Raw genomic sequence first — 108,897 nt, forward strand, 5'->3', positions numbered from 1 at the left:
AAGCACCCAAAGCGGCCACACCGCCCGCAGATAGCAGCAAAATGGCGCTGTCTGAGGTGGTTGCTTTTTGCTTGGCAGTGGTCTGGGTCATTGCCATCGTGGCCCAGCTTATCCTGTCGCCGGGTGCGGTTTTAACAGGCCCATTGTCGATACTCATGCTGCTTTTGATGGTGTTTTTACCGCTCGCCTTGTTGTGGGGGGTGGTGTCAACGGGCCGTACGATTCGCGCCTTGCGGGATGAGGCGCAGCGGCTGCAGATTGCCGTAGATGCCATGCGCCACGCCTATGTTGTTGGCCAGCAAGGCGGTGCAACGGGCCAGCCTTCGGTTGAAAAAAAGCTGGATGAAATCGCCGCTGCCCAACGCAAAACCGAAACTGCGCTGGCGATGTTTACCACGCGCCGCGATTCTTCATTGACGGTGCCATCGGCCGATCGCAAGGCCGCGCTAAGCCTGCCTGTCAAATCCACCAGTGATGAGCAACCTTTGCTGGCGCTTGGTACCCCTGCCGAAGAAATGCGCGCGCCGCTGTCGGTCGGTGATTTTGTGCGCGCTTTGCATTTCCCCGAAAGCCCCGAAGATAAGGCCGGTTTTCGGGCCTTGCGTCTGGCATTGGAAGATCGCAAATCCTCTCGCCTGATCCGCGCGGCCCAAGATGTGCTGACCCTGCTGAGCCAAGAGGGCATCTATATGGATGACCTAAAGCCCGAGCGTTGCCGCCCAGAGGTTTGGCGCCGTTTTGCCAGCGGTGAGCGTGGCCGTGAAATTGCGTCACTTGGGGGAATCAGGGATCGTTCCAGCCTTGCGCTGTCTGCCTCGCGGATGCGCGAAGACCCGGTGTTTCGCGATGCCGCCCACCATTTTTTGCGCAGCTTTGACAAGACTTTTGTCGAGTTTGAAAAGAATGCCACCGATGCCGAATTGGCCGATCTGGCCGAAACCCGCACCGCCCGCGCCTTTATGCTGCTGGGCCGCGTGACGGGCACGTTTGACTAAGGTTTACAGCGCTTTGACCATTGCGATAGAGGTCTTAAACCCGAAAGCATAGCGCAACAGCCCCAGTGGTTCGGTCTGAAGCGCTGTGAATCCGAACCGTTCATACAGGGCCCGCGCCCGCAGGTTCGACGACACCACATCAAGGCGAATACCTGAATAGCCGCGCGCCTGCGCTTCGGCACAAATCACGTGCAGCAATTCTGTGCCTATCCCTTGGCCCCGCGCAGCAGGGATTACGCAAATGCCATCCAGCAAAAATCGTTCATTTTCAACGCCCTGTTCTAGAAGGCCCAGCAGTGTGGCCCGCCAAAACGCGCCAAACCTACCATAGGCCTTGCGCAAATCAGCATCGTCGCCGCCCGCAAAGCTGCCCTCAAAGGTTTTGAAGCCGACCATGCCCAGCAAACTGCCGTCATCCGACAGCGCAACAATCACATGGTCGCTGCTTAAGGCGCGGTACAGGAACGCAAGCGCTTTGCGCTTTGGCCCCATCACGCGGCCCAGCTTGTCGCCAAACGCCTCCCAATACAGCGCAGCGGCCTGCGCGCGCAGATCGTCGGGCAGGCCGTGTCGCAGCGTGACCGTCACTGCAGACGCGGATCGCCCGCCTGAACCAGCAAGACGCCATGGTTGCTGTTGGTGTCGGTATCTGTAAATTTGCGCGTCTTTACTCCCGGCAGTTTGCCAAAAGCTTCCATCAGCTTTTTAGGGAAATAGGTGCTTGGCAGATTTTCAAACCCAGGCACATCGCGCAAAATGCCCGAGGTAGCGATGCTGCATTGCGCCTTACCAACCGCCCCGTTTGCCATTGCCCGCCGCATCGCAGCCTCGGCCACTTCGGGCGAGACAAGGACGGTTTGTTGAATAACATCATAGGTTTCGCGGGCATGGTAGTCGAGGTAGAAATCTTCCATCATCGGCGACATGCCAAAATGCACATCGTTACGCTCAGCCAGTCTCGGGTGGTGCCATGTCCCTGCCGGATCAAAGATCACGTTTTCCGAGCCTCTGATCAGCAAGCCCGAATGCTGGCCCGACCCATTGGCCACCGACAGTACGGTGTAAAGGGTAATCGAAGTTGGCCCCGTATTCACATATCGTGCTTTCGCAACATCGGCGTCCGAGGCCCATTTGGGCTCGGCCCCTCCGCATGCAGCTAAAAACAAAATCGCGATGAAACACAAATAAATACGGCGCATGCATACCCCTTGGGCGCATTGCATACGCCGCTTAGACCCGTTGGTTTTGGATTAGCCGTTCGCCAATGCCATAAATATTAGAACGCCGATCGAAATCGCGGCACCCCAAGTCACCATGCGCAGAAAACCTTCAAAGGTTTTCTCTTGAACTTTGATGTCCATGCTACCGAGCTTATGTTCAGCCATTTCAGCGTCTCCTTTGAAAATCTTGTCATCCTGCGTTTAGCCGAATAATTTCCCGCTGTCACGGGGGGCGTGGCCAAAGGCAGGGCGGTATTGCAGCTAAGCCTCACCCAAATCTTGGGCAAGGCGAAAGCCGATGCGGCGGGCGGGTTCTTCTGGCGGGGTTTCCTTGGAAATCGCCCGCAAAACCACGTTTAATTGCGTTACATGCTGAATCAGTTGCATTTTGGTGCCGGTTTGATCGGCACCGTAAAAGGTCACGATATCGGGGTCGAAATAGCCCACGCCTTCGATGCGCAAAACGCCGGCCGAACTGCCGGTGAACCCCATTGCTACCTCGTGATTCTTATCCAGCTGTTCCTCAAAGTTTTTCAGATAGAGGATCAGCCGTTCATAGGCCCATTCTGCCGGGCTTTTCTGGCCGACCGGCTTTTTGGCAACGGCTTCTGGCAAGGGCAGTTGTTCGGCTGTAGCGGGCGTGTTTGCATCGCAATGCACCACATGTGCGCGGGGAAGGGCGTGGGCCTCCATCGCCTCGGCGGCGGTCAAAATGTCATCACTCATGTGTCACCCCTTGGCCAAGGACCATTGCCAAGCCCCATCACCACCCATGGTCCGGCAAACCTCGCCCTTATGCAAGAGGTGGTTCAGGTGTGCCATCGCCTCGACCAAAGCCAAGCCATAGGCTGCACCTGTAATGTCGCGCTTGAACACGGGCAGAAAGCACTGCGCTGCCGTGTGCGGCGTGACCAGATGTTTGCGCAGGCGGTCCAGCGCGCCGTGGTGGTTTTCGGCCATTTGGCGCAGGCGCAAGGGCAGGCCGGTAAAGGGCAGCTTATGGCCGGGCAGGATAAGCTGATTATCCTGCGCAAAGGGGGCAAAGCTGGCGCAACTGGCCAGCCATTCGGCCAACGGGTCGGCGTCGGGTTCGGTTGGGTAGACCCCGATATTGGCCGAGATTGACGGCAAAAGCTGATCGCCGCCCAGCACCAAGTTATCATCCAGCGACCAGAACGTTGCGTGTTCCGGCGCGTGGCCATTGCCGATCCGAACGGTCCAGCGCCGCCCGCCCATTGCAATCACTTGCCCCTCTTGCAGCCGCGTAAACCCCAGCGGCAGCGGCGTCACCACATCTGCAAAGTTGAAAGGGCGTTCTGCCATGCGTGTGGCCAGCAGGTCGGCAGGCATCCCTGCGCCGCGCCAAAATGCCACTTGTTCCGGCAGCGGTGCGGTTTGTTCGTCCAAAATCAGCATGCGGGCATAAAGCCAGCTGGTGCGGGTGGTTAGCAGTTCCGCCCCTTGCGTCTGAAACCAACCGGCAAGGCCGATATGGTCGGGGTGGTAATGCGTCACCACAACGCGGCCCACCGGTTTGCCCGCCAGCGGCCCTGCCAACAGATCGCCCCAAATCGCGCGGCCACGCTTGCTGTCAAATCCGGTGTCGATCACCGTCCAGCTATCGCCCTCATCCAGCGCAAAGATATTCACATGGTCCAGCGCCATTGGCAACGGTAGGCGCATCCACAGCACGCCGGGGGCCACCTCGATTGCCTGTCCGGCTTCGGGCGGGTTCTCATGCGGATAGCGGATGCCTGTGTGTTTGGTCACGCCAGAAAATCCTGATCTGACAAGGCATAGAGGCCCGAAGCCCCCTGACGCACCTGCGCCAGCAGCGCGGTGTGTTCGGGCAGCAAGCGTTTGATCGCCACGCGGGCAAGGGCGGTTCGCGGGCCATCCACACCCTCGGCCATCGCGGCGCGCAGGTGGAAGTGGCTGCCCAAAATCCGCGCGAACGCCCGCAAATACGGCACAGCCCCTGCAAAACGGTCGTTCATATCCTGCGTGAGCAAACCTTCGGTCGCTTCACGCAAGCTCTCGGCGGCATTCCAAACGGCGGTGGCCATGTTGGGGTATTGCACGCGCACGCCGTGGGCGTTTTGCTCAATTTCCTCAATCAAACGAAAGGCAGCCTCGCCGTTGTCCATCATTTTGCGGCCCACAAGGTCCATCGCTTGAATGCCGTTGGTGCCCTCATAAATCGCGGTTACGCGCACATCGCGGAAATATTGCGCGGCACCAGTTTCCTCAATAAATCCCATGCCGCCATGCACTTGGATGCCCATATCGGCCACGGCCACACCGGTATCGGTGCCAAAGGCCTTGGTGATAGGCGTCAACAGTGCCGCCCGTGCTGCCCACTCGGCTTCCCCCGTGGCCCGTGCCATATCGGTTGCTACCGCACAAGACAGCGCAATCGCGCGGGCGCTGAAAACCTCGGCCTTCATTGTGGCCAGCATCCGGCGCACATCGGCATGGTCCGAAATCGTGCCAATACCGGTGGGCGTTTTGCCCTGCTTGCGGTCCAACGCATAGGCCAGCGCGTGTTGATACGCGCCTTCGGCAACCGAAATCCCCTGAACGCCCACACCCAGCCGTGCGTTGTTCATCATGGTAAACATCGCTGCCATGCCTTTGTGGGCCTCGCCAATCAGCCAGCCCTTGGCGCCGTCGTACTGCATCACGGCGGTGGGCGACCCGTGCAGCCCCATTTTATGTTCAAGGCTGACCACTTGCAGGCTGTTGCGCGTGCCCAACGTCCCATCTGCATTGGGGATGATTTTCGGCACCATAAACAGGCTGATCCCTTTGGTCCCCGCAGCGCCATCGGGCAGGCGCGCCAGTACCAAATGGCAGACGTTCTCGGTGAAATCGTTATCACCCCAACTGATGTAAATCTTTTGCCCCGAAATGGCATAGGTGCCATCGCCATTCGGTTCGGCCTTACTGCGCAACGCACCCACATCCGAGCCCGCCTGCGGTTCTGTCAGGTTCATCGTGCCGCACCATTCGCCCGAAATCAGCTTGGGGATATAGAGCGCCTTGATCTCATCGGTTGCGTGATGCTCCAACGCCTCAATCTGGCCTTGGGTCATCAACGGGTTCAACTGCAACGACAAACAGGCCGAGCCCATCATCTCATTCACCGCCGTGGTCAGCGCCATCGGCAAGCCCATACCGCCAAATTCGGGGTTGGCGGCGATGCTGACCCAGCCCCCCTCGACAATCGCGCGGTATCCTTCGGCAAAGCCGGGCGAGGTGCGCACAACCCCGTTTTCCAGCCGTGCGGGGTGCAAATCGCCCGCCCGCTGCAACGGTGCCAATACGGTTTCGCACAGCTTGCCTGCCTCGCTTAGAATTGCGTCAACCGTGTCGGGGCTGGCATCGGCAAAGGTTTCTGTCGCAGCGACTTGATCAAACCCGACCACATGGTCAAACAAAAACTGAAAATCGGCAAGCGGGGCGCGGTAGGGCATCAAACTCTCCTCAGGCAAGTGGCGGCTCTGGCTTGGCAAAACGGCGCAGGCCAAGTATGTCCGACGTCACCGCAATATTTAACCGCGCATATCCCGCCTTCAAGGTCAACGCTACGTCACCATGTCAATCAAAACCCAAACCCTTGCGCCAACCCAAGACGGCATCTTTGATGCTGCTGAAATTTTGCGCAATGGCGGGCTGGTCGGCTTTCCCACAGAAACGGTTTACGGCCTTGGCGGGGACGCCCGAAATGACCATGCGGTCGCGCGGATATTTGAGGCAAAGGGTAGACCGCATTTCAACCCGCTGATCGTGCATGTGCCCGATCTGGCAACGGCGCAAACCTATGCGGTTTTCAACGATCAGGCCTTGGCGCTTGCCGCCCAGTTTTGGCCCGGCCCGTTGACGATGGTTTTGCCGTTGCGTCCTGATGCGGGCTTGTCGCCAGTGGTCACGGCGGGGCTGGACAGCGTGGCCATTCGCGTTCCGGCGCATCCGTTGGCGCGGGCCTTGCTGCGGGCGTTTGACGGGCCGCTGGCCGCCCCTTCGGCCAACCCGTCCGGCCGCATTTCACCCACCCGTGCCGACCATGTTCTGGCGGGCTTGTCTGGCCGGATTGAAGCGGTTCTTAACGCAGGCCCCTGTGATGTGGGCGTCGAAAGCACTATCATCGGGCTGGTTTGCACCCCCGCCTTACTGCGCCCCGGCGGCGTGCCGGTTGAGGCGCTAGAGGCCGCATTGGGCATGTCTATTGCCAGCGGCGGCAGCGCGGAAAAGCCCAACGCCCCCGGTCAGCTTGCATCCCATTACGCGCCCGAGGCTGGCGTGCGCCTGAATGTGACCGCGCCACTCGCGGGGGAGGTTTGGGTTGGTTTCGGCCCCGATTGCGCGGGGGCTGTGCTGTCGCTATCGCCCTCGGGGGATCTGGTTGCGGCGGCTGCGGCGCTGTTTCACACCCTGCGATTGGCCGATGTTTTGGCACAGCCACACTCTGCTGGTATCGCCTTTGCGCCTATCCCCGAAGCGGGCCTTGGTCGCGCGATAAACGACCGCTTGCGCCGTGCGGCAGCGCCCCGCGCCTGATCGCGTTAGCGGCACATGTATTCATTCGATGCCAGCGTATTTGATGATTGAAAAATACGTAATTTCCCCATGAAACTTTGTCGAAAGCGATGTAGGCAGGGGTAACGCTGATGCGTTCTATCAAAGCCAAGAAGCCGATTATACCGGCAAGCGCACATATAAGGGGACAAAAATGATTAATGAATTCAAAAGCTTCATCGCCAAGGGCAATGTCATGGACATGGCCGTTGGTATCATCATCGGTGCCGCCTTTACGGCCATCGTTTCATCGTTGGTTGGTGACTTGATCAACCCAATCATCGGTCTGATCATCGGCGGCATCGATTTTTCCAACATGTATTTGGTGCTTTCGGGTGATGTCGTGCCGGGCACAGGCATTGCCGCCGCGCGTGAAAGTGGTGCCGCGATTTTTGCCTATGGGGCGTTCATCATGGCCGTCATCAACTTTTTGATCATCGCTTTCGTGGTTTTCATGCTGGTGAAAATGGTGAACCGTGTAAAAGACGCGGCGGTCAAGAAAGAAGAGGCCGTCCCATCCGCGCCTGCTGGCCCAACCCAAGAACAGCTGCTGGCCGACATCCGCGACCTGCTAAAGGCTCGCGCCTAAGCTTTTGGCTGGTAAAATAGAATGGCCCGCCCAACTGAAAGGGCGGGCCGATTTTGTTTGGACGGTCTGCAATTGCAGGGCCGCTGTTATACCATCAACGCGTCCACAGCCGCCATTACCGGCAAGCCAAGCGCCTCGCCCACCGCTGCATAGGTCAGATGCCCTGCGTGGGTGTTCAGGCCTGCCAGCAAATGCTTGTCGTCGGCGCAGGCTTGTTTCCAGCCTTTATCGGCCAGCGCCAACATGAACGGCATGGTCGCATTGCCCAAAGCGATGGTCGAGGTGCGCGCCACAGCCCCCGGCATGTTGGCGACGCAATAATGCATAATGCCATCCACATCATAAATCGGGTCTTGGTGCGTGGTGGCATGCGAGGTTTCAAAACACCCGCCTTGGTCAATCGCCACGTCCACCAGTGCAGCACCGGGTTTCAGTTCGGCCAGTTGCGCGCGCGAAATTAGCTTGGGGGCGGCTGCACCCGGCACCAAAACCGCGCCAATAATCAGGTCGGCTGCGCGGGCCAGCTCTATCGTGTTGCCTGCACTGGCATAGGCGTTTTTGAACGTGCCGCCGAACACATCATCCAAATAGCGCAGACGGGGCAGGGACCTGTCAATCACGGTGACATCCGCGCCCATGCCCGCTGCGATTTTTGCGGCATGCGTGCCAACCACCCCGCCGCCAATCACCAACACACGGCCCGGCGCGACACCGGGCACACCGCCCAGCAAAACGCCGCGCCCACCATTTGCCTTTTGCAATGTCCACGCGCCAACCTGCGGTGCCAAACGGCCCGCTACCTCGGACATCGGCGCCAGCAAGGGCAGGCCACCACGGTCATCAGTCACGGTTTCATAGGCAATCGCTGTGACGCCTGATTTCAACAAATCGGCGGTCTGTGCAGGATCGGGCGCAAGGTGCAGATAGGTGAACAACAGCTGCCCCTCACGCAGGCGCGCGCGCTCCACGGGTTGGGGCTCTTTCACCTTTACGATCATTTCAGACAGGGCAAAAACATCCTCGGCATTGCCCGCGATTTTGGCACCCGCCGCAATGTAATCGGCGTCGCTAAAACCTGCGCCTATACCCGCGCCTGTTTCCACCAAAACACTATGACCATGCGCCACCGCCTCATGTGCCGCATTGGGCGTCAGGCCAACACGAAACTCTTGGGGTTTGATTTCCTTTGGACAACCGATTTTCATTACGCAACCTCCCATGGTTATTTCAAAACTATCGCGCGGGTGGCACGCAAATGCTTTGAAATTTGAATAGCGCTTTGTTAGATTTGGCGTATAATCTTCGGTACTATGGATGATTTATCGAAAGAACCACCGCAATGCTGGACCTTGACGCAACAGACCGCAGAATTTTGACCGTCTTGCAAAAAGAGGGCCGCGTTACCAATGCCGAACTGTCGGAACGGATAAACCTGTCGCCCTCGGCCTGCCATCGCCGTGTACAACGGCTAGAGGAAGAGGGCTATATCGCGGGCTATGTTGCTTTGCTGGATGCCCGCCGTATGGGCCGTCCTACCACGGTTTTCGTCGAAATTACCTTGCAAGGCCAAGCAGATGACTTGCTAGACCGGTTTGAACGCGAGGTGGCGCGGGTGCCGGATATCCTCGAATGCCACCTGATGGCGGGCTCGGCGGATTACCTGCTGAAAATCATCGCGCAAGACACCGAAGATTTTGCCCGTATTCACCGGCAATACCTGTCGCGGCTGCCGGGGGTTGCGCAAATGCAATCCAGCTTTGCGCTGCGAACGGTCGTTAAAACCACGGCAATGGCAGTTTAATCGCCTTCGCGTTTTCCAACGGAAATCTATAGCGGCTGGGACGTGCGCTTTTTGCGAAAGTATTGCAGCACCGCAGCGGCGATAATAGCGGCATAGGTCAGATCCAGAATCACCAGCAGCATCCAGAACCGCGTCACCATAAGCCCGACGATCACCGCAGCAGCCAGCAGCACAACCACTTGCAATTCACGTTTGACCCGCACGGCCTTGGATGACAGCGTCGGCACCTTGCTTACCATCAGCCACGCCACGATCAGGGTCCAGACCCCAAACAGCACTGGGAAATCCCGTGCGTCTACAATGCCTTGCTGCGTTAGGAACAGTGGCAATAGCGCCAGCATCGCCCCACCGGGCGCAGGCACGCCGATGAAATGTGGCTTGCCCACGGGCTGTTCGTCGCGCGACACGTTGAAGCGCGCCAAACGCAAGCAAGCACAGCAAATATAGATCAGGACAAACATCCAGCCGGTTGCAAAATCGCGGCTGAGCGCGAATTGAAACACCAAGATCCCGGGTGCCACGCCAAAGCACAGAAAATCGGACAGGCTGTCCAACTCGCCGCCAATGTCGCTGGCTGCATTCAGGCGCCGCGCAAGCAACCCGTCCAACCCGTCAATCAGGGCCGCAAAAATAATCAACGCCGCGGCAATATCAAATCGCCCCACCAACACAAACCGTATCGAGGTCAGCCCCGCGCACAGCCCCAAAATTGTTACCATGTTCGGCAACATCAATATGAGGGACATGCTCTCGCGTTTGCGGTGGGGGGGGCGGGGCAGCTCGCTCATCTTTCGCGTCCCACGCGTGGTGCCTCGGTCGCGGTAATATCAGCCAGCACGGTTTCGCCTGCGACCATAGTTTGGCCAAGGCAGACCAGTGGCTCTACGCCGTCGGGCAAATACACATCAAGCCGCGACCCGAAACGGATCATCCCGAACCGCTCACCCGTTTGCAAACGGGCACCTTCGGGCACCTCGCAGACAATCCGCCGCGCAACCAAGCCTGCAATTTGGACGACGGCCAAGTCGCGCCCGTCTTTCATGCGCACCACCAGCGCATTGCGCTCATTGTCGACACTGGCTTTATCCAGGCTAGCGTTCAAAAACTTACCTGGGCGATAGGCGATTTTCGTGACTTCGCCTTCAATCGGCAACCGGTTCACATGGCAGTTAAACACGTTCATAAACACCGACACGCGCATCATCGCATCCGGCCCCAGGCCCAATTCCTCGGGCGGCACGGCAGGTTCCAACAATGAGATGACCCCATCAGCAGGGCTGATAATCAGGCCTTCGCGGGTCGGCGTCACACGCTTTGGATCGCGGAAAAAGTAATAGCACCAAATGGTCAAGCCAAGCCCGACCCAGCCAAGCGGCTGCCACACAAAGAACAGGCCCACCGCGACAACCGCGAAAATAGGGATGAAACGCCAACCTTCACGGTGGATCGGTTTGATAACAGTCGACATCATGCTGGCGGACATAGGTAAAGCAGCCTTTGTTGGTTCGTTTAAAGTATAGCGGTTTTGCACAGAATCAGGGGCAAAACAATGCCGCCGCGCATAAGGTTTCGCAGCGTTCCCTTAACGCCACGCTACCAATATAGCGCCGCCTGCGATCATCGCCACGCCCAGCCAGTTCGGCAGGCTTAAATGCTCGCCCAAAAACACGGCCGCAAACACGGCCACCAAAACCACGCTCAGCTTATCAATCGGGGCGACCCGCGCCGCATCGCCCATCTTTAATGCACGGAAATAGCACAGCCATGACGCGCCGGTTGCCAACCCCGACAGCACCAAAAACACATAAGACCGCGCCGAGATTTTACTGGGTGAAAACCCCTCACGCCCCAACAGCGCAATCAGCGCGACCAGTACCAATATCACCACTGTCCGCACTAAGGTTGCACTGTCTGACGGCACATCCGCGACGCCCACTTTGGCCAGAATCGCCGTCATTGCCGCAAATCCGGCCGAGGCAAGCGCCCAGAACTGCCATGTCATCTGCATCACAAACTCCTTTTGCGCCACCCTGCGCCCGGCCCGCCAAAAAGACAAAGAAAAACCCCCAAGCTCGCGCGAGGGGGTTAGCCTTTTAGTGGGGTCGCCCCCACCAGTGTTCGCTAGATGTCGATCTTAAAGACCGTTCTCGCGCTGGAGCTTCTTGCGTGCGAGCTTGCGCGCACGCCGGATTGCTTCAGCTTGCTCACGGGCTTTCTTAACGGAGGGCTTTTCGAAATGTTGCTTGAGCTTCATTTCACGAAAAACGCCTTCGCGCTGGAGCTTTTTCTTCAAGGCCCGAAGGGCTTGCTCGACGTTATTGTCGCGGACGCTGACCTGCATGTGGTTTTCACCACCTTTCTAAGTTAAATTTGCACGGATGTGCAGGCAAGCTTCCCATAGCAAAGGGGGCAGCGCTTGTCTACCATTCCGAACACCGGAGGCTAAGATGACAACAGCACAAACAGACGATACCGCCAAGGATAACGGCTTAGAGCAGGCAAAACAGGCCGTTTTGCAGGCCGCCTTGCCGCATGTACCCTTTGATGGCTGGACTGACGCAACCTTTACCGCTGCCGTAAGTGATTCGCGTGTGGCCTTGGGGTTGGCCCGTGCGCTTTACCCTCGCGCGGGGCTCGATCTGGCCCTGTACTACCATCACAGCGGCGATGCGCAGATGGTTGAGGCGCTGCAAACCGCCAATCTGGCGACGATGCGCTATTCTGACCGTGTTGCATTTGCCATTCGCACGCGGCTGGAATTGGTGACAGATCGTGAACTGGTCCGCCGTGGCACCACCCTGTTTGCCCTGCCGCAAAACGCAGGCGAGGGGGGCAAAGCCATTTGGGGCACCGCCGATGCCATCTGGAAGGCGCTTGGGGATACCTCGACCGATTTGAATTGGTACAGCAAACGCGCCACACTGTCGGCGGTTTACAGTGCGACCGTGCTGTTTTGGCTGGGCGATGACAGCCCGAACCACAGCGACACTTGGGATTTTCTGGATCGTCGCATTGCCAATGTGATGCAGATTGAAAAGGCCAAAGCCGCATTGCGCGACAATCCGGTCGCACGGGCCTTGCGCTCGGGGCCATTTTCGGGTGCGATTAACGCAATGGAAAAGATTAAGATGCCAGATAGGCCGCGCGATATGCCCGGCAAATCTGGGCATTGAACGCTGAAATGAGGCTGCAATGACCGTTCCCGACGCGATGCTTGCGATTGAAATCACCCAACCTGGCCCGCCGGATGTGCTGGCGCCTGCATCGGTGCCGGTTCCGGTGCCAAAACATGGGCAAATTTTAATCAAAGTGGCCTATGCAGGGGTGAACCGCCCCGATGCTTTGCAACGGGCGGGGGCCTATAACCCGCCGGCCAACGCCTCGCCCTTGCCGGGCTTGGAATGTTCGGGGCATGTGGCTGCCATTGGTCCCGGCGTCACCCGCTGGGCCGTGGGCGATCCCGTTTGCGCCTTGCTGCCCGGTGGCGGCTATGCCGAATACGCCCTAACCGCCGCCGATCACGCGCTGCCGATCCCCGCAGGAATGTCGCTGCGCGACGCCGCCTGCCTGCCCGAAACCTGCTTTACCGTTTGGTCCAACATCGTCATGCGCGGCGGACTAAAGGCGGGTGAGCGGTTCTTAGTCCATGGTGGCACCTCGGGTATTGGCACCACCGCCATCCAGATTGCCCGCGCCTTGGGCGCCCGCGTCTTTACCACCGCCAGTTCAGACAAAAAATGTGCCGTCTGTATGGACCTAGGTGCCGAAAAAGCCATCAATTACAATGAGCAAGACTTTGCCGCCGAGATGAAAGCCGTGGGTGGCGCAGACCTGATCCTTGATATGGTCGGCGGCAGCTATATGTCCCGCAACATCCGCAGCCTTGCCGATGATGGCCGCCTTGTGCAGATCGCGTTCTTGACCGGCCCCAAGGTCGAACTGAACTTTGCCGAAGTGATGATGCGCCGGCTTACCATCACTGGTTCAACCCTGCGCCCGCAATCCGACCTTGCCAAGGCTCGCATTGCGGCCCAAGTCGAACAGCATGTTTGGCCGATGATCGCCCGTGGTGCGCTAAAACCGGTGATCGACAGCGAATATCCGCTGGCCGAAACCCCCGCCGCCCATTGGCGAATTGAGACGCCTGGCCATATCGGAAAAATCGTCCTGAAGGTGCAGGGCGATGGTTGATTTCATCTTGGCTTAAATACCCAAAATCCGCCCGCGCCGCCCTGTGCGGGCGGCGCAAAATTTTAGCGAACCGCCCCCAACACCGCATTTTGCATCTGGCAATCGCGGATCGTATCGGCCCCACAGCGGCGCGGCTGCAAGTCTTTGGTCAGGCACATCCGCACCTCTTGGATCATCCCTGAGGCGCAGGTCACGGTAATCATATCCTTGGTCAGCCCCGGGTTCGCCGCTAAAAACGCTTCTTCCACCACGGCGGCGGGTACAGTCAACGTCTTGTTAATCTTGGAGAAAACATCCGGTTCGTTGACCGATGTAAAGGCCCGTCGCGCCGTTGCAAAATAATCTTGCGCCGAAAGTCCCGCACAGCGCCCGTGCTTTTTCCACTGATACCACGCTAGCCCCGCACCGCCCATAATATCGGCCATCGTCGCCGATTCCCCGCGTGAAGGGTCGCGCGCGGCGGTCCGGCAATAGGCGGGCCAGCCGTTTTCATACTGCGGCCACAGCCCGTGGAGGGTGAAAGTCAGGCCCTTTCCGGGCAGGCATTGGTCCTCACCGCGCGAGTCGCCCTCTAGCGCGCACCAGTTCGACGACCAGCTTAATGCCATGACGTAATAGTCGAAATCTCCGGCCTTTTCCCCATCCGCACGCGCGAAAACGCCCGAAAATGCTATCACAAAACCCATCAAAACCGCAAAAACCCGCATTTTCTCTTTCCTCTGCCCACGCGTACCAGTATACGGACCCCTGACTTCCCCGAAAACGAAAAGACGCGAGGCCACGCCCGCAGCCGTTTTCTCGGCATGGAAGGGATTTGTAAAGGAGTGTTGCGATGAACAAGCCACTGATGTCCAAAGCAACCGCCGTCTGGCTGGTGGACAACACAACTCTGACCTTTAAACAGGTCGCCGCGTTCTGCGGTCTGCACGAGTTGGAGGTGCAAGGCATTGCCGATGGTGATGTCGCAACCGGCGTTAAGGGCTTTGACCCTGTGTCCAATAACCAGTTGGAGCACGGTGAGATTGAAAAGGCACAGGCCGATCCGCATTACCGCCTGAAACTGAAATTTATCGCCTCTGCCGTGGGCGAGGAAAAACGCCGTGGCCCGCGCTATACGCCGCTGTCCAAGCGTCAGGACCGTCCGGCCTCGATCCTTTGGTTGGTTAAATTCCACCCCGAGTTGACAGATGGTCAGGTTGGCAAGCTGGTCGGCACCACCAAACCGACCATTCAGGCAATCCGCGAACGCACGCATTGGAACATCAACAATATCACGCCGATAGATCCGGTTGCTCTTGGGTTGTGCAAACAATCCGAGTTGGATGCAGCCGTTCAGGTCGCGGTGCGCAAAAAAGCTGCCGAAGGTGGCGTGATGTCGGATGACGAACGTCGCAAATTGGTCAGCACCGAGCAATCGCTTGGCATGTCCGAAGAGCCCAAAATGCCGTCCTCGATCGCTGGGTTGGAAAACTTTAGCATGACCGAAAAAGACGACGAAGACGATAAAAAGACCGATTATTCCAACGCTGACAGCTTCTTTAACCTGCCTGACGCAGATGACGAAGACGATGAGGATGAAGACAGCATTGATCCTCGCCGGAAATAAGGGCGTTACATAGACGAAAAAGCACCCCTCGGGGTGCTTTTTTATGACCCCAGCAAAGCTTCGGCCCAGTTGCGCACATCCGATTGGCGATTGCGGGCCACCGGCACCTCTTGGGTATTGTGCAATTGCAGCCGCCAGCCGCCGCGATTGCGCTGCAACCCGGCAAGCGCTGCATTTGCCACCCAATGGCTGCGATGCACTTGCATTCCGGCCGCCGATGGCAACTGATCAATAGCGTCTGCAAGCCGCCCGCGCAGCAGCAAAGCCCGCCCGTCTTGCAGCGTAACCGCGACATAATGCTCTTCGGCTTTCAGATGCCAGATTGTATCCACTTCCAGCCGCTGCCCCAAAACCTCGGACCAGAGCGGCGTCTGAGTTGCCGGCGCTTCGATCACAAGCGTTGCCGGAGGCGGAAATTCCGAACTGGTCTGGGCAAAGGCGATGATGGGTTGCGCTTTTAACCCGGTCTCCTTGGCAATTTTCTCAAGCAAAAAGCTTGCCAGAAAAATTTCGGCGGCGACGCAAAGCACCATGTTAAACGCCAAAAGCTCCGCCCACTCTGTCACCCCCAGTATTTACCCGCCCGCAACGCTGCTGACCCCCACCCCCCAAGCCGAGGTGATACAGACGCAGAACGTAATGATGGGAACGGTTGATACAAAAATTGGTAGCCGCCGCGACTGCCCCGCACAGATGAGCAAGCAAGCTATGAAAACGATAACCGCGCTTGCGATAATCAGGGTGCGCGCCATCACGCCCTCGGGCAAAAAACGATCATATGGCTGCAGAACCAAAATGATAGCGGTCACCGCCAAAATGAGCGAGATGAACAGCGGATGCCACAAAGCACGCGTAAAATCGTGCCAGCTGCCCCTGAATTCGCTACCGTTCAAGAATACAATGCGCATTTCATTCCAAAATCCGTGTAAAATTCGTTTGTCGTGTGCATTGTCGCGTTGGGTCGGGGGCGCATGCCCGTGAATGGTTGTGGTGTAACGAATGCCGACCCAGCTTTGTGTTTTTTAATAAATCATTGGCTGTAAAATTAGCTTTTTCTTACCCAACGTAAAGCCTTTGCGAAAAACTATTTCGTGTGTTTGGTTGGCTTTGGTTTTTGGGCCTGCCCCCATATGTTCTGCGGGGCAGGTTAAGAGTGTGTGAATAAAATTCGATAGTGTTTTTCGGGGGGCGATTGCAAGATCATCCGCGCCGCTAGAACCGCCGCCGCGCGCGTAGGGCGGCGCCGATCGTGCCGTCATCCAGATAGTCCAGCTCGCCGCCGATCGGCACGCCTTGGGCAAGGCTGGTCACCTGAACACCGGTATTTTCCAGCACCTCGGCAATATAATGCGCCGTGGTTTGCCCGTCGACAGTCGCATTCAGGGCAAGGATAACCTCGGTCAGGTTTTCGGCGCGGACCCGTTCAATGAGCAACGGGATGCGCAGCTCTTCCGGCCCCACCGCATCCAGCGCCGACAGCGTGCCGCCCAGCACATGGTAGCGGCCCTTGAACGCGTGTCCGCGCTCCATCGCCCATAGGTCGGCGACGTCTTCGACCACGCAAAGCTCGCCTGTCGCGCGGCGGCCGTCGCTGCAAATCTCGCACACCTCTTGGCTACTGATATTGCCGCATGTCCGGCAGTCGCGGGCATTTGTGGCGACCTCGGCCATCACTCGCGCCAGTGGCCCCATAACGGCCCCGCGCTTCTTTAACAGCATCAACACCGCCCGTCGCGCCGACCGTGGCCCAAGCCCCGGCAAACGCGCCATCAGGTCGATCAACTGCTCAATATCGCGCGGGGCCTGGCTCATTTAGAACGGCAGTTTCATGCCCGCAGGCAGGCCCAAACCTTCGGTCAGCTTGGCCATTTCCGATTGCGCCCGCTCACTCGCCTTGCTCTGCGCGTCCTTGATCGCGGCGAGGATCAGGTCTTCGACCACTTCCTTTTCCGACGCGACAAAAATTGACGGGTCAATATCAAGCCCCGTCAACTCGCCCTTGGCCGTGGCCCGCGCTGTCACAAGGCCGGCCCCGCTTTCACCGATCACGACGATCCGTTCCAGCCCCTCTTGCATCTCTGCCATCTTGCCTTGCATGTCCTGCGCGGCTTTCATCATCTTGGCCATGTCGCCAAGCCCACCCAAACCTTTTAGCATTCCATTTTCTCCAACTGATATACCTCGAACTAAGGTGACGCCTACCGCGCTTCAACCCTCTTCGAACGGGTCCCATTCATCTTCGACCTCGGGCAGCGCCTCAAACGCGGCTTCAAGCTCGGGCTTGCGCATCGCGGTGATTTTCACGCCAGGAAAGGCCGTGAACACGGCTTGCACCAGCGGGTTTTCCATCGCTTTGGCTTCGGCCTCAATGCGGTCTTTGTCCTGATCCTCGGCGATTGTTGCGGCACCGCCGGTATTGACCACGGTCACGGCCCAACGAACGCCCGTCCACCCCTGAAGGCGTGCTGCAAGCCGCGCGGCCAGATCGCGCGGGGCATCATGGGTGGGTTCGAATTCAATCCGGCCCGGCGAATATTTGGCAATTCGTAAGGTGGTTTCCACCTCAACAAGCAGCTTCATGTCGCGGCGCTCGCGGATCAGATCGACCACGCGTTCAAACGTCAGATAGCCTGCCAAAGCATCGGGGGCCAAGGCCACCGCAGCGGATTGCCCGCCCTGCATGGTTGCCCCATGAACCGCGCCGTGAACTGCCCCCATCGCCGGTGCGTGCAAACGGGTCGTTGCATGAACCGCGCCGCCCCCGCCACCCGCAGGTGCGCCACCTGTCGGCGCGGCGTTTTGCACAGATTGCAGCTTGCGGATTAGGGTTTCGGGGTCGGGTAAATCGGCGACATGCGTTAGCCGGATCACGGCCATCTCAGCAGCCATCATCGCGTTGGGGGCCAGCGCCACCTCTTCCAGCGCTTTCAGCAGCATCTGCCACATCCGCGTTAGTACGCGCATCGGCAAACGCCCCGCCATATCAAGCCCGCGCGTGCGCTCATCTGGCGGAATTGTCGGGTCTTCGGCAGCCTCGGGTGTGATTTTAATAACCGACAGCCAATGCGTAATCTCGGCCAGATCGCGGAGCACGGCCATCGGGTCGGCACCATCGGCGTATTGGCCTGCAAGCTCGGTCAGCGCCGCCGCCGCATCACCGCGCACGACCATATCAAACAGATCCAGCACCCGCCCACGGTCGGCCAGCCCCAGCATCGCGCGGACTTGCTCGGCAGTGGTTTCGCCCGCACCATGGCTGATCGCCTGATCCAACAAAGATGTCGCATCACGGGCCGAGCCTTCGGCGGCGCGGGTGATCAGCGCCAGCGCATCGTCGGAAATATTGGCGCCTTCGCCCTTGGCAATTTTTTGCAGCAGAGCGATCTGCACCTCGGGCTCAATTCGTTTCAAATCAAAGCGTTGGCAGCGCGATAGCACCGTCACCGGCACTTTGCGAATTTCAGTTGTCGCAAAGATGAATTTCACATGCGCCGGCGGTTCTTCTAGCGTTTTCAGCAGCGCGTTAAAGGCGCTGGTCGACAGCATGTGAACTTCGTCGATGATATAAATCTTGTAACGCGCCGATGTCGCGCGATAGGCGACCGAGGCGATGATTTCACGGATATCATCAACGCCTGTACGCGACGCCGCATCCATTTCCATCACATCAACATGGCGGCCTTCCATGATCGATTTGCACTGGTCGCAGACGCCGCAAGGCTCGGTCGTCGGGCCGCCTTTGCCATCGGGGCCAATGCAGTTCAGGCCTTTGGCGATGATCCGCGCGGTGGTGGTTTTACCAGTGCCGCGAATACCTGTCATGATAAACGCCTGCGCGATACGGTCGGCGGCAAAGGCATTTTTCAGGGTACGCACCATGGCCGTTTGCCCGACCAAATCGGCAAAGGTTTCGGGCCGGTATTTACGGGCCAAAACCTGATAGGCGGGCTGGGTTGTCTCTGACATGCGGTTCCCTCGGATTCGACGTTATGGGTAATCTAAGCACTCGCTTGCCGCGCGTCCACCCGTGGGGCTATTGTTATGGAAAATGGGGGCGCTGGTGTTTTCAATTTCTGAAATTTCGGTGGGTGCGGGGGGGCTGGGGCTTTGCCCGTTGCCGCAAGCCGTGGACGTGGCCCGTTTGCGTGATTGGCGGGCGGATCTGGTGCTAACGCTGGTTGAGGGGGCCGAGGCGGCGGAATTGTCGCCTGATCTGGCCGCGGCTTTGGCAGCGAAAGGGATCGCGCAGCGCTGTTTCCCGATTGCAGATTACGGCGTGCCTGTGGGCGGTTGGCCCGCAGTGTCGGCCGATTTACATGCAATTTTGGCACAGGGCGGGCGGATCGTGGTCCATTGTCGCGGCGGCTGCGGGCGCACGGGGATGATCGCACTGCGGCTTATGGTCGAGTTGGGCGAGGAACCAGACGCGGCACTGGCACGGCTGCGTGCCGTGCGGCCTTGCGCGGTGGAAACCGAAGAGCAGCGGCTTTGGGCCAGCGCCTAACGCTTCTTATGTTTCTGCGCGGCTTTGATCTGTTTGGCGACAGCTTTGCCTTTGCCGCGCTTGGTGATGCCATAGCCTTTGCCCATCGCGGCACCCGAAGTCGCCGTGTTCACCGCATCTTCGGCCGATAGCTTGCGCCACCGGTCAAGGCGGTCGGCGTCAATCTCACCCGTCGCAATCGCGGCTTGGACAGCGCAACCCGGCTCACCCTCATGCACACAATCGCGGAATTTGCACTGGGCGGCCAGTTCGGTAATCTCGGCAAAGGTGACGTCGATGCCTGTGGCGGCATCGGAAACGCCAAGGCCACGGATGCCGGGGGTGTCGATCAGCCAGCCGCCTTGGGGCAGGGGGTGCAGGCTGCGGGCGGTGGTGGTGTGGCGGCCGCGCGTATCATCGCGCACGCCTTGGGTTGCCTCATCCTTGCCGGTCAGCGCGTTTGTTAGGGTAGTTTTGCCAACACCCGAAGACCCAGACAGCGCCACTGTTTTGCCAACGCTGCACCACTGCGCCAGTTTTTCCGGCACATCTGGGGCGTGGGCATCCAGCACCAAAACAGCCAGATCGCGGCCCAGTTTTTGCGCCTCAACGGCATAGCTTTCGGGGTCTTCGGCCATATCGGCCTTGGTCAGCAAGATCACCGGTTCCACGCCCGCGTCATGCGCCAGCGTCAAATAGCGTTCCAGCCGTGCGACGTTGAAATCGGCGTTGCAGGATGTGGTGATGAACAATGTGTCGATATTCGCACCGATCAGACGGTATTCGCCAATGTTCCGGCTGCCTGCGCGTGAATGTACCCGCCGTTGCAGCAGGCTGCGGCGGTCAAGCCTGCGTTGCATCACGGATTGGCTGGCCGAAATCATCACCCAATCGCCCACGGCAAAACTGCCCGAGGGGTGGCCGTTTGGCAGCGCCACCTCACGCGGGCCATCGGGCGTTAGCACGGCCAATCGGTCGCGATGCACCTGCGCCACGCGGGCAGGTATATCGTCTTCGTCCTCAGGCGTGATTTGGCGCGCGAAATCTTCGGCCCAGCCCAGTGATTCGAGTGTGTATGTATCAGGGAAAATAGCGTTCATCCCATAAGCGGCGGCATTCGCGCCGCGTGGGGGTTAGGGTGAGAGGCTGGACATCGACCCAAGTGGGGCTCGTTGTGGCTGCTTCCTTCCGGACCTGACCAGGTTGGCGAGGCACTCGCCCGCGCCAACCTCTCAAGAACTATATAGGCACAGAAAATCGGATTCGCAAGATCACTTGGGCAAAAGTCCGATTTCGCGTGCGCCGGTTAGCAAGTCGGGTGCCACCAGATGCGCAAACCGGCCCGAGGCGGGGTTGATATCGGGTACTTGCACTACTGTCATGCCCGCACTGTGGGCCGATTCGGCACCGGCCTCGCTGTCTTCAAATGCCACGCAGCGCGCGGGATCGACGCCCAAAAGCGACGCCGCCAGCAAGAACGGGTCGGGCGCGGGCTTGGCCTGTTTGACATCATCAAAGCTGATGAGATGGTGGAAATAGGGGGCGATGTCGGTCACCGACAGCTTGTAGTCCAACTGCACGCGGGTCGATGAGGTGGCAAGTGCTATCGGCTGATCAATCGCGCCCAGCAGCTCATGCGTTCCGGGTTTTAGCGGGATACCACCGGCGTAATGATCCAGCACCGAGCGTTTCCAGATTTCGGAAAAGCTGTGAAATTCCAGATCAGGGTAACGCGCGCGGATAATGCCCGCGCCCGTCACATCATCGCGCCCAATCAGGCTGTGCAAAAACAGCGGGTCCACGGTGATCCCGACCTCGGCAAAGGCGGCGATCCCTGCGGCTTGGGTCAGCGCCTCGGTATCCAAAAGCGTGCCGTCGAGGTCAAAGATCACCGCGTCAAACATGGGTTAAATTCCCGCGTCGATGATAGCTTTGGCCAAAATTGGCACGGTGCGGGCGTTCAGACCGGCAATGTTCATCCGGCTGTCGCCGACCATGTAAATCCCGTGATCGCGGCGCAGGGTTTCGACCTGCTCGGGCGTGGCGCCAAGGCGCGAAAACATGCCGCGATGCTGGGCGAGGAACCCGAATCGGTCCGACCCAGACAGGCGGCGCAGCTCGGCCGCAAGGCTTTCGCGCAGGGTCAGCATGTTTTTGCGCACCTCTTCCAGTTCAGCCTGCCAATCGGCACGCAGCTCTGGGTCGTTCAGAATCATCGTCACCAACCGTGCGCCATGATCGGGGGGGAAGCTGAAATTTTGGCGGTTTAGGAACGCGAGGTTGCCTTGCACCACGGCCCGCATCTCGGCCTTTGGGGAAATGGCGATCAGGATTCCAGTACGTTCGCGGTAAATGCCAAAGTTCTTTGAACAAGACGCGGCGATCAGCAATTCGGGCAGGCGTCCTGCCAAGAGGCGCATACCTGCGGCGTCTTCTTCTAGCCCGTCACCAAAACCTTGGTAGGCGATGTCGATAAACGGAATTGCACCGGTTTTTTCCAGCAAATCGGCGACAGCGGCCCATTGCGGCAACGTCAGGTTTGCGCCGGTCGGATTGTGGCAGCACGCGTGCAGCAAGACCACATCACCCGCCTGAACCTGCGTCAGATCGGCCATCATGCCGTCAAAATCAACACCCCGGCTCTCGGAGTCGAAATAGCGATATTCGGACATCTTCATGCCGAGGTAATTGATGATCGACGGGTGGTTTGGCCATGTCGGGTTGGAAAGCCAAACGGTGGCATCAGGGCTGGCGAGTTTGATCAGTTCCAGCGCCTGACGAATGGCCCCCGTGCCGCCGGGGGTGGCGACGGCAGACAAACGATCGGCCGGTACCACACCATCCAGCAGCAAATTCTGCATCGCTTCGGCATAGGCGGGCTCGCCCGCAAGGCCGGTATAGGTTTTGGTATTCTCGGTTTCCCACAGCTGTTTTTCCGCCGCTTTCACGGCCCGCATAACGGGCGTCAGGCCGATTGCATCCTTATAGACGCCAACGCCAAGGTCGATCTTGGTATCGCGCGGGTCGTCCTTGTACATCTGGATCAGTTGCAGGATTTTGTCTTGCGGTTGGGCGTGCAGAGCGTTCAGCATTTTGTTTACTTTCAACAGCATAGGGGCAACGGGATAGGTGGGTTAGCCTTTGGCGATGGGCAGATCATCGAACATGCCCCATTCCGACCAAGAGCCATCATAGAGCGCATGATTTTTATGGCCGATCCGTTCCAATCCAAGGCTAAGGATCGCCGCCGTCACACCCGATCCGCAGGTGGTGATCACGGGTTTCGACAGGTCTACGTCCGCCGCCTCGAACGCGGCTTTTATCACGTCAGGCGCCTTCATCGTGCCGTCCCCATTCAGCAAGTTGCCAAACGGCAGGTTCTTGGAATTGGGAATATGGCCAGAGCGCAATCCGGCGCGGGGTTCGGCGGCCTCGCCTTTGAAACGGGCTGCGGCGCGGGCGTCGATGATCTCGGTTTCTGCCAGCTTTGACGCTTGGGCCACTTGGGTCACATCTTTGACAAGGCCGGATTGGCGTTGCACGGTGATGTGGCGGTCGCGCACAACGGGCGGCATATCCTCAATATCACGGCCTTCGGCCTGCCATTTGGGCAAACCACCGTCCAGCACGGCAATATCCATCTTGCCCATCAGGCGAAACGTCCACCACACGCGGGCGGCCGAAAACAGGCCAGTACTGTCATAGACAACCACTTGATGCCCGTCACCAATGCCCATCGCGCGCATCCGGCTGATGAACTTTTCCACCGGAGGAGCCATATGCGGCAAGTCCGAGCGGTGGTCGGAAATCTCATCGATATCAAAGAATCGCGCACCGGGAATGTGGGCGCTGTCATACTCGGCCTTTGCATCGCGGCCCGTGGCGGGCATGTGCCATGACGCATCAATAATCCGCAGATCGGGGTCTTTGATATGTTGGGCCAGCCAGTCGGTGGACACAAGCGTCTTGGGGTCGTCTTGCGGGGCGGGGGTCATGTTCGGCTCCTTGCAGCAATAACCGTGGCAGCGATGCTTTGGGTATATCGGATAAGCCGCGTGAGGCAAGGCCAGAGCCGCCAGATAACGCAAAACGCCCCGTCGGGCGGCGGGCATAGACGCTAGCAGGCGGGCGACATAGTGCCACATCCCTGCGCAGCGCTATCAGTATTGGTTTTGTTTCAGCAGGCGGGCTTTTTGCCTGTCCCAATCGCGCTTGGCCGAGGTTTCGCGTTTGTCGGCGTTCTTTTTGCCTTTGGCGATGCCGATCTTCAGCTTTACCATACCGCGTTCGTTGAAATACATTTTCAGCGGCACAATCGTCATGCCTTCGCGGGCGGTCGCATTCCACAGTCGCGCCAATTCTTTCTTGGAAACCAACAGCTTGCGCTTGCGGCGTTCCTCATGGCCCCAGGTTTTGGCCTGCAAATAGGGGGCAATGTAGCCGTTGATCAGCCACAACCCGCCATCCTCAACACTCGCATAGCTTTCTGCGATGTTGGAACCACCTTGGCGCAACGACTTGACCTCGGACCCCAGCAGCATGATGCCGGCCTCGATGTCGTCCTCAATAGCGAAATCAAACCGCGCGCGGCGGTTTTCGGCAATCAGTTTGGAATTTGGGTCACTGTGTTTTACCATGGTCTTCATCAAATAGGGATTGTAGGGGCAACTGTCCAGATGGCGGCGCGCCTGAATGTGCAAAGGAAAACCATGTTTCTACAGATTGCCATTGGTACGGGTCTGATGATGCTGTCGTTGGCCGTGGGCGGCTTGGGTATTTTGGCGATGGAAATGGGGTTTTCGCGCAGTCACCTGTGGCTGATCCGCGAGCCGCACAGGCCAAAGCTGTTGCTGGTGATGCTGGGGGTGTCGTTCGTCGTTCTGGGGATCATCACGGCGGGCGTCTGGATTTGGGCGCTCGCGTTTTATTCTCTGGGCATTTTCGCTACGCTAGAGGCGTCGGTTTATTTTTCCTTGGTCAGCTTTACCACGCTTGGGTTTGGCGATGTGCTGTTGCCGCGCGATTGGCGGTTGCTGTCGGGAATGGCGGCGGCGAATGGGTTGCTGAACTTTGGCTTGCTGACCGCGCTGTTGGTTGAGGCGTTGCGCCATGTGCGGCTGGGTCAAATGAATGCCCGCAAACGGCAGGATTAACCGCGCCAGTACATCACGATAACTGCGCGATTAGCGTATAAGACAGCGGCAGTTGCGCAGGCTGGTTTTGGTATTGGTCATAGTCAACCTCGCGGTTGGAATGCGGGTGTTCTGTCAGGGACTCAACGCGCAGGCCTGCGGCGGCAATCGCGGTGACAATCGCCCCCAAAGGATGCGCGAACCAATACGACCGCGCGCCTTTGCCCGCGTCTGACCCGTCATAGGTTATCACATCTTCAAACACCTGCGGCGCAGTTTGAAAATACGACCGCTCGGGTAGATATGGGTTTGGTGCGTCTGGGTCGTACATATCCAAAATAGGGTGCGTTTCATAGATCAGCAGGCGGCCTTGTGGCCCTAGCAGCCCTGCTACAATGCGAAAGAACTGCGGCAAATCTGGCATCCAGTTCAGCACGCCAATGGTGATCAGCGCGAAATCATGGTTGCGGGGTGTGGTTTCGGGCAGGTCGTAAACATCGGCGCAGAGAAAGCTGCAATCGCTGTTTGCCACATGTGCCAGCTGCGCGGCTTGGGCCAGAAACGCTGCGGATTGGTCAATCCCTAGTGTGGGGACCGCGCCAAACCGTGCCATCGACAGCAACTCTCGGCCATTGTTGCAGCCGATTTGAACGGCGGTTTTTCCGGCGATGTCAAGGGTTTGCAGCATGCCGGTGATGCAGCCGTCAAAGGTTGAAAACCCCGGTTGGGCAAAGGCTGTCAGTAACGCCGCCCAATCATCGCCCCGCGCGTGAACCTGCGCCGAGGCATCCCACGCGGCGCGGTTGGCTTGGGTGACAGTTTTCAAATCAGGGGCGTTCATAGCTGTCAGATTGCGGTACAGGCAAGCGCTGCGCAAGCCCCCTGTTACCGCCCTTACGCCCCCGCAGCAGCGTATAGATGCCCGACCCGACGATGACGGCGCTGCCCAGCAGTGTGGCTGCATCGGGGCGCTCGGCAAACACCAGCGTCCCGAGGATCAGCGCGAACAGCAGGCGCGTATAGCGGAATGGCGTGACCAGCGACACCTCGCCCGTGCGCATCGCGACCGTCAACGCGTAATAGGCCGCAACACCGACCAAAGTGCCTGCACCCAGCGTAAGGCTGGTCTGCATATCGGGCACCACTGCGCCGCCCGTCCATGCCAGCAGAGCAGCACCCGTGGGCACCAAAATGGCAAAGCCGTAAACGCCCAAGGTCAGGTTTGACAGGGTTTTTGGCGCCGCCCGTGTGGCCAAGTCACGCCCCGCAAAACCAAGCATCCCCAGCAATGCCAGCACCGAAAGGGGCGTAAACCCCGCCAACCCCGGCCGCAAAATGATCAGCACGCCCACAAAGCCAGCCGTGATCGCCGACCACCGCCGCCAGCCTACCTTTTCACCGAACACCAGTGCGGCACCTGCCACCACCACCAACGGCGTGGCCTGCAAAATCGCCGAGGCCGAAGACAGCGGCGTCAGCGCAATAGCAAAAGTATAAAACAGGCGGCCCATCACCTCAAACATCGCGCGCAGCAGAATGGGGCGGCTCAGGATGGCAGGGTTCAGCAGCCGCGCGCCTTGCGCCTTTGCCAGAATGGCAAAGCCGATCATGCCAAGCCCGCCAAAGATCATCAAAATCTGACCAACCGGAACCTGCCGTGCGGCGGTTTTCAAGAACATGTCTTCAAGCGCAAAACCGCCCATTGCGGCAATCATAAACAGGCCGCCACGCTGATTATCGTTCATGATCTGGCCTGTTCTGATTGGAAAAAATGCAGCGTGCAATAAAAAGCCCGGCGACGCCATAGGGCGCGCCGGGCTAAATCGGGTTATTGCCCGACTTAGTTGATCAGGCCAGCGTGGCGCATCGCGGCGTCAATCTTGGCCTTGGTACTATCGGTCAGGCCCGTTAGCGGCAAGCGCACGTCTTGGGTGCAGAGGCCCAGCTTGAACAGGCCGTATTTTGCGCCAACAAGGCCGGGTTCGGTAAAGATCGCCTCGTGCAGTGGCATCAGGCGGTCTTGATAGATCAGCGCCTTGGCATAGTCGCCTGCCAGCATCGCCTCTTGGAATTCGGCACAGAGGCGGGGGGCCACGTTGGCAGTGACGGAAATGCAGCCTACGCCGCCATGCGCGTTAAAGCCCAGTGCAGTGGCATCCTCGGCTGAAAGCTGTACGAAATCACGGCCACACAGCGCGCGCTGCTGGCTGACACGTTCCATTTTGCCAACCGCATCCTTGACGCCGACAATGCGCGGCAGCTTGGCCAATTCGCCCATGGTTTCGGGCAGCATATCCACACAAGAGCGACCCGGAATGTTATAGATAATAATCGGCAAGGTGCAGCAGTCGTGCAGCGCGGTGTAATGGGCAATCAGCCCGGATTGGGTGGGGCGGTTATAGTAAGGCGTGACAACAAGCGCCGCAGTCGCACCCACACGCTCGGCATGTTTGATAAGGCCAATCGCTTCGGCTGTGTTGTTGCTGCCAGTGCCTGCAATAACAGGAACGCGGCCTGCCACGGCTTTCACCACTTCTTCGATCACCAACTCATGCTCGGAATGGCTAAGGGTGGGGCTTTCGCCTGTGGTGCCAACGGGCACGATACCGTGGCTGCCCTCACTGATTTGCCATTCGACAAGTTTCTTCAGCGTATCCAAATCCACTTTGCCGTCTTTGAACGGCGTGACCAAGGCAGGCATTGACCCTTTGAACATGGTACGCTTCTCCTCTTGCGCAGTGGGCGGATTACTGAATCGCCCTGTTGGTTTTCAGCGCCTTCCTAGCGCTATGTGCGGCCCTTGCCAAGCGTGGCACGAAATGGCCTGCGCGCGGTGATGTGAGTTGCGCCTTGCGGGCCACAATGGCAAATTGGCGGGTATGAAAACATTACATGCCCCTAACCGTTTGTCCTTTGCCCGTATCTGCGGGATTTTGCTGTTATTGGCGGGGGGCGTGGCCCCGCAAGCCCACGCCGATGCAGCCGATGATTTGCGCAGCGCGCTGACGGCTGCGGATGTCCGCGATTGGAATAAAGCGCTTGCTTTGGCCCCTGCGGGCGTGGCGCATGATGTAATCGAATGGCAACGGCTGCGCGCAGGCGATGGTTTGCTGGGCGAGTATGAGGATTTTCTGGCCCGCCGCCCTGATTGGCCGGGCTTGCCGTGGCTGCACCAAAAGGGTGAGGCGGCGGTGGCGCGGTCCAGTACCCCGGACCGCGTGACCGGCTATTTCACCAAGGATAAACCGTCGACGGCTGAAGGCGCGATTGCGTTGGTTAAGGCCTATATGGCCAAAGGCAATGCCAAGGCTGCCGGGGCCGAGGCACAAAGCGCTTGGCTGGGCCTAAGGTTTGATGCCGCCGAGCAGGCCGAATTACAGGCCTTGCAACCGCAAGCCCTGCAATCGGTGCATAATAAACGCATGGATATGCTGCTGTGGGCCGGGCGCGAGGCCGAGGCGCGACAAATGCTGCCCTTGGTGTCGCAAGGCTGGCAGACTTTGGCACAGGCCCGCATCGCGCTGCGCGAAATGAGTGATGGTGTCGATGGTCTGATTGCTGCAGTGCCTGCCGCTGAGTCTGGCAATGCGGGCCTTGCCTTTGACCGGTTTGTCTGGCGCGCGCGCAAAGGGTTCACCGATGGCGCGGTGGCCCTTATTTTGGAGCGCTCTATTTCTACGGCATCCTTGGGGCGGCCTGACGCGTGGGCCGACCGCCGCATCCGCCTTGTGCGCGATCTGATGCAGGGCGGGCGGATGGCCGAGGCGTATCGCATCGCCGCCTCGCACAGGCTGACCGAGGGCGGCGACTATGCCGAGCTAGAGTTTCTGGCGGGGTTCATCGCCCTGCGCAAGCTGAACGACCCGATGACTGCACGCAACCATTTCCAGCATTTGAAGCAAGGCGTTAGCACCCCTATCAGCCTGAGTCGTGCCCATTATTGGGAAGGCCGCGCCGAGGAAGCCTTGGGCAATACCGCCGCCGCCCGTTTGGCATATCAGGCTGGGGCCAAGCATCAAACGGCCTATTACGGCCTGCTCTGTGCTGAAAAGCTGGGGCTGCCGTTGGATGCGGCGTTGCTGGCGGATGCGCGGCCAAGTGATTGGCGGCAAGCTTCTTTTGCCAACTCGTCGGTGCTTCAGGCCGCGCAGCTTTTGCTGGCTGCGAATGATCTGGATTTGGCCAAGCGGTTTGTGTTGCATTTGGCCGAAGGCTTGGGGCCAAAAGAGTTGGACCAGCTCGCTGATTTTGCGTTGCAAAACGGCCAGCCCCATATCGCGGTACTCGTTGGCAAGCAGGCCGCATCGCGCGGGGTGATTTTGCCGCGCGCCTATTTTCCCGTGGTTGGTCTGGTGCCCGATAACCTTGCGGTTAGTCGGGCGCTGGCGCTGTCTATAGCACGGCGTGAAAGTGAATTTAATGTGGGCGTTGTCAGCCCCGCTGGTGCCCGTGGTTTGATGCAAGTTATGCCGGGAACCGCCAAGTTGATGGCCGAGAAAACCGGCAAGCCCTATGCGCTGTCACAGTTGACGACAGATCCTGCCTATAATGTTGGTCTTGGGTCGGCCTATCTTGCGCAATTGGTGGAAGAGTTCGGCCCAGCCGTGGCGTTGATTGCTTCCGGCTATAACGCGGGGCCGGGGCGTCCACGCCGATGGGTGACTGAGTTTGGTGACCCAAGGCAGCCTGACGTCGATGTGGTGGATTGGGTGGAAACCATCCCGTTTAACGAAACCCGCACCTATGTGATGCGCGTTGTCGAGTCGCTGGTGATCTATCGCGCAAAACTGCGCGGCACGCCGACGGTGGTTAATGTCAGCGCCGAGTTGTCAGGTCGATAGGTCGAATGCGGGAGACCTAATTTTCGACGAAAAATCTGATTTTTCGTCGAAAATTCCAAAGCTTGTGTCCGTTAGCCCTTCAGCGATGCGGCACGCATTTGGCTAAGTGTCTGTCCTGTGGTCAGCATGTCCGGATCAAGTTTCAACTCAATCACGGCAACCGTTCCACTGGCCTGCGCGCGCGCAAATGCTGCTGCAAAATCGGCCTGATCGGTGACAGTTTCACCATGCCCGCCATAGGCCCGCGCCAGCGCTGCGAAATCGGGATTAGCAAGGTCGGTGCCGGATACGCGGCCAGGATAGTGCCGCTCTTGGTGCATCCGAATGGTGCCATAGCGACCATTATTGGCGACAATGACAATCGGTTTCGCCCCGTGCTGCACGGCTGTTGACATCTCATTACAGGTCATCTGAAAGCACCCATCCCCCGCCATGCAAACCACGGTTTTATCAGGGTGTTGCAAGGATGCCGCGACCGATGCCGGAAAGCCATAGCCCATCGACCCCGATGTTGGCGCAAGCTGCGCTCCGAAACGCCGAAACCGGTAGTAACGGTGCAAAAAGGCCGCATAATTGCCCGCACCATTGGTGATGATGCTGTCATGCGGCAGCGTGTCGGCCATCCATGCCACAACCTGTTCCAATTTTACCGCACCCGGTGTCTCCGTTGGCTTTTGCCATGTCTCATATTCGGCCCGTGCCTGCGCCGTCCAATCGGCCCAAGGACCGCTGCCCGAGGTGTCTGCCAATGCGCCAACAACATCTGCAGTAGGCGCAGCAATTGCCAGCGCGGGGGCAAACACGCGGCCCAGCTCATCTGGGTCGGGGTGAATGTGCAGGATGCGTGGGCCGGGGCGGGTTGGGTCCAAAATTTCATAGCCATTAGTGGCAATATCGCCCAGCCGCGCGCCCAGTACCAACAGCACATCGGCTTGCGCCAACCGTTGGCCCAACTTGGGGTTCATGCCAACGCCCAGATCTCCGGCATACAAAGGATTGTCGTTGTTCATCCGGTCTTGGCGGCGAAAGGTCACGGTGACGGGCAGGTTCCAACCTTCCGCAAACTTTGCCAAAGCATCGGCAGTGGCTTGTGACCAGCCTGGCCCGCCCGCAATGACCAAAGGGCGCTGGGCGGTTTGCAGGGCTGCCGTGATCGCAGCAATCTGCGCGTCACTGACAGCAGCAGGCTGCGGTGCAGGGGCGGGCAGGTCGGCCACATCGGCGCAGGCGGACAGCATGTCCTCGGGCAGGGCCAGCACCACAGGGCCGGGCCGGCCAGAGCAGGCCACATGAAAGGCGCGGCTGATGTATTCGGGCAAGCGTTCGATCTGATCAACTTCGGCGGCCCATTTCGCCATCGTGCCAAATACCGCGCGATAGTCCATTTCCTGAAACGCCTCACGGTCGCGGTGCGCCCGGGCAATCTGGCCCACGAAAACCACCATTGGCGTGCTGTCTTGTTTGGCAATGTGAATGCCCGCCGACGCATTCGTCGCCCCCGGCCCGCGTGTCACAAACAACACGCCGGGCTTGCCCGTCATCTTGCCCTGCGCTTCGGCCATCATCGCGGCACCGCCTTCTTGGCGACAAACGATGTTAGAAATACCGCTGTCATGCAGCCCGTCGAGTGCGGCGAGAAAGCTTTCGCCCGGCACGGAAAACACGCGGGTGACACCTTGGGCCACCAGTTGATCTACCAAAATCTGTCCGCCGTGCCGCATGTTCATCCCTCCTAGCCACAGTTCGCACGAACACTGCGCTGACGCGGGGCGTGGTTCAAGCGCTTAAAGACTGGGGGCTTAAAGACTGGCCTCAACGCGGAAATCGTCGGGGATGGTGTCGCGGCCATCCAGCACCAGATCAACCATGCAGGCGGCGACGCCACTGGCCATGCCAAACCCGATTTTAAACCCGCCATTGGCGATGAAGTGACCCGCACGGTCGGGCCACGCACCCAGCATCGGCGCACGGCTGCGGCTACGCGGGCGGATGCCAGCCCAACGTTCAATCACCGGCGCATCGGCAAGGCAAGGCAGGGCGGCGCGTGCCTTGGCGATCAGCGTGTCCAACTGCGCATCGGTGCTGGTCGCATCCTCCCACTCACGTTCAGACGTCGAGCCGATTGCGACGGTGCCATCGCCATGCCCGATGATATGCAGCCCTTCGGTAAACACTTGCGGCAAAGTAGCGGCATCGTATCGAAAACTCGCCGCTTGCCCCTTTACCCCGGCCCCTACCGCCCGTGCCCGCCCCTGCGAGATATCCAGCAAACCGGCATAGCCCGTAGCCCAAACCTGCGGGCCAACGGCCGCAGCTTCGCCAATAACCAGCGTGCCGCCTTTGGCCTTAATCGCGGCCAGCAGGGCGGCCCCTGCGGCCCGAGGGTGCAAACGGGCGGTCAGTGTGTCGTGGATCAGCCAGCCGGTCGGGCTGAACGGTTCCCAATCAGCGCCCGTTGCTGCAATGACCTGCCAATCGGCGCGGCCTTGCCACAGCACCTTGGCCGTTTCCGTGCGCGTATGGGCCAGAGCCAAGCCGCCGTCATCCATCACGGCCTGCAACCGGCCTGTGCGGGCATAGAGCGGGTCCACCCCGCCTGCCTCCTGCACCTCGCGCCACCACTTTGCGGCACCCAGCAAACAATCCAGTTGAAACGCCTTTTTGCTGTTCCAGTTTTCCGGCACATGGGGTGCTAGCGCCCCCACGATCCCGCCAGACGAGCCAGCCCCCGGATGCGCCGCCTCGACCACTTGCACCCGCGCCCCGCGCAGCAACGCAGCCCACGCAATCGACAGGCCAAAGATGCCCGCCCCATGCACCGTCAGATCTGGCGTTGCCATTCCGCGCCCCTTTGCCCATTGTCGCCCCAAACCAACCCCATAGGCGATTTACCCGTGCCCGACCAGAGCAACCCCGAAACCCCGCCGCAACTGGAATGGCGCGACGGCGCTTTGCCGATCTCGACCCAGTTTGACGACCCGTATTTCAGCCTTGCCAACGGGCTGGATGAAACGCGCCATGTGTTTTTGGTGGGCAATGACCTGCCCGAACGCCTGCGGCCCGGCTTTCAGATTGCCGAGCTGGGCTTTGGCACAGGGTTAAACCTGCTTGCAACGCTGTTAGCTGCGGGCGACGCGCCGATCAATTTCACGTCGTTTGAGGCCTATCCGATGGCCGCCCCCGACATCGCTCGCGCGCTTGAGGCCTTCCCCGAGGCGGCAGCGGTGGCAGGCCCTTTCCTGACCCAATGGGCCACGGGTGCACGGAAGTTTCAGCTTGGCCCCGTCAAAGTTGAGGTGATTATCGGCGATGCCCGCACCACGCTGCCACAATGGCAGGCCCGTGCCGATGCGTGGTTTCTGGACGGGTTTTCCCCAGCCAAAAACCCCGAGCTGTGGAATGAGGACTTGATGGCCGAGGTCGCCCGCCACACTGCCGCGGGCGGCACGTTCGCCACCTATACCGCCGCGGGCTTTGTACGCCGTGGCTTGCAAGCTGCCGGATTTGACGTAGAGCGGCGCAAAGGCCACGGCAACAAACGCCATATGGCGACAGGAAAGATGCCCGCATGACCGACCAAAACACACGTCTTGGCATTCTGCTGATGATCGTCACCGTATTCATTTTTGCGGTCCAAGACGGGTTTGCCCGCTATCTGGGCGGCGGCTATAGCGTGTTTATGGTCATCATGGTGCGTTATTGGTTCTTTGCCGTATTCGTAACCGTGCAAGCGATGATGAAACCCGCCGGTTTGCGGGCCGCCGTGCGCACGCGGCACCCGTGGCTGCAATTCGTCCGCTCGGTCATCCTGATCGCCGAGATTTGCGTGATGGTCTATGCCTATACCCGCATCGGCCTGATCAACACGCATGCGATTTTCGCCGTGTGCCCGTTGCTGGTGGCGGGGCTTGCCATGCCGGTTTTGGGCGAAAAGGTCGGCTGGCGACGGTGGAGCGCGATTTTGGTCGGTATGATCGGCGTCGCTATTATCTTGCAACCCGATGGCGGCGTGTTTTCACCCGACAGCTTTTTGCCGCTGCTGGGCGCGCTGCTGTTTGCGCTCTACAGCCTGATGACGCGGCTTACGACGCGTGATGAGCCTGCGTTTATTTCGTTCTTTTGGTCAGGCATCATCGGCTGTGTGCTGATGACGGTTATCGGCCTGCCGTATCTGACATTCATGCCGGTGTTCGATCTGTTTATCCTTGCGGTTTATTCCTTCCTCGCGCTGTTTGGGCATTACCTTTTGATCCGCAGCTATTCGATGGCCGAGGCAAGCGCCTTGCAGCCCTTCGCCTATTTGCAGATCGTTTTCATTACCATCATTGCGATTACGGTGTTTGATGAAGCCCTGCGGATGAACATCGTGATTGGTGGCGGTATTGTTATCCTTGCGGGGCTGTTCACCGTGATCCGCAGCCGCCAAGTGAACCAAGGCAAGGCGCTGCGGGTGGGCCAACGATGAAGGCGCAAAACACCCAACTTGGCATCATCCTGATGGTTGCCGTGACCTTTGTTTTTGCCATGCAAGACGGGATTTCGCGGCATCTGGCGGGCGCGTATAACGTGATGATGGTGGTGATGATCCGCTATTGGTTCTTTGCTGCTTTTGCCATTTGGCTAGGCTGGCGCAAGGCGGGCAGCCTGCGCGCGGCAGGGGCCACGCATCACCCGATTTTGCAACCCCTGCGCGGGGTGCTGCTGGCGGTGCAAATCAACGTGTTGGTGCTTGGCTTTGTGAAAATCGGCCTCGTCGGTAATCACGCGATTTTTGCCAGCTATCCCCTGATGATCGCTGCCCTGTCTGGCCCGATCTTGGGCGAGTCGGTGGGCTGGCGGCGCTGGGTGGCGATTGGGATCGGCTTTGTCGGCGTGCTGATCATCCTTCAGCCCGGTTTTGCGGTGTTTTCCCCCTATGCCTTGCTGCCAATCGTGGGCGCGGTGATGTTTGCCACCTATGGTCTGCTGACCCGCTATGTCGGGCGTAAAGACCGTGCCGTCGTGTCATTCTTTTGGGTGGGTACCGTGGGCGCGGCCATTACCACCATCGCGGGCGTCGCATGGTGGGAGCCGATGATCGCAAGCGATTGGGCATGGATGCTGCTGCTTTGCGTCACCGGAATTGTGGGCCATTACATGCTGATCAGTGCTTATGAGGTGGCCGAGGCCTCGGCCATTCAGCCCTTTGCTTATTTGCAGCTGGTTTTTGCCTCAATTTTGGGGATGACGGTGTTCCAAGAGGTGCTGGAACTGCATGTCGCGATTGGCGCAGGCGTGGTGGTGCTGGCGGGGTTGTTCACGCTGTGGCGCGCACGGCAGGTGCGACACTAGACCGTTTCAGACCTTTTTGGTGAACACCAGCGAGGTGGGCGCTGCAAAGCCCGGATGGGTCGTGGCACCATTTTGCTGAAACCCAAGAGCAAAGAAAATTGCATGGTTTTCAACCAGTTCTATACGCGATTGCAGCTCTAGCGCCGGCAGGCTCAGCGCGCGTGCGCGTGCCTCGGCAAGGGTGATCAGAATATGCGCATAGCCTTTGCGTTGATAGGAAGGGTCAACCGACAAACGCCCCAAATACAGGGCATGCGCTTTGGGCGTCAGCACCATACAGGCGCGGGGCGGTTGGCCGATAACCCACACCTCACCCGGATAGGTCGCCAAGTCTTGCGGGGTCACCTTGTCCAAAGAGGAGGGTGGGTCGATCCGCCCTTCCATCCCCGCAAATGCCCGTTTTATCAACGCGAGAAGCGCATCCCAATCATACGGCTCTTTGGGTTGAAACGGGGTCATGCGGCGCTCCTTTGCGTTAACAACTTTCAGGGCCTTACAGCAGACGGTCAAGCGAATTTGCGCGGGGTGCAGCATGAAAAACGGTTCTCCGGCAGTGACCTAACCTGGTAACGCCAAGATGTTGTGGATAACCCTGCCGATACCCCATGATGCTGGGGGTTAACGGGTTGACACATTCCGTGATGAAACAGACGATCACCGCCCGAACAGAATCACTGGTGCCAATCCTTTGCGTTTCAACCGACTCCGGCTTAACGGCTTTAAAAGCTTTGTCGACCCCACGGATTTGATTATCCATGAGGGGCTGACAGGTGTGGTTGGCCCCAATGGCTGCGGCAAATCCAATTTGCTTGAGGCGCTGCGATGGGTGATGGGCGAAAATCGCCCCACCGCAATGCGTGGTGGCGGCATGGAAGATGTGATTTTCGCCGGTACCACCAGCCGCCCCGCCCGCAACTTTGCCGAGGTGGTGTTGGTCATGGATAACCAAGACCGCCTTGCGCCCTCGGGCTTCAACGATGCTGATCAGATTGAGATCACGCGCCGGATTACCCGCGATGCAGGCTCGGCCTATAAGGCCAACACGCGGGATGTGCGGGCGCGTGACATCCAGATGTTGTTTGCCGATGCCTCGACCGGGGCGCATTCGCCTGCTTTGGTGCGGCAAGGCCAGATTGCCGAGCTGATTAACGCCAAACCCAAGGCGCGGCGCCGTATTTTGGAAGAGGCCGCCGGTATTTCTGGCCTGTACCAACGCCGCCATGAGGCCGAGCTGCGACTGACCGCCACCGAGACAAACCTGTCACGCGTCGATGACGTGCTAGAGGCGCTGGCCAGCCAGCTTGGCACCCTTGCCCGCCAGGCCCGCCAAGCCGCCCGTTATCGCGAGATCGGCACCGATTTGCGCCGCGCCGAGGGTATGCTGCTGTTTCGCCGCTGGCGCGAGGCTGATTTGGCCGTGCATGAGGTGGAATCCCTGCTGCGCGAGCGGATCATTCAGGCAGGCAAGGCCGAAACCCTGTCAAACGTGGCGCAACAGGCCCGCGCCGCGGCCGAGGAAACCTTGCCGCCCAAGCGTGAGGAAGAGGCGATTGCCGGTGCGATCTTGCAACGCCTGACCGTACAGCGCGACACGTTGAACGACACCGAGGCCCGCGCCTTGCAAACCATTGAAACGCTGCGCGGTCGCATCGACCAGCTGTCCCGCGATATGGAGCGTGAAACCGGCCTGAACCGCGATGCCCAAGACACGATTGAGCGGCTGGAGTGGGAGGCTGAACAGTTGGCCCGCGCCGCCGATGGCCATGATGAAAAGCTGCGCGAGGCGTCTGAGGCCGCGCGCGAAGCCGGTGCTTTGCTGACTGAACGCGAAGGCGGCATGTCGGAAATGACCGAAGACGTTGCACGATTGGCCGCGCGTCACCAATCGGCGGGGCGCTTGCTTGCCGATACGCAAAGCACTGTAGAAAAAGCGGAAAGCCAGACTGCCCGTGCCAAAGACGCTGCTGCCGAGGCGCTGGAAGCCGAAGCCCGCGCAGCCGAGGGGTTTGAGGCCGCCGAGATCGCGCAAGAAGAGGCGCTTGCACTGGCCGAAGCCACCGAAGAGGCGCTGTTAAGCGCCGAAGAGGCCCGCGCAAATGTGCAAACCCGCGAGGCCGACGCCCGCGCGATGCGGTCCGAGGCCGAGGGCGAGGCCAACGCATTGCGCGCCGAAGTTGCCGCCTTGGCACGGCTGGTGGAACGCGAATCTGCGGCGGGTAGCCAAGTGTTGGATCAATGCAGCGTGGAGCCGGGGTATGAGGCCGCGCTGGGCGCTGCGCTTGCCGATGATCTGCGCGCGCCAGCGGTGAATGGTGACGCCGTTTCCGGCTGGGCGGCGCTGCCGGATTACGACGAAAGCGCGGCTTTGCCGGATGGTGCCGCGCTGCTGGCCGAATGGGTGACGGTGCCCGCCGTTCTGCGCCGCCGCATTGGCCATATCGGCCTTGTTGGCCGCGATCAGGGGGCTGCTTTGCAGCCTTTGCTGCGCCCCGGCCAACGGTTGGTTAGCATCGAGGGCGATCTGTGGCGCTGGGACGGGTTTCGTGCCGGTGCTGACGATGCGCCTTCGGCTGCCGCGCTGCGGTTGAAACAGTTGAACCGTTTGGTCCAGCTAAAGCGCGACCTTGAAGACATTGCCGCGCGTGCCGATAGGGCCAAGCTGGCGCATGAGGCGTTGCAAGCGCGGCTGGCGGACCTTGCCCGCGCCGATCAGATGGCGCGTGACGCCCGCCGTGCTGCCGATGGCCGTGTGACCGATGCCAATCGCGCACTGGCCCGCGCCGAGGCTGATCGGTCTATCGCTGGCGGCAAGTTGGAGGCTGCGCGGCTGGCCGTGACCCGCTATGATACCGAGGCGACCGAGGCACGCGCCGTGCTGCGCGATGCGCGGGCCGCTGTTGAGGCGCTGCCAGATTTGGATGCCGCACGGGCCACGGTTGAAGCGTTGAAAACCGCTGTTGAGGCCGCACGGATCACCATGATGACGCGGCGATCGGCACATGATGAGTTGCGGCGCGAAGGCGAGGCACGGCTGAAGCGGCGGCAAGAGGTGACCAAGGAAACCTCGGGGTGGAAGCACCGGTTGGAGACAGCGGAAAAGCGCAACCAAGAGCTGGCGGAACGCAAGGCCGGGGCCGAGGACGAGCTGGTTGATGCGATGGCCGCGCCCGAAGAGATTGCCATTCAACGCGAAGACCTTGCCGATGCGATGGACGCGGCCGAGGCACGGCGGGCGGCAGCATCGGATGCGCTGGTTCAGGCCGAAACCGCACTGCGCGAGGCGGCCTTGCATGAGCGTGAGGCCGAGCGTTTGGCTGGCGAGGCCCGCGAGGCCCGCGCACGAACCGAGGCGCGGTATGAGGCGGCCGTCGAGGCGCGTGAGGCGGCGACGCTGCGCATCCGTGAAGAGGCCGAATGTGCCCCTGCCGCGTTGTTGCAGACGCTGGAGGCTGACCCTGAAAAGATGCCGGATGTCGAGCATTTGGAAGCCGAAGTCGGGCGCCTGAAACGGGCGCGCGAGGGCTTGGGGGCGGTGAACTTGCGCGCCGAGGAAGACGCGAAGTCGGTACAGGAAGAGTATGACGGACTGGCCACTGAGAAGACCGATCTGGCAGAGGCGATTAAAACGTTGCGGGCCGGAATTGCAGGGCTGAACCGTGAAGGCCGTGAGCGGCTTTTGACCGCGTTTGAGCAAGTGAATAATTCCTTCGGGACACTGTTCACCCACCTGTTTGGCGGCGGCGAGGCGCGCTTGGTTTTGGTGGAATCGGATGACCCGCTAGAGGCCGGTTTGGAGATTATGTGCCAGCCGCCGGGCAAGAAACTGGCGACGCTGAGCCTGCTGTCGGGGGGCGAGCAGACCCTAACCGCCATGGCGCTGATCTTTGCGGTTTTCCTTGCCAATCCGGCGCCGATTTGTGTGCTGGATGAGGTGGACGCGCCGCTGGATGATGCGAACGTGACGCGGTTTTGTGACCTATTGGATGAGATGACGCGCCGCACCGAAACGCGGTTTTTGATCATCACCCACCATGCGGTTACTATGGCGCGAATGGATCGCTTGTTTGGCGTGACGATGGCCGAGCAAGGCGTAAGCCAGCTGGTGAGTGTGGACCTGAAACGGGCCGAGGCGATGGTGGCGTGAAGCCCGCCTGCGCGGAGTGGCCGCCCCTCTTCTGCAATGGTTGCATGTGCGGGGCGGGCGCGCTTTAGGTATTTTTACCAAGATGAAATGGCAGGGTTCTGGCCCGTGGGGTCAGACCTTGGTGATGCTGTCGCCGAGGCGGATAATGCCGTCTGTTTCCACTGCGCAGAGGATGCCGCGCAAGCGGAGTGTGGGGTGGTCGGAGGCGGTGATCCAGTTTTTGGCATCAGCGCCGTAGCGGACCTTCCATTTTACGCAGCCATCGTTGAACACGCCCGAGACGCGCAGCACGGCGTCGCCGACCTGAAGGCGTGTGCCTGCGGGCAGGTTGGCCTCGGATGTGTCCAGATCGGCGATGATGGTGTCGCCGGGGTGGGGGGCTGCGTCCGTCTCGGCCCAGATGAGGTTTAGGACGCGCAGAGGCAGGAGAGAGACCTGGATATTCGGGTCGGGGCGGCCATCGGGCAGCCGCAGCCACGGCTCGGTCAGCCAACGATCCCCAAGGACGCCTTGGTCTTGAGTCAGGGTCAGGTGATCGGGGAATGTGCGCTGATTGCGGTTGGGGCGCAAGCACAGGCTCTCAATACGGCTGTCGGTTTTGGGCGCGGCGAGGACATGCGGCAGGGCCGCCATGAGTTCGGTTGTCGTTGGAGTCATTTGAGGGGCATATCCTTGATATGTTGGCGCAGATTTAGGGTGGCGCTGAGCAGGGCCCCTTCGGCACGCAGTTTGGCGAGGGTCGCAGGCGTCGCGGTTTGGGTTTCAAAGTAGAACTGGTCGATCGCGGCGTCATCTGCTGCAAGTAGCCAGTTTTGCAGGGCTTTATTGAACTGATATGCGCCGCGCGTCAGGCGAAATTGCAGGCGGTTGCGCCAGCGGGCTGGGTCTTCGGCATGGAAATGCAACAGCGCAACCTGTTCGGAAAACTTGCCGCCATCAACGCGGGCACCCGCCCGAAAGGCGCCGTGCAGGCGGGGTTCAAACCGTGCAAGGCCGGTTCGGAAAAAGCATTTTCCGGCGGAATGTGACAGCATGCCGCTTTCCAGCAGGGGGGCATATTGGCCGAAGGTACGGGCGCGGGCCTCGGCCTTTGTCTTGCCGTTTTGGCCTGCGCGGAAATGCTGGGCGGTAAAGATATCATCGGGCAGGTCAGGGTCGTGCAACGCCTCATACGGGGCCATGCGGAACATGGGTTGATCGGGCGGAAGGGCGTTCAAGGCCTGCGCGATATCGGTTCGGGGCAGGATGTATTCATCGACGTCGATATGGGCGATCCACGGCAGGGGCTCGGATTTATAGATGCGGTGCATATTCCGGCCCTGGCGGTTTTGGTGCCGATCGGGGCGCTTGCCGATGTACTCCATCCAATAGCTGTTGGTGCAACGGATGGTGGTGATTTGAGGGTGGTTAAACAGGTCGGCTGCGGGGTCATCAGGGTTATCGAAATGCAGCCAGATATGTGCCGCGCCGAGGCCGAGGTGATAGGCGGCAAAGGCCTGTACTTGTTCAGGCGGGGCCATAACTGTGGTGCAGATACCCCAATTGCTCATAGTTTTTCCAACAGGTCGTGCGTGGGCCAAGCATCGGCAGGCAGGCCAAGCCGGAGCTGTTCTTGGCGCACCGCGTCGCGGGTATTGGTGCCAAGGATGCCATCAACACCGCCAACATCATAGCCGCGTTGCTTCAGTTTTTCTTGCAGGGTTTTGGTGTCTTCCAGCGACAGTTGCGGGTCGGGATTGCCGGGGGTGAACACGGACGCGCCATTCAGGCGGTTGGCGAAATAGGCGGCGGTGGTGACGTAGACAAAGCTTTGGTTCCAGTTGAACAGCGTGGAATAGTTGGGGTAGGCGATGAAGGCTGGGCCTTTGCGCCCCTCGGGCAAAAGAATTGAGGCGGGGAGGTTTGCAAGGTTCCCGTCGCGCGCCTTAACACCAAGCGCCGCCCATTCGGGGCCGGTCATGGTGGTGCGCAGGCCGGTCTTTTCCCACGGCAGTGCTGCGGGCAGTGTGACCTCTTGCAGCCACGGCTCATCCGCGCGCCAGCCCAGATCGTGCAGCATCCGCGCGCCCGACAGGATGGCATCAGGGACCGAGGTTTTCAGGCTGACGGTGCCGTCGCCATCGCCATCAACGCCGCGTGCGAGGATATCAGCCGGCAGCATTTGCACCATGCCGATTTCGCCCGCCCACGCGCCGGTGGTGGTGTCGGGGTCGAACATGCCCTTTTGCCACAGTTGCGTGGCGGCAAGCAGTTGCGGTTGGAACAGGTCGGGGCGGCGGCAGTCATGCGCAAGGGTTGCCAGCGCGTTGGCGGTGTTGAAATCGCCCTGAAAGCTGCCGTAATCGGTTTCAAACGCCCAGAACGCCAGCAGGATGCCCGAGGGGATGCCGTATTCCGCTTGGGCCTGTTGAAAGAGTTCGGCATATTTCTGGGCATTGGCGCGGCCGTTCTCGATGCGGTTCTGGCTGATCAGGCTGCGCGAGAAATCGGTAAATGTTTTGCGGAAAACGCCTTGGGCGCGGTCGGATTGCAGGACCTTTTGGTCCTCGGTGATGTTTTGGAAAAAGCGGTCCGCCTCGGCGGGCGAAAGATTTGTGGCCTCGGCCTTCATCGCGGTGATGAAATCGGTGAAAGAGCCACCGCAGGGGGCGGCGAGGGCCGGGCTGGCAGTTAGCGCGAAAAGGGCGAGGATGAGGCGCATGCTGGCTATCCTTGGGGCGGGCTAAGGGTGACAGGTTGGCCTGTGCGGGACGAGTCCTCGATAGCTGTGATCAGCTGATGCGCAGCGAGGGCTGCGTGGCCGGTGACCATTGGCGGGTGGCCTTGGCGCAAGGCATCGGCGAAGTCTTGGATGACGGCTTGGTGCCATTGGTGCTTGGCGATTGCGGGGCCTGTATCGGTGGCGGGGCCGCTGATTTGGGCGTCCGCGCAGGGGCGGCCATCGCGCCATATCAGGCGCAGGTCACTGGTGCCAACGCAGAGCGAGGCGTGTTCAAAATGCAGGGTGATGGTTTCGGGGCGTTGCGGAAAGGAGGCTGTGCTGGCAACCAGCGACCCCACCCCGCCATTGGCAAAAGTCAGGCCTGCAACGGCGAAATCTTCGGCCTCCATCTGGTGCAGCGGGGTGGTGGCGGTCATGGCGCGCACGCTAGTGACGGGGCCAGTTAGGCTGAGTGCGAGGTCGATGGTGTGGATTGCTTGGGTCAGCAGCACGCCGCCGCCATCGCGGGCATAGGTGCCGCGGCCAAGCTCATTATAGTAGGACTGATCGCGCCACAGCGGGGCTGCGATTTCCACATGGCCTAGCTTACCCAAACTGCCGCTGGCAATAAGGTGCGCCGCTGCAAGTGATGGCGCGCGCATGCGGTGTTGGAATAAGACCCCAAGCGTCACGCCGGCACGGTCGCAGATACCCGCCACTTGCTGTGCCTCATCCAAGGTGCGCGCGACCGGCTTTTCCAGCAGGATATGGGTGCCGGATTCCGCGAGGGCGGTTATCAGATCAATCCGCACGCTGGGCGGGGTGGCGACGATGGCCATCTGGATGGTCGGGTCGCCGGTGACCAGCGCCAGATCGGCAGTAAACAGCGGCGCGGGGCCTGCGTATTGGCTGGCGTAATGGGCGGCTCGCTCGGGGCGGTTTGAGACGACGGCACGCAGGCACAGCTGGGGTTGGAGCGCGGACAAGGCGGCAATATGGGTGGGCGCAATCATACCCGCGCCAATAAGGGCAACCCCGATTTGTGCGGTGTTCAGCGGTTTTGTCATAGTGCCTCCGTGTGTTACACATTGCAGATCAGAGATGCGGACGTCTGTCAAATACTCGCCAATACGGCCACCGCCAACAGCATCAACCCCCATGCCCGCCAAAGCGCGCTACAGGCGGCGTCGATGGTGTCGGGGGTGGGGGTGCGGCCCCCTTCGGGCCAGACCCAGGGGAAATCTTGCATTTTGCCATCATAGCTGCGCGGGCCGGAAAGCGAGGTGTTCAGCACCACGGCCATCGCCGCCTCGGGCCAACCTGCGTTGGGCGAGCGGTGCAGTGGGGCATCGCGCAAGATAGGCGCGGGGTCGAAATTCAAATGGCTGATCGCGATCAGCGCGGCGGTGATGCGGGAGGGCACCCAGTTCAGCAGGTCATCAAATCGCGCGGCAGCCCAGCCGAACTGTTCGTATTTCGGGGTGCGGTGGCCGATCATGCTATCGGCGGTGTTGGTGATTTTATAGAGCATCAGACCCGGCAAGCCGAGGATAAGAAACCAGAATGCGGGGGCGATCACGCCATCGGAAAGGTTCTCGGCAGCACTTTCAATTGCCGCGCGGGAAATGGCGGGGGCGTCAAGGTTTTTGGTGTCGCGACCCACGATCATCGCCACGGCGCGGCGGCCTGCGGGCAGTGATTGGCGCAGGGCATCAGCCACCGCGCGCACATGGTCAACCAGCGATTTTTGCGCCAGTAGCATGGCGGCGCAGATGATTTCCAGTAGGCCGAAATCGGGCACCACAGCGATCAGCGCGCCGAGCGTCCATGCGCATAAGCCAAGGATAACCATGGCCGCGACGCCCTTTTGGCGGCGGTTTTCCCCCTTGTTTAGCCACCTGTCGGCCAAGCCGACAGCGCGGCCCATCAGCACGGCGGGGTGGGGGTATTTATCCCACAGCCATTTCGGCTCGCCTAAGGCGGCATCCAGCAGCAGGGCCGGGAGGAGAAGCGCCGCGCTCATCGTTGGTCCATCGCGGTTTGCAGACGTGCCCAATGGTCGGGCGTGCCGGGCAGGCCGAGGCGCAGCCAGCGGCTGGAATACGGGAAAACGCGTGTCCAGATATGGGCGCGGGCAAGATGGGTTTGCAAAGCGGTGGCATCTGTCGTGTCATACAGTCGGAACAGCGAGGTGCCGCCAACCACAGGCAGGCCCATCAGGTCATCCAAGCGTTTGGCGTCATCACTCAGGCGGGCGCGGGAGGCTTTGGCCCAAGCATGATCGTGCAGCGCGCGGGTGCCGATTTCGAGTGCGGGGCCAGAGATGGCCCAAGGGCCGATGCTTTGCGCCAGTTTGGCGATCAAGACGGGGTCGCCAATGGCAAAGCCAAGGCGCAGGCCAGCGAGGCCCCAAAATTTACCGAAACTTTTAAGGATAATCGTGTTGGGGCGGGTGGCGTGCGCGATCAGCGTGGCGTCTGGGGTGACGTCACAAAAGCTTTCGTCAATGATCGTCAGGGGCGCAAACTCACTGGCCTGCCAAAGCCGCCCATCTGGATTGTTGGGATGTACAAGCACACGGGTTTGGGCTTGGGGTTCAAGTGTCCAGCCTTGGGCGGCAAAGGCGCGGGCGTGTTCGTTATAGGTCGGCGCAGGGATATGAACGGGGCCTGCGGGCGCGATGCTGGGCATGCGGGCGATCAACGCGCTGGCACCGGGTGCGGGCAGAATAGCGGCCGCTTGGGGCACGTTCCAAAAGCTGCGCGCGGCCTGTTCCAGCCGGGCGAACGCGCCTTCATCGGGAAGGGCGTTCCACAGATCGGGGCCAAGCGTGCCCAGCGGGTAAGGCCTGGGGTTGATGCCGGTTGAAAGATCAACCCAGCCCGCGCGGGTACCGCCAAACTGCGCCACGGCGGCATCAATACCGCCGCCATGATCTGCTTTTTGTTGGGGTGTGTTGGCCATGCTGTCCCTTTGGTTTTGCCAACCAGAAACCTGATTTTGCGACCGAGGGCAACGAGGCTTTTGTGTTACGCTTGGGCGCGATTGAAAATCTGTCACACTGTTGTCTTGATTTTAACTGATTTTGCCGCAGACTGATGGATGAGGAGGAGCGGATTATGTTGGAATTTTTGCCGGATGAGGTTCGTGACGGCTTAAAAGCCGCGAAAAAGCGTGAAGCCACGCGCAAATCCCGACTGCGGGTGCAGGTTGGGGGGGCTGTTTTTCCGATTCTGCGGATGTGGGAGGGGGGTATCGCGCTTGATGCCGACTTTGTGCCTAAGCTGCGCGGGTTGGTGGATGTCTATGACGGTGCCAAGCATGTTTTCCAAAGCCTGATTGTTGCGTCAACGGTCGAGAATGGTGAGCTGATTTGTGAATTCAAACGCTCAACGGCTGTTGCGGATAAGGCGGCGCTGGATTTTTGCCGGGATGAAAACGCGCCTGTCGGATATTTGGGCAGGCAGTAGAGCTATTTTGCTTTATACTGCTGCCAAAGCCAGAGCAGGAAAACGGCCCCCAAAACGGCACCAACAAACATCGCGGCGGCACCAGTCACCGCAACCAGGACGCGCAGGATAACCCAGCCGATAACCGAGCCTATGACCCCGATTGCGATAGTGGTTGGCACGTCGGCCTTTACCTGCATGAAGCGGGTTGCAAGAAAGCCAGCGGCGGCACCGATTATGACAATTAGCAAGATCATGGGCATGTGGCGGCTCCTATATGGTGGCGAGGCCAGTTTGGCCCCGCCAGTCGGAGATTAATAGCAGTAATTGCTGCCATAGGTGTTGGTCGAGCAAATTGGCATCCGGCGCGAGCCTTCGGCTTCGACATCGTCGATCATCCCCAACAGCGCTTCATCGCCGGTTGCGGCGGTGCGGGCTGCGGCAAAGGCGGCCTCTTTGCTGACGGTCTCGGCGGGCAGGGTGCCCATGTCATCGCCTAAACCGCTGCGCAGCTTGATGCCGGCCAAAATAAGCACGGCATCATTGCGGGCTGTGCCTGCGGCGATCAGCTTTTCGCTCATGACGATTTGATCCAGAACGGCGGTGCTTGGACCCGCGTCTTGTGCAAGAGAGGGGGCCGCGATGGCAGTAATAAGGGCGGCTGTCAGCAGAAAAGATTTCATCGTTTTACCTTTGGTTTGGTTTCAATATCCCAAACTTAGGGCGCTGGGATTGATGCGTCAATTGGCGCGGCGAAGCTGACGGGATTTGTCATGGCGGCGCGGATTGTCGCGAAATCCAATGGGGTAATTTGCACAAGGCCAAAGCGAAAGACATAGCTCCAGTTACGATTACCCTTGGTCAGGGTCAGGTGGTCGAGCAGCGGGCGAATGGGGGCAATCTGCGTGGGCTGCCAGTTAACGTCGCGGCGAAACGGGATAAAACCATTCCCCATATCGTGCTGATAGGGCGGGCGCTGTTCAGTAGTGCCAAGCGCGGTAAAGCTTTGCAGCCCGTCTTTGCCGCCCATGGTTTGCGCGGGCGAATAATAGATCACGCCATCGCCGCCGTTGATCCGCCGCAGCGGGCCGCCTTTGCCATGACAGACCTGCATGAACCCTTGTGCGCGGCCGGTGGCAACATGATCGGCCGAGGCGACACCGATCCAGAAGCTTTTGGGTTTAGGGGCGGGGTCGTCCAGCCAATTGGTTTGCATGCGGTCCTCCTTTGCCCTGAATATGGCGCAGGCATACTGACAGATCGTGTCAGGAGAGTTTTGCGGGCAAGGTGAAACCGCGCAGAATATCGGCGGCTTCGGCAGGGCGTTTGCCCTCGCGCTGGGCGAGGAGGATTTCGACGGCTCCTGAATTTGGGCCCGTGCCGCAGGCGATGGTAAAGCCGGTCAGAACTTGGCCCGCCGCACCGCTGCCTGTGGCCATGCGTGAGCGCAAGAGTTTGACACGTTCACCGTCGATGTCGCACCACGCACCGGGAAAGGGTGAGAGGCCGCGGATTTGGCGGTCAACCTGTTCCGCGGGTTGGGACCAGTCGATCCGCGCTTCGGATTTATCGATTTTGGCGGCATAGGTGACGCCTTCTTCAGGTTGCGGCTTCGGGGTAAGGGGGATCTGGGCTTCCATCTGCTCCAGAGCTTGCACAATCAGATCTGCGCCCATCGCAGACATGCGGTCATGCAGGTCTTGGGTCGTTTCTTGCGGGCCGATCTGGGTTTCAGACCGCAGTAAAACGGGGCCAGTATCAAGGCCTGCCTCCATCTGCATGATGCAAACGCCGGTTTCCGCATCACCCGCAAGGATAGCGCGGTGAATGGGGGCGGCGCCGCGCCAACGGGGCAGTAGCGAGGCGTGAATGTTCAGGCAACCATGCTGCGGGGCATCAAGGATATTTTGCGGCAAAATCAGTCCGTAGGCGACAACGACAGCGATATCGGCATTCAAGGCCGCAAATTCGGCGGCAGCCTGTTCGTTGCGCAGCGAGGTCGGGTGGCGGACGGGCAAGCCGAGGGCCTCGGCGCGGGTTTGTACGGGCGAAGGGCGGTCCTTTTTGCCGCGACCGGCGGGGCGGGGCGGTTGGGAGTAGACGGCCACAATCTCGTGGTGCTGCGCCAGCGCATCAAGCACGGGGACAGAGAAATCGGGGGTTCCCATGAAGATAACGCGCATTGGGGTTTTCCTTTTGGGTTCAGGTTAGTTGCGCAATTTTTGCGCCTTTTTGAGCAGCATAGCACGCTTGGTTTTGCTGAGATTGTCGAAATACATCTTGCCATTCAGGTGGTCGATTTGGTGTTGAACGCTGGTGGCCCAGAGGTGGACAAAATCGCGGTCTTCCATTTCGCCGTTGGCGTTCATGTAACGCACGGTCACTGCACGGGGGCGGGTGATGTTGGCGTGGACGCCGGGCAGGTTCGGGCTGGCCTCATCATGGTCGCGGGGTTGCGCCGAGGCGTGGAGGATTTCGGGATTGGCCATAAGGATTGCTTTGCCGCGCTCGTTTGAGCAATCAACCACGGCAAGGCGCAGCAACACGCCAATTTGTGGCGCGCCGAGGCCGTAGCCGGGCATTGCTTCCATCGTGTCGACCATATCTTGCCAGATCTCGCGGATCTCAGTGGTGATCTCGGTCACGGGGGCGGCGACGGTTTGCAGGCGTTTGTCGGGCCATGGGATGCAGCGGCGGACGGTCATTCTGAATCCTCGGGCTGGGGCAGGTTGGGGTAGTCGATGCACAAAATGCCATCGAGGTGGTCGCGTTCGTGTTGGGCGCAGGTGGCGGCAAAACCGTCAAAGAACCCTTCGCAATGGCGGCCGGCAAGGTCTTGCCATGCCATGCGCACCAGTGCAGGGCGGGAAATGCGGACGGGGTTGTTTGGGATCGACAGGCAGCCTTCATCATTGATGACGGTGCCTAAGGTATCTTTGATTTCGGGGTTGATACAGATCAGCGGGCTGGGGCGCCCCTCTTTCCAGCCCACATCCATCACGAAAATGCGCAGCATTGCGCCGACCTGTGGGCCTGCAAGGCCACGACCGGGGGCGGCATACATGGTTTCCAGCATGTCATCTGCCAGCTGTTTTAGCGTGGCGTCAAACAGTGTGACAGGCGCGCAGACCGCCCGAAGGCGATCATCGGGCAGCAGCAGGATTGGCAGCAGTGCCATCAGGCGTTCCGCGCCAATTCGCGTTTCAGCTTTTGCATTTTGCGGGTGATCATCTGGCGTTTCAGAGGCCCGAGGTAATCAATGAACAGCTTGCCGTTGAGGTGGTCAATTTCATGTTGGACGCAGGTGGCCCAGAGACCTTGGAATTCTTCTTCGACCGTCTTGCCATCAAGGCCGAGCCATTCAACCCGCACGATCGCCGGGCGTGTGACCTCGGCGTATTGGTCAGGAATGGAAAGGCATCCTTCGTCATAGACCGAGGTATCCTCGGACGACCACGTGACGGTGGGGTTGATCAGGACCATCGGGCGCGCGGATTTTTCGGGGTCTTTGACGCAATCCATCACCAAAAGACGGGTCATTGCGCCAACCTGTGGGGCCGCGAGGCCGATGCCGGGCGCGTCATACATGGTGGCGAGCATGTCCTCGGCCAGTTGGCCAACCTCGGTTGTGACCGCGTCCACGGGGGCGCAGTTTTTCTTGAGGCGTGGGTCGGGGTGGATCAGGATGGGGCGTATCATGGGCATTTATGTAAGGGATTGGGCGAGGTCGCGCAATCCTAAGCGCAGCCGATCCGAGTGGGATTTTTACGGCTTGCGATTTTCCTGCGAAAAATCTGAATTTTTGATGCAAATTCGGGGCTGAGAGATTGTGTGGGGCACATTGCAAGGCTGGAAGGGGCGGTGCGGCTTGGTTAGTGTGGACGAAACAGTGCAGGGAATGGCTATGAATTTTGATGAAGAGATCAACCGCGTCGGTACCCATTCGGTGAAATGGGACGCGATGGAAAAGCTGTATGGCGTATCGCCCGACGAAGGGATTTCGATGTGGGTTGCCGATATGGATTTTCGACCGCCGGCCTGTGTGCAAAGGGCGTTGGACGATATGACGGCGCATGGCATCTACGGCTATTTCGGCGATGATTCGGCCTATTTGGGTGCTATCCAGTGGTGGATGAAGAACCGCCACGGCTGGGATGTTGATGCGGGCGCGATTTTCACCACGCATGGATTGGTGAATGGTACGGGGCTCTGCGTGCAGGCGTTTACCGCGCCGGGCGATGGTGTGGTGCTGATGACGCCAGTCTATCATGCCTTTGCGCGGGTGATTGCGGCGGCAGGGCGTCGCGTTGTGGAATGCCAGTTGCCCGTGGTCGGTGGTCGCCATGTGATGGATTTTGACGCTTGGGATGCCCAGATGACGGGAACCGAGCGGATGTTGATCTTGTGCTCGCCGCATAACCCGGGCGGGCAGGTGTGGTCGGTTGAAGAGTTGCGCGGTGTGGCGGAATTTGCCAAGCGGCATGACTTGATAGTGGTGTCGGATGAGATCCACCATGATTTGGTTTATCCGGGTGGCAAGCACACCGTGATGCCGCTGGCCGCGCCCGAGATTGCCGACCGATTGGTGATGATGACCGCGACGACCAAAACTTTTAATATCGCGGGCAGTCATATTGGCAATGTGATCATCCCTGATACCGCGCTGCGTGCCAAGTTTGCGGCGGTGATGAACGGGCTGGGGATTTCGCCGAACTCGTTCGGTTTGTTCATGGCGACCGCGGCGTACTCGCCCGAAGGGGCGGAATGGCTGGACGCGCTGATGGCGTATTTGGCCGAGAATAAGCGGATTTTCGACGAAGGTATCGTCGCGATTCCGGGGTTGAAGTCGATGCCGTTGGAGGCGACCTATTTGGCGTGGGTGGATTTTTCGGGCACAGGGATGAGCCGCGATGAATTTACCGCGCGTGTGGAAAAGGGCGCAAAGATTGCGGCGAATCACGGGCCGAGCTTTGGTAAAGGCGGTGAAAACTGGATGCGGTTTAACATCGCCACGCCGCGCGCGCGGGTGGTCGAGGCAGTCGCACGGTTGAAGGCGGCGTTTTCCGATCTGCAATGAGGCGGCTGGCAGGGGCCTTTTCGGCGCTGGTGCTGATGGTGGTTTGCGCTGCCGTGGCCTTGGTGATCGTGATGCGGCCCCCGCCCGTTGTTACGGTGTTGCCGCCTTTGACGGGTGCGATCGACCGGATCGTCGTGCAAAAATCCGCGCGGCGGATGATGCTGTTTCAAGACAGTTCTGTTGTGCGCGAATACCGCATCGCGCTTGGCTTTGCGCCTTTGGGAGCTAAAGATCGGCAGGGTGATGGGCGCACGCCAGAAGGGCTTTTCAAGATTGATCGGCGCAATGCGGAAAGCGCCTATCATCTGTCTTTGGGCATCAACTACCCGCGCGCGCAAGATCTGGCGCGCGCGGCCAAGGGCGGCTATTCGCCGGGCGGTGATATTTTCTTTCACGGGCAGCCGAATGCTTGGCCCGATGGGGCCGTTGTGGCCGGCGATTGGACGGCGGGGTGCATGGCGCTAACCGATGCCGAGATGCGCGAGATTTGGGATTTTGTGCCGATTGGGACGGCGGTCGAAATTTTGCCGTGACGGTGTTTGTGGCGGGTTTTTAGGTATTTAGGCCAAGATGAAACCCGAGGTCAGGCTGGGATAGCCCATGCTGTGCCGGGGGGCAGGGCGCGGAACTGGCTTTCGGGGATGTTGTGGGTTTTGAGGGCGGTTTTCAGGGCGTCGAGCGGGGCTTGGTGGGCCTCATCCGTCAGTTGGAACGTACCCCAATGGTGACCGATGGCGTGTTTGGCGCCGGAGAGCAGAAAACCACGGGCGGCCTCGTCGGGATTTTGGTGCTGGTCACGCATGAACCAGCGCGGCTCATACGCGCCGATGGGCAGAATCGCGGCGCGCAACGGCCCATGTTGGGCGGCGAGGTTGGCGTAGGGGCGGCCATTGTCAAAGCCGGTATCGCCGATATGCAGGATTTTGCCGCTAGGGCCTTGGATCACAAAAGCCGACCACAGCGCCATAGAGCGATCGCGCATACCGCGCGCCGACCAGTGATGGCAGGGCTCAAAGTGAATCGTCAGCGGGCCGTGCTGGCTGGTTTGGCCCCAATCACGTGTGGTGATTTTGGCCTGCGGGATTGCGGCGTGGATGATCGCGTCATTGCCCAAAGGTGTGATGATTTCCGGCGCATGGCTTTGGTGCAGCCTGTGCAGGGTAGCGATGTCGAGGTGGTCATAGTGGTTATGGCTGAGCAAGACCGCGTCAATTTTGGGCAGGTCGTCGAAGGCGATGCCGGGTTGGGCTACACGCTTTGGGCCAGCAAAGGCCAGCGGGCTGGCGCGGGTGGACCAGACCGGATCGGTCAGGATGTTGATGCCCGCGGTTTGAATTAACATCGTTGCGTGGCCGACCATTGTGATGGTCATATCGGCCACGTGGGCGGCGGGTTTGACGGCATCGGTTGCCACAGACTTTGGCCAAGCTTTACACTGGCCGTTGAATTGCCATTTCAGCAGGTCACGCAGGCCGCGCGGTGCAGCCCCTTGCGGGTTGAAAAAGCGGGTGCCATCAAAATGGTCGCTGACGGGGCCGGAATGATACTGATTTTTTGCCATGTGACATAGCTAGTGCTGATGCTGGGCGATGCAAGCGTTATGGACGCCCCCGATTGCTTGGGTTATCAAACGGCTAAGTTTGCAGGAGAGTGATATGTCTGGCCACGGCGCAGCCCAAGTGATGACCGCAACCAAATCGGGGGCCTTGAGTGGCCGTGCCGAGGTTCCGGGGGATAAATCGATCAGCCACCGTGCGCTGATATTTGGCGCGATGGCGGTGGGGGAAACCAAGATCACCGGCCTGTTAGAGGGCCAAGACGTGCTGGATACGGCAGCGGCGATGCGGGCCTTTGGTGCCGAAGTGGTTCAGCATGGCCCAGGTGCCTGGTCGGTGCATGGCGTGGGCGTGGGTGGGTTTCGGGAACCTGAAAACGTGATTGATTGCGGGAATTCGGGCACGGGCGTGCGGCTGATTATGGGCTGCATGGCGACGACTGCGATGACGGCAACCTTTACCGGCGACGCGTCTTTGCGCAAGCGGCCGATGGGGCGGGTGACGGACCCGTTGGCGCTGTTTGGCACCCAAGCTTATGGCCGCAAAGGCGGGCGTTTGCCTATGGCTGTGGTGGGAGCAGTGAACCCTGTGCCGGTACGCTATACTTTGCCTGTGGCGTCAGCGCAGGTGAAATCAGCCGTGCTGTTGGCGGGGTTGAATGTGCCGGGCCAGACAGTGGTGGTAGAGCCGGAGGCGACGCGCGACCATACCGAGCGGATGCTTGTGGGCTTTGGCGCCCAGTTGACGGTGGAAAAGACGGCAGAGGGCAATGTGATTACCCTGACCGGCCAGCCCGAGTTGCGGCCACAAGTGGTTGCTGTGCCGCGTGATCCATCCTCGGCGGCGTTTCCGGTTTGTGCGGCGTTGATCGTCGAGGGGTCGGATATTTTCGTGCCCGGCGTTTCCCAAAACCTGACGCGCAACGGGATTTACATCACCTTGGTGGAAATGGGCGCGGATATCACGTTCGAGAATCCGCGTGAGGAAGGCGGCGAGCCTGTAGCCGATCTGCGGGTGAAGTTTTCTGCCTTGAAAGGCATCGAAGTGCCACCTGAGCGTGCGCCGTCGATGATTGATGAATACCCCGTTTTGGCGGTTGTGGCGGCGAATGCCACCGGCAAAACTGTGATGCGGGGTATCAAAGAGCTGCGGGTCAAGGAATCTGACCGGATTGATGCGATGGCGCGTGGGCTTGAGGCTTGCGGCGTGACGGTGGAAGAAGACGAAGATACCCTGATCGTGCACGGGATGGGGGCGGGTGGTGTGCCAGGTGGGGCGACCTGTGCGACCCATATCGACCACCGCATTGCGATGTCGTTTATGGTGGCAGGGATGGCCAGCAAAGCACCGATCACGATTGATGATGCCAGCCCGATTGCCACGTCTTTCCCATTGTTTGAAGGGTTGATGACAGGGCTTGGGGCGGTTTTGACCAAGGGGTGACTTGTGGATAATCAGGGTAAGGCGCAGTTCGCCAAGTTGTTACACCATCGCGCGGGGCTGCTGGCCAAGGGCGAAGCCGTGGCCCCGCCGATTGTGTCGGCCACGACCTATCATTTGCCCGAGGTTGAAGGCGCGAGCCATGTTTATGGCCGCATGTCGATGCCCACATGGGACGCGGTAGAGGCGCAGCTGGGAATACTGGAAGACGCGCCCTGTGTGGCCTTTCCGTCTGGGATGGCGGCGATCTCGGCAGCGTTGATGGCCATGCTGACAGACCGCAAAAAGCTGATTATTCCGTCGGATGGGTACTATGTGACGCGGGTGTTTTCATCCGAATATCTGGCGGCTTACGGCGTTGAGGTGATCGAGGTTGCGACCGCCGATATGGAAACGGTTGACGTGTCGGGCGGGGCGGTGGTGTTTTTGGAAACGCCGTCGAACCCGGGCCTTGAGTGCTGCGATATTGCGCTGATTGCGGGGCGGGTGAGGGCGGCTGGTGGTTTGTTGATTGTGGATAACACCACGATGACGCCTTTGCTGCAACGCCCGTTGGACCTTGGCGCCGATATGGTGGTGGCCGCCGATACCAAGGCGCCTGGCGGGCATTCGGATATTCTGTTTGGCCATGTCGCTACGCGCGATGCGGAACTGGAGGTGCGGGTGCGCCAATGGCGCAAGCTGTCGGGGGCTGTGCCCGGTGCGTTCGAGGCGTGGTTGCTGCATCGCGGGATTGAGACGCTGGAAGTGCGGTTAGAGCGGATGTGTGCATCGGCACAGGTGATTGCCGAGCGCTTGGCCGCGCATCCGCGTGTGACAAATCTGCGGTTTCCGGGGCTGCCGAGTGACCCATCCTATGCGATTGCTTGCCGTCAAATGGCGGGGTTTGGCTTTCTGATCGGGTTTGAACTGGCGAGTGCCGAGGCGGCTGAGGCGTTTCTGACGGCCTGTCCGTTCATCACCCAGACGACGAGTTTTGGCGGCACCCATACAGCGGGTGAGCGGCGGGCGCGATGGGGTGACCCTGTGGCCGAAGGGTTTATCCGGCTGTCGGTTGGGGTGGAGCCGGTGGAGCCGTTGTGGCAAGCGATTGAGGCGGCATTGGGTGTTTAAGGCAGGGGCCTGCGGCGCAGGTATTTTTGACCAAGATGAAATTGGGCGGCGGTTTTCCTACGGCCAAAGTGAGGGCCAAACATGAAGTTTACCGTAGCGATTGATGGCCCAGCAGCGGCCGGCAAAGGCACGATCAGTCGGGCTGTGGCGGCACGGTTCGGGTTTGAGCATTTGGACACAGGGCTGCTGTATCGTGCGGTCGGGATGAAGGGCGGCGATCCTGTTTTGGCGGCGCAGGGGCTGACCTCGGCAGATTTGTCACGTGATGATTTGCGCAGTTTGGAGGCCGGACAAGCGGCGAGCCAAGTGGCGGTTTTGCCTGATGTGCGTGCAGCGCTGACCGAATTTCAGCGCAGTTTTGCGCGGCGCAAGGGCGGGGCTGTGCTGGACGGGCGCGATATCGGCACGGTGATATGTCCGCAGGCCGAGGTAAAGCTGTTTGTGACCGCCAGCGCCGAAATTCGGGCGCGCAGGCGGTGGCTGGAGCTGGGGGGCGAGGCGGCTGAAGAGGCCTTTGAGGTGGTCCTTGCGCAGGTACGCGAGCGCGACGACCGCGATATGAACCGTGCCGATGCGCCGATGCGGCCTGCTGCGGATGCGGTTATGGTGGATACGTCCGATATGTCGATTGAGGACGCTGTGGCCTTTGCCGTGGCGACGGTTTCGGCGCGGCTGTAAACTATTTTGAAACCAATGTGGTGTTGTCTGCGTATATCCCTTTGTAACCAGAGGAGTATGGTATGAAAGCCTTGGCCAGTTTTGCTGTGAATGTTTTGTTTGCGTCTGCCGTGGCCGCGATGCCGCCTGCTGCGCCGTTTGCCTCGATTGATGGCGGGACGGTGTCGCTGGCTGATTTTGCCGGCAAGCCGGTTTTGCTGGTCAATACCGCGTCGATGTGCGGCTATACTCCGCAATATGAGGGGTTGCAGGCGCTTTATGACACCTACCGCGACCAAGGATTGGTGGTTTTGGCTGTGCCTTCGGATGATTTTCAGCAAGAGCTTTCCTCGGCTGCCGAGGTGAAGGAATTTTGCGCAATCAACTATAACATCACCTTGCCGATGACCGATATCACGCATGTAAAGGGGCCGCAGGCCCATCCGGTTTATGCTTGGCTGCGCGATGAGGCGGGGTTTGTGCCGGGATGGAATTTCAATAAAGTTTTGATTGGCCGTGATGGTGCGATCTTGGGCACTTGGCCATCGGGGCCAAAACCGATGTCGTCGCAGATTGTCGGCGCGGTTGAGGCGGCATTGAAGTAACGCCGACTTGCGCGATTTTTGCACAGGGCCCATGCGTTTTGGTGCATTGGCGCGGGGCGGGGGCAGGCCTATCTGTTAGGGGTAACACGGCCAAGTCTTTGGCGAAAACAGGAATACAGATATGTTGAACGAGAAACTGAATTGGCGCTATGCAACGAAAAAGATGGACCCGTCGAAAAAGGTTCCGCAGGATAAAATTGACCGGATTCTAGAGGCTGTGCGCCTTGCGCCGACATCCAGTGGCTTGCAGCCGTTCGAAGTGATCGTGGTAACAAACCCCGAGGTGCGCGCGAAGCTGCAAGAGGCGGGTTTCGGCCAAAGCCAGATCACCGAAGGCACAGCTTTGCTGGTTTTCGCGGCTTGGGATAATTATACCGAAGCGCGAATCGACGGCGTGTTGGAGTTGACCGAAGCCGTGCGCGGCATGAAGTCGGACACGCTGACGGGTTATTTTGACCGGCTCAAAGGCATGTATTTGCCGCGCGACGAGAAGACCAATTTCGAACATGCTGCACGTCAGGCCTATATTGGGCTTGGCCTTGCACTGACCGCGGCAGCCTTTGAAGAAGTCGACGCAACCCCGATGGAAGGGTTTGACCCTGAAAAGTTCGACGAAATTTTGGGCCTGCGCAAACGCGGCTTGAAAACGGTGGCGATTTTGCCGTTGGGCTACCGCGCTGAAGAAGGTGATTGGCTGAAGGGTGCGAAAAAAGTGCGTCGCCCAATGGATAAGTTCGTAACGCTGGTTAAGTAAGCGCATCACAGTATTTAAAGGGGGGCAGGGGAAACCGCTGCCCCCTTTTGCTTGCCAGCAAGGGCTATTCGGGCTATAGCCCGCGCAGCCCTAAGGGGGATTCTATCGCGTGCCGCATTTCGGCGCGCGTTTGGTTTTCTGAAAAGGCCCCATCCCAAGACCGGCGGAGACAACCGCAAGGCCAGTGAAAACGAAAAAAAGGAAACTGATTTTAATGGCTACTATGAACTCTATGGAAGAATTCGAAGCACTCTTGGCTGAGAGCTTGGAAATTGACACCCCTCAAGAAGGGTCTGTTGTCAAAGGTAAGGTTATCGCAATCGAAGCGGGCCAAGCCATCATCGACGTCGGCTACAAAATGGAAGGCCGCGTTGATCTTAAAGAATTTGCAGACATTGGCGGCGTTGCCGAAATCAATGTTGGCGACGAAGTTGAAGTGTTCCTCGACCGCGTAGAAAACTCGCGCGGCGAAGCACAGATTTCGCGCGATAAAGCGAAACGCGAAGAAGCTTGGGACCGTCTGGAGCGTGCATACGCCGACGAGACCCGCGTTGATGGCGCGATCTTTGGCCGCGTTAAAGGCGGCTTTACGGTTGATCTGGGCGGCGCTGTTGCGTTCCTTCCAGGTTCCCAAGTTGACGTGCGCCCTGTGCGTGACGCTGGCCCGTTGATGGGTATGAAGCAGCCGTTCCAGATTTTGAAAATGGACCGTCGTCGTGGCAACATCGTTGTTTCCCGTCGCGCAATCCTTGAAGAATCGCGTGCGGAACAGCGTGCCGAAGTTATCGGCAACCTGACCGAAGGCCAAACTGTTGACGGCGTTGTGAAGAACATCACCGAATACGGCGCGTTCGTTGATCTGGGCGGCGTTGACGGCTTGCTGCACGTCACAGACATGGCATGGCGCCGTGTGAACCATCCATCCGAAATTTTGACAATCGGCGAAACCGTTAAGGTTCAGGTTATCAAGATCAATAAAGAAACACACCGCATCAGCCTTGGCATGAAGCAGTTGCAGTCGGATCCATGGGATGCGGTTGAAACGCAGTATGCTCTTGGCACCGTGCACAAAGGCCGTGTTACTAACATCACCGATTATGGCGCATTTGTTGAGCTGGAAGCCGGTGTTGAAGGTCTGGTTCACGTGTCTGAAATGTCTTGGACCAAGAAAAACGTACACCCCGGCAAGATCGTTTCGACCAGCCAGGAAGTTGACGTTATGGTTCTGGAAATCGACAGCGCCAAGCGCCGCGTTTCCCTTGGCCTTAAGCAGACCCAGCGTAACCCATGGGAAGTGTTTGCAGAAACGCACCCCGTTGGCACGAACATCGAAGGCGAAGTTAAGAACATCACCGAATTCGGTCTGTTCGTTGGCCTTGATAACGACATCGACGGCATGGTTCACCTGTCCGACCTGTCTTGGGACCAGCGCGGCGAAGACGCGATTGCCAACTACCGCAAAGGCGACACGGTTCAGGCCGCTGTTACCGAAGTTGACGTTGAAAAAGAGCGTATTTCGTTGTCGGTTAAAGCCCTTGGCGAAGACACCTTCACCGATGCGGTTGACGGCGTAAAGCGTGGCTCGATCATCACGGTTGAAGTGACCGCGATTGAAGAGGGCGGCGTTGAGTGCGATTACAACGGTATGAAGTCCTTCATCCGTCGTTCGGACCTGTCGCGTGACCGTGCTGACCAACGCCCTGAGCGTTTCAGCGTTGGCGACAAGATCGACGTGCGCGTGACCAACATCGACTCCAAGACCCGCCGCATGGGTCTGTCGATCAAGGCACGTGAGATCGCAGAAGAGAAAGATGCCGTAGAACAGTATGGTTCGTCCGATTCGGGCGCGTCCTTGGGCGACATTCTTGGCGCGGCGCTGAAAGGCGACAAGAACTGATCTAATCCAGATCAGTTGCCTAAATAGTGATTTGGGGGCCCCGCCGCATGGTGGGGCCCCTATTTATGTGCATGATTGTACGGTGTTGTTTGGTTTTCTTGTTTGTGTGGGAATGATTTATCCCTATAGTTAAGAAACAAAAATTTGCGGCACAAAGATCGCTTTTGCACACCGGGGGGTATAACGGATGATCCGTTCTGAACTGATCCAAAAGATTGCAGATGAAAATCCGCACCTGACACAGCGCCATGTTGAGCGTATTGTGAATACAGTGTTTGAAGAAATTATTGAGTCCTTGTCGCGTGGTGACCGGGTTGAACTGCGCGGATTTGGCGCGTTCTCGGTCAAGTCGCGTGATGCGAGAACAGGGCGCAACCCGCGCACGGGCGAATCGGTTCAGGTTGAAGATAAGAAGGTTCCCTTCTTTAAAACCGGCAAGCTGTTGCGCGATCGACTAAACGGAAGGTGAACCTACGATGATCCGGTATACGCGGTATTTGCTGCTCGCTGCTTTGGCGGTTGTTTTGATTACGGTGGCGATTGCCAACCGTGCGCCAGTGACGCTGAATGCTTTGCCGCCGGATATGGCGGCCTTTGCCAGCCTGAACTATTCGCTACAGGTCCCGCTGTATTTGGTGATCTTTGGTGGCATCGTCGCCGGTCTGATGATTGGTTTTGTGTGGGAATGGTTCCGTGAGCACCGTATCCGCGCGACATCCAGCAGTCGCGCCCGTGAAATCACGCGGCTGGAGCGTGAGTTGGAGACCCTGCGCCGTAGCAATCCTGAGCCAAAAGATGATGTGCTTGCCTTGCTGGAGCGCCCCGCCAAAGCGGGTTAAATATGTCGGACATTCGGGTAAAAATCTGCGGCATGCGCAGTATCGCTGACGTGGATGCGGTGGTGTCCGCGGGCGCCGCCTATGCAGGTTTTAACTTTTTCCCCAAATCGCCACGGTTTCTTGCGCCTTTGCAGGCACGCGATGTGGCGTTGGCGGCCCCCCCGGGGTTGGCCAAAGTGGCCCTGACCGTGGATGCCGATGATGCTTGGCTGGATGAGATTGTCGAAGCCGTCCCGCTGGATATGTTGCAGTTGCACGGGCACGAAACCCCCGCGCGTGTGGCCGAGTTGCGGGCGCGCTATGGGCTGCCGGTGATGAAGGTTTTGGGCGTGGCGGATGAGGGCGATTTGGCCAGTTTGGTTGAATACTCCTTGGTTGCCGATCAGTTGATGATCGATGCCAAGCCGCCCAAAGGTGCCAAGCTGCCCGGCGGTAACGGGATTACCTTTGACTGGCGGTTGCTGGTGGGGCGCAAGTGGCTAAAGCCGTGGATGCTCGCCGGTGGCTTGACGCCGCAAAACGTGGCCGAGGCGATACGCCTAACCGGGGCACGGCAGGTTGATGTGGCCTCGGGCGTGGAATCCGCGCCGGGGGTTAAGGATGCCAAATTGATTTCTGATTTTGTAAAGGCTGCTCAATGATCCGTTGGCGCGAAGCGAAACGCGAAGATGTGCCCGCGATAGTGGCATTGTTGACCGAGGATTCGCTGGGGGCAGCTCGCGAAAGCGAAGACATGCCTGCCTATTTGGCGGCCTTTGACGCGATGAGCTATGAATATGGCAACAGCCTGATCGTGGGCGACGCTGATGGCCGCGTGGTCGCGACCTATCAGTTGACGTTTATCACCGGCCTGTCCTTGCGGGCCACGCGCCGTGCACAGATCGAATCAGTGCGGGTTTCTGCCAAGCTACGCTCTGAAGGCGTGGGCGAGGCGATGATGCGTGACGCCGAAATGCGCGCGCTACACGAAGGCTGCACCTTGCTGCAACTGACCGCCGATAACAGCCGCGAAGATGCGCACCGGTTTTACGAACGCGCAGGCTTTACCCCCTCGCATATCGGGTTTAAACGCAAGTTGAACCCGTAGGAGGCGTGAAATGTCGCGGATTATCGGCCTTGCCATGCGGCTCTGCGGCCTTGTTTTGGCGGGCGGCGCGTCTGGGCTGATCGGCTTTGGCATGGGTGGCCCGTTCGGGGCCGCTTTGCTGTTTGCCATTGGCGGATTTATCGGATTTTTCATGGCGCCCATGGTGTGGCGCCGGTTTTCAAAGACAACTAGGGGGCAATGACCATGGCCGAAGATAAACTCAACAGCTACATGACCGGCCCTGATGAGCAGGGGCGTTTCGGCATTTTCGGCGGGCGCTTTGTGTCGGAAACGCTGATGCCGCTGATCTTGGAACTGGAAGAGCGGTACGAATTTGCCAAGACCGACCCGACCTTTTGGGCCGAGATGGATGATTTGTGGAAGCATTACGTGGGCCGCCCCTCGCCTTTGTACTATGCCGACCGCCTGACCAAACACTTGGGCGGTGCCAAGATTTACATGAAGCGCGATGAGCTGAACCACACCGGCGCGCATAAGATTAACAACGTGTTGGGCCAGATTATCCTTGCCCGCCGCATGGGCAAAACCCGGATTATCGCCGAAACGGGCGCGGGCCAGCACGGTGTTGCGACCGCCACAGTATGTGCGAAATTCGGTTTAAAATGCGTGGTTTACATGGGCGCGCATGATGTTGAACGTCAGGCGCCAAACGTGTTTCGGATGCGCCTTTTGGGGGCCGAGGTTGTGCCTGTGACCAGTGGTCGTGGCACGCTGAAAGACGCGATGAACGATGCGCTGCGCGACTGGGTTACCAACGTGCGCGATACATTCTATTGCATCGGCACGGTGGCAGGCCCCGCGCCTTACCCCGCAATGGTACGCGATTTCCAAAGCATCATCGGCAAAGAAGTGCGCTGGCAGCTGCCCGAGCAAGAAGGAGAGGGCCGCTTGCCCGATACCCTGATTGCGGCGATTGGTGGCGGCTCAAACGCGATGGGGCTGTTTTTCCCGTTTCTTGACGATCCGTCGGTGAATATCATCGGGGTTGAGGCTGGCGGCAAAGGTGTGGACGACCGGATGGAGCATTGCGCCAGTCTGACCGGCGGCCGCCCTGGCGTGCTGCACGGCAACCGTACCTATCTGCTGCAAGATGACGACGGCCAGATTTTGGAAGGGTTTTCCATCTCGGCGGGCCTCGATTATCCGGGTATCGGCCCTGAACATTCGTGGCTACATGACACGGGCCGCGCGCAATATGTGTCGATCACCGACAAAGAGGCGCTGGAAGCGTTCCAGCTGTCTTGTGCTTTGGAAGGCATCATTCCTGCGTTAGAGCCTAGCCATGCGCTGGCCCATGTGATGAAGATTGCGCCAACCTTGCCTGCCGACCATATCATCGTGATGAACATGTGTGGCCGCGGCGATAAGGATATCTTTACCGTGGCCAAACACCTTGGCTTTGACATGAAGATCTGAGCGGAATGGATGTGAATTGACGCCGCCCAATGCAATTTGGGCGGCGTTTTTATGGGCTATCGTAGGTTTGGAATTTCGCCGGGCCGAGTGATGTTTTCGACCACGCCCATCCGCAGCCCGCGCCCGATGCGATGCGCAAGGGCCGACCATTGCGATGCGGTTTCAGGCGGTAAACGCTGGATCAGCACGGCGTCAAACATCGCTAGCCAATCGTCAAACATGCCGGGGCGGACGTTGCCCGCTGCTTTATGCACAGCCATCGGGTTTCCGTCATAGCTGCGTTCAAACAAAATCGCATTGCGCCAAAAACGGCCAATTTTTTCTTCATGCGCGGGCCAGTCGGTGACATGGCTGGCGAAAACGGGGCCAAGCTTCGGGTGCTTGCGGACGGCCGCGTAAAAGCCTGCGACGACATCGTCGATTTCGGCGGGGGTAATGGGGAAGCGTGCAAGGGTCATGCGCTATCGCTACGCTTGGCAGCGTGGCGCTGCAAGTGCCACGCTGTCGCAGCTATGTCGCGTGGCGTTGCAGCAGATCCAACGGAACAATATCGAGCGTGCGAATATGTGTGGCGACAAGGTTGACCTGCGGTGCCGCATCTTCCTCGGATGCCTGCAAAAAGCGGCTGGCACACAGGCACCAGCGGTCGCCCGGTTTTAGGCCAGCAAAGCCGAACTCGGGGCGGGGGGTGGATAGATCATTGCCTAAGTATTTGGAAAACGCCAGAAATTCGGCAGTCATAATCGCGCAGACGGTATGTGCGCCGTGGTCTTCGGGGCCGGTATCGCAGCAGCCGTTGCGGAAAAAACCAGTCAGCGGGGCGGTAGAGCACCCTTCGAGTGCGCCGCCCAGAACATTGATCGAGTCTGCCTTTTTCGGTGCCATTTGATCCCTTTCAGTTATTGGCAATGTGACGTCATTTTGCGAAACATTGCAATGTTGCTCTCATAGGCACCCGCTTCGCAAAAGCCGCGTTTACGGCGATAACCAAGCCAGCGGGGCGAGCGACCTCGAGATGCGTTTGTCATCTTGGGTCGTCCCGAGGCGATAGGGATAGCGCGAATGCGAAAGGTTTGGTCCATGTGGCTGAAATTATGCACGCCCTGCGCGGGTTTGAACAACCCGAGGGTGGCTTGCAACCGGCCGATCTCTTCACATTTCCACACGCCAAGGGCAGCCGAGCAGCGGACTTCATGCCTTTGGCGGGCTGTCAAGCCAGCGCATCAAAGTGTCGGGCGCGGATTCGACCGTATCCAGCAAAACGGCCATGGCTTCAATATCGGTATAGCGACTTGGGTTCGTGTAAAAGCTTTGCAACGCAATAGGTTGGCCGTGCAAAGCCATTGCGTGCAGGCCGCCCGCAAGGCGTAGGCCCAAAGCATCGGCGCGGGGGGATGGATCGCCTTGCCAGCCCAAAATGCGGTCGGCCACGGGGCTGCCATGGGTTAGCCCTTCGGCCAAAAGGCGCAAAATGCGGGCGGTAAAGGGCGAGCCGAGGGTTTCGCAAGACTGTGCTTGTGCAAGGAAGCTGTCACGCACGCCAGTCATCAGCGAAACTTGTCAGCCAGTTTTTGCAAGGCGTTGCGGGTGTCAGGCAACTCAGAGTCAGGCTCGGGGGCTTTGGGTGTTGGGGTCGCTTTTAGTTTCGGGCGGCCCTCGGGGCGTCCAGCGCCAGTGGAGGGACGGGGCGGGGCCGCGCGCAGGGCCACAGCGTTGGAAAACTTGGGGCCATCGTCCTCGGCCAAATAGACCGCGCCATCAGAAATACCGCGCAGCAGGTCGTCCAGCCACTCGGCATCGGCCTTGGCAAAATCATTCAGCACATAACCTGCTACGGCGTCTTTATGGCCTGGATGGCCAATGCCCAAACGCACGCGACCATAAGCCTCGCCTAGGTGGGCGTGGATTGACCGCAGGCCATTGTGGCCCGCATGCCCGCCGCCCTGTTTCAGGCGCAGCTTGCCGGGGGCAAGGTCCAACTCGTCATGCAGCACGGTGACATCGGCCAAGGGCAGTTTGTGAAAGGCCATCGCGGCCTGCACGGATTCGCCCGACAGGTTCATAAAGGTTTCAGGTTTCAACAGCAGCACGCGCTCAGTACCCAAACGCCCCTCGGCCACCAGCCCTTTGAATGCCTTTTTCCAAGGGCTAAAGCCGTGATCGGCAGCAATGCGGTCTAGCGCCATAAAGCCGATGTTATGCCGGTTGCCCGCATATTTCGCGCCGGGATTGCCCAAGCCTACAAACATCTTCATCCGTGTCGCCCCTCGTATTGCGCCTTTGGAATAGCACCCAATGGCCTGCATCAAAAATGAAAAAACGCGGCAAGCCAAGGGCCGCCGCGTTTTTAAATCCGCCCGAAAGGTTGGATTATTCTTCTGAAGCTTCTTCTTCTGCTTCATCCGCGGTGTCATCGCCAGACGAACGCAGGCTGGATGGGGCCGAGATGTTGCCGATAACAAAGTTACGGTCGATCGTTGGCTTGGCGCCTTTTGGCAGAGCCACATCGTTGATGTGGATAACGTCGCCAACTTGCAGACCGGTCAGATCAACAGTGATGTGATCTGGGATGTCGCTTGCGTTAACGTTCAGTTCAACTTCGTTCCGTACGATAACCAGCGTGCCGCCTTTTTTCAGACCGGGTGCTTTTTCATGGTTGATAAAATCAACGTGAATAAACAGGTCAATACGGCTGTTGGCGCGCAGGCGCATAAAGTCAACGTGCAGTGGCGTGTCTTTAACAACATCGCGCTGAACGCCGCGGCAGATAACGCGCACGTCTTTTTCGCCTTCAATCTTCAGGTTGAAGAGGGTCGACAAAAAGCGGCCAGCTTTCAGGTGCTTCAGCAGGTAGTTGTACTTCATGGTCAAAGCGATAGGGTCGGAACCGCCACCGTAAACCACTGCAGGTACCAAGTTATCACGACGAGCTTGGCGGGCGGCCCCCTTGCCTGTCCCCGCGCGAACCTCGGCTACAAGATCTGGGATCTCTTTTGCCATTTTAATTCTCCATATGTTAAATCCGCCGCCCTCCAAGGGTGTGCGGCGCGACCGCTGGGCTATAGCGGGGAATCGCTGTCGGGGAAAGGCAAAAAAGACGTGGGCGGCAGGGAAATGCAGGACTTGCCGTTATATTGCATCGTCTGTACCACAAAACCAGTTGGCAGGAATTTGAAATGTTTGGTCTGAATACCTTTGCAGTGGCGCGGCCTGCGTTGGCGGCATTCGCTGCGATGGGCGTGGTCTGGGGCTGCTATGCGGCGACGTTACCCGACATCAAGGCCATGCTTGGCGTGGATGAGGCCGGGCTGGGGTTGTTGATTTTGGGCGCGCCGATTGCGGCTGTGCTGGCCATGCTGGTGGCCCCTGCGACGGGGGTGATGCTGGGGCGGTTTGCGATGCCGCTGGGGTGTTTGGCGATGGCTGTGGCCTTTGTTCTGCCGGGGCAGGCGGGGCTGGCTGGCGGCATGATGTTGGTCGCTTTTGCGGTGGCTATGGCGCTGTGTGGGGCGGCCACGGGGACGCTGGATGTGCTGATGAATGCGCGGGTGGCAGCGATGGAAAACCTGCGAGGGCATTCGCTGATGAACCTGTGCCATGCGGCCTATTCGCTGGGCTATGCTGTGTCGGCGCTGCTCAGCGGTGCTTTGCGCGGGCAAGGTTTGCCGCCGGGGCAGGTGATGCTGGTGGCGGCCCTGATTGCAGGGGTTCTGGGCATGGCTGCGCTGGAAGCAGATGGCAGGATTGACGGATTGGCCAAGCCCAAGGGGCTGGGCGCGGCGGCACTGGGGCGGGCCACGGTGATCGGCGGGGCGATTGTGATGATTGCGTTCCTATCCGAGAATGCGGCGGAAAGCTGGTCGGCGCTGCATATTGAACAGACTTTGGGGGGCAGCCCTGCACAGGGTGCGCTTGGCCCTGCAGCTATGGCTTTGACTATGGCGGTGGCACGGTTGGCAGGCCAAAGCGTGATCGCACGGATCAGCCCGCAGCGGTTGCTGGCAGGCGGCGCGGTGGTGGCGGCAATCGGGGCGCTGGTTGCGGCGGCGGCGAATAGCCCCGCAATGGCCTATGCTGGGTTTATCGTTCTGGGCATCGGGGCGTCTGTGGTGGCACCGACGGCCTTTACGCTGGTCGGCCAAATGGCGCGGCCCGAGGCGCGGGCGCGGGCTGTGGCGCGGGCCACTTTACTGGGGTATTTCGGCTATTTCTTTGGCCCGCCGCTGATTGGGTTTATCGCGGCGGGGTTTGGGCTGAGGGCCGCGTTCGGCGCGGCTGCTGTTGCTTTGATGGCTGTTGTGGCGCTTGCGCCTTTGATGCGGCGCTGATTATTCCGCCCAGTCGCCCTCAAACCCTTTGGGGATCAGCAGGTTATGGCGCCCAAGGTCGGCAATATTGCGTTCACCGCAAAGGCCCATCGTTGTGATTAATTCTTTTTGAATCACGTCCAAGGCTTTGGTCACGCCCGCCTCGCCCATCGCGCCCAATCCGTTCACAAACGCCCGGCCAATATAGGTGCCCTTGGCGCCCAAAGACAATGCCTTCAGCACGTCTTGGCCCGATCGGATGCCGCTGTCCATATGGACCTCAATCTTGTCGCCCACGGCATCAACAATGCTTGGCAAAGCGCGGATCGACGACAGCGCGCCATCCAACTGCCGCCCGCCGTGGTTCGACACCACAATGGCATCGGCACCCACCGAAAGCGCGTTGCGGGCATCTTCTGCATCCATCACGCCTTTGAGGATAACCTTGCCGCCCCACATCTCCTTAAACTTGGCGATGCGCTTCCAGTCGAGGCTCTCGTCAAAGGCCTCGGCCGTCCACGAAGACAGGCTCGACGGGTCAGAAACCCCCTTGGCATGGCCCACGATATTGCCGAAAAACCGCCGCTTGGTTTGCAGCATTTCAAGGCCCCACGGAACCTTGGTCATCATATTGGCAATGGATTGCGGGGTCAGTTTTGGCGGGGCGGACAGGCCGTTCTTCAAGTCTTTGTGCCGCTGCCCCATGATCTGCAAATCCACTGTTATCACGATCGCCGAACAGTTTGCCGCCCGCGCGCGCTCAAACAAACGGTTCATGAAATCATCATCTTTCAAGGTGTAAACCTGAAACCAGAACGGCCTGGTCGTATGCTCGGCCACATCCTCAATCGAACAAATGCTCATGGTCGAAAGGGTAAAGGGCACGCCCATTTTCTCGGCAGCCTTAGCCGCCAAAATCTCGCCATCGGCGTGCTGCATCCCTGTCAGGCCCACGGGCGCAAGCGCCACCGGCATTGCAACATCTTCACCGATCATCGTGCTTGCGGTACTGCGCCCCGACATATCGACCGCCACCTTTTGGCGCAGTCGCAACTGCGCAAAGTCCGAGGTGTTGTCGCGAAAGGTTTGCTCGGTATAGCTGCCGCTTTCGGCGTAATCATAGAACATCTTGGGCGTACGCTTTTTGTGCAAACGCTTTAGGTCATCAATGCAGGTAATCACGGGCATGGCGGTCGTTCCCCTTGTGTGGTAATATTTCCTTACCAATGTATTCCCTGCATTGCAACGTTCTTGGCGGGCCGCGCTAGACCGTATGCAGATACAGGTCGAAATCCACCTCGGAAATCGTCGCCGCGACCCGTGCATATTCTGCGGCTTTGATGGCGACAAAGGTGCGGTGCATATCCTCGCCCAAAGCATCGCGTAAAAAGGCCGAGTTGCGTGCCGCTTCAATCGCGCCGCGCCAATCTACGGGCATGTCACCCGCATCGGCGCCTTCATAGCCGTTTCCGGTGGTTTCTGGCCCCGGATCAACGCGGTGCGCAAGGCCCGCGCGAATGCCGGCCAAAACGGTTGCCGCCACCAAATAAGGGTTGGCATCAACGCCCGCAGGCCGATGCTCGATCCGCCGCGCCTTGATGTCGCCCGCCGGAATGCGCAACGCGACCGAGCGGTTGTTCACCCCCCAAGACGGGCTGACCGGCGCATAGGATTGCCCGACAAACCGCCGCCACGAATTGGCATGCGGCGCAAAGACCAGCATTGATTCCGCCATAGTCGCCCGCAACCCACCAATGCTGTGCAAAATGGTCGGTGACCATTTGCCTTCCACCGCCTCGACAAAAACATTGCGGCCCGATTTATCCAGCATCGACACATGAAAATGCATGCCAGAGCCTGCGTATTGCTGCACCGGTTTGGCCATGAAACACGCGGTCACCCCATGGGCACGCGCCTGCGCCCGCACGATGCGTTTCAGGCGCATCAGGTCATCCGCGGCCCGCATAACGTCTTCGCGGTAATGCAGCGTCAGCTCGTATTGCCCCGGCGCATATTCCGAAATCATCGTCTCGGCCTTGATCCCTGCCGCGGCGGCCCCGGCGTAAATATCTGAAAATAAAGGCAACATGCCGTGTAGGTGATCAACCGAATAGACTTCGGTCTTTGAACTGGCACGCCCGTCCAACACATCGCGTGCTGGCTGCACACGACCATCCGGCCCCCGCTCATTCGCTAGCAAAAAGAACTCCAGCTCAAATGCCCCCGCAGGTACCAACCCCTCATCCGCCAGCGCATCCACTTGCCGTTGCAAGGCATGGCGCGGGTCCGATGTCATCGGTGCGCCTTCCAGGTCGTACATGCACATGAACACCTCGGCCCGCGCAGGCTTGGTGCCATGCAAAGGCACCAAGCTGCCTGGCACAGGCCAAGCGCGCAAATCGCCATCGCCTTGGTCCCAGATCAGGCCCGTCTCATGTACGTCCTCGCCGCAGATATCCAAGCCCATGATTGAGATCGGCAAATGCCTGCCCGATTTGTAAAATCCCAGTAATTCGTGCCGCCGAATGATCTTGCCGCGTCCAATACCATTGGCATCATGTAACACCAAATCAATCGCCTCAACCTCGGGGTGGGCGGCCAAAAATGCCTCGGCTTCGGCGATATCAGACCCTGACGGGCTCAATTCAGTCTTCACGTGCTTTTCCTTCTCGTCTTTCTGTTCGGCCTAAATATCCCGGGGGGAATCCGGGGCACCCGGATGGGGGGCAGCGCCCCCGGCTAGCGCGGCGCATGTTATGCGCCGCAACCTATTGGTCAAAAAGCTCGGCCATCACTTCAATAAATGCACCAATCAAACGGTCCACTTGGCCCTTTTTCGTTGCGGGGCTGATCAGCATCATATTGTGAAACGGTGCGATCAGGCAGCCACGATTGACCAACCCCAAATGCACGGCGCGTTCAACCGGCGCACAATGCGCGGCCGCAGCCTGCGTGCCGTTGTGCAAAGGGTCGGGGGCGCAGATGAATTCCACCCGCGCGCCCACACGCACCACATGCCACGGCGCGCCAACCCCGGTGATCGCCGCCGCCAGCCCCTCCTCTAACCGCACAGCCAGCTTTTCCATATGGGCATAGGACTTCGCGGTCATCACATCGGCTAAGTTTGCACGCAGGGCGGCAAATTGCAGCGGGTTTCCCGATAAGGTGGTGCCCATGCCCGAATGGCCCGCGCTCCGTTTGGCATCATAAACCGCAAAGCGCCGTGCCAACTCAGGCGCAAGCCCCCACGCCGCACAGGCCACGCCACCGGCCACCGCTTTGCCAATCACAAACATATCGGCGGCAAGCCCGTGGCCGCGTGCCCAACCGCCAAGGCCGCTGGAAACGGTGTGGGTCTCATCCAGTATCAACAGCGTGGCTGCCGCATCACAGGCCGACCGCACGGCATCCCAAAAGCCCGCATCGGGCAAGACCATGCAGCAATTGGTCATCACCGGCTCGGCCAGAACGGCCGCCACATCGCCGACGGCCAGTGCCGTTTGCAGCGCGGTAATGTCGTTGAATTCCACCACGACGGCATGTTTGGCGGGGTCTGTGACTTGGCCAACCATGCCCGAACGCGTCACTGTCTCGCCGCCTGACAGTTCCACCATCACATCGTCTACCGTGCCGTGATAGCAGCCGTTGAACACCAAGATTTTAGGCCGCCCCGTCACCGCCCGCGCCACACGAATAGCGCAGCGGTTCGCATCGGATGCGGTTGTCGCAATCTGCCAGCGGAAATTGCCAAATCGTTTGGTCAGCAGCCGCCCCGCCTCTAACGCGTCGGGCGAGGGCAGCATATAGGTTAGCCCGTGACGTGCCTGACGCGCCACAGCCTTGGCCACTGGTGCCGGCGAATGACCAAACAAGCTGCCGGTATCGCCAAGGCAGAAGTCATCCAAGCCATAGCCGTCTACATCGGTGATCTTCGCGCCCTTTGCAGACTCTACCAGCAAAGGAAACGGCATCGGCCAGTCGCGCATCCAGTGCATCGGCACGCCTGCCAGAAACGCGCCTTCGCCCATGTTCAGCGCATGCTGGGTGTTGGGGCGGCTGGCGCTATAGCGCATCGCCTCGTGGGTTGCAAAATGGCGCAGGCGGTCCGTGTCTATTCCGGCAAGTAGCGCAGTCATATCAGCCCCATAAGTTGCGGGCGCTTAGCCGGCCCGTGTCATTTCATTCAAGGTCAGACTTTCGATCCAACCTTTTGTCGCTGCGTTATAGGCTGCCAAATGTGGCGCTTTCATGTGGTCCAGCCACAGCGCCCGGCTTTCCCAGTTTTCATAAAACATGATGAAGTTCGGGTTCTCATTGTCGATATGCATATCATATTGCAAACAACCCGCCTCTTGCTTGGTCGCTGCAATCAGCTTGTGCATCTCGGCGATCAGCGCCTGTTGCTTACCAGGAACAACGTGGATTTGGGCAAGGATGGTCAGAACCATTGTATCGGCTTTCATCTGGGTTATCCGCGATGCGCGCCAGCGGCAAGGGCGGCGACACGGGCCAGAACCTCGGCCACGGGTTTGCCTTCGGCGATATCTTTGACAATGGCCGAGCCAACGACGCAACCATCGGCAATGCCTGCAATTGCTTGGGCTGATTCGGGCGTGGTGATGCCAAAGCCGACGATCACCGGCAGATCGGTTTTCGCCTTGATCCGCGCAACCTCGGGGGCGACATCAACGGCTTGAGGGGCCGCAGCACCCGTAATGCCGGTAATCGATACATAATACACAAACCCGCTGGTATTTTGCAGCACTTTGGGCAGACGCTTGTCATCCGTTGTCGGCGTGGCAAGACGGATAAAATTAAGCCCTGCCTTTTGCGCGGGGATGCACAGTTCGTCGTCTTCCTCGGGCGGTAAGTCTACGATGATCAAACCGTCGATGCCGGCTGCTTTGGCTTGGGTCAGAAACAGATCCACGCCGCGGCTGTAAATCGGGTTGTAGTAGCCCATCAGCACGATTGGCGTGGTATCGTCGCCTTTGCGAAACTCGGTCACCATCGCCAGCGTCTTATTCAGCGTCATCCCGCCTTCCAGCGCGCGTTGGCCCGCAAGCTGAATGGTTTGGCCATCGGCCATCGGGTCGGTAAAGGGCAAGCCGATCTCAATAATATCGACGCCCGCACCCGGCAGGCCTTTCATAATCTCAAGCGAGGTTTCGACATCGGGGTCACCTGCCATGATATAGGACACAAAGGCCTTGCGACCCTCGGCTTTCAGCGCGGCAAATTTTTGGTCAATCCGGGTCATGGCGGTGTCCTTATATGTGTCGCCGTCCGGTTTGCCCAAAGCCGGGCCGGAAATCAATGGCCGTTAGGTGGGATTGGGGACCGAGATCATCCAATGCATGCCAAAACGGTCTTTTAGCATGCCAAAAGCGGGCGACCAGAACGTCGGGCCAAAGGGGTCGGGCCAAAGGGCATGATTGCGGTGCCGCCGTCCAACAGCTTGTCAAAGATCGCCTTGGCCTGTGCGGCATCGGGCGCGTCATGGCTGATGGAAAAGGCCTGCTGCGGCTCTCCGGCCTCACCAGGCGGAAAATCTGACGCGTAGAGGGTCGCCGTTTTGGTAACAAGCTGGCTGTTCATCACCAGATCGCTGTCTGCAAAATTCGGCGGGGCATCTGGCATATCGCGATAGCGAAAGAGGGTCAACTCGCCACCAAACAGCTCGGCGTAAAACTGCATCGCCTCGGCGCAGTTACCTTGAAAATGGACATATGGGGTAAAGGTCATTGCTGGTCCTCCTGCAAGACAGACTGTCAGCATTCAACGCATCTGCCAAGCCTGATGCTTGCGGTTTGCCTGCGTTTCGGCCTATGAGGGCAGGAAAATGAATGGAGATTAGATCATGGGATTTCGCATGGGGATCGTCGGGCTGCCAAATGTGGGCAAGTCTACCCTGTTCAACGCGCTGACCCGTACGGCGGCGGCACAGGCGGCGAACTTTCCGTTCTGCACGATTGAGCCGAACGTTGGCGATGTGGCGGTACCGGACGCACGGCTGGAAAAACTGGCAGCGATTGCCGGGTCAAAAACCATCATCCCGACACGGATGACCTTTGTCGATATCGCGGGTTTGGTGCGCGGCGCCAGTAAGGGTGAGGGTTTGGGGAACCAGTTCCTTGCCAACATCCGTGAATGTGACGCGGTTGCCCATGTTTTGCGCTGCTTTGAAGATGATGACATCACGCATGTTGAGGGCAAAATTGACCCCATCGCCGATGCTGAGACGATTGAAACCGAACTGATGCTGTCTGATCTGGAATCGATTGAACGCCGTCTGGCCAACCTTGCCCGCAAAATCAAAGGCGGCGACAAGGATGCAGGCGATCAGGTGCGCTTGCTGCAAATGGCGCAAAAAGTGCTGGAGGAAGGGCGGCCTGCACGTTCGGTTGAGATCGCGGAAGATGACAAGCGTAACTGGCGTTTGTTGCAGCTTTTGACGTCGAAGCCTGTGCTGTTCGTGTGTAATGTCGAAGAATCCTCGGCTGCAAACGGCAATTCGCAATCTGCCCGCGTGGCGGAAATGGCCGCCAAGCAGGGTGCCGGCATGGTCGTTATTTCGGCACGGATTGAAGAAGAGATCAGCCAGCTTGCCGCCGATGAGGCCGAGATGTTTTTGGGCGAGATGGGGCTGGAAGAGGCGGGCCTCGACCGGTTGATCCGCGCGGGTTACCAGTTGCTGGGCTTGCAGACCTATTTTACCGTTGGGCCAAAAGAAGCGCGGGCTTGGACGATCCCCAAGGGCACGCTGGCGCCGCAAGCGGCAGGCGTTATCCATGGCGATTTTGAAAAGGGTTTCATCCGGTCGGAAACGGTTGGATATGACGATTATATCGCCGGAAATGGCGAGGCCGGGGCCAAAGAAGCGGGCAAGTTCCGCGTCGAGGGTAAGACCTATCTGGTGAAAGACGGCGATGTGCTGCACTTCTTGTTCTCGGGCTAAGGGGTGCCAACCCAAGGTATAAATTGCGCGCGGATGATTGCGTAAGCGTTTGATACTTATTGGGAACGGTGAAAAATCTGACCTACAATTAACCCCTGAATCGCATTGCGGTTTGGGGGTTTTTATGTGCCCGTGGTTGTGCGTGTTTGATGTCATGCTAGCCTAACAACAAAACCGTTGCTCTGCGCAATCTGACAGCCTAGCTTTTTCACATTATGTGCCGGCCATTTAAGGCGCGGTTTATCGGTCTGCATTTTGGGACAATGAGAATGATGAAATTGATAGCGCTGCTGTGTTTACTGGTCGCCCTTGCGGCCCCTGTTCACGCCTATACGCAGGCCGAATTGGAACAAGAGGTTCAACACAGCGAAGATATGTATCGCAGCGGCGATATTCGGGGCGCGCAAAGCTATGCGCAAACGGTTTATGACAAGGCCACGGCGGCGTTTGGGCCTGCATCGGCAGATACGTTATATGCGGGGATCACGCTGGCAAATATGATGCGCGGGGTTGGAGATGATGCGCAGGCGTTGGCTTTTTTAGAGGCTTTATACGGGACGGCCACCGCAAGCTTTACCCAATACGCACCGATCCGGATTAAGGTTTCGGTTGCCTATGCGAATGCCTTGTCTGACTTGGGCCAAGCGCAAAAAGCCTTACCGTTGCACGTTGAAGCGGCGGCGGCGGCCGAAACGCTGCTGGGGGCCGACAATGAAACGACCTTGGTGTTTTACTTTAACCTTGCAAAAACCTATGAGATTTTGGGCTACGGCGAACAGGCGCTGGCCGTGTACCGGCAGATTGAAGGCAGCTATGGGCGGATTGCCAGCCCTGACAATCTGATGCAGCGCGGCAATGTCGCCGCCCAGATCGCCAGAACCCTGTATCAAATGGAAAATGTCCCAGAGGGGCTTGCAGCGTACCGGCGCGCCTTGCCGCTGTTGGCCGACTATTGGGGCCCAAATCATCCCCGCGTGTTAGAGCAAAAACTGGTGTTTGGCTATGCGCTGTGGCGTTCGGGGCAGGACGATGAGGCGGGGGAGGTCGTGAACAGCTTACTTGCCTCTGCGACGGTCGCTTATGGGCCCAACAGCGTGTTTTACGGCGATGTGCTTGAATTGCAGGCACTGACCTTCAGCAAGGGCGGGCTGCAGGCGCCGCGTTTTGCGCAGGCGCTGTCGTTGATGGCGCAATCGATCACCCTGAAAGAGGCGCAACTGGACCCGAACCATAACGCCTTGGGCAGGCCGATGTTGGAATATGCGGCGATGTTGCGCGATGCCGGCCAGTTTGGAACGGCAGCGCAATTTGCGCTAAAGGCCGAGAAAGCCGGTGCTGCAAGTCGGGATCTGTTGATCCAAACCCTTGTTGCGGCGGTTGATGCGGGGCAAATGGCCGATAGCGATGCCGCAGCAGAGCTGTTTCGTATTTTGCAGCAATCCAGTTCATCCGAGGCGGGGTTTGCCTCGTTGCAACTGGCGGCGCGGGCGGCTTTGAATGACGGCGCGGATGCAGCGCTGTTTCGACAAGTGACCGACAGTGCGCAGCGCCAATCCGGGTTAGAGGCGCAGTTGTTAGAGGTCAGCATGCGCCCCTTGGCCGAGCGCGATAGCGTGCATGAGGCGGCTTTGCGCGGGCAGATTGCCGAAAATGCCAGCACCGCAACCCGCGCGCAGGCCGCTTTGGATGCCAATCACCCAAATATCGCCGATCTGATCGGTGGCGGGGCCTTGTCGATACCCGAGGCGCAGGCGTTGCTGGGGGCTGAGGGCGCGCTGGTTGTGGTCGATTTCGGTGGTTATAGGGATTCGCCGGTGTTCGCCATGGCGATGACCGAGGCTGGGGTGGGCTATACCATCTTGCCCGATTGGGCCGATGATTATGCTGCAGCGGTTGAACAGATTCGTACCAGCATTTCCCTAAAGCTGGGCACGCGCGCGGCAGCCCCGCTGGATGCAAGCGCGGCTGCAACGCCAACGCCATTCGCCTTTCTTGACGCGGCGTTGCTGTATGACAGGTCAATCGGGCAGGTTTTTGCGATTAACGGCAAGCGCAAGCACCTGTATCTTGATCTGCGCGGGCCGATGGGGGCCATTCCCCCACAGCTGCTGATTACCAAGCCTACGGATGATAAGACCACCGAGCAAACCGCCAGTTGGTTGGTGCGTGACTTTGCAATTACGGTGTTGCCGTCTGTTTATGCTTTGAAATTAGCGACCTTGGCGAAGGCGGGCACAAAGCCTGCGCTGCCGCTGTTGGGGTTTGCCAACCCTGTCTATACCGCCACCGGCGTGGATGTGTCGGCGGCAGGGGGGCAGGCGTTGCGCGGGTCGCTGACGCCGTTGCCAGAAACCGAAGGCGAGCTGTTGCAAGTGGCAATGGCGCTGAAGGCCCCTGCCGATGTGCAGCGCTTGGGCGTCGCTGCGTCAGAGGCGGCGCTGAAGGGGCTGCCGCTGACGGATTACGGGGTTTTGTATTTTGCGACCCATGGGCTTGTGTCGGGGGATGCTGTCGGGGATGAAGTTCTGGGCGAGCCTGCCTTGGCCTTGACCGGTGGGGATGGCGAGGACGGGCTGTTGACCGCCACCGAGATCGCAAAGCTGAAACTGAATGCCGATTTGGTGGTTTTGTCTGCGTGTAACACGGCGGTCGGGGATGCCCCTGGTGGGCAGGCGCTATCGGGGCTTGCCCGTGCCTTTACCTATGCCGGGGCGCGTTCGTTGATGGTGTCGCATTGGCCGGTAGAAAGCCGGTCGGCTGTGCGGATGATGACGGATATTTTTGACCACCGCGCTGGCGACCCGACGTTAAGTGCCGCAGAGGCACAGCGCGAAGCAATCTTGTCGATGATTGATAAACCGCAGAACCCTGCGTGGTCGCATCCGGCCTATTGGGCGCCGTTTGTGCTGGTGGGCGACGCGGGCTAGCGGCGGGTGCGCAAGCAATCGCGCGGCTCTTTGCCCTGCGTATCCATTTCGGCGTTGCAGGCAGTGCAGCGGTAATGATTTGACCCAGCGGTGCGATCCAGTCGCCAGCGGCACGCACGCGTCAGCGTAGAGTTGCGGCGCGAGAGCCACATGAACAGCAAGGTGCCGAGTAGTAGGATAAGAAGAAGTATAGGCATGGCGTGCTTATGCCATGCCTGCTTGGTGCTGCATAGGGATTGCCTTAGGCCGCTGCGCAATATTCATAATATTCCTGCGGTTCGGCCTGTTTGGTTTGGCTTGGCTGTGGCGCATCATAATACGCATAGGCCTGCGCAAGGATTTCGAGCGCTACTTCAGCGGATGTTTTGGCTTGGTCATTCATTGTGAACCTCGGGTATAACGGGGTTCCTCCCACGGGCAAACTATGCCTGTGGCCGGGGTGGTGCAACGGGCAATTGTGCAATGCAGCGTTGCGTTGGGGGCAGGCCTAATAGGAAAGGCGGTGCCCAAGGCGATTGCTGCGCCTTGGGCAAGTGGTTTTAGACGATGCGTTCGACCATTTTCTTTTTGATCTCGGCAATAGCCTTGGCTGGGTTCAGCCCTTTGGGGCAGGTTTTCGCGCAGTTCATGATGGTGTGGCAACGGTAGAGTTTGAACGGGTCTTCGAGGTCGTCGAGACGTTCTGGGGTTGCTTCATCACGTGAGTCGATGATCCAGCGGTAGGCGTGCAGCAAAGCGGCTGGGCCGAGGTAGCGGTCCGAGTTCCACCAATAGCTTGGGCAAGAGGTGGAGCAGCAAGCACACATCACGCATTCATAAAGCCCGTCGAGTTTTTCGCGGTCTTCAATCGACTGGCGCCATTCTTTGGCAGGCGTGTTGGTTTTGGTTTCCAGCCACGGCATGATGGAAGCGTGTTGCGCATAGAAATGGGTAAGGTCGGGGATCAGGTCGCGGACCACGGGCATGTGCGGCAGCGGGTAGATTTTGACATCGCCCTTTACCTCATCAAGGCCATAAATGCAGGCGAGCGTGTTGATGCCGCCGATGTTCATGGCGCAAGACCCGCAGATGCCTTCGCGGCAGGAACGGCGGAAAGTAAGCGTCGGGTCAATCTCGTTTTTGATCTTGATCAGCGCGTCGAGGACCATCGGGCCGCAAGTATCCATATCAACGAAATAGGTATCAACCCGTGGGTTTTCGCCATCATCGGGCGTCCAGCGGTAGATGCTGAATTTGCGAATGTTGGTGCCGCTGGGTTTTGGCCAGGTTTTGCCGGTGCGGATGGTGGAGTTTTTGGGCAGGGTGAATTGAACCATGGGTCCCTCTCCTTAATTAAGAACGGTTGTGGGGGCCGGGGCGTCTGGCTGCCACCGGGTGAAAAGAACGTCCATCAGGCGGGGTGCGCCGCCACCTTTGCCATCGCCTGTCATCCGCAGAACATCGCGGAATTCAAGGCCTGCGGCGGCAAGGCGGGTGATGAGGTGCGATGGCGGGGTGAGGCCAGTAAAACGCTGGGTCAGCGACATCTCAAGAATCACAAAGTCGGTGCGCCGCAGGGTTTGGCTGGCGCCTTGCAGGACGTCATCCTCAAACCCTTCGGTATCAATTTTAAGGCCGACACGGCCGGGAAATTGGGCTGCAATGGCATCGAGCGTGGTGACGGGGACCTGACGGGTTTCGGTTTTGGTGAACTTGGCCGACAGGCGGTCGGTGCGTTGGCGCAGGCTTGCCATCGCGCCTTGTTCGCCTTTTGCAGAATGCGGGATCGTCAGGGTAAGTGTGCCGTCAGTTGCACCCAGAGCGGTTTCAAAAAACTGCGCATCGCGGGGCGCATCGGCCCTCGTCAGCGCCACGCGAGATTCGTGGCGCGGGTCGATCAGCGCAAAGCGCGCGTTCGGGAAGGCTTGGTATAGCAGTGGGGTGCCGGTATCGACGCCAACATCAAACACCACATCAGGGGCAAGGCCAAAGCATTGCAGGTGTTCCGCGCGGGATTTATCGGCATTCGCCGCCAGCCCTTTGCGCCGCAAAAAGCGGTTCACTTGGGCGCGGTCAATTTTGGCTGGGGCGGCTGACACGGCTTAGCCCTTCCAATCCGAACGAGAGTAGAGCGGTTGGCTGGGCGGTTGGCCGGATTTTTGAAAGACGCATTGGTCATAAACGGCTGAAGGATCACGGCCCATTATATAGTCAGAGCTGATGCCAAGCGACACTTTGGCGAGGCCTTTGCCATCACTGCCAACCCCAACACCGACCGAGCCATGTGGGCCAGAGGCATCATAGGCGCGGGCAAGGCATTCGCGTTCCGCTTGCGCAACAGAAACCGGGCCGCAGGCGGCCATAGTCAGCAAGCAAGCAAGAACGCAAAGCCGGATCATAGTGTCAGCCCCGGAATGCCTGCGCGCAAGACGCATTGCATGGTGTTGGGGCGTTGTAGGATCGTGGCAACGGTTTGCACCGTGGTGCTGCCTGCGCGGGTGCCGACATCTTTCGCAAGCGAGATGATCTCGGATTTTTCGGCATTGTCGAGCACGCAGATGGTCACCGCCTCGGCCTGAGGGCCGGGGAGACGTTGTTGTACGACAGGCCGGACCACAGTTTTCGCCGTGGCGCGCAGCACATCGAGACCCGCATCGCCCGTAGACGTGCAGGCCGCAATGCAAAGCGTTAAGGCAAGGGCTGCCCGCATCAGTAGACCCGCGCTTTGGGGGCGATCTTTTTCAGATCAATCCCGCCGTTCTCATGCTTGGTCAGTGGGTCCATGTGGACAGGGCGCGAGGAGAGCGTAACCTTGTTGCCATCGACATGCGCAAGCGAGTGAACGCGCCAATTTACATCGTCACGATCGGGGTAATCTTCGTGCGCATGGGCGCCACGTGATTCCTTGCGGGCCTCGGCTGCGACGATGGTGGCAAGGGCGTTGGGCATCAGGTTGCCCAGCTCCAGCGTTTCCATCAGGTCCGAGTTCCAAACCATCGAACGGTCTGTGACCTTCAGATCATTCATCTTCGCGGCGATCTCGGTCATTTTCACGACACCTTCGGCCAGCGTTTTATCGGTACGGAACACGGCAGCATCGGCCTGCATGGTTTTCTGCATTTCAAGGCGCAGATCGGCAGTTGGCACCGCGCCGTTGGCATGGCGCACTGCGTCGAAGCGGCCAAGCGCTTTATCCACTTCGGCCTTATCAACCGGAGCTGGGCGCTCGCCGGGTTTTACGATTTCGCCCGCGCGGATAGCAGCCGCGCGGCCAAATACCACAAGGTCGATCAAGGAGTTCGAGCCCAGACGGTTCGCTCCGTGTACGGACGCGCAGCCTGCCTCACCCACAGCCATCAGGCCGGGGAAGATGGCGTCGGGGTTGCCCGGCGTTGGGTTCAGCACTTCGCCAAAGTAGTTGGTTGGAATGCCGCCCATGTTGTAATGCACGGTCGGGATAACGGGGATAGGCTCTTTTTGCAGATCGACGCCAGCAAAGATGCGGGCGGATTCCGAAATACCCGGTAGGCGGAGGTCAAGCGTTGCCTTGGGCAAGTGGTTCAGGTTGAGGTGGATGTGGTCCTTATTCGGGCCAACACCACGACCTTCGCGGATCTCAATCGTCATACAGCGCGACACAACATCGCGCGAGGCGAGGTCTTTGTAGGTCGGTGCATAGCGTTCCATGAAACGCTCACCTTCCGAGTTGGTCAGGTAGCCGCCTTCGCCGCGCGCGCCTTCGGTAATCAGGCAGCCCGAGCCGTAGATGCCGGTGGGGTGGAACTGCACGAATTCCATATCTTGCAGCGGCAGGCCAGCGCGGGCAACCATGCCGTTACCGTCGCCGGTGCAGGTGTGGGCCGAGGTGGCGCTGAAATAGGCGCGGCCGTAACCGCCAGTCGCCAGAACGACCATCTTGGCGTTGAAGACGTGGATCGTGCCATCGTCAAGCTTCCATGCCACGATACCGGTGCAGCGACCATCGGTCATGATCAGATCAAGCGCGAAATACTCGATAAAGAATTCAGCGTTGTTCTTGAGGCTTTGGCCGTAAAGCGTGTGCAAAATCGCGTGGCCGGTACGGTCAGCCGCGGCACAGGTGCGCTGTACGGGCGGGCCTTCGCCAAATTCGGTGGTGTGGCCGCCAAAGGGGCGCTGGTAAATCTTGCCCTCTTCGGTACGCGAAAACGGCACGCCGTAGTGCTCCAGCTCATACACCGCTTTCGGTGCTTCACGTGCGAGGTATTCCATCGCATCCGTATCACCCAGCCAGTCAGAGCCTTTGACGGTGTCATACATGTGCCACTGCCAGTTATCCGGCCCCATGTTCGACAGGCTGGCCGCGATGCCGCCTTGGGCCGCGACTGTGTGCGAACGGGTTGGGAAAACCTTGGTTACGCAAGCGGTGCGCAGGCCTTGTTCAGCCATGCCAAGTGTGGCGCGCAGGCCAGCGCCGCCAGCCCCCACGACAACAACGTCATATTCGTGCGTTTCATATTCATAAGCGGTCATGGTCAATCCTTCAGAGCGCGATACGGACCAAGGCGAAAAGCCCGGTCGCGGTGATCGCGTAAGAGAGTGAAATGGCGAGGATGACGAGCGCCTTGCGGGCCGAGCCCTTGGCGTAATCTTCGATCATCATGGTGGCGCCTTTGGCAAAGTGCTGCATGCCGACAAACAGCACAAGCGCGGTCAGGATGGCAGTAAACGGGTGGCTAAAGGCTGCGACCACCTCTTCTTGGGTGCCGCCAAGGGCCGAACCGAAGATGTAAATCCATGTTGGCACCATAAAGGCGAGGGCCACGGCCGACACGGTCATATACCAGTGATGTTCGGTTCCGGTATGGGCCGAACCTTTGCCGATGGCGCGTTTGCGGTCTGTTAGGTAACGCATGATCGCCCCCTTATTGCACAAGAATGATGGTGATGATGGTCAAGACCACCGAACCGCCGATGATGCCCCAGCCCAGCTTTTCAGCGGTTGGGATATCAAGGCCTTTGCCAGCGTCAAAATAGAGGTGACGCAGGCCTGCGAGGTAGTGATACCAGACCGCCCAAAGCGAGCAGGTAAAGACCAGATCGCCGAACCAAGAGGTTGCTACCGCGTTGGCCGTGGCGAAATACGCGGGCGAGGTCGCGGCGGCGAGCAGCCACCAGACCGCCAGCAAGGTGCCAACAATCAACCCGTTGCCTGTGATGCGCGTCAGGATCGACGTGATCGACGTAAGCTGTGGGCGGTAAATTTGAAGGTGGGGGGAAAGTGGGCGTTCAACCCGCTTTGTTTCGGCCATAATCATTCCCTCGTGGCTGCGCCTAACGGGACGGGCCCGTATAAAGGCTATCTGCTTTGCTTATGAATAGCGTATTTTTAGCCTGAGTCACGCCTTGTCGCAGAAAAAACAACCAAAATTTGCAATTCACCGCGTGAAAATGGAATATGTGATCACGAAATTACGCCTCGTGATCACAATGCTGAGGTGAATCTGCGGATTTGACAAGATTGCAGAGCCGAGGCGGGACGATCGCCCAAGAGTCCCTGCGGATGTGAAGCGATTATGCTGCTGGCGGCGCGGGGCTAAGTGGTATGTGATCACAAATCATTCGCGATAGCCTGGCGTTGCAAGAAATCGACATATTCGGTGCAAATCGTGATGGCCGTCGTTTCAGGATCGTAAAACGCGTTTTCCTCACCACAGGATTCCAGCTTTACGGCGATTGATTTGGGCAAATGATAGCTTGAATTCAGCTCGTGTATTTCATCGGCCAAAAGCGCGCCGATCTCGCTAGAGGTTTCGCCGTTAAACTGGATGGATTTAGACGGCTTTTGTGTTTCCAGCGGTTCCAGAACGGCGGCCCAAGAGTCCGCAGCCAGATTGAATTCATCGACGCAACTGGCCGCTCGTTCCTCTGGCAGCTCAAAGTCTTGGGCGAGTTCGGCGCGGGTTTCGGGGTCTGCGCCGTAGAACAGGCAGACCTGATTGTAATAGCGTTGCATATCAAGACCGTGAACATCCCAATAAGCGGGGTCTTCGTTCTCTTGCGCGGCAAGTTCAAACGACAGGGCGGTCAAGGCGGTGATGGATTGCGCCGCGTCTTCTTCCCAAAAAGCATCAAGCAAGACCACCGACAAGATGTCGGCAGCATCCTCTTCTTGGCCCAAAACGGGGGCGTCTGTGATATTAATCAACGCGTGACCAAATTCGTGATACAGGGTCGAAATGATGTTGGCCGTCACGAAATCTTGCGCGCCATCCGCGCGCAGCGGTTGGGGGAAGGCAAGTAGCACGAGAGAGAGCAAGGCTGAGGCGGAAAAGACGCGGAACATCAGATATTCCTTTTGGCAATGGGCTACGTTGATGGTGCGCGCCAATGTCTGACAGGTTGGGGCAGCCTACAAGTGGTAAATGCAAGCGGCCCAGTGGGAAAACGGCGGCATGTGGCACAGGTGGCTAGGCCAAGTCTGCGCCACATGCCGTCGTATATCCCGCCAATCAGCGCGAAAGCAGCGTCGTGTCAAAGGCAATGCCAAGCACCAGACGGCCTTTATCATCGCTGGCATCGTGATAGCGCAGATCCATCGTTGATTTTTCGTTCAAGCTATAGGTGACGCCAGCATCGGCATAGGTCGCGCCCCATTGCTCGTGGCCAAGTGCTCCCGACAGGCTGAAAGTGTCGTTCATCGCATATTCGCCCGAAAGCTCTAGCGTCTTGATCTTGGACGACGGGTCGTAAGAGATTTGGCCACCGGCCGAAGCTGCATCGGAAAGCGCGTAGGTCATGCCTAGCGCGAATTCACCGCAGCAATTGCCTGAAGTGTTGTACAGGTAGCGGGTATAGCCAAGGTCATAACTAAGCCCGTTGGCCAATTCATTGCGGTAGCCAAGGGACAGGTCGGTTTCGGTGTTATCGGTGCCATCATTCAGCGATGACATCCAGACTCCAGCATAAACGCCGGAAGCGCTGCCTTCGACATAGCCCTGAATTGCGGGCTTATCGTCTGACAGCGAATGGCCGCCCGAGACATAGTTGCTGGTAAGGGCAAGGCCACCGGTGATCTCAACCGATTGGGCAGCAGCAGGCATCGCCAGCCCGATAAGGGTGGCAGGCATAAGGAAGATGCGCAAACGCACGGAATTCTCCGAAAATATAGGGTTGAGGAGGTTAGAGGGGCATGAGCGCCCAATAGTCGAGATCCAAAAGCACGGATGGATCATACTTACCGTTCTCATCACGCAAAGCAAAGGGTTTCGCGCCGTGTTTTACTGCAACAAGGCGCAGGCGGATGGCACCCACACTAGGGGCATCAGTTTCGGCTTTGTCCAGCACCTCTGACCATGCCCTCACGGTATCACCGCTAAAACAAGGGTTGGCGTGGGCACCCGCGTTCAAGGCCACGATCATTTGGGCGTTGGCCAACCCGTTAAACGACAAAGCGCGCGCAAGGCTGATGATATGGCCGCCATAAATCAGGCGACGGCCATCCTCGCGGTTGGTGGCGTCAAAATGCACTTTGGCGGTGTTTTGCCACAGGCGGGTGGCAAGCATATGCTCGGATTCCTCAATCGTAACGCCGTCGACATGGTCGATTTGCTCGCCGATTGCGTAATCGCCCCAGCGGTGCGGTTCGCCTGCCAAAGTGAAATCATAGTTTGAGAAATCGAGACCCTCAGGGATGACGATGCGATCAGGGGTGACGGTTTCGGGTAGGTCGGGAAGGGTGGTTTCAGGCGCGGCGGTATCGCGGTTTTTGCGGACCATGACCCAGCGCACATATTCCAGAACCGGCTCATCGCGTTGGTTCAGGCCGGTGGTGCGGACATAGACCACGCCGGATTTGCCGTTAGAGTTTTGTTTTAGCCCGATGACGGTGCTTTCTGATCGCAGCGTATCGCCGGGGTAGACGGGCGCAAGCCAGCGACCATCGGCATACCCGAGGTTGGCAATGGCGTTCAACGAGATATCAGGGACGGTTTTGCCGAACACGGTGTGAAAGGCGATAAGGTCATCGAGAGGAGAGCCTTCTAGCCCGCAATTACCCGCGAAGTCATCTGAGGAATAGAGCGCGGTGCGGGCGGGGTAGAGCGCGTGGTAAAGGGCGCGTTCGCCTTCAGCCACTGTGCGGGGAACGGCATGTTGGATGGTCTCGCCCAAGGTGTAATCTTCGAAAAAACGGCCGGCGTTGGTTTTGGGGGTATTCATGGGGCTGTGTCCTTGAGCAAGGTGCGGCGGGCAAGTGTGGTGCGCCGCAGCGCACCAGTGTTGGGGCTATTGCTGGCCGAGTTTGGTTTCTGGCGTGTAGGTGCCGGGGGCCTCTTTGGTCACGGCTTGGCCGCAGCGCATGACACCTTTGGCTTCGTCCCACGCGTAGGTGGGGCTGCCGTACAGCTCCCACCCTTTGTTCAGGGCATCGGTGACTTTGTGGCAAAATGCCGATGTGTCTTCTTCGGTCAGCAGGCGGTACAATTTCATGGCATTATCCAAATGGGTTATAGCCGAGCCAGATATGGATGGCGGCGGTAATTGAGAAGGCTATGAGCGTGGCGACCACGGCAGTGATTTCCTTTTTAACAGGCACGTCGCGGTAAGGGGCAGGCGGGGCCACGCGGTTCAGCACGATAACCTCGGCCAGCGCCCAAGCGAATAGGCCGCCGAACAGCAGGAATGAGGGCGTGTCGCCGTTCACCAGTAGGTGGGCGATGGCCCACACCTTAACGGCCGTTAGCTGCGGGTTGCGGACCCATTTGGTGATGCGGGTTTTCGCGGCGGATGAAGCATAGAGGTAAAAGGCCAAGATCATCAGCAGGTTATTGATGCCGGTCATCGCGGGGCTGCGGCCCCAAAAGAACGTGCCCTCGGCGCTGCGATAGCCGATGACCATCAGGATGATCGCCAGCACCGAGCCTAAGGCCACGATCGCCTTGCCCTTGTCGCCAAGCTGCGCGCGGCTGTCGGGGGAAATGCGTTTCCAGAAATGGACGCCGGACCAGAGGATGAGGCCGAGGAGGATGAGGAGCATATTGAGCCTTTGGGTTTAAGATTGCGCGGCGATGGCCGCAGCTTTTGCCAAAGTCGCCTCTGCCGTGACAATATGCAAGTTCTCTACGATTTTACCATCCACAACCGCGACGCCCTGACCCGCGGCTTTTGCCGCGTTAAAGGCATCGATCTGGCGCTGGGCGAGGGTGATTTCGGCCTCGCTTGGCGCAAATGCAGTGTTGGCGATGTCGAGCTGCGCGGGGTGGATCAGGGTTTTGCCGTCAAAGCCCATGTCGCGACCTTGGTCGCATTCGGCCTTCAGGCCCGCATCATCTTTGAAAGCGTTATAGACACCGTCGATGATGGTCAGGTTGTGCGCTTTGGCAGCCAGCAGGCACAGGCCGAGGCCTGCCTGCATCGGCAAACGGTCGGCGCGAAAACGGCTGTTCAATTCTTTGGCCAAGTCATTCGTGCCCATAACCATGCCCGCAAGACGGGGATGGGCGGCAATTGCGGTTGCGTTCAGCATCCCCAGCGCGGTTTCCATCATCGCCCAAAGCGGGGTATAGGGGATCATCTCGGCCACGGCATCCAGATCTTCGGGGGTTGAAACCTTGGGGATCAGCAGGGCGTCGATATCTGCGCCGACAAAGGCCGCGATATCATCGGCACCCCATTCGGTATCGAGCCCGTTCACGCGCACAATTTTTGCACGGTTGCCGAAACTTGCGGATGCCAGCGTTGTAACCAGCAGTGCGCGGGCGGCGATTTTTTCGTCGGGGGAAACGGCGTCCTCAAGGTCAAAGATGATCGCATCAGTGGCAAGGGTTTGCGCCTTTTCCAGCGCGCGCTCTTTTGAGCCGGGGATGTAGAGGGCGGAACGGTACGGGCGGGTGGTGGACATGATTCTCTCCCAAGCAATATTGTTGCGCTAGGGGGCATGATTTTGGCACATTCTTCAACCCCAAATTTGCCGCAGCGCAGCAAGTTTGGGGCGTGGCGTTAACCTTTCTTGCGTAATTTGGGTGCAGGCTGACCTTTGACCAACCGGAAAGGTGATGTGATGAGAGAGAAACTTTTTGCCCTGTCTTTGGGCTTTGGCGCGTTGATTATGGTGACACACGCGCAGGCCGAAACTCTGGGGGCGCAATGCGGGCAGCGCGGCGCGGTAATGGCGCAGCTTGTCGATCAGTTTGGTGAAAGTCGACGGTCGATGGGTATCGCCGCGAATAATATGGTGATGGAGGTGTTTGCCTCGGACGCGTCACAAAGCTGGACGATTACGGTAACGACACCGCAGGGACAAACCTGCCTGATTGCCTCGGGGCAGGGGTTTGAGGCAATGATTGAGCCGCTGCCCGCAAAAGGAGACCCTGCTTAGCCCGCAATAAGATGCGATGCGGCGACCCAAAGCATGCGCAAGGATAGCAGTAAAAGCGCCCATAACACGAGGGTGTAAAACAGCTTTTCCGGCAAGATGCGAACAAGGCGGACGCCGGCAAACACCGCAAGCGTGGCCGGCAGAAATAGCCAGGCGGCGATATGCAGGCTGTCGAAAGATAGAATGCCGATGTTGTAATAGGCGGGCAGTTTGATGAAATTGACCCATGCAAACAGGATCGTTGAGGTGCCCGCGAAAACGGCCTTGGGCATGCGCAACGGCAGGGTATAGATTTGGTAGGGTGGGGCGCCTGCGTGGCTGACAAAGCTGGTAAATCCGGCGGCAGCCCCCCAAAAGATGCCCGGTGCAACCCTTGCGGTTTGTGCCTCGGGTTTGACGCCAAGGCCGAGCAGGCGGGTGGCAGCAAAGACACTGCCCAAGGTACCGATTACGCCTCCGACCATTTCTTCGGTGATCAGGTTTGCCGTGGCCCAGCCGATTGTCACGCCAATCGCCGTGGCGGGGACCATAATTTTCAGGATGTTTATATCAAATTCGCGGCGATAGGCCCAAACGCCGAACCAATCGGAAACGATATAGATGGGCAGCAAAAGCCCAGCCGCCTGCAAAGGGGGCATAACCAGCGATAGAATCGGCACAGACATCATCGCAATAATCGGCAATCCGCCCTTGGAAAGTCCGACCGTGATCGACGCGAACACCGCGATGATCCAGAATGTAGTGCCTTCCATGCGCGTCTCCGGGCTTAATTTGAGGGCCAGTTTGCGCAAACACTAAGCCTGTATGGTACAGAAGAGCAATGCCGCATTGCAGCGCTCTTGCTTAATTTGTGACAAGGGTCTAGGCATCGCTGCATCAAAATAACCCGATCCGGAGATTGATATCATGGCTAGACCTAAGATTGCACTTATCGGCGCAGGGCAGATTGGCGGCACGCTTGCCCATCTCGCAGCGATTAAAGAATTGGGCGATATCGTCCTGTTTGATATTGCAGAAGGCACCCCACAGGGCAAAGCCCTGGACATCGCGCAATCTGGCCCGTCCGAGGGCTTTGACGCTGTAATGAAGGGCGCAAACGACTACGCCGATATCGCTGGCGCCGATGTTTGCATCGTGACCGCAGGCGTTGCCCGCAAGCCAGGGATGAGCCGTGATGACCTGTTGGGCATCAACCTGAAAGTGATGAAATCGGTCGGTGAAGGCATTGCCAAGAACGCGCCGAACGCATTTGTGATCTGCATCACCAACCCGCTTGATGCGATGGTTTGGGCGTTGCAGCAGTTTTCGGGCCTGCCTACAAATAAAGTTGTTGGTATGGCTGGTGTGCTGGATAGCGCGCGTTTCCGTCATTTCCTGTCGGTTGAATTCAACTGCTCGATGCGCGATGTGACCGCGTTTGTTTTGGGTGGCCATGGCGACACGATGGTACCGCTTGCGCGTTACTCCACCGTTGGCGGCATTCCTTTGCCTGACTTGGTAGAAATGGGCTGGACGACCCAAGACAAGCTGGACAGCATCATTCAGCGCACCCGTGATGGCGGCGCCGAAATCGTTGGCCTGCTGAAAACCGGTTCGGCGTTTTATGCGCCAGCGACATCGGCGATTGAGATGGCCGAAGCCTATTTGAAAGACCAAAAGCGTATGCTGCCATGTGCTGCCTATTGTGATGGCGAGCTGGGCGTGAAGGGCATGTATGTTGGCGTTCCTACGATCATCGGCGCTGGCGGGATTGAACGTATCGCGGACATCAAGATGAACACAGTCGAGCAAGCGATGTTCGACAAATCGGTTGATGCCGTTAAGGGCCTTGTTGCGGCCTGCAAAGAAATCGATCCATCGCTGGCTTGATCTAACCTGTAAAAGTGTACAGACAGGCCCCGCTTTGCGGGGCTTGTTTTATTTTGCGGCGGGGTGATACGCTTTGGGGGATTGCCCCGATAGGACCGCGTTTCTTGTGATTGCCCAACCCTTGCTTTCAGATGCTGCAACGCCATTGCCACCCGGCATGGAGCCGCTGCGCGCGCGGTGCCACGCGACGGAAGGCGCATTTTTCATCGAAACCGAGCATCACATGCTGGCGTATCTGCCTGGCAAAAAACGTTTGGTCGTGACTTTTGACAACCTCGCATCTGACCGCGATGTTGAGGCCCGCCAGCCCTTTGCCTGCCAACTTGTGCAGCGTAAGGGCTGGGCGATTTTGGGGGTCATGGTCAAGCGCAAAGACTGGTTTCAGTGCCCACATTTAAAAACGGCGTTGCTGGGGTTGCAGAGCGCAGGCCTATTCGCAGGGTATGACAATGTCAGCATGTATGGTGCTTCTATGGGTGGGTTCGGCGCGGCGGTTTTTGCACCTTTGGCGCCGGGCTGCACAGTGCTTGCCTTTGCCCCGCAATCGACGTTGGATGGTAAGGTGGTCCCGTTTGAGCGGCGCTATCGTTATGGGCGCGGCCTTGGCGATTGGTCGGCGCCGTTCAATGACGCGGCGGTTGGGGTACAAAGCGCGGGCTGTGCGTATTTGATTTATGACCCCGTGGTTGAGGGCGACAAGCTGCATGCCCTGCGCATGGTAGGAGAGGGCGTGACGCTGCTGCCGGTCCCGCATTTTAGCCATAAGATTCCGCCGATGTTGATGCGCATGGGCGTGTTGAAAGAGGTGGCCGTTCTGGGGATGAAAGGCGCGCTGGACCCTTTGACCTTTCGCAGGTTGATGCGTTCGCGGCGCGGGGCGGTGCCCTATTTGTTGAATCTGTTGGAATCCGCGCTGGCCAAGGGGCATGTCAGCATGGCCGAGCGGGCCGCCAAACGTGCGCTGACGCTCGTGCCGAACTGGAAGCTGCGCAAAATGTTGACCGAGATTAAGCGAGGATAGAGCTTTGTTAACGGGTTGGCGGTATGGGATTCGCGGGGCGCAGTATTTTTTGTGATCACACTTTTGAAAGCTGTGATCACAAATGTCGGTTTTTTCGTTCAAAACGTGGTTTTCCAAAAAATGCCATTTGAAAAAGCTTATTTCTATGGCATCACAGTGCAAATTCCTTACCGATAGGACTGACGATGAACATTCACGAATACCAAGCCAAAGCCTTGTTGCGCAGCTATGGGGCGCCTGTGTCCGATGGTCGCGTCGTTCTGAAGGCGGAAGAGGCAAAGACCGCCGCAGGCGAAATGGACGGCCCTCTGTGGGTTGTCAAAGCGCAAATCCATGCGGGTGGCCGTGGCAAAGGCCACTTTAAAGAAGCGGAAGCCGGCGAAAAAGGCGGCGTACGTTTGGCCAAATCTGTATCTGAAGCGGCCGAGATGGCCAAGCAGATGCTGGGCCGCACCTTGGTGACGCACCAGACCGGCCCTGCGGGCAAGCAAGTGAACCGCATCTACATCGAAGATGGTTCGGACATTGCACGCGAGCTGTATCTTGCGCTGTTGGTTGACCGTCAGACCAGCCGCATTTCATTCGTTGCCTCGACCGAAGGCGGCATGGACATTGAAGAAGTTGCCGCGAACACACCCGAAAAGATCGTATCCTTCTCGGTTGATCCGGCTTCGGGCTTGTCTGATTTCCACGGTCGCCGTGTTGCCTTCGCGCTCGGCCTGACCGGTGGTCAGGTAAAGCAATGCGTTAGCCTGATCAAAGTTCTCTACAAAGCTTTCGTTGAGAAAGACATGGAGATGCTGGAAATCAACCCGCTGATCGTAACACCCGATGGCAACCTGAAATGCCTTGATGCCAAGATGAGCTTTGACGGCAACGCGATGTACCGCCACTCGGATATCGCGTCCTTGCGTGATGAGACCGAAGAAGATCCGAAAGAGCTGGCAGCGTCTAAGTTCGACCTGAACTATATCGCCTTGGATGGTGAAATTGGGTGCATGGTCAACGGTGCGGGCCTTGCGATGGCGACGATGGACATCATCAAGCTGTACGGCGCCGAGCCTGCGAACTTCCTCGACGTTGGTGGCGGTGCGACCAAAGAAAAAGTAACCGAAGCATTCAAGATCATCACCTCCGACCCGAATGTTAAGGGCATCTTGGTGAACATCTTTGGTGGCATCATGCGCTGTGATGTGATCGCCGAAGGTGTGATTTCAGCTGTCAAAGAAGTTGGTTTGAAGGTGCCGTTGGTTGTGCGCTTGGAAGGCACGAATGTTGAAGAAGGCAAGGCCATCATCAACAATTCCGGCCTTGCCGTGATCGCTGCGGAAAACCTGAAAGACGGCGCCCAAAAGATCGTGAAAGCGGTTAAAGGCTAAGGTTCCAACCGGGTCGCTTTGGTGCGGCCCGGCACTTAACCGCAGTGGCGGCAATGCCTGCGGACAACGTCAACAGTGGTGAGAGGGTGTAAAATGCAAAAGTTTATGATTGGCTCGGCAGTTTTGTTGATGCTTGCAGGCTGCGTAAGTGGCGGCGGCACTACAAGCGATGGCAACGAAGAAGCCGTCTGCGCCGAACAATCTGATTGGGCACGCAGCGGCACCGTTGACGGTGGCGATATCACCATCACTTGCCCAGGCTATGACCGTCCCGCCAACTGATAACCGGCACCGCTTGGTGCTTTTATGACTGCATAAGGAGGCCCTGATGGCCGTTCTCGTTGATGAAAATACCCGTTTGATCTGCCAAGGTTTTACGGGAAGCCAAGGTACTTTCCATTCCGAGCAGGCCATTGCCTATGGCACCAAAATGGTTGGCGGCGTGACCCCCGGTAAGGGCGGCACCACGCATCTGGACCTGCCGGTCTATAACTCGGTGCATGAGGCGCGCGCGCTGACGCAAGCAAATGCAACGGTCATTTATGTGCCGCCTCCGTTTGCGGCCGACTCTATCCTTGAGGCGATCGACGCCGAGATGGAGCTGATCGTTTGCATTACCGAGGGTATTCCGGTGCTGGATATGATGCGCGTAAAGCGTGCGTTGGAAGGCTCTAAATCGCGCCTTATCGGGCCAAACTGCCCCGGTGTGATTACGCCTGATGCCTGCAAAATCGGCATTATGCCGGGCCATATTCACCGCCGCGGGTCGGTTGGTGTTGTGTCGCGCTCGGGCACGCTGACCTATGAGGCCGTTAAGCAGACATCTGATCTGGGTCTTGGCCAGTCTTCGGCTGTTGGTATTGGTGGCGACCCGATCAAGGGTTCCGAGCATATCGACATCTTGGAAATGTTCTTGGCTGATCCCGAAACACACTCGATCATCATGATCGGTGAGATCGGTGGCTCTGCCGAAGAAGAAGCGGCGCAATTCCTTGCGGATGAGCGCAAGAAAGGCCGTTGGAAGCCAACAGCAGGCTTTATCGCAGGTCGTACCGCCCCTCCTGGCCGCCGTATGGGCCACGCTGGCGCAATTGTTGCCGGTGGCAAAGGCGACGCGGAAAGCAAGATCGAAGCAATGAAAGCTGCCGGTATTGTGGTTGCTGAAAGCCCTGCCCATTTGGGCGAGGCCGTAATGGCTGCGATCAAAGCGTAAAAACAAATGGCGGGGGTAACCCCGCCTTTACTTCATTCTGGCAGTGGTGGTTGTCACCCGTGCCCCCCGGCCCCAACCCTCATGAGGTCCAAAAATGACCGAGCAATCCTCTACCGCCCAATTCCGCGCCCAAAGCTATTTGGATGGCGCCAATGCCGAGTATATCGACCAGATTGCGGCGAAATATGCACAAGACCCTGCGTCGGTTGATGCCAGCTGGGCCGCATTTTTTGCCGAGCTGGGCGAGGCGGACCGTGTGGCCGAGGCAGCCGCTGCTGGCCCGTCTTGGGCGCGGACCGATTGGCCGCCGGTCCCTTCGGATGACCTGACGGGTGCGTTGACGGGGGAATGGCCTGTCGTGCCTGCCAAAGAAAACAAAGCGGCGGGGCAGAAAATTGTTGCCAAGGCCGCCGAGGCCGGTGTGTCACTTTCGGATGCGCAAGTGCAGCGCGCCGTTTTGGATAGTATTCGCGCGTTGATGATTATCCGCGCTTACCGGATCCGTGGCCATTTGGCTGCCGATCTGGACCCGCTGAAAATGCAAGATACCAGCAAGCACCCCGAGTTGGACCCAAAATCTTATGGGTTCACCGAGCAGGATATGGACCGCCCGATCTTTATTGATAACGTGCTGGGCCTACAGCTTGCGTCAATGCGCCAGATCCTTGAGATCGTGCGGCGCACCTATTGCGGCACTTTTGCGCTACAATACATGCATATTTCCGATCCCGAGCAGGCAAGCTGGCTGAAAGAGCGGATTGAAGGCTACGGCAAGGAAATCGCCTTTACCAAGATGGGCCGTAAAGCCATTTTGAATAAACTGGTTGAGGCCGAAGGTTTTGAGAAATTCCTGCATGTGAAATACATGGGCACCAAGCGGTTTGGCCTTGATGGTGGCGAAAGCCTGATCCCTGCGATGGAGCAGATCATCAAGCGCGGCGGCGCGTTGGGTGTAAAAGAAATCGTTATCGGCATGCCGCACCGTGGCCGCCTTTCGGTTCTGTCGAACGTGATGAAAAAGCCGTATCGCGCGATTTTCAACGAGTTTCAGGGCGGTAGTTTCAAGCCAGAAGATGTTGATGGTTCGGGCGATGTGAAATACCATCTCGGCGCCTCCAGCGACCGCGAATTTGATGGCAACACCGTTCACCTATCCTTGACGGCCAACCCAAGCCACCTTGAGGCTGTGAACCCCGTTGTTCTGGGTAAAGTGCGCGCCAAGCAAGACCAGTTGAACGATGTAGACCGCGAAAAGGTGTTGCCGATTTTGCTGCACGGCGATGCGGCCTTTGCGGGCCAAGGCGTTGTTGCTGAATGTTTTGGCCTGTCGGGCCTGCGCGGACACCGCACCGGCGGCACGATCCATATCGTCGTGAACAACCAGATCGGCTTTACCACTGCACCGCATTTCAGCCGCTCTAGCCCTTATCCAACCGATAACGCCTTGGTTGTTGAAGCGCCGATTTTCCATGTGAACGGTGACGACCCCGAGGCTGTGGTGCATGCCGCAAAAGTGGCGACCGAGTTCCGCCAAAAGTTCCACAAAGACGTGGTTTTGGATATTTTCTGCTATCGCCGCTTTGGTCACAACGAAGGCGATGAGCCGATGTTCACCAACCCTGCGATGTACACCCAGATCAAAAAGCACAAGACTACGCTGTCGCTTTATACCGAGCGGTTGGTCAAGGATGGCCTGATCCCCGAGGGCGAGATCGAGGATATGAAGGCCACGTTCCAAGCCTATCTGAACGAGGAATTCGACGCGGGCAAAGACTACAAGCCGAATAAGGCCGACTGGTTGGATGGCCGTTGGAAGAACATGAGCCGCGAAGGTGATAAATACGAGGCGGGTAAAACCGCGATCACCCCTGCTGCGATGGCCGAGGTGGGCGCAGGCCTGACCCGTGTGCCAGACGGCTTTGATTTGCACAAAACCGTTGGTCGCCAGCTGGAATCGAAAAACAAGATGTTTTCCGAAGGAAAAGGGTTCGACTGGGCCACAGCCGAGGCGCTTGCCTTTGGGTCTTTGGTCACCGAAGGCTTCCCCGTGCGTTTGTCGGGGCAGGATTGTACGCGCGGCACCTTTAGCCAACGCCATTCCGCCTTTATCAACCAAGCGACCGAAGAGCGTTATTACCCGTTGAACCACATCAAGGCCGGCCAAGCGCGCTATGAGGTGATCGATTCCATGCTGTCGGAATATGCGGTGCTGGGCTTTGAATACGGCTATTCGCTGTCCGAGCCGAACACCCTGACCCTGTGGGAGGCGCAGTTTGGCGACTTTGCCAACGGCGCACAGATCATGTTCGATCAGTTCATCAACTCGGGCGAAAGCAAGTGGTTGCGGATGTCGGGCCTCGTCTGCCTGCTGCCGCACGGCTATGAAGGGCAGGGTCCAGAGCACTCGTCCGCGCGGCCCGAGCGGTTCTTGCAAATGTCGGCGAATGAAAACTGGATTGTGGCGAACTGTTCGACACCTGCCAACTATTTCCACATTTTGCGCCGTCAGTTGCACCGCGATTTCCGCAAGCCGCTTATCTTGATGACACCGAAATCACTGTTGCGTCACCCAATGTGCGTGTCGGATGCCGATGACTTTACCACCGGTTCGTCCTTTCACCGCGTTTTGTGGGATGATGCCCAAAAGGGCCATTCCGACCTGACGTTGCAGGCGGATGACAAAATCAAGCGCGTCGTCGTGTGCTCTGGTAAGGTCTATTATGACCTGCTGGCCGCTCGGGATGCCCAAGGTTTGGATGATGTGTACCTGCTGCGGTTGGAACAGTTCTATCCGTTCCCGGCGATGTCGATGGTCAAGGAATTGGAGCGCTTTAAAGGGGCCGAAGTGATTTGGTGCCAAGAAGAGCCGAAAAACCAAGGTTACTGGACCTTTGTCGAGCCGAATATCGAATGGGTTTTGGGCAAGATCAAAGCTAAAAACAGCCGCCCGCGCTACGTTGGCCGCACGGCATCTGCTTCGCCTGCAACAGGCCTTGCCAGCCGCCACAAGGCAGAACAAGAGGCGCTGATCGCAGATGCGCTGACGGGGGAGCGTGCGAATGGCAACTGAAGTACGGGTACCCACCTTGGGCGAAAGCGTCACCGAGGCGACCATTGCAACCTGGTATAAAAAGCTGGGTGATACGGTCGCGGTCGATGAAATGCTTTGCGAACTGGAGACCGATAAGGTGACGGTTGAGGTGCCAAGCCCCGTGGCTGGCACGCTTATCGAAATCATTGCTGCCGAAGGGACCACGGTAGGCGTTGCTGCCTTGCTGGCCCAAATCGGCGCCCAATCGGACAACACCGGGGCGGCTGCCTCGACCACACATGACAAAGGCGCATCGGCCCCGGCCAGCGCGGAAGAGGGTAAAATGACTGATGTAAATGTGCCAACCCTTGGCGAATCCGTTTCCGAGGCCACCGTTTCGACGTGGTTCAAAAAGGTCGGTGATACGGTCGCGCAGGATGAAATGCTGTGCGAGCTGGAAACCGATAAGGTCTCGGTTGAGGTGCCAAGCCCCGTTGCCGGCGTGTTGACCGAAATCATTGCTGCCGAAGGCGAAACCGTTTCCGCCAATGCCAGACTGGCCGTTGTCGCCGAAGGGGCCTCGGCTCCTGCTGCCAGGGCCGAAGAAAAACCTGCGGCTGCTGCTGCGCCTGCCGCGACTGGTGCAAAGGATGTCGAAGACGCGCCATCGGCGAAAAAAGCTATGGCCGAGGCCGGTTTGAACCGTGATCAAGTGCAAGGTTCGGGCCGAGATGGCCGCGTGATGAAAGAAGACGTCGCCAAGGCTGCCTCGGCACCTGTTGCAGCTGCACCTGTGTCGGTGCCACGCGCCCCTGTTGCCGCCGATGATGCCAGCCGTGAAGAGCGGGTCAAAATGACCAAGCTGCGCCAAACCATCGCGCGCCGCCTGAAAGAAAGCCAGAACACCGCCGCCATGCTGACCACTTATAATGAGGTGGACATGTCCGAGGTTATGGCCCTGCGCAACCAGTACAAAGACCAGTTTGAGAAAAAGCATAAGGTCCGTCTTGGCTTTATGTCATTCTTTACAAAGGCTTGCTGCCACGCCCTGAAAGAAGTGCCCGAGGTGAACGCCGAAATCGACGGCACCGATATCGTGTACAAAAACTTCGTCCACATGGGCGTGGCGGCTGGTACGCCGTCGGGCCTTGTGGTGCCAGTCATCCGCGATGCGGATGCGATGTCGTTCGCCGAAATCGAAAAAGCGATTGCCGAAAAGGGCCTGCGCGCCCGTGACGGCAAGCTGTCGATGGCCGAAATGCAAGGCGGCACGTTCACCATTTCCAACGGCGGCGTCTACGGCTCGCTGATGTCCTCGCCCATCCTGAACCCACCGCAATCGGGTATCTTGGGCATGCATAAAATCCAAGACCGCCCTGTGGTTGTGAACGGTGAAATCGTGATCCGCCCGATGATGTATCTGGCCCTGTCCTATGACCACCGCATCGTTGACGGTAAGGGTGCTGTGACCTTCCTCGTCCGCGTCAAAGAAGCGCTTGAGGATCCACGCCGGTTGCTAATGGATTTGTGATGAATAGGTGTCGCAGAGAAGGTTCTGAACCAAATCTGTGACACCTTCAAAAGCTCTGTGTGAGGTGATAAGAATGAAATGGACCGTTTTTTTTCTTGCCATACTAGTCAGCTCGACAGTTTATGCTGAAATCGTCACAACAACCGATGGCCGCCAAATTGAATTAAAAGACGATGGTACTTTTCAAATGCTAGCTTTGGTTGATGTGCATAAAACGACTGCCAAAGTTTCTTATTTGGAACCATTCTTTCAGCATTTTGCCGGCGAGTACGGTCAAAATCAGATGCGGTTCATGCCAAAAATAACAAATGAAACAGATAGAACCATAGTTGGATTCAAATTCACGACAAGCTTCATATCGGCGTTTGGCGATGAGGTATTCAAGTTCTCGGGGGAGTCCGCAGAGAAAGTTGAGCCTTCAAAAAGCTCAACGGCTGACACTTTCTATTTCTTTGAGGACAACCAATTCATAGCAGGTCAACCATACGACAAGCTCCAGATATTTGAAACAAGTGGAACTGGAAAAATTGAGACAAAGATAGACGCAATCGTTTATTCTGATGGTGTGGTTGAAAAATATTGATGACCCCAGAACTCACCACTCTAGCCCTCGCGGCCCTACTCCAAGCCGTCCAGTTCGCCCTCTTCGCGATCCCTGCGAATATCGAACTAGGCACCGGCTACACCTCATCCGCGCGCGACCGTCCCCCAACCCGCCAAATTTCTGAACGCACTGGCCGACTCCAACGCGCACTGAACAACCATTTTGAGGCCTTGATCCTCTTCACCATCGCGACCGTCGTGGTTACGCTTGGCAATCAAACCACCGGCTTCACCGCCACCTGCGCTTGGGTCTACCTCGCCGCCCGCATTCTTTACGTTCCCGCCTATGCCTTTGGCTGGCGCCCTTGGCGTTCCGCGATTTGGGCTGTAGGCTTTGTGGCAACCCTATCCATGATCGTCGCAGCCCTGCTGTAAATCATCTATTCAAAAATATCCTCGGGGGTCCGGGGGCAGACAGCCCCCGGCTCTGACATCAAAACAAGGAACTGACCCATGGCAAATTTTGACGTCATCATCATCGGCGGCGGCCCCGGCGGCTATGTTTGCGCCATCCGCTGCGCGCAACTTGGCCTAAAAACCGCCGTTGTTGAGGGCCGCGAAACGCTGGGCGGCACGTGCTTGAACGTCGGCTGCATCCCGTCCAAGGCGCTGCTGCATGCGACACATTCCTTGCACGAGGCCGAGCATAACTTTGCTAAAATGGGCCTGAAAGGCAAGTCGCCTTCGGTCGATTGGGATCAGATGAAGGCTTATAAGCAAGACGTGGTCGACGGTAACACCAAAGGCATCGAATTTCTGTTCAAAAAGAACAAGGTAACTTGGCTGAAAGGCTGGGGCTCTATCCCTGCTGCGGGTCAAGTTAAGGTCGGTGATGAGGTGCACGAGGCCAAGAATATCGTCATCGCAACGGGGTCAGAGGCAGCATCGCTGCCGGGTGTTGAGGTTGACGAAAAAACCGTCGTTACGTCAACCGGCGCGCTTGTGTTGAACAAAATCCCAAAATCGCTGGTCGTGATCGGCGCAGGCGTGATCGGGCTTGAGATGGGGTCTGTCTACGCGCGTTTGGGCTCGGACGTGACGGTGGTGGAATATCTAGAGGCGATCACCCCGGGGATGGATGCCGAAGTTGCCAGAGCCTTCCAGAAAATTCTTGGAAAACAGGGCATTAAGTTCGTTCTTGGCGCTGCGGTTCAGGGTGTGACGACCAAAGGCGGCAAGGCCAAGGTGACCTACAAGCTGCGAAAAGATGACTCCGAGGCCGTTCTGGATGCCGATTGTGTCTTGGTCGCCACGGGTCGCAAGCCCTTTGTTGATGGCTTGGGCCTAGAGGCTTTGGGCGTTGAAATGGAGAAGCGCGGGCAAGTGAAAACCCATCACTTTGCCACCAATATCAAAGGCTTGTTTGCTATCGGCGATGCCATTGTTGGCCCGATGCTTGCGCATAAGGCCGAAGATGAAGGCATGGCGTTGGCCGAGATTTTGGCAGGCAAAGCGGGTCATGTGAATTATGACGTGATACCCGGTGTGGTTTACACGACCCCCGAGGTGGCAAGTGTGGGCAAAACCGAAGAGCAGCTGAAAGAAGCAGGCCGCGCCTATAAGGTTGGCAAGTTCTCCTTTATGGGCAACGCGCGCGCTAAGGCGATTTTCCAAGCCGAAGGTTTTGTAAAAATTCTGGCGGATAAAGACACAGACCGCATTTTGGGCGCGCATATCATCGGCCCTATGGCTGGCGATTTGATCCACGAGGTGTGTGTCGCGATGGAGTTTGGTGCCTCGGCACAGGATTTGGCGCTGACATGTCATGCCCACCCGACGTATTCCGAAGCGGTTCGTGAGGCAGCGCTTGCCTGCGGCGATGGGGCCATTCACGCGTAAGGACTGTTATTCGTAAATAGTTGGTAAAGGGGGCTTAGCGGCCCCCTTTTTTATGCGGCGGCAGATGTGTCGGGATCAACCAGTGTCACGATATCCATCATGATCCGGTTCAGTTCAAAATCCTTTGGTGTGTAAACGGCCGCAACGCCGAGCGCGCGCAAATGGGCGGCGTCGTCTTCGGGGATAATACCGCCGACCACCAAGGGCACATCCTCAAGGCCGGAAGCACGCATCTTTTCAAGCACTTCGGTGATCAAAGGCAAATGCGACCCCGACAGAATGGACAGCCCGACAACATGGGCGTTTTGTTCTACTGCAGCATTTACAATTTCGGATGGTGTCAGGCGGATGCCCTCATAGTGAATATCCATGCCACAATCGCGGGCACGGGCGGCGATTTGTTCTGCGCCGTTAGAGTGGCCATCAAGCCCCGGTTTTCCGACCAGAAACTTCAACGGGCGGCCAAGTTTTGCCGAAACAGCCTGCACGGCATCACGGATTGGTTCCAGCCCTTCTGTACGGTTCGACGGGTTACGCGACACACCGGTCGGCGCGCGGTATTCTCCAAAGACAGCGCGGATTGTGCTGGCCCATTCGCCAGTCGTCACCCCTGCTTTGGCGCAAGCAATGGACGGGCGCATGATATTGGTGCCGTCCTGCGCGGCACTGCGCAGCGCGGCGAGTGCGGCCTCGACGGCAGCATGGCTGCGGGCTGTTTTCCAATCGGTCAGGCGTTCGATTTGGTCGGCCTCGGCTTTTGGGTCCGCCACCATGATGGACCCATCCCCAGCGGTTAGTGGGCTTGGCGTTGTTTCAACCCAGCGGTTTACGCCCACCACCACCGTTTCACCCGTCTCAATCTTGTTGATCCGCTCGGCGTTCGCCTCTACCAACCGGCCTTTCATATAGTCAATTGCGGCCACAGCCCCGCCCATCGCGTCAATCTGGGCAAGCTCTTCGCGCGCGCCTTGTTTCAGCGCCTCAACCTTGCGGTCGACTGCGGGGTTGCCGTCAAACAGGTCGTCATATTCCAGCAGGTCGCTCTCATACGCCAAAATCTGTTGCATCCGCAGCGACCATTGCTGATCCCACGGGCGCGGCAGGCCGAGCGCCTCGTTCCATGCGGGCAATTGCACGGCACGGGCACGGGCGTTTTTCGACAAGGTCACCGCTAAGGATTCAATCAAAATCCGGTAGACGTTGTTTTCGGGTTGCTGCTCGGTCAAACCCAGCGAGTTGACCTGCACACCATAGCGAAACCGGCGGTATTTCGCGTCTTGCACGCCGTAGCGGGTCAGGCAAATTTCATCCCACAAATCAACGAATGCGCGCATTTTGCACATCTCGGTCACAAAGCGGATGCCCGCGTTCACAAAGAACGAAATCCGGCCCACCATATTGGGAAAATCATCGTCCGACACTTTGCCCTTTAGATCATCCAGCACGGCGCATGCGGTGGCGAGCGCGAAGGCAAGCTCTTGCTCCGGCGTCGCGCCCGCCTCTTGCAAGTGGTAGGAACACACGTTCATCGGGTTCCATTTTGGCAGATGCTTTTGGGTATAGGCCGCAACATCGGTGATCATCCGCAGGCTGGGCGCAGGTGGGCAAATATAGGTACCGCGCGACAGGTATTCCTTGATAATGTCGTTTTGCACCGTGCCGTTCAGCGCTGCCACATCGGCGCCTTGTTCCTCGGCCACGGCAATATAAAGCGCCAGCAACCAAGGGGCGGTCGCGTTGATCGTCATCGAGGTGTTCATCTTTTCCAGCGGAATATCGGCAAACAAGGCGCGCATATCGCCAAGGTGCGAGACAGGAACTCCCACTTTGCCCACTTCGCCCCGCGCCAGTTCGTGATCGCTGTCATAGCCGGTTTGGGTTGGCAGATCAAAGGCGACAGACAGCCCGGTTTGCCCCTTGGATAAGTTGCTGCGATAGAGCGCGTTCGACGCCGAGGCCGTGGAATGGCCCGCATAGGTACGGAACAGCCAAGGTTTATCCCGCGTTGTGGCATTGCTTGGGGCTGAGCTTGGAACTGGGCTTGGGGCTGGGGTCTGGGCGGTCATGGCGGGCCTCCTTGAAACGTGTCGCGCAATTTTCTTACGTTGAAAGCTTGATAAACGAAACTTTACGTCATTGTCAATTCGCTGCAATGCGGCAGCTTTGAATTTGCAGCTGCGGCATTGGAGGCGAGGATCTTACGCTGTGCAAGAGAAAAACTGCAGGGAGCGAGGCCGGTCCTGCGAAATTACAGAGGCTTTGCGGCAATTCATGTGCATGCTGTGTCAGCAAAATGTACATAGGGCCTACACGGGGGGGGGTGCTGTAGACGGTTTCTAAGGGGTGGTAAGCCGCAATGGCATTGTGTCGGCCAAGTTAATGCCGCAATGCGGCAGACATAAAATTACAAAAAATATCCTTCTGACTATTGCAAAGTTGCGCAAAGCCCCGTAATTCCTATGCCAAGCCCGCGCGATTCTGCGATGCGGCAAAGATATATGGAATAAGGAGGCCCGCATGGCACTGGATACGCAGCTGGACATCGTTGCATATGATGCACCGGAAAAGGACCTTTACGAGATTGGCGAAATGCCGCCCTTGGGCTATGTCCCCAAGCAAATGTATGCGTGGACTATTCGCCGTGAACGTCATGGCGAGCCGGATACCGCCATGCAGGTTGAGGTGGTTGATACGCCGATCGTTGATAGCCACGAAGTGCTGGTTTTGGTGATGGCCGCAGGGGTGAACTATAACGGCGTTTGGGCCGCTTTGGGCCTGCCAATCAGCCCGTTTGACGGCCACAAACAACCCTATCACATCGCCGGTTCTGATGCGTCGGGCATCGTGTGGGCCGTGGGTGATAAGGTAAAGCGCTGGAAAGTTGGCGATGAGGTGGTCATCCACTGCAACCAAGACGATGGCGATGATGAGGAATGCAACGGCGGCGACCCGATGTTTTCCACCAGCCAGCGGATTTGGGGCTATGAGACGCCGGACGGGTCATTTGCGCAGTTTACCAATGTACAAGCACAGCAGTTGATGCCGCGCCCCAAGCACCTGACATGGGAAGAAAGTGCTTGCTACACCCTGACGCTTGCCACCGCCTACCGGATGCTGTTCGGCCATGAGCCGCATGATCTGAAACCCGGCCAGAACGTGCTGGTTTGGGGGGCTTCTGGCGGTTTGGGCTCATTCGCGATCCAGCTGATCAACGCGGCGGGTGCCAATGCCGTGGGCGTGATTTCAGAAGAGGACAAGCGCGAATTCGTCATGGGCTTGGGCGCCAAAGGCGTTATCAACCGCAAAGATTTTAGCTGCTGGGGGCAGTTGCCCACCGTGAACACGCCCGAATATAAGGCGTGGTTCACCGAGGCCCGCAAATTTGGCAAGGCGATCTGGGATATTACTGGCAAGGGCAATAACGTCGATATGGTGTTTGAACACCCGGGCGAGGCGACGTTCCCCGTGTCTACGCTGGTGTGCAAAAAGGGCGGTATGGTCGTGATTTGTGCGGGCACCACTGGCTTTAACTGCACCTTTGACGTGCGCTATTTGTGGATGCACCAAAAGCGCGTTCAGGGCAGCCACTTTGCCCACCTCAAACAGGCGTCCTCGGCAAATAAGATGATGCTAGAGCGCCGGATTGACCCCTGTATGTCGGAAGTGTTCCCTTGGGATGAAATTCCGGCGGCCCATATGAAAATGCGCCGCAATGAGCATAAGCCCGGCAATATGTCGGTGCTGGTCCAAGCACCGCGCACGGGCTTGCGGACGTTCGAAGATACACTGGAAGCCAGCAAAACGCGCTAATCACCCCTTTGCCGCCAAAGCCGCCATTCCCCGCAGGGTTTGGCGGCTTTTTGCGTGCTAAACGATATCTTGGTCTTGGTTACTATTTGTTGACGTGTCTGCCGCTAATCTGGGGAAACTGGCAGATCTCATTTGGCGGTGATTTCGTTAACTTAAAGTGGGGGCGCAATGCGCCATGACTGGATATTTGACGTATTGGCCGATCTGCGGGCCTATGCGGACCAAAACAACTTACCTGCGCTTGCGGCACAAGTAACCGCTGCTCTGCGCGTTGCAGATCTGGAAATTTCGGATGAGGCGGTGTCGCAGGCACGCCGGCAGGCTCTCCGAGCAGAGGAGGAGAGTGCAAAGCTAACCCGTCGCGCACATTAGGTTGCCTGATAAAGGTGTTGGTCATCGGGAAAACTGGTTTGGGCGGCTGGCCTTGCGCCAGCGGCTTGGCTATTGTCGCGCGATGAGCAAAACACCAATCACATTTTCTGAAGATCAAGCCGAGGCTTGGGACAGGCTTTCTGATCAATTCAGGGGGATGGGCATTGATTTGGACAACGCCACCCTGACCCCGGCGTTAGAGGGCAAGGCGAGTGTGATGGCCGTTGTTGGCAAGGCAGGGTCTGGCAAAACCATGCTGCTTGCCAGCCTGTACAAAGCGATGGTTGCGGCCGGCGTTGACGTCGTTTCGGGCGATTATGAGGGCAAAAAACGCAAAGACCGGCGGACTTTGGCGATTTTGGCACCGACGAATAAGGCAGCTTCGGTTTTGCGGTTGCGGGGGGTGCCTGCCACAACGATCCACCGTATCTTGTATACGCCGCTTTATGACCCGCAATATGAGATGATCGCCGAGTGGCTTGCAGGCAACGGCCCGCGCCCTCAGGTCGAGGGTTTGTCCGAGTTGGCGCTGGATAGGGCCAAGGCTTTTTATGATTCCGTTGCCTCTATTCCGGGGGCATTGGCGGCGGCTGGATTGCGGGGCTCGGATTTCATCAAGGGCTGGAAGCGGCGCGAAGAACCGCTGGATGTCGGCTTTGTTGACGAATCTTCCATGCTCGACCAGCGCCAGTTTGATGACCTGCGTGAGATTTTTCCGACTTTGGTGCTGTTTGGCGACCCCGCCCAGTTGGCGCCAGTCGGCACTTCGGGCGAGATGGTGTTTGATAAACTGGGCGGCACACGGCGGCTGGAATTGCAACGCATTCACCGCCAAACCGAAGGCAACCCGATTTTGGACCTAGCCCATGCGCTGGCCGACCCTAACCTGACGTTTGAGGCGTTTGAACGGATGGTCGAAGACGCCGCCGCGCGGGACGATCGCGTGGTGATGGCGCAGCGGGTGGACAGCGATTTGATGGCGCGCAGCCCGGTTTTGGTTTGGCGCAACGCCACGCGCATCCGGCTGATTACAGCGTTTCGGGCCGCCCATGGCGCGCCAGAATTTGAGCTGATCCCCGGCGAGCCGTTGATTTGTGACGGGATTGAACTGCCGTTGAAGCATCGCAAAAAGCGGATCGACCTAGAGGCGCGCGGTCTGATCAAAGGCGCGCAGGTCATCTATATGGGGCTGGGCAATCGTGATGGGTTTGCCCGTCTGCATGTGGTCGGTGCCGAAGAACCGCAGGTTTCGGCCGCAAGTATTATCAAGATTGAAAAGCCGGATGAGGATGAGCCCTTTATCCCCTCGGCGGCCAAGATGGGGGCTGCATTTTTGCACGGCGCGGCGGTGACTATTCACAAAGCTCAAGGGTCTCAATGGGATACGGTGCAGGTTTTTGCGCCCGATCTGTGGGCCGCAGCGCAAGCAGGGCGTAGCGAGGCAGGTATGCCGCTGTGGAAACGGCTAGCCTATGTGGCGATCACCCGCGCGCAAAACCGTTTGCTTTGGGTCGTGCGCAACCGTTTGGGCCGCCCGTTGGAGGCGTTGGGGGTTGCCGATTTGGTGGCCAAACCTGCACCCTTGGAGTTGCAGGCCGAGGAATAGGGCTTTCGCCCTTGCCCGCCCGCGCCTATGGTTTGACGCAAAGAACAGGAGCCAAACTATGACCGCCGTTTTCGTTCAATTCCGCTGCATCCCCGGCAAAACCTATGAGGTGGCCGATGCGATTTATGACCGCGAGGTGGTGTCCGAGCTGTTTTCCACCAGCGGGGAATATGACCTGATCGCAAAGATTTACATCCCCGAAGGCCAAGATGTCGGGCATTACCTGTCGCAAGCCTTGTTTGATATTCCGGGCATTGTGCGGACGTTGACCACGATGACGTTCAAGGCGTTTTAAGCCTATAGCCACGGCTCGCGCTGGGTGCCAACGGCATCGGTCACGCTTGCAAAACCGTCGCGTTCCAGCAGCACGTCAAGGCCGCGGGCAATATCGGTTGCAAGGCTAATGCCGTGGTAAACCATGGCGGTATAGATTTGTACCGCCGAGGCACCCGCGCGGATTTTGGCATAGGCCTGTTCCGCAGTTGCGATACCGCCCACCCCGATAAGGGGCATTTTGCCCCCTGTCAGTACCGAAAGCTGTGCAAGAATACGGGTCGATTTTTCGAACAGCGGCGCCCCGGAAAGCCCGCCCATCTCGGTCTTATGCGGGCTTTGCAACCCATCGCGCGACAAGGTGGTATTGGTCGCAATGATGCCCGAAAGGCCCGAGGCAAGGGCAACCTCGGCGATTTGGGCCAGTTCATCTGGCGTAAGATCGGGTGCAATTTTCAGGAAGACAGGGATCTTGGTTGGCAGTTCCTCGCGGACGTCCATCACGCCGGTCAGCAAGGCGGTAAGGGCTGCGGCCCCTTGCAAATCGCGCAGTTTTTCGGTGTTGGGCGAGGATACGTTGACGGTCGCGAAATCCACATGCGGGCCGCAACGTGCCAGAACACGGGCAAAATCGGCGGCGCGGTCGTCCGAGGTTTTGTTGGCGCCCAAGTTCAGACCTACCGGCACACCGCGCGGTCGGCTCGCAAGGCGAGCGGCGATTGCCTCCATCCCTTGGTTGTTAAACCCAAAGCGGTTAATGGCGGCGCGGTCCTCGGTCAGGCGGAACAGGCGTGGTTTGGGGTTGCCGGGTTGGGCAAGGGGGGTCGCAGCGCCCACCTCTAACCAGCCAAAACCGGCTGTCATCAGGGCGGGCAGGGCCTCGGCGTTTTTGTCATAGCCTGCGGCAAGCCCAACGGGATTTGGCAGTGCCAAGCCCGCAAGCGAGGTGGCGAGACGAGGCGAGGCAAAGGGGCCCGGCTCGGGTGCAAGGCCCATGCGCAGGGCGGCCAGAGACAGGCCGTGCGCGCGCTCGGGGTCTAGTTTGTGTAAGGCTGCAAGTGCTAGACGTTCTGCAAAGTTCATGGCTGGGCCCCCGTAAACATGTGTGTTTCAGGGAAAATATGGCCCGTGGCACCAAGGGGTAGGGCCTTATCCCAAATGACGTCTGTCATGCGCAACCTACGGTAAAGATGAGGGAAAAGATCGCCGCCGCGCGAAGGTTCCCATTTCAGGGCATCGCCAAGCGCGTCTGCATCGACCGCCACCAAAACCAAATCGGATTGGTCGGCAAAGTAGAGTGCCGCCGTTGTCGCCACCTGTGCAGCGGTTGAAAAATGCACATAGCCATCGGCCAGATCTATCGGCGCGCCGGCGGTTTCGCCAGCGTCGCGCAACAGGTTCCATTCAGGGCGGCGGAAGATTTTGAAAATAAACATAGGGTCGTACATGCACCGTGCGTAAATTTGCGTCAATGGGCTGGTTAACGCTACGTCGCAGTTACCTGTTTGTGATGTTGATGTGGTCAATGGCATCAAGCCCTTTGACTCGTGGCCCTAGGGGCGCAATGATGCGGGCATGAACTGATAGGGAGACTGGATATGAAAATCCTGACACAACGAATTTCTGCACTGCTTTTGGGCGCGACAGCTTTGTCTGCGGCACCGATGGGCGCGGCTGTGGCCGAGACAGTGAAGCTGACCTTTCTGGGCGTTGGCGATGTTTACAACTTTGCCGATGACAAGGGCCGTGGTGGTTTTGCACGGCTGAACGCAGTGGCCAAGGCCGAGCGCGCAGCCAACCCAAACACGATCTATGTGTTTGATGGCGATATGCTGTCGCCCTCAATCCTATCGGGGTTTGATAAGGGGCAAAATACGATCGACCTGACCAACCTCGTACCGTTTGATCTGGCCGTTCCCGGCAACCACGAGTTTGATTTCGGACCGGAAAACTTTGGCGAAAAGATTGCCGCCTCCAAATACCCTTGGGCTGCGATCAACGTGACCCAAGCGGATGGTTCGCCTGTGCCGGGCCTTGGCGGCGTCATGATGAAAGAGGTTGCAGGGCTGAAGATCGCGCTGATTCCCGTGGCGCAGGATACTTCGCCCACTGTTGCCTCGACCGGTGATTTAAAGTTTGGTCCAACCGTTGATATGGGCATCGCGGCGGCCAAGCAGGCGCGCGAAGATGGCGCAGATTTGGTTGTTGGTGTTGTGCAGACCGACAAATCCAACGATGCGCTGTTGATCGGCTCTAAGGCGTTTGACGTGATCTTGTCGGGTGACGACCACAGCTATGGCACCTCTTATGATGGCATCACGGCCTATGTCGAAACCTCGATCGACGCGCGCTTTTTGGCACCGGTCGATCTGATGGTGGATGTGTCGGAAAAAGACGGCAAGCGCGTGGTGAAATGGACGCCGATGTTCCGCTTTATCGATACTGCAAACGTAGAGCCCGATCCCGAAAGCCAAGCGATGGTCGAAGGGTTCCAGACCAAGCTGGATGAAAGCTTGAACGTTGAAATTGGCAGCACCGAAGGCGTGCTGGATTCGCGCCGCAACGTGGTGCGGGCCGAAGAATCGGCAATGGGCAACCTGATCACCGATGCTTTGCGTGATGCAACCGGCGCCGATATCGCGCTGGCCAACGGTGGCGGCATTCGTGGCGATACCACCTATGATGCGGGTAAGATGCTGACGCGGCGCGATGTTTTGACCGAGCTACCCTTTGGCAACGTGACTGTTGTGACCGAACTGCCCGGCAGCCAAGTGTTGGCCGCCTTTGAAAACGGTGTAAGCCAAGTAGAAAAGGGCGCAGGGCGTTTCTTGCAGGTTTCGGGTGCCACGATTGTCTATGACCCAACTGCGCCTGCGGGATCGCGCATCACCGAAGTGATGGTTGGCGGCGCGCCGCTAGATATCAACAAGGTCTATAAAGTTGCCGCGAACGACTACATTTTGGGCGGCGGCGATGGCTTTGATGCCTTGGGCGGTGGCAAAGTGTTGATTAACGCGGGCAACGGCAATCTGATGGCAAATGACGTGATGGATTATGTCGTCAAGATGGGTAAAGTCGGCAGCAAAGTTGAAGGCCGGATTAAACAACTGGGCCAGTGAGGCGCTCTAGGTGATTAAGTGACGATGCAAAGGCTGCGCAAATTGCGTGGCCTTTGTGTTTTTGGCAAGGTCAGAATCGGTATTTATGCCAAGATGAAGGCTGACGTTTTCTCGCGGTTGTGGCGTCTTGCACGGCTTTGCTGCTTGGCCGTCACGCAGGCCTGCGTTTCGCAATGCCAAGCCAAGGGTCTTCCAAACACGTGTTCATGCCAGAGTTTTTACTAAGGGGCGACCGCAGGAAGAGCCATCATTTGCAGGTCTGGAATAGACCCCCAGCCAATGCTGTGGATAGCCGATGATTGTAAGGATTTTGGAGCGGGCGGCGGGAATCGAACCCGCGTCTTTAGCTTGGAAGGCTAAGGTCTTACCATTACACAACGCCCGCGCTTTGGTCTTAATAGCCGTTGCTGCCGACAAGCACAAGATGTGAGCGACAGTGTCGCGCCACATCTCGGAATGGGTGCTAATTATGCAGTCTTGTGGCCAAAACGGTTTTCACTGGATTGTGCATGTCGCGCTTTATGCAATCAGGTTGGCGGCAGTGCCCAAGTCGGCCTTGAGCGCGGCCAACGCGTCTATGCGCGCCGGACCGTCTGGAAGGCGGAGCACATAAGCGGGGTGAAGCGTGATCAGTACAGGCAGCCCGTCCAAAGCCGTTTCAATTTTGCCGCGGCGCGCCAAAACAGGTGTAGAACGGCCAGTCAAAGCCTCGGCCGCGACGGCACCCATGGCGAGGGTCAGCTTGGGCTGGACACGGGCGCGTTCGGCATCCAGCCACCACCGGCAGTGTTCAATTTCGGCGGTCGTCGCGCGCTGATGGATGCGGCGTTTGCCGCGCGCGACAAATTTGAAATGTTTTACCGCGTTGGTCACATAGGCCTGCTGGCGATTAAGGCCCACTTGCGCGGCGATGCGATCAAACAGTTGCCCCGCTGGGCCGATGAAGGGTTTGCCGCTTAGGTCTTCTTGGTCGCCGGGCTGTTCGCCGACAATCATTAGGGCAGCGTCCAGCGGCCCTTGGCCCAGGACGGCCTGCGTAGCGTTGCAGTGCAGCTGGCAGCGGGTGCAGGCGGAAATCGCGGCGGGTAGCGTGTCTGTTGGACCGGTCCATGCCGAGGTATTGGCCGCAAGCTGCGCCTGCACTTGCGCGAGACGGGCGGGGGGCAAGGTGGGGGCGGCC

At 58.6% G+C, this 108,897-nt stretch carries 121 protein-coding genes, 1 tRNA gene and 1 other RNA gene (2 of these 123 cut by a window edge); 48 read left to right on the top strand and 75 right to left on the bottom strand.

Annotated elements, in window-relative coordinates:
* A protein-coding gene (locus tag ACEN2J_RS03865; protein WP_442103447.1) for a hypothetical protein crosses the window boundary here: on the top strand, positions 1-995 show its 3' portion. It extends 13 nt beyond the left edge of the window; only the last 995 of its 1,008 coding nucleotides appear in the window; the start codon falls outside the window, past its left edge; its stop codon occupies positions 993-995.
* A gap of 3 nt (positions 996-998) precedes the next feature.
* On the opposite strand, the gene ACEN2J_RS03870 is transcribed toward ACEN2J_RS03865, so the two are convergent.
* The 6 genes from ACEN2J_RS03870 to ACEN2J_RS03895 form a co-directional block, all read right to left on the bottom strand.
* Positions 999-1,583: a GNAT family N-acetyltransferase gene (locus ACEN2J_RS03870; protein ID WP_442103449.1), complete on the bottom strand. Its 585-nt coding sequence runs from the start codon at positions 1,581-1,583 to the stop codon at positions 999-1,001.
* Entirely contained in the window at positions 1,580-2,194 is a 615-nt protein-coding gene (locus tag ACEN2J_RS03875) for a hypothetical protein (protein WP_442103450.1), read from the bottom strand. Before ACEN2J_RS03875 ends, ACEN2J_RS03870 begins: the two co-directional genes overlap by 4 nt.
* Before the next feature lie 51 nt (positions 2,195-2,245).
* Positions 2,246-2,380, bottom strand: a complete 135-nt coding sequence (locus tag ACEN2J_RS03880) for an aa3-type cytochrome c oxidase subunit IV (protein WP_442103451.1) — start codon at positions 2,378-2,380, stop codon at positions 2,246-2,248.
* Positions 2,381-2,476: 96 nt separating this feature from the next.
* The gene (locus ACEN2J_RS03885; RefSeq protein WP_442103453.1) at positions 2,477-2,941 is read right to left on the bottom strand and encodes a DUF6173 family protein; all 465 of its coding nucleotides are present in this window, start codon (positions 2,939-2,941) and stop codon (positions 2,477-2,479) included.
* Positions 2,942-2,944: 3 nt separating this feature from the next.
* Entirely contained in the window at positions 2,945-3,985 is a 1,041-nt protein-coding gene (locus ACEN2J_RS03890) for an MBL fold metallo-hydrolase (protein ID WP_442103454.1), read from the bottom strand.
* Entirely contained in the window at positions 3,982-5,691 is a 1,710-nt protein-coding gene (locus ACEN2J_RS03895; protein ID WP_442103456.1) for an acyl-CoA dehydrogenase, read from the bottom strand. The genes ACEN2J_RS03890 and ACEN2J_RS03895 overlap by 4 nt, the downstream gene beginning before the upstream one ends.
* 121 nt (positions 5,692-5,812) lie before the next feature.
* Between ACEN2J_RS03895 and ACEN2J_RS03900 the strand changes: the two genes are divergently transcribed.
* Both ACEN2J_RS03900 and mscL read left to right on the top strand, forming a co-directional pair.
* Positions 5,813-6,775, top strand: coding sequence for an L-threonylcarbamoyladenylate synthase (locus ACEN2J_RS03900; RefSeq protein ID WP_442103457.1), 963 nt, complete (start codon positions 5,813-5,815; stop codon positions 6,773-6,775).
* A 172-nt stretch (positions 6,776-6,947) separates the two neighbouring features.
* Positions 6,948-7,382: a large conductance mechanosensitive channel protein MscL gene (gene mscL, locus ACEN2J_RS03905; RefSeq protein ID WP_442103459.1), complete on the top strand. Its 435-nt coding sequence runs from the start codon at positions 6,948-6,950 to the stop codon at positions 7,380-7,382.
* 86 nt (positions 7,383-7,468) lie between these two features.
* Here mscL and ald read toward each other — a convergent pair whose 3' ends face one another.
* Entirely contained in the window at positions 7,469-8,587 is a 1,119-nt protein-coding gene (gene ald / locus ACEN2J_RS03910) for an alanine dehydrogenase (protein WP_442103460.1), read from the bottom strand.
* 137 nt (positions 8,588-8,724) lie between these two features.
* Here ald and ACEN2J_RS03915 point away from each other — a divergent pair, with 137 nt between their 5' ends.
* On the top strand, positions 8,725-9,183 hold the full coding sequence (locus ACEN2J_RS03915; protein ID WP_442103674.1) for an Lrp/AsnC family transcriptional regulator: 459 nt from the start codon (positions 8,725-8,727) through the stop codon (positions 9,181-9,183).
* Between the two features lie 26 nt (positions 9,184-9,209).
* Here ACEN2J_RS03915 and pssA read toward each other — a convergent pair whose 3' ends face one another.
* The 4 genes from pssA to rpsU form a co-directional block, all read right to left on the bottom strand.
* Positions 9,210-9,971, bottom strand: a complete 762-nt coding sequence (gene pssA / locus ACEN2J_RS03920) for a CDP-diacylglycerol--serine O-phosphatidyltransferase (protein ID WP_442103462.1) — start codon at positions 9,969-9,971, stop codon at positions 9,210-9,212.
* Complete coding sequence (locus ACEN2J_RS03925; protein WP_442103463.1) at positions 9,968-10,666, bottom strand: phosphatidylserine decarboxylase; 699 nt, start codon at positions 10,664-10,666, stop codon at positions 9,968-9,970. The genes pssA and ACEN2J_RS03925 overlap by 4 nt, the downstream gene beginning before the upstream one ends.
* Positions 10,667-10,765: 99 nt before the next feature.
* Complete coding sequence (locus ACEN2J_RS03930; RefSeq protein WP_442103465.1) at positions 10,766-11,191, bottom strand: EamA family transporter; 426 nt, start codon at positions 11,189-11,191, stop codon at positions 10,766-10,768.
* 126 nt (positions 11,192-11,317) lie between these two features.
* Positions 11,318-11,524, bottom strand: a complete 207-nt coding sequence (gene rpsU, locus ACEN2J_RS03935; RefSeq protein WP_050523985.1) for a 30S ribosomal protein S21 — start codon at positions 11,522-11,524, stop codon at positions 11,318-11,320.
* Positions 11,525-11,630: 106 nt separating this feature from the next.
* Between rpsU and ACEN2J_RS03940 the strand changes: the two genes are divergently transcribed.
* Positions 11,631-12,356, top strand: a complete 726-nt coding sequence (locus ACEN2J_RS03940; RefSeq protein WP_442103467.1) for a COQ9 family protein — start codon at positions 11,631-11,633, stop codon at positions 12,354-12,356.
* A gap of 19 nt (positions 12,357-12,375) precedes the next feature.
* Complete coding sequence (locus ACEN2J_RS03945; protein WP_442103469.1) at positions 12,376-13,374, top strand: NAD(P)H-quinone oxidoreductase; 999 nt, start codon at positions 12,376-12,378, stop codon at positions 13,372-13,374.
* Between the two features lie 62 nt (positions 13,375-13,436).
* Here ACEN2J_RS03945 and ACEN2J_RS03950 read toward each other — a convergent pair whose 3' ends face one another.
* Positions 13,437-14,081 (bottom strand): ribonuclease T2 family protein, encoded by a 645-nt coding sequence (locus ACEN2J_RS03950; RefSeq protein ID WP_442103471.1) that lies wholly within the window; start codon positions 14,079-14,081, stop codon positions 13,437-13,439.
* A 125-nt stretch (positions 14,082-14,206) separates the two neighbouring features.
* Between ACEN2J_RS03950 and ACEN2J_RS03955 the strand changes: the two genes are divergently transcribed.
* On the top strand, positions 14,207-14,980 hold the full coding sequence (locus ACEN2J_RS03955) for a DUF1013 domain-containing protein (protein ID WP_442103473.1): 774 nt from the start codon (positions 14,207-14,209) through the stop codon (positions 14,978-14,980).
* 41 nt (positions 14,981-15,021) lie between these two features.
* Here ACEN2J_RS03955 and ACEN2J_RS03960 read toward each other — a convergent pair whose 3' ends face one another.
* The 5 genes from ACEN2J_RS03960 to ACEN2J_RS03980 all read right to left on the bottom strand — a co-directional run bounded on the left by ACEN2J_RS03960 (position 15,022) and on the right by ACEN2J_RS03980 (position 18,946).
* Positions 15,022-15,513 (bottom strand): LytTR family DNA-binding domain-containing protein, encoded by a 492-nt coding sequence (locus tag ACEN2J_RS03960; protein ID WP_442103474.1) that lies wholly within the window; start codon positions 15,511-15,513, stop codon positions 15,022-15,024.
* Positions 15,514-15,555: 42 nt separating this feature from the next.
* Positions 15,556-15,888 (bottom strand): hypothetical protein, encoded by a 333-nt coding sequence (locus ACEN2J_RS03965; protein WP_442103476.1) that lies wholly within the window; start codon positions 15,886-15,888, stop codon positions 15,556-15,558.
* 304 nt (positions 15,889-16,192) lie between these two features.
* Positions 16,193-16,792, bottom strand: coding sequence for a recombination mediator RecR (recR, locus tag ACEN2J_RS03970; protein WP_442103477.1), 600 nt, complete (start codon positions 16,790-16,792; stop codon positions 16,193-16,195).
* Positions 16,793-17,137: a YbaB/EbfC family nucleoid-associated protein gene (locus ACEN2J_RS03975; protein WP_442103479.1), complete on the bottom strand. Its 345-nt coding sequence runs from the start codon at positions 17,135-17,137 to the stop codon at positions 16,793-16,795.
* 51 nt (positions 17,138-17,188) lie between these two features.
* Positions 17,189-18,946 carry a DNA polymerase III subunit gamma/tau gene (locus ACEN2J_RS03980; protein WP_442103480.1) on the bottom strand — a complete coding sequence of 586 codons (1,758 nt, stop codon included), beginning with the start codon at positions 18,944-18,946 and terminating at the stop codon, positions 17,189-17,191.
* Positions 18,947-19,040: 94 nt separating this feature from the next.
* On the opposite strand from ACEN2J_RS03980, the gene ACEN2J_RS03985 reads away from it, so the two are divergent.
* On the top strand, positions 19,041-19,484 hold the full coding sequence (locus ACEN2J_RS03985) for a phosphatase domain-containing protein (protein ID WP_442103482.1): 444 nt from the start codon (positions 19,041-19,043) through the stop codon (positions 19,482-19,484).
* On the opposite strand, the gene rsgA is transcribed toward ACEN2J_RS03985, so the two are convergent.
* The 6 genes from rsgA to smpB form a co-directional block, all read right to left on the bottom strand.
* Positions 19,481-20,563 carry a ribosome small subunit-dependent GTPase A gene (gene rsgA, locus ACEN2J_RS03990; RefSeq protein WP_442103483.1) on the bottom strand — a complete coding sequence of 361 codons (1,083 nt, stop codon included), beginning with the start codon at positions 20,561-20,563 and terminating at the stop codon, positions 19,481-19,483. The two genes, ACEN2J_RS03985 and rsgA, sit on opposite strands and share 4 nt — an antisense overlap.
* A gap of 36 nt (positions 20,564-20,599) precedes the next feature.
* Positions 20,600-20,698, bottom strand: an RNA gene (ffs, locus tag ACEN2J_RS03995) — signal recognition particle sRNA small type.
* Between the two features lie 36 nt (positions 20,699-20,734).
* The gene (locus tag ACEN2J_RS04000) at positions 20,735-21,367 is read right to left on the bottom strand and encodes an HAD family hydrolase (RefSeq protein ID WP_442103485.1); all 633 of its coding nucleotides are present in this window, start codon (positions 21,365-21,367) and stop codon (positions 20,735-20,737) included.
* 3 nt (positions 21,368-21,370) lie between these two features.
* Positions 21,371-22,555: an amino acid aminotransferase gene (locus ACEN2J_RS04005; protein ID WP_442103487.1), complete on the bottom strand. Its 1,185-nt coding sequence runs from the start codon at positions 22,553-22,555 to the stop codon at positions 21,371-21,373.
* A 42-nt stretch (positions 22,556-22,597) separates the two neighbouring features.
* Positions 22,598-23,458, bottom strand: coding sequence for a 3-mercaptopyruvate sulfurtransferase (sseA, locus tag ACEN2J_RS04010; RefSeq protein ID WP_442103489.1), 861 nt, complete (start codon positions 23,456-23,458; stop codon positions 22,598-22,600).
* 165 nt (positions 23,459-23,623) lie between these two features.
* Positions 23,624-24,100: an SsrA-binding protein SmpB gene (gene smpB / locus ACEN2J_RS04015; RefSeq protein ID WP_442103491.1), complete on the bottom strand. Its 477-nt coding sequence runs from the start codon at positions 24,098-24,100 to the stop codon at positions 23,624-23,626.
* 72 nt (positions 24,101-24,172) lie between these two features.
* Between smpB and ACEN2J_RS04020 the strand changes: the two genes are divergently transcribed.
* Positions 24,173-24,616, top strand: coding sequence for an ion channel (locus ACEN2J_RS04020; RefSeq protein ID WP_442103492.1), 444 nt, complete (start codon positions 24,173-24,175; stop codon positions 24,614-24,616).
* A gap of 13 nt (positions 24,617-24,629) precedes the next feature.
* Here ACEN2J_RS04020 and ACEN2J_RS04025 read toward each other — a convergent pair whose 3' ends face one another.
* The 3 genes from ACEN2J_RS04025 to dapA all read right to left on the bottom strand — a co-directional run bounded on the left by ACEN2J_RS04025 (position 24,630) and on the right by dapA (position 27,311).
* Positions 24,630-25,436 carry a class I SAM-dependent methyltransferase gene (locus ACEN2J_RS04025; protein ID WP_442103493.1) on the bottom strand — a complete coding sequence of 269 codons (807 nt, stop codon included), beginning with the start codon at positions 25,434-25,436 and terminating at the stop codon, positions 24,630-24,632.
* Positions 25,423-26,340, bottom strand: coding sequence for a DMT family transporter (locus tag ACEN2J_RS04030; RefSeq protein ID WP_442103495.1), 918 nt, complete (start codon positions 26,338-26,340; stop codon positions 25,423-25,425). The genes ACEN2J_RS04025 and ACEN2J_RS04030 overlap by 14 nt, the downstream gene beginning before the upstream one ends.
* Before the next feature lie 95 nt (positions 26,341-26,435).
* A complete protein-coding gene (gene dapA / locus ACEN2J_RS04035; protein ID WP_442103496.1) occupies positions 26,436-27,311 on the bottom strand; it encodes a 4-hydroxy-tetrahydrodipicolinate synthase in 876 nt (291 codons plus the stop codon).
* A gap of 163 nt (positions 27,312-27,474) precedes the next feature.
* Here dapA and ACEN2J_RS04040 point away from each other — a divergent pair, with 163 nt between their 5' ends.
* Positions 27,475-29,436 carry a transglycosylase SLT domain-containing protein gene (locus tag ACEN2J_RS04040; RefSeq protein WP_442103498.1) on the top strand — a complete coding sequence of 654 codons (1,962 nt, stop codon included), beginning with the start codon at positions 27,475-27,477 and terminating at the stop codon, positions 29,434-29,436.
* A 71-nt stretch (positions 29,437-29,507) separates the two neighbouring features.
* Here ACEN2J_RS04040 and ACEN2J_RS04045 read toward each other — a convergent pair whose 3' ends face one another.
* Both ACEN2J_RS04045 and ACEN2J_RS04050 read right to left on the bottom strand, forming a co-directional pair.
* A complete protein-coding gene (locus ACEN2J_RS04045; RefSeq protein ID WP_442103500.1) occupies positions 29,508-31,157 on the bottom strand; it encodes a thiamine pyrophosphate-binding protein in 1,650 nt (549 codons plus the stop codon).
* Between the two features lie 78 nt (positions 31,158-31,235).
* On the bottom strand, positions 31,236-32,276 hold the full coding sequence (locus tag ACEN2J_RS04050; protein ID WP_442103501.1) for an NAD(P)/FAD-dependent oxidoreductase: 1,041 nt from the start codon (positions 32,274-32,276) through the stop codon (positions 31,236-31,238).
* On the opposite strand from ACEN2J_RS04050, the gene mnmD reads away from it, so the two are divergent.
* From mnmD to ACEN2J_RS04065, 3 genes are read left to right on the top strand one after another with little or no spacing between them, the layout of a single operon-like run.
* Positions 32,250-33,008, top strand: a complete 759-nt coding sequence (gene mnmD, locus ACEN2J_RS04055) for a tRNA (5-methylaminomethyl-2-thiouridine)(34)-methyltransferase MnmD (RefSeq protein ID WP_442103503.1) — start codon at positions 32,250-32,252, stop codon at positions 33,006-33,008. The two genes, ACEN2J_RS04050 and mnmD, sit on opposite strands and share 27 nt — an antisense overlap.
* Positions 33,005-33,901, top strand: a complete 897-nt coding sequence (locus ACEN2J_RS04060; protein WP_442103505.1) for a DMT family transporter — start codon at positions 33,005-33,007, stop codon at positions 33,899-33,901. Before mnmD ends, ACEN2J_RS04060 begins: the two co-directional genes overlap by 4 nt.
* Positions 33,898-34,767 (top strand): DMT family transporter, encoded by an 870-nt coding sequence (locus ACEN2J_RS04065; RefSeq protein WP_442103507.1) that lies wholly within the window; start codon positions 33,898-33,900, stop codon positions 34,765-34,767. The genes ACEN2J_RS04060 and ACEN2J_RS04065 overlap by 4 nt, the downstream gene beginning before the upstream one ends.
* Before the next feature lie 6 nt (positions 34,768-34,773).
* Here ACEN2J_RS04065 and ACEN2J_RS04070 read toward each other — a convergent pair whose 3' ends face one another.
* Positions 34,774-35,226 carry a GNAT family N-acetyltransferase gene (locus ACEN2J_RS04070; RefSeq protein ID WP_442103509.1) on the bottom strand — a complete coding sequence of 151 codons (453 nt, stop codon included), beginning with the start codon at positions 35,224-35,226 and terminating at the stop codon, positions 34,774-34,776.
* Between the two features lie 229 nt (positions 35,227-35,455).
* Here ACEN2J_RS04070 and smc point away from each other — a divergent pair, with 229 nt between their 5' ends.
* On the top strand, positions 35,456-38,911 hold the full coding sequence (smc, locus tag ACEN2J_RS04075) for a chromosome segregation protein SMC (protein ID WP_442103510.1): 3,456 nt from the start codon (positions 35,456-35,458) through the stop codon (positions 38,909-38,911).
* Positions 38,912-39,022: 111 nt separating this feature from the next.
* Here the strand turns inward: smc and ACEN2J_RS04080 are convergent, their stop codons facing one another.
* Genes ACEN2J_RS04080 through ACEN2J_RS04105 form a run of 6 tightly spaced genes read right to left on the bottom strand, consistent with a single transcriptional unit; the run spans position 39,023 to position 44,576 of the window.
* Complete coding sequence (locus tag ACEN2J_RS04080; protein WP_442103512.1) at positions 39,023-39,568, bottom strand: MOSC domain-containing protein; 546 nt, start codon at positions 39,566-39,568, stop codon at positions 39,023-39,025.
* A complete protein-coding gene (locus ACEN2J_RS04085) occupies positions 39,565-40,461 on the bottom strand; it encodes a glycosyltransferase family 2 protein (RefSeq protein ID WP_442103514.1) in 897 nt (298 codons plus the stop codon). Before ACEN2J_RS04085 ends, ACEN2J_RS04080 begins: the two co-directional genes overlap by 4 nt.
* Positions 40,458-41,612 carry a lytic murein transglycosylase gene (locus tag ACEN2J_RS04090; protein ID WP_442103515.1) on the bottom strand — a complete coding sequence of 385 codons (1,155 nt, stop codon included), beginning with the start codon at positions 41,610-41,612 and terminating at the stop codon, positions 40,458-40,460. Before ACEN2J_RS04090 ends, ACEN2J_RS04085 begins: the two co-directional genes overlap by 4 nt.
* 5 nt (positions 41,613-41,617) lie before the next feature.
* A complete protein-coding gene (locus tag ACEN2J_RS04095) occupies positions 41,618-42,679 on the bottom strand; it encodes a Gfo/Idh/MocA family protein (RefSeq protein WP_442103516.1) in 1,062 nt (353 codons plus the stop codon).
* 47 nt (positions 42,680-42,726) lie between these two features.
* Complete coding sequence (gene cbiB, locus ACEN2J_RS04100; protein WP_442103518.1) at positions 42,727-43,635, bottom strand: adenosylcobinamide-phosphate synthase CbiB; 909 nt, start codon at positions 43,633-43,635, stop codon at positions 42,727-42,729.
* Complete coding sequence (locus tag ACEN2J_RS04105) at positions 43,632-44,576, bottom strand: threonine-phosphate decarboxylase (RefSeq protein WP_442103519.1); 945 nt, start codon at positions 44,574-44,576, stop codon at positions 43,632-43,634. Before ACEN2J_RS04105 ends, cbiB begins: the two co-directional genes overlap by 4 nt.
* 155 nt (positions 44,577-44,731) lie before the next feature.
* Here ACEN2J_RS04105 and ACEN2J_RS04110 point away from each other — a divergent pair, with 155 nt between their 5' ends.
* A complete protein-coding gene (locus ACEN2J_RS04110) occupies positions 44,732-45,082 on the top strand; it encodes a hypothetical protein (protein ID WP_442103520.1) in 351 nt (116 codons plus the stop codon).
* Positions 45,083-45,084: 2 nt separating this feature from the next.
* Here ACEN2J_RS04110 and ACEN2J_RS04115 read toward each other — a convergent pair whose 3' ends face one another.
* Genes ACEN2J_RS04115 through def (ACEN2J_RS04145) form a run of 7 tightly spaced genes read right to left on the bottom strand, consistent with a single transcriptional unit; the run spans position 45,085 to position 48,760 of the window.
* Entirely contained in the window at positions 45,085-45,324 is a 240-nt protein-coding gene (locus ACEN2J_RS04115; RefSeq protein WP_442103522.1) for a GlsB/YeaQ/YmgE family stress response membrane protein, read from the bottom strand.
* Between the two features lie 51 nt (positions 45,325-45,375).
* Complete coding sequence (locus tag ACEN2J_RS04120; RefSeq protein ID WP_442103523.1) at positions 45,376-45,744, bottom strand: hypothetical protein; 369 nt, start codon at positions 45,742-45,744, stop codon at positions 45,376-45,378.
* 35 nt (positions 45,745-45,779) lie between these two features.
* On the bottom strand, positions 45,780-46,277 hold the full coding sequence (locus tag ACEN2J_RS04125; protein ID WP_442103524.1) for an EVE domain-containing protein: 498 nt from the start codon (positions 46,275-46,277) through the stop codon (positions 45,780-45,782).
* A 49-nt stretch (positions 46,278-46,326) separates the two neighbouring features.
* On the bottom strand, positions 46,327-47,244 hold the full coding sequence (fmt, locus tag ACEN2J_RS04130; RefSeq protein ID WP_442103525.1) for a methionyl-tRNA formyltransferase: 918 nt from the start codon (positions 47,242-47,244) through the stop codon (positions 46,327-46,329).
* 24 nt (positions 47,245-47,268) lie between these two features.
* Positions 47,269-47,766, bottom strand: a complete 498-nt coding sequence (gene def / locus ACEN2J_RS04135) for a peptide deformylase (RefSeq protein ID WP_442103527.1) — start codon at positions 47,764-47,766, stop codon at positions 47,269-47,271.
* On the bottom strand, positions 47,763-48,239 hold the full coding sequence (gene def, locus ACEN2J_RS04140; RefSeq protein ID WP_442103528.1) for a peptide deformylase: 477 nt from the start codon (positions 48,237-48,239) through the stop codon (positions 47,763-47,765). Before def (ACEN2J_RS04140) ends, def (ACEN2J_RS04135) begins: the two co-directional genes overlap by 4 nt.
* The gene (gene def / locus ACEN2J_RS04145; RefSeq protein ID WP_442103529.1) at positions 48,239-48,760 is read right to left on the bottom strand and encodes a peptide deformylase; all 522 of its coding nucleotides are present in this window, start codon (positions 48,758-48,760) and stop codon (positions 48,239-48,241) included. Before def (ACEN2J_RS04145) ends, def (ACEN2J_RS04140) begins: the two co-directional genes overlap by 1 nt.
* A gap of 205 nt (positions 48,761-48,965) precedes the next feature.
* Here def (ACEN2J_RS04145) and ACEN2J_RS04150 point away from each other — a divergent pair, with 205 nt between their 5' ends.
* Positions 48,966-50,138: a MalY/PatB family protein gene (locus ACEN2J_RS04150; RefSeq protein ID WP_442103530.1), complete on the top strand. Its 1,173-nt coding sequence runs from the start codon at positions 48,966-48,968 to the stop codon at positions 50,136-50,138.
* Complete coding sequence (locus ACEN2J_RS04155) at positions 50,135-50,671, top strand: L,D-transpeptidase family protein (RefSeq protein ID WP_442103532.1); 537 nt, start codon at positions 50,135-50,137, stop codon at positions 50,669-50,671. The genes ACEN2J_RS04150 and ACEN2J_RS04155 overlap by 4 nt, the downstream gene beginning before the upstream one ends.
* A 50-nt stretch (positions 50,672-50,721) precedes the next feature.
* Here the strand turns inward: ACEN2J_RS04155 and ACEN2J_RS04160 are convergent, their stop codons facing one another.
* Positions 50,722-51,699, bottom strand: a complete 978-nt coding sequence (locus ACEN2J_RS04160; RefSeq protein WP_442103534.1) for an MBL fold metallo-hydrolase — start codon at positions 51,697-51,699, stop codon at positions 50,722-50,724.
* Between the two features lie 94 nt (positions 51,700-51,793).
* On the opposite strand from ACEN2J_RS04160, the gene aroA reads away from it, so the two are divergent.
* From aroA to trpB, 12 genes are all read left to right on the top strand, one after another.
* The gene (gene aroA / locus ACEN2J_RS04165) at positions 51,794-53,137 is read left to right on the top strand and encodes a 3-phosphoshikimate 1-carboxyvinyltransferase (protein ID WP_442103536.1); all 1,344 of its coding nucleotides are present in this window, start codon (positions 51,794-51,796) and stop codon (positions 53,135-53,137) included.
* 3 nt (positions 53,138-53,140) lie between these two features.
* Positions 53,141-54,247 (top strand): cystathionine gamma-lyase, encoded by a 1,107-nt coding sequence (locus ACEN2J_RS04170; protein WP_442103538.1) that lies wholly within the window; start codon positions 53,141-53,143, stop codon positions 54,245-54,247.
* Positions 54,248-54,328: 81 nt separating this feature from the next.
* Positions 54,329-54,925 carry a (d)CMP kinase gene (locus ACEN2J_RS04175; protein WP_442103539.1) on the top strand — a complete coding sequence of 199 codons (597 nt, stop codon included), beginning with the start codon at positions 54,329-54,331 and terminating at the stop codon, positions 54,923-54,925.
* Positions 54,926-54,987: 62 nt separating this feature from the next.
* A complete protein-coding gene (locus tag ACEN2J_RS04180) occupies positions 54,988-55,509 on the top strand; it encodes a glutathione peroxidase (RefSeq protein WP_442103541.1) in 522 nt (173 codons plus the stop codon).
* A gap of 121 nt (positions 55,510-55,630) precedes the next feature.
* Complete coding sequence (locus ACEN2J_RS04185) at positions 55,631-56,263, top strand: NAD(P)H-dependent oxidoreductase (RefSeq protein WP_442103543.1); 633 nt, start codon at positions 55,631-55,633, stop codon at positions 56,261-56,263.
* Between the two features lie 214 nt (positions 56,264-56,477).
* On the top strand, positions 56,478-58,160 hold the full coding sequence (gene rpsA / locus ACEN2J_RS04190; RefSeq protein WP_442103544.1) for a 30S ribosomal protein S1: 1,683 nt from the start codon (positions 56,478-56,480) through the stop codon (positions 58,158-58,160).
* 187 nt (positions 58,161-58,347) lie between these two features.
* A complete protein-coding gene (gene ihfB, locus ACEN2J_RS04195) occupies positions 58,348-58,629 on the top strand; it encodes an integration host factor subunit beta (RefSeq protein ID WP_442103546.1) in 282 nt (93 codons plus the stop codon).
* A gap of 7 nt (positions 58,630-58,636) precedes the next feature.
* Positions 58,637-58,999: a lipopolysaccharide assembly protein LapA domain-containing protein gene (locus tag ACEN2J_RS04200; RefSeq protein WP_442103548.1), complete on the top strand. Its 363-nt coding sequence runs from the start codon at positions 58,637-58,639 to the stop codon at positions 58,997-58,999.
* A 2-nt stretch (positions 59,000-59,001) separates the two neighbouring features.
* On the top strand, positions 59,002-59,640 hold the full coding sequence (locus ACEN2J_RS04205; protein ID WP_442103549.1) for a phosphoribosylanthranilate isomerase: 639 nt from the start codon (positions 59,002-59,004) through the stop codon (positions 59,638-59,640).
* A complete protein-coding gene (locus tag ACEN2J_RS04210; RefSeq protein ID WP_442103550.1) occupies positions 59,637-60,086 on the top strand; it encodes a GNAT family N-acetyltransferase in 450 nt (149 codons plus the stop codon). The genes ACEN2J_RS04205 and ACEN2J_RS04210 overlap by 4 nt, the downstream gene beginning before the upstream one ends.
* 10 nt (positions 60,087-60,096) lie before the next feature.
* Positions 60,097-60,288: a hypothetical protein gene (locus ACEN2J_RS04215; RefSeq protein WP_442103551.1), complete on the top strand. Its 192-nt coding sequence runs from the start codon at positions 60,097-60,099 to the stop codon at positions 60,286-60,288.
* Between the two features lie 2 nt (positions 60,289-60,290).
* The gene (gene trpB / locus ACEN2J_RS04220; protein WP_442103552.1) at positions 60,291-61,523 is read left to right on the top strand and encodes a tryptophan synthase subunit beta; all 1,233 of its coding nucleotides are present in this window, start codon (positions 60,291-60,293) and stop codon (positions 61,521-61,523) included.
* Between the two features lie 56 nt (positions 61,524-61,579).
* Here trpB and ACEN2J_RS04225 read toward each other — a convergent pair whose 3' ends face one another.
* The 5 genes from ACEN2J_RS04225 to ACEN2J_RS04245 all read right to left on the bottom strand — a co-directional run bounded on the left by ACEN2J_RS04225 (position 61,580) and on the right by ACEN2J_RS04245 (position 64,523).
* A complete protein-coding gene (locus ACEN2J_RS04225) occupies positions 61,580-61,981 on the bottom strand; it encodes a group III truncated hemoglobin (protein ID WP_442103554.1) in 402 nt (133 codons plus the stop codon).
* A 52-nt stretch (positions 61,982-62,033) separates the two neighbouring features.
* Entirely contained in the window at positions 62,034-62,408 is a 375-nt protein-coding gene (locus ACEN2J_RS04230; protein ID WP_442103555.1) for a DUF2237 family protein, read from the bottom strand.
* A gap of 306 nt (positions 62,409-62,714) precedes the next feature.
* Positions 62,715-63,071, bottom strand: a complete 357-nt coding sequence (locus ACEN2J_RS04235) for a DUF2332 family protein (protein ID WP_442103556.1) — start codon at positions 63,069-63,071, stop codon at positions 62,715-62,717.
* Entirely contained in the window at positions 63,071-63,778 is a 708-nt protein-coding gene (gene pth, locus ACEN2J_RS04240; protein ID WP_442103558.1) for an aminoacyl-tRNA hydrolase, read from the bottom strand. Before pth ends, ACEN2J_RS04235 begins: the two co-directional genes overlap by 1 nt.
* 115 nt (positions 63,779-63,893) lie before the next feature.
* Positions 63,894-64,523, bottom strand: coding sequence for a 50S ribosomal protein L25/general stress protein Ctc (locus ACEN2J_RS04245; protein WP_442103675.1), 630 nt, complete (start codon positions 64,521-64,523; stop codon positions 63,894-63,896).
* 176 nt (positions 64,524-64,699) lie between these two features.
* On the opposite strand from ACEN2J_RS04245, the gene ACEN2J_RS04250 reads away from it, so the two are divergent.
* Positions 64,700-65,851, top strand: coding sequence for an MFS transporter (locus ACEN2J_RS04250; protein ID WP_442103559.1), 1,152 nt, complete (start codon positions 64,700-64,702; stop codon positions 65,849-65,851).
* Here ACEN2J_RS04250 and ACEN2J_RS04255 read toward each other — a convergent pair whose 3' ends face one another.
* From ACEN2J_RS04255 to ACEN2J_RS04280, 6 genes are all read right to left on the bottom strand, one after another.
* A complete protein-coding gene (locus tag ACEN2J_RS04255; protein WP_442103561.1) occupies positions 65,852-67,018 on the bottom strand; it encodes an alpha-hydroxy acid oxidase in 1,167 nt (388 codons plus the stop codon). It abuts the gene before it with no gap.
* Positions 67,019-67,094: 76 nt separating this feature from the next.
* Entirely contained in the window at positions 67,095-68,486 is a 1,392-nt protein-coding gene (locus ACEN2J_RS04260; RefSeq protein ID WP_442103563.1) for a glutamine synthetase family protein, read from the bottom strand.
* A 112-nt stretch (positions 68,487-68,598) separates the two neighbouring features.
* Complete coding sequence (locus ACEN2J_RS04265; protein WP_442103565.1) at positions 68,599-69,966, bottom strand: aspartate aminotransferase family protein; 1,368 nt, start codon at positions 69,964-69,966, stop codon at positions 68,599-68,601.
* A 24-nt stretch (positions 69,967-69,990) separates the two neighbouring features.
* Positions 69,991-70,293, bottom strand: a complete 303-nt coding sequence (locus ACEN2J_RS04270; RefSeq protein ID WP_442103567.1) for a putative quinol monooxygenase — start codon at positions 70,291-70,293, stop codon at positions 69,991-69,993.
* Positions 70,294-70,298: 5 nt separating this feature from the next.
* Positions 70,299-71,090, bottom strand: coding sequence for a tryptophan synthase subunit alpha (gene trpA, locus ACEN2J_RS04275; RefSeq protein WP_442103568.1), 792 nt, complete (start codon positions 71,088-71,090; stop codon positions 70,299-70,301).
* Positions 71,091-71,203: 113 nt separating this feature from the next.
* Positions 71,204-71,575, bottom strand: a complete 372-nt coding sequence (locus tag ACEN2J_RS04280; protein WP_442103570.1) for a VOC family protein — start codon at positions 71,573-71,575, stop codon at positions 71,204-71,206.
* Between the two features lie 115 nt (positions 71,576-71,690).
* On the opposite strand from ACEN2J_RS04280, the gene ychF reads away from it, so the two are divergent.
* Both ychF and ACEN2J_RS04290 read left to right on the top strand, forming a co-directional pair.
* Positions 71,691-72,788, top strand: coding sequence for a redox-regulated ATPase YchF (gene ychF / locus ACEN2J_RS04285; RefSeq protein WP_442103572.1), 1,098 nt, complete (start codon positions 71,691-71,693; stop codon positions 72,786-72,788).
* Between the two features lie 269 nt (positions 72,789-73,057).
* Positions 73,058-75,715, top strand: a complete 2,658-nt coding sequence (locus tag ACEN2J_RS04290) for a CHAT domain-containing protein (protein ID WP_442103573.1) — start codon at positions 73,058-73,060, stop codon at positions 75,713-75,715.
* On the opposite strand, the gene ACEN2J_RS04295 is transcribed toward ACEN2J_RS04290, so the two are convergent.
* The 15 genes from ACEN2J_RS04295 to ACEN2J_RS04365 all read right to left on the bottom strand — a co-directional run bounded on the left by ACEN2J_RS04295 (position 75,712) and on the right by ACEN2J_RS04365 (position 85,574).
* Positions 75,712-75,912 carry a hypothetical protein gene (locus ACEN2J_RS04295; RefSeq protein WP_442103575.1) on the bottom strand — a complete coding sequence of 67 codons (201 nt, stop codon included), beginning with the start codon at positions 75,910-75,912 and terminating at the stop codon, positions 75,712-75,714. The two genes, ACEN2J_RS04290 and ACEN2J_RS04295, sit on opposite strands and share 4 nt — an antisense overlap.
* A 44-nt stretch (positions 75,913-75,956) precedes the next feature.
* A complete protein-coding gene (locus ACEN2J_RS04300) occupies positions 75,957-76,097 on the bottom strand; it encodes a hypothetical protein (protein WP_442103577.1) in 141 nt (46 codons plus the stop codon).
* A gap of 157 nt (positions 76,098-76,254) precedes the next feature.
* On the bottom strand, positions 76,255-77,031 hold the full coding sequence (locus tag ACEN2J_RS04305) for a succinate dehydrogenase iron-sulfur subunit (RefSeq protein ID WP_442103579.1): 777 nt from the start codon (positions 77,029-77,031) through the stop codon (positions 76,255-76,257).
* A 12-nt stretch (positions 77,032-77,043) separates the two neighbouring features.
* On the bottom strand, positions 77,044-77,793 hold the full coding sequence (locus ACEN2J_RS04310; protein WP_442103581.1) for an FkbM family methyltransferase: 750 nt from the start codon (positions 77,791-77,793) through the stop codon (positions 77,044-77,046).
* A 3-nt stretch (positions 77,794-77,796) separates the two neighbouring features.
* Positions 77,797-78,093: a hypothetical protein gene (locus tag ACEN2J_RS04315; RefSeq protein WP_442103582.1), complete on the bottom strand. Its 297-nt coding sequence runs from the start codon at positions 78,091-78,093 to the stop codon at positions 77,797-77,799.
* Positions 78,090-78,404 (bottom strand): hypothetical protein, encoded by a 315-nt coding sequence (locus ACEN2J_RS04320; RefSeq protein ID WP_442103584.1) that lies wholly within the window; start codon positions 78,402-78,404, stop codon positions 78,090-78,092. Before ACEN2J_RS04320 ends, ACEN2J_RS04315 begins: the two co-directional genes overlap by 4 nt.
* Positions 78,404-80,206 carry a succinate dehydrogenase flavoprotein subunit gene (gene sdhA, locus ACEN2J_RS04325; RefSeq protein ID WP_442103587.1) on the bottom strand — a complete coding sequence of 601 codons (1,803 nt, stop codon included), beginning with the start codon at positions 80,204-80,206 and terminating at the stop codon, positions 78,404-78,406. Before sdhA ends, ACEN2J_RS04320 begins: the two co-directional genes overlap by 1 nt.
* A gap of 10 nt (positions 80,207-80,216) precedes the next feature.
* Entirely contained in the window at positions 80,217-80,588 is a 372-nt protein-coding gene (sdhD, locus tag ACEN2J_RS04330) for a succinate dehydrogenase, hydrophobic membrane anchor protein (RefSeq protein WP_442103589.1), read from the bottom strand.
* A 10-nt stretch (positions 80,589-80,598) separates the two neighbouring features.
* Positions 80,599-80,985 carry a succinate dehydrogenase, cytochrome b556 subunit gene (gene sdhC / locus ACEN2J_RS04335; RefSeq protein ID WP_442103591.1) on the bottom strand — a complete coding sequence of 129 codons (387 nt, stop codon included), beginning with the start codon at positions 80,983-80,985 and terminating at the stop codon, positions 80,599-80,601.
* A 299-nt stretch (positions 80,986-81,284) separates the two neighbouring features.
* A complete protein-coding gene (locus ACEN2J_RS04340) occupies positions 81,285-82,019 on the bottom strand; it encodes a DUF4344 domain-containing metallopeptidase (RefSeq protein WP_442103592.1) in 735 nt (244 codons plus the stop codon).
* Between the two features lie 166 nt (positions 82,020-82,185).
* Positions 82,186-82,824, bottom strand: coding sequence for a TorF family putative porin (locus ACEN2J_RS04345; protein ID WP_442103593.1), 639 nt, complete (start codon positions 82,822-82,824; stop codon positions 82,186-82,188).
* 31 nt (positions 82,825-82,855) lie between these two features.
* Positions 82,856-83,893, bottom strand: a complete 1,038-nt coding sequence (locus ACEN2J_RS04350) for a MaoC family dehydratase (RefSeq protein ID WP_442103595.1) — start codon at positions 83,891-83,893, stop codon at positions 82,856-82,858.
* 66 nt (positions 83,894-83,959) lie between these two features.
* Positions 83,960-84,163 carry a DUF1737 domain-containing protein gene (locus tag ACEN2J_RS04355; protein ID WP_442103597.1) on the bottom strand — a complete coding sequence of 68 codons (204 nt, stop codon included), beginning with the start codon at positions 84,161-84,163 and terminating at the stop codon, positions 83,960-83,962.
* A 4-nt stretch (positions 84,164-84,167) separates the two neighbouring features.
* Positions 84,168-84,710 carry an NnrU family protein gene (locus ACEN2J_RS04360; RefSeq protein ID WP_442103599.1) on the bottom strand — a complete coding sequence of 181 codons (543 nt, stop codon included), beginning with the start codon at positions 84,708-84,710 and terminating at the stop codon, positions 84,168-84,170.
* 15 nt (positions 84,711-84,725) lie between these two features.
* Complete coding sequence (locus ACEN2J_RS04365) at positions 84,726-85,574, bottom strand: HpcH/HpaI aldolase/citrate lyase family protein (RefSeq protein ID WP_442103600.1); 849 nt, start codon at positions 85,572-85,574, stop codon at positions 84,726-84,728.
* Positions 85,575-85,733: 159 nt separating this feature from the next.
* On the opposite strand from ACEN2J_RS04365, the gene ACEN2J_RS04370 reads away from it, so the two are divergent.
* Positions 85,734-86,051, top strand: a complete 318-nt coding sequence (locus ACEN2J_RS04370) for a hypothetical protein (RefSeq protein WP_442103602.1) — start codon at positions 85,734-85,736, stop codon at positions 86,049-86,051.
* Here the strand turns inward: ACEN2J_RS04370 and ACEN2J_RS04375 are convergent.
* Positions 86,048-86,803 (bottom strand): sulfite exporter TauE/SafE family protein, encoded by a 756-nt coding sequence (locus tag ACEN2J_RS04375; RefSeq protein ID WP_442103604.1) that lies wholly within the window; start codon positions 86,801-86,803, stop codon positions 86,048-86,050. The two genes, ACEN2J_RS04370 and ACEN2J_RS04375, sit on opposite strands and share 4 nt — an antisense overlap.
* Positions 86,804-86,957: 154 nt before the next feature.
* Here ACEN2J_RS04375 and mdh point away from each other — a divergent pair, with 154 nt between their 5' ends.
* From mdh to lpdA, 10 genes are all read left to right on the top strand, one after another.
* The gene (gene mdh / locus ACEN2J_RS04380; RefSeq protein WP_442103605.1) at positions 86,958-87,920 is read left to right on the top strand and encodes a malate dehydrogenase; all 963 of its coding nucleotides are present in this window, start codon (positions 86,958-86,960) and stop codon (positions 87,918-87,920) included.
* 106 nt (positions 87,921-88,026) lie between these two features.
* Positions 88,027-88,941 (top strand): hypothetical protein, encoded by a 915-nt coding sequence (locus tag ACEN2J_RS04385; RefSeq protein WP_442103607.1) that lies wholly within the window; start codon positions 88,027-88,029, stop codon positions 88,939-88,941.
* Between the two features lie 185 nt (positions 88,942-89,126).
* Positions 89,127-90,320: an ADP-forming succinate--CoA ligase subunit beta gene (gene sucC, locus ACEN2J_RS04390; RefSeq protein WP_442103609.1), complete on the top strand. Its 1,194-nt coding sequence runs from the start codon at positions 89,127-89,129 to the stop codon at positions 90,318-90,320.
* 93 nt (positions 90,321-90,413) lie between these two features.
* Complete coding sequence (locus tag ACEN2J_RS04395) at positions 90,414-90,602, top strand: hypothetical protein (RefSeq protein WP_442103610.1); 189 nt, start codon at positions 90,414-90,416, stop codon at positions 90,600-90,602.
* A 46-nt stretch (positions 90,603-90,648) separates the two neighbouring features.
* Positions 90,649-91,533: a succinate--CoA ligase subunit alpha gene (sucD, locus tag ACEN2J_RS04400; RefSeq protein ID WP_442103611.1), complete on the top strand. Its 885-nt coding sequence runs from the start codon at positions 90,649-90,651 to the stop codon at positions 91,531-91,533.
* A 94-nt stretch (positions 91,534-91,627) separates the two neighbouring features.
* Positions 91,628-94,603 (top strand): 2-oxoglutarate dehydrogenase E1 component, encoded by a 2,976-nt coding sequence (locus tag ACEN2J_RS04405; protein WP_442103612.1) that lies wholly within the window; start codon positions 91,628-91,630, stop codon positions 94,601-94,603.
* Positions 94,593-96,095 (top strand): 2-oxoglutarate dehydrogenase complex dihydrolipoyllysine-residue succinyltransferase, encoded by a 1,503-nt coding sequence (odhB, locus tag ACEN2J_RS04410; RefSeq protein ID WP_442103614.1) that lies wholly within the window; start codon positions 94,593-94,595, stop codon positions 96,093-96,095. Before ACEN2J_RS04405 ends, odhB begins: the two co-directional genes overlap by 11 nt.
* Before the next feature lie 73 nt (positions 96,096-96,168).
* Positions 96,169-96,678 (top strand): hypothetical protein, encoded by a 510-nt coding sequence (locus ACEN2J_RS04415; protein ID WP_442103615.1) that lies wholly within the window; start codon positions 96,169-96,171, stop codon positions 96,676-96,678.
* Positions 96,678-97,073, top strand: coding sequence for an MAPEG family protein (locus ACEN2J_RS04420; RefSeq protein WP_442103617.1), 396 nt, complete (start codon positions 96,678-96,680; stop codon positions 97,071-97,073). Before ACEN2J_RS04415 ends, ACEN2J_RS04420 begins: the two co-directional genes overlap by 1 nt.
* 78 nt (positions 97,074-97,151) lie before the next feature.
* Entirely contained in the window at positions 97,152-98,537 is a 1,386-nt protein-coding gene (lpdA, locus tag ACEN2J_RS04425) for a dihydrolipoyl dehydrogenase (protein ID WP_442103618.1), read from the top strand.
* 50 nt (positions 98,538-98,587) lie between these two features.
* Here the strand turns inward: lpdA and ACEN2J_RS04430 are convergent, their stop codons facing one another.
* On the bottom strand, positions 98,588-100,603 hold the full coding sequence (locus tag ACEN2J_RS04430) for a methylmalonyl-CoA mutase family protein (protein WP_442103619.1): 2,016 nt from the start codon (positions 100,601-100,603) through the stop codon (positions 98,588-98,590).
* A gap of 451 nt (positions 100,604-101,054) precedes the next feature.
* Here ACEN2J_RS04430 and ccrA point away from each other — a divergent pair, with 451 nt between their 5' ends.
* The 4 genes from ccrA to ACEN2J_RS04450 all read left to right on the top strand — a co-directional run bounded on the left by ccrA (position 101,055) and on the right by ACEN2J_RS04450 (position 104,620).
* Positions 101,055-102,347 carry a crotonyl-CoA carboxylase/reductase gene (gene ccrA / locus ACEN2J_RS04435; protein ID WP_442103621.1) on the top strand — a complete coding sequence of 431 codons (1,293 nt, stop codon included), beginning with the start codon at positions 101,055-101,057 and terminating at the stop codon, positions 102,345-102,347.
* Between the two features lie 168 nt (positions 102,348-102,515).
* On the top strand, positions 102,516-102,719 hold the full coding sequence (locus ACEN2J_RS04440; protein ID WP_442103622.1) for a hypothetical protein: 204 nt from the start codon (positions 102,516-102,518) through the stop codon (positions 102,717-102,719).
* Positions 102,720-102,801: 82 nt separating this feature from the next.
* Positions 102,802-104,325 (top strand): ATP-dependent DNA helicase, encoded by a 1,524-nt coding sequence (locus ACEN2J_RS04445; RefSeq protein WP_442103624.1) that lies wholly within the window; start codon positions 102,802-102,804, stop codon positions 104,323-104,325.
* 58 nt (positions 104,326-104,383) lie between these two features.
* Complete coding sequence (locus tag ACEN2J_RS04450; RefSeq protein ID WP_442103626.1) at positions 104,384-104,620, top strand: Lrp/AsnC ligand binding domain-containing protein; 237 nt, start codon at positions 104,384-104,386, stop codon at positions 104,618-104,620.
* Between the two features lie 2 nt (positions 104,621-104,622).
* On the opposite strand, the gene ACEN2J_RS04455 is transcribed toward ACEN2J_RS04450, so the two are convergent.
* Both ACEN2J_RS04455 and ACEN2J_RS04460 read right to left on the bottom strand, forming a co-directional pair.
* On the bottom strand, positions 104,623-105,681 hold the full coding sequence (locus tag ACEN2J_RS04455; protein WP_442103628.1) for a quinone-dependent dihydroorotate dehydrogenase: 1,059 nt from the start codon (positions 105,679-105,681) through the stop codon (positions 104,623-104,625).
* Entirely contained in the window at positions 105,678-106,034 is a 357-nt protein-coding gene (locus ACEN2J_RS04460) for a DUF952 domain-containing protein (RefSeq protein ID WP_442103630.1), read from the bottom strand. The genes ACEN2J_RS04455 and ACEN2J_RS04460 overlap by 4 nt, the downstream gene beginning before the upstream one ends.
* Positions 106,035-106,196: 162 nt before the next feature.
* Between ACEN2J_RS04460 and ACEN2J_RS04465 the strand changes: the two genes are divergently transcribed.
* Positions 106,197-107,717, top strand: a complete 1,521-nt coding sequence (locus ACEN2J_RS04465; protein ID WP_442103632.1) for a bifunctional metallophosphatase/5'-nucleotidase — start codon at positions 106,197-106,199, stop codon at positions 107,715-107,717.
* Positions 107,718-108,028: 311 nt separating this feature from the next.
* On the opposite strand, the gene ACEN2J_RS04470 is transcribed toward ACEN2J_RS04465, so the two are convergent.
* Both ACEN2J_RS04470 and ACEN2J_RS04475 read right to left on the bottom strand, forming a co-directional pair.
* Positions 108,029-108,102, bottom strand: a tRNA-Gly gene (locus ACEN2J_RS04470).
* Between the two features lie 134 nt (positions 108,103-108,236).
* On the bottom strand, positions 108,237-108,897 hold the end of the coding sequence (locus ACEN2J_RS04475; protein ID WP_442103633.1) for a UdgX family uracil-DNA binding protein. It continues 761 nt past the right edge of the window; the window shows 661 of its 1,422 coding nt (coding positions 762-1,422); its start codon lies beyond the right edge, outside the window — the gene reads right to left on this strand; the stop codon is at positions 108,237-108,239.

It is taken from the genome of Pseudorhodobacter sp. W20_MBD10_FR17 (assembly GCF_052119765.1).
Taxonomy (GTDB): domain Bacteria; phylum Pseudomonadota; class Alphaproteobacteria; order Rhodobacterales; family Rhodobacteraceae; genus Pseudorhodobacter.

Bases quoted from the DNA above. Each gene is read 5' to 3' on its own strand.
- ACEN2J_RS03875 (WP_442103450.1), bottom strand. From the start codon at position 2,194: ATGCGCCGTATTTATTTGTGTTTCATCGCGATTTTGTTTTTAGCTGCA.
- ACEN2J_RS03880 (WP_442103451.1), bottom strand. From the start codon at position 2,380: ATGGCTGAACATAAGCTCGGTAGCATGGACATCAAAGTTCAAGAGAAA.
- ACEN2J_RS03885 (WP_442103453.1), bottom strand. From the start codon at position 2,941: ATGAGTGATGACATTTTGACCGCCGCCGAGGCGATGGAGGCCCACGCC.
- ACEN2J_RS03895 (WP_442103456.1), bottom strand. From the start codon at position 5,691: ATGCCCTACCGCGCCCCGCTTGCCGATTTTCAGTTTTTGTTTGACCAT.
- ACEN2J_RS03900 (WP_442103457.1), top strand. From the start codon at position 5,813: ATGTCAATCAAAACCCAAACCCTTGCGCCAACCCAAGACGGCATCTTT.
- mscL (WP_442103459.1), top strand. From the start codon at position 6,948: ATGATTAATGAATTCAAAAGCTTCATCGCCAAGGGCAATGTCATGGAC.
- ald (WP_442103460.1), bottom strand. From the start codon at position 8,587: ATGAAAATCGGTTGTCCAAAGGAAATCAAACCCCAAGAGTTTCGTGTT.
- pssA (WP_442103462.1), bottom strand. From the start codon at position 9,971: ATGAGCGAGCTGCCCCGCCCCCCCCACCGCAAACGCGAGAGCATGTCC.
- ACEN2J_RS03925 (WP_442103463.1), bottom strand. From the start codon at position 10,666: ATGTCCGCCAGCATGATGTCGACTGTTATCAAACCGATCCACCGTGAA.
- ACEN2J_RS03930 (WP_442103465.1), bottom strand. From the start codon at position 11,191: ATGCAGATGACATGGCAGTTCTGGGCGCTTGCCTCGGCCGGATTTGCG.
- rpsU (WP_050523985.1), bottom strand. From the start codon at position 11,524: ATGCAGGTCAGCGTCCGCGACAATAACGTCGAGCAAGCCCTTCGGGCC.
- ACEN2J_RS03940 (WP_442103467.1), top strand. From the start codon at position 11,631: ATGACAACAGCACAAACAGACGATACCGCCAAGGATAACGGCTTAGAG.
- ACEN2J_RS03945 (WP_442103469.1), top strand. From the start codon at position 12,376: ATGACCGTTCCCGACGCGATGCTTGCGATTGAAATCACCCAACCTGGC.
- ACEN2J_RS03950 (WP_442103471.1), bottom strand. From the start codon at position 14,081: ATGCGGGTTTTTGCGGTTTTGATGGGTTTTGTGATAGCATTTTCGGGC.
- ACEN2J_RS03955 (WP_442103473.1), top strand. From the start codon at position 14,207: ATGAACAAGCCACTGATGTCCAAAGCAACCGCCGTCTGGCTGGTGGAC.
- ACEN2J_RS03960 (WP_442103474.1), bottom strand. From the start codon at position 15,513: ATGGTGCTTTGCGTCGCCGCCGAAATTTTTCTGGCAAGCTTTTTGCTT.
- ACEN2J_RS03965 (WP_442103476.1), bottom strand. From the start codon at position 15,888: ATGCGCATTGTATTCTTGAACGGTAGCGAATTCAGGGGCAGCTGGCAC.
- recR (WP_442103477.1), bottom strand. From the start codon at position 16,792: ATGAGCCAGGCCCCGCGCGATATTGAGCAGTTGATCGACCTGATGGCG.
- ACEN2J_RS03975 (WP_442103479.1), bottom strand. From the start codon at position 17,137: ATGCTAAAAGGTTTGGGTGGGCTTGGCGACATGGCCAAGATGATGAAA.
- ACEN2J_RS03980 (WP_442103480.1), bottom strand. From the start codon at position 18,946: ATGTCAGAGACAACCCAGCCCGCCTATCAGGTTTTGGCCCGTAAATAC.
- rsgA (WP_442103483.1), bottom strand. From the start codon at position 20,563: ATGAACGCTATTTTCCCTGATACATACACACTCGAATCACTGGGCTGG.
- ACEN2J_RS04000 (WP_442103485.1), bottom strand. From the start codon at position 21,367: ATGTTTGACGCGGTGATCTTTGACCTCGACGGCACGCTTTTGGATACC.
- ACEN2J_RS04005 (WP_442103487.1), bottom strand. From the start codon at position 22,555: ATGCTGAACGCTCTGCACGCCCAACCGCAAGACAAAATCCTGCAACTG.
- sseA (WP_442103489.1), bottom strand. From the start codon at position 23,458: ATGACCCCCGCCCCGCAAGACGACCCCAAGACGCTTGTGTCCACCGAC.
- smpB (WP_442103491.1), bottom strand. From the start codon at position 24,100: ATGGTAAAACACAGTGACCCAAATTCCAAACTGATTGCCGAAAACCGC.
- ACEN2J_RS04020 (WP_442103492.1), top strand. From the start codon at position 24,173: ATGTTTCTACAGATTGCCATTGGTACGGGTCTGATGATGCTGTCGTTG.
- ACEN2J_RS04025 (WP_442103493.1), bottom strand. From the start codon at position 25,436: ATGAACGCCCCTGATTTGAAAACTGTCACCCAAGCCAACCGCGCCGCG.
- ACEN2J_RS04030 (WP_442103495.1), bottom strand. From the start codon at position 26,340: ATGAACGATAATCAGCGTGGCGGCCTGTTTATGATTGCCGCAATGGGC.
- dapA (WP_442103496.1), bottom strand. From the start codon at position 27,311: ATGTTCAAAGGGTCAATGCCTGCCTTGGTCACGCCGTTCAAAGACGGC.
- ACEN2J_RS04040 (WP_442103498.1), top strand. From the start codon at position 27,475: ATGAAAACATTACATGCCCCTAACCGTTTGTCCTTTGCCCGTATCTGC.
- ACEN2J_RS04045 (WP_442103500.1), bottom strand. From the start codon at position 31,157: ATGCGGCACGGCGGACAGATTTTGGTAGATCAACTGGTGGCCCAAGGT.
- mnmD (WP_442103503.1), top strand. From the start codon at position 32,250: ATGCACCGTCAGATCTGGCGTTGCCATTCCGCGCCCCTTTGCCCATTG.
- ACEN2J_RS04050 (WP_442103501.1), bottom strand. From the start codon at position 32,276: ATGGCAACGCCAGATCTGACGGTGCATGGGGCGGGCATCTTTGGCCTG.
- ACEN2J_RS04060 (WP_442103505.1), top strand. From the start codon at position 33,005: ATGACCGACCAAAACACACGTCTTGGCATTCTGCTGATGATCGTCACC.
- ACEN2J_RS04065 (WP_442103507.1), top strand. From the start codon at position 33,898: ATGAAGGCGCAAAACACCCAACTTGGCATCATCCTGATGGTTGCCGTG.
- ACEN2J_RS04070 (WP_442103509.1), bottom strand. From the start codon at position 35,226: ATGACCCCGTTTCAACCCAAAGAGCCGTATGATTGGGATGCGCTTCTC.
- ACEN2J_RS04080 (WP_442103512.1), bottom strand. From the start codon at position 39,568: ATGACTCCAACGACAACCGAACTCATGGCGGCCCTGCCGCATGTCCTC.
- ACEN2J_RS04085 (WP_442103514.1), bottom strand. From the start codon at position 40,461: ATGAGCAATTGGGGTATCTGCACCACAGTTATGGCCCCGCCTGAACAA.
- ACEN2J_RS04090 (WP_442103515.1), bottom strand. From the start codon at position 41,612: ATGCGCCTCATCCTCGCCCTTTTCGCGCTAACTGCCAGCCCGGCCCTC.
- ACEN2J_RS04095 (WP_442103516.1), bottom strand. From the start codon at position 42,679: ATGACAAAACCGCTGAACACCGCACAAATCGGGGTTGCCCTTATTGGC.
- cbiB (WP_442103518.1), bottom strand. From the start codon at position 43,635: ATGAGCGCGGCGCTTCTCCTCCCGGCCCTGCTGCTGGATGCCGCCTTA.
- ACEN2J_RS04105 (WP_442103519.1), bottom strand. From the start codon at position 44,576: ATGGCCAACACACCCCAACAAAAAGCAGATCATGGCGGCGGTATTGAT.
- ACEN2J_RS04110 (WP_442103520.1), top strand. From the start codon at position 44,732: ATGTTGGAATTTTTGCCGGATGAGGTTCGTGACGGCTTAAAAGCCGCG.
- ACEN2J_RS04115 (WP_442103522.1), bottom strand. From the start codon at position 45,324: ATGCCCATGATCTTGCTAATTGTCATAATCGGTGCCGCCGCTGGCTTT.
- ACEN2J_RS04120 (WP_442103523.1), bottom strand. From the start codon at position 45,744: ATGAAATCTTTTCTGCTGACAGCCGCCCTTATTACTGCCATCGCGGCC.
- ACEN2J_RS04125 (WP_442103524.1), bottom strand. From the start codon at position 46,277: ATGCAAACCAATTGGCTGGACGACCCCGCCCCTAAACCCAAAAGCTTC.
- fmt (WP_442103525.1), bottom strand. From the start codon at position 47,244: ATGCGCGTTATCTTCATGGGAACCCCCGATTTCTCTGTCCCCGTGCTT.
- def (WP_442103527.1), bottom strand. From the start codon at position 47,766: ATGACCGTCCGCCGCTGCATCCCATGGCCCGACAAACGCCTGCAAACC.
- def (WP_442103528.1), bottom strand. From the start codon at position 48,239: ATGGCACTGCTGCCAATCCTGCTGCTGCCCGATGATCGCCTTCGGGCG.
- def (WP_442103529.1), bottom strand. From the start codon at position 48,760: ATGATACGCCCCATCCTGATCCACCCCGACCCACGCCTCAAGAAAAAC.
- ACEN2J_RS04150 (WP_442103530.1), top strand. From the start codon at position 48,966: ATGAATTTTGATGAAGAGATCAACCGCGTCGGTACCCATTCGGTGAAA.
- ACEN2J_RS04155 (WP_442103532.1), top strand. From the start codon at position 50,135: ATGAGGCGGCTGGCAGGGGCCTTTTCGGCGCTGGTGCTGATGGTGGTT.
- ACEN2J_RS04160 (WP_442103534.1), bottom strand. From the start codon at position 51,699: ATGGCAAAAAATCAGTATCATTCCGGCCCCGTCAGCGACCATTTTGAT.
- aroA (WP_442103536.1), top strand. From the start codon at position 51,794: ATGTCTGGCCACGGCGCAGCCCAAGTGATGACCGCAACCAAATCGGGG.
- ACEN2J_RS04175 (WP_442103539.1), top strand. From the start codon at position 54,329: ATGAAGTTTACCGTAGCGATTGATGGCCCAGCAGCGGCCGGCAAAGGC.
- ACEN2J_RS04180 (WP_442103541.1), top strand. From the start codon at position 54,988: ATGAAAGCCTTGGCCAGTTTTGCTGTGAATGTTTTGTTTGCGTCTGCC.
- ACEN2J_RS04185 (WP_442103543.1), top strand. From the start codon at position 55,631: ATGTTGAACGAGAAACTGAATTGGCGCTATGCAACGAAAAAGATGGAC.
- rpsA (WP_442103544.1), top strand. From the start codon at position 56,478: ATGGCTACTATGAACTCTATGGAAGAATTCGAAGCACTCTTGGCTGAG.
- ihfB (WP_442103546.1), top strand. From the start codon at position 58,348: ATGATCCGTTCTGAACTGATCCAAAAGATTGCAGATGAAAATCCGCAC.
- ACEN2J_RS04200 (WP_442103548.1), top strand. From the start codon at position 58,637: ATGATCCGGTATACGCGGTATTTGCTGCTCGCTGCTTTGGCGGTTGTT.
- ACEN2J_RS04205 (WP_442103549.1), top strand. From the start codon at position 59,002: ATGTCGGACATTCGGGTAAAAATCTGCGGCATGCGCAGTATCGCTGAC.
- ACEN2J_RS04210 (WP_442103550.1), top strand. From the start codon at position 59,637: ATGATCCGTTGGCGCGAAGCGAAACGCGAAGATGTGCCCGCGATAGTG.
- ACEN2J_RS04215 (WP_442103551.1), top strand. From the start codon at position 60,097: ATGTCGCGGATTATCGGCCTTGCCATGCGGCTCTGCGGCCTTGTTTTG.
- trpB (WP_442103552.1), top strand. From the start codon at position 60,291: ATGGCCGAAGATAAACTCAACAGCTACATGACCGGCCCTGATGAGCAG.
- ACEN2J_RS04225 (WP_442103554.1), bottom strand. From the start codon at position 61,981: ATGACCCTTGCACGCTTCCCCATTACCCCCGCCGAAATCGACGATGTC.
- ACEN2J_RS04230 (WP_442103555.1), bottom strand. From the start codon at position 62,408: ATGGCACCGAAAAAGGCAGACTCGATCAATGTTCTGGGCGGCGCACTC.
- ACEN2J_RS04235 (WP_442103556.1), bottom strand. From the start codon at position 63,071: ATGACTGGCGTGCGTGACAGCTTCCTTGCACAAGCACAGTCTTGCGAA.
- pth (WP_442103558.1), bottom strand. From the start codon at position 63,778: ATGAAGATGTTTGTAGGCTTGGGCAATCCCGGCGCGAAATATGCGGGC.
- ACEN2J_RS04245 (WP_442103675.1), bottom strand. From the start codon at position 64,523: ATGGCAAAAGAGATCCCAGATCTTGTAGCCGAGGTTCGCGCGGGGACA.
- ACEN2J_RS04250 (WP_442103559.1), top strand. From the start codon at position 64,700: ATGTTTGGTCTGAATACCTTTGCAGTGGCGCGGCCTGCGTTGGCGGCA.
- ACEN2J_RS04255 (WP_442103561.1), bottom strand. From the start codon at position 67,018: ATGCCCGTGATTACCTGCATTGATGACCTAAAGCGTTTGCACAAAAAG.
- ACEN2J_RS04265 (WP_442103565.1), bottom strand. From the start codon at position 69,966: ATGACTGCGCTACTTGCCGGAATAGACACGGACCGCCTGCGCCATTTT.
- ACEN2J_RS04270 (WP_442103567.1), bottom strand. From the start codon at position 70,293: ATGAAAGCCGATACAATGGTTCTGACCATCCTTGCCCAAATCCACGTT.
- trpA (WP_442103568.1), bottom strand. From the start codon at position 71,090: ATGACCCGGATTGACCAAAAATTTGCCGCGCTGAAAGCCGAGGGTCGC.
- ACEN2J_RS04280 (WP_442103570.1), bottom strand. From the start codon at position 71,575: ATGACCTTTACCCCATATGTCCATTTTCAAGGTAACTGCGCCGAGGCG.
- ychF (WP_442103572.1), top strand. From the start codon at position 71,691: ATGGGATTTCGCATGGGGATCGTCGGGCTGCCAAATGTGGGCAAGTCT.
- ACEN2J_RS04290 (WP_442103573.1), top strand. From the start codon at position 73,058: ATGATGAAATTGATAGCGCTGCTGTGTTTACTGGTCGCCCTTGCGGCC.
- ACEN2J_RS04295 (WP_442103575.1), bottom strand. From the start codon at position 75,912: ATGCCTATACTTCTTCTTATCCTACTACTCGGCACCTTGCTGTTCATG.
- ACEN2J_RS04300 (WP_442103577.1), bottom strand. From the start codon at position 76,097: ATGAATGACCAAGCCAAAACATCCGCTGAAGTAGCGCTCGAAATCCTT.
- ACEN2J_RS04305 (WP_442103579.1), bottom strand. From the start codon at position 77,031: ATGGTTCAATTCACCCTGCCCAAAAACTCCACCATCCGCACCGGCAAA.
- ACEN2J_RS04315 (WP_442103582.1), bottom strand. From the start codon at position 78,093: ATGATCCGGCTTTGCGTTCTTGCTTGCTTGCTGACTATGGCCGCCTGC.
- ACEN2J_RS04320 (WP_442103584.1), bottom strand. From the start codon at position 78,404: ATGCGGGCAGCCCTTGCCTTAACGCTTTGCATTGCGGCCTGCACGTCT.
- sdhA (WP_442103587.1), bottom strand. From the start codon at position 80,206: ATGACCGCTTATGAATATGAAACGCACGAATATGACGTTGTTGTCGTG.
- sdhD (WP_442103589.1), bottom strand. From the start codon at position 80,588: ATGCGTTACCTAACAGACCGCAAACGCGCCATCGGCAAAGGTTCGGCC.
- sdhC (WP_442103591.1), bottom strand. From the start codon at position 80,985: ATGGCCGAAACAAAGCGGGTTGAACGCCCACTTTCCCCCCACCTTCAA.
- ACEN2J_RS04340 (WP_442103592.1), bottom strand. From the start codon at position 82,019: ATGTTCCGCGTCTTTTCCGCCTCAGCCTTGCTCTCTCTCGTGCTACTT.
- ACEN2J_RS04350 (WP_442103595.1), bottom strand. From the start codon at position 83,893: ATGAATACCCCCAAAACCAACGCCGGCCGTTTTTTCGAAGATTACACC.
- ACEN2J_RS04355 (WP_442103597.1), bottom strand. From the start codon at position 84,163: ATGAAATTGTACCGCCTGCTGACCGAAGAAGACACATCGGCATTTTGC.
- ACEN2J_RS04360 (WP_442103599.1), bottom strand. From the start codon at position 84,710: ATGCTCCTCATCCTCCTCGGCCTCATCCTCTGGTCCGGCGTCCATTTC.
- ACEN2J_RS04365 (WP_442103600.1), bottom strand. From the start codon at position 85,574: ATGTCCACCACCCGCCCGTACCGTTCCGCCCTCTACATCCCCGGCTCA.
- ACEN2J_RS04370 (WP_442103602.1), top strand. From the start codon at position 85,734: ATGAGAGAGAAACTTTTTGCCCTGTCTTTGGGCTTTGGCGCGTTGATT.
- ACEN2J_RS04375 (WP_442103604.1), bottom strand. From the start codon at position 86,803: ATGGAAGGCACTACATTCTGGATCATCGCGGTGTTCGCGTCGATCACG.
- mdh (WP_442103605.1), top strand. From the start codon at position 86,958: ATGGCTAGACCTAAGATTGCACTTATCGGCGCAGGGCAGATTGGCGGC.
- sucC (WP_442103609.1), top strand. From the start codon at position 89,127: ATGAACATTCACGAATACCAAGCCAAAGCCTTGTTGCGCAGCTATGGG.
- ACEN2J_RS04395 (WP_442103610.1), top strand. From the start codon at position 90,414: ATGCAAAAGTTTATGATTGGCTCGGCAGTTTTGTTGATGCTTGCAGGC.
- sucD (WP_442103611.1), top strand. From the start codon at position 90,649: ATGGCCGTTCTCGTTGATGAAAATACCCGTTTGATCTGCCAAGGTTTT.
- ACEN2J_RS04405 (WP_442103612.1), top strand. From the start codon at position 91,628: ATGACCGAGCAATCCTCTACCGCCCAATTCCGCGCCCAAAGCTATTTG.
- odhB (WP_442103614.1), top strand. From the start codon at position 94,593: ATGGCAACTGAAGTACGGGTACCCACCTTGGGCGAAAGCGTCACCGAG.
- ACEN2J_RS04415 (WP_442103615.1), top strand. From the start codon at position 96,169: ATGAAATGGACCGTTTTTTTTCTTGCCATACTAGTCAGCTCGACAGTT.
- ACEN2J_RS04420 (WP_442103617.1), top strand. From the start codon at position 96,678: ATGACCCCAGAACTCACCACTCTAGCCCTCGCGGCCCTACTCCAAGCC.
- lpdA (WP_442103618.1), top strand. From the start codon at position 97,152: ATGGCAAATTTTGACGTCATCATCATCGGCGGCGGCCCCGGCGGCTAT.
- ACEN2J_RS04430 (WP_442103619.1), bottom strand. From the start codon at position 100,603: ATGACCGCCCAGACCCCAGCCCCAAGCCCAGTTCCAAGCTCAGCCCCA.
- ccrA (WP_442103621.1), top strand. From the start codon at position 101,055: ATGGCACTGGATACGCAGCTGGACATCGTTGCATATGATGCACCGGAA.
- ACEN2J_RS04440 (WP_442103622.1), top strand. From the start codon at position 102,516: ATGCGCCATGACTGGATATTTGACGTATTGGCCGATCTGCGGGCCTAT.
- ACEN2J_RS04445 (WP_442103624.1), top strand. From the start codon at position 102,802: ATGAGCAAAACACCAATCACATTTTCTGAAGATCAAGCCGAGGCTTGG.
- ACEN2J_RS04450 (WP_442103626.1), top strand. From the start codon at position 104,384: ATGACCGCCGTTTTCGTTCAATTCCGCTGCATCCCCGGCAAAACCTAT.
- ACEN2J_RS04455 (WP_442103628.1), bottom strand. From the start codon at position 105,681: ATGAACTTTGCAGAACGTCTAGCACTTGCAGCCTTACACAAACTAGAC.
- ACEN2J_RS04460 (WP_442103630.1), bottom strand. From the start codon at position 106,034: ATGTTTATTTTCAAAATCTTCCGCCGCCCTGAATGGAACCTGTTGCGC.
- ACEN2J_RS04465 (WP_442103632.1), top strand. From the start codon at position 106,197: ATGAAAATCCTGACACAACGAATTTCTGCACTGCTTTTGGGCGCGACA.